The organism is Stieleria mannarensis, assembly GCF_014154935.1.
Classification (GTDB): Bacteria; Planctomycetota; Planctomycetia; order Pirellulales; family Pirellulaceae; genus Stieleria; species Stieleria mannarensis.
Genome location: NZ_JACEHH010000005.1, coordinates 173,015 through 288,357, shown reverse-complemented (window position 1 = coordinate 288,357; position 115,343 = coordinate 173,015). Strand labels below are relative to the sequence as shown.

At 59.3% G+C, this 115,343-nt stretch carries 94 protein-coding genes, 1 tRNA gene, 4 pseudogenes and 1 riboswitch; of the genes and pseudogenes, 47 read left to right on the top strand and 52 right to left on the bottom strand.

Going from position 1 to position 115,343, the window contains the following annotated elements; translation table 11 throughout:
- Nucleotides 1–88: 88 nt before the first annotated feature.
- Nucleotides 89–280 (bottom strand): hypothetical protein, encoded by a 192-nt coding sequence (locus tag H1B37_RS05800; RefSeq protein ID WP_182865670.1) that lies wholly within the window; start codon nucleotides 278–280, stop codon nucleotides 89–91.
- On the opposite strand from H1B37_RS05800, the gene H1B37_RS05795 reads away from it, so the two are divergent.
- Nucleotides 279–866, top strand: coding sequence for a hypothetical protein (locus H1B37_RS05795; protein WP_182865669.1), 588 nt, complete (start codon nucleotides 279–281; stop codon nucleotides 864–866). The two genes, H1B37_RS05800 and H1B37_RS05795, sit on opposite strands and share 2 nt — an antisense overlap.
- A gap of 1,080 nt (nucleotides 867–1,946) precedes the next feature.
- Nucleotides 1,947–2,020 (top strand) — tRNA-Ile (locus tag H1B37_RS05790).
- Nucleotides 2,021–2,235: 215 nt separating this feature from the next.
- Here the strand turns inward: H1B37_RS05790 and H1B37_RS05785 are convergent.
- On the bottom strand, nucleotides 2,236–3,774 hold the full coding sequence (locus H1B37_RS05785; RefSeq protein ID WP_182865668.1) for a HEAT repeat domain-containing protein: 1,539 nt from the start codon (nucleotides 3,772–3,774) through the stop codon (nucleotides 2,236–2,238).
- A 95-nt stretch (nucleotides 3,775–3,869) separates the two neighbouring features.
- On the bottom strand, nucleotides 3,870–5,276 hold the full coding sequence (locus tag H1B37_RS05780) for a hypothetical protein (RefSeq protein ID WP_182865667.1): 1,407 nt from the start codon (nucleotides 5,274–5,276) through the stop codon (nucleotides 3,870–3,872).
- A 292-nt stretch (nucleotides 5,277–5,568) separates the two neighbouring features.
- On the opposite strand from H1B37_RS05780, the gene H1B37_RS05775 reads away from it, so the two are divergent.
- Both H1B37_RS05775 and H1B37_RS05770 read left to right on the top strand, forming a co-directional pair.
- Nucleotides 5,569–6,750, top strand: a complete 1,182-nt coding sequence (locus tag H1B37_RS05775; RefSeq protein WP_182865666.1) for a trans-sulfuration enzyme family protein — start codon at nucleotides 5,569–5,571, stop codon at nucleotides 6,748–6,750.
- Complete coding sequence (locus H1B37_RS05770) at nucleotides 6,747–7,898, top strand: trans-sulfuration enzyme family protein (RefSeq protein ID WP_182865665.1); 1,152 nt, start codon at nucleotides 6,747–6,749, stop codon at nucleotides 7,896–7,898. Before H1B37_RS05775 ends, H1B37_RS05770 begins: the two co-directional genes overlap by 4 nt.
- Nucleotides 7,899–8,178: 280 nt before the next feature.
- Here H1B37_RS05770 and H1B37_RS05765 read toward each other — a convergent pair whose 3' ends face one another.
- The gene (locus H1B37_RS05765) at nucleotides 8,179–9,273 is read right to left on the bottom strand and encodes an alpha/beta hydrolase (protein ID WP_182865664.1); all 1,095 of its coding nucleotides are present in this window, start codon (nucleotides 9,271–9,273) and stop codon (nucleotides 8,179–8,181) included.
- Nucleotides 9,274–9,418: 145 nt separating this feature from the next.
- Here H1B37_RS05765 and ribA point away from each other — a divergent pair, with 145 nt between their 5' ends.
- Both ribA and H1B37_RS05755 read left to right on the top strand, forming a co-directional pair.
- Entirely contained in the window at nucleotides 9,419–10,669 is a 1,251-nt protein-coding gene (ribA, locus tag H1B37_RS05760) for a GTP cyclohydrolase II (protein WP_182865663.1), read from the top strand.
- A 1-nt stretch (nucleotide 10,670) separates the two neighbouring features.
- A complete protein-coding gene (locus tag H1B37_RS05755; RefSeq protein WP_182865662.1) occupies nucleotides 10,671–11,531 on the top strand; it encodes a prephenate dehydrogenase in 861 nt (286 codons plus the stop codon).
- Nucleotides 11,532–11,776: 245 nt separating this feature from the next.
- Here the strand turns inward: H1B37_RS05755 and H1B37_RS05750 are convergent, their stop codons facing one another.
- The 4 genes from H1B37_RS05750 to cobA all read right to left on the bottom strand — a co-directional run bounded on the left by H1B37_RS05750 (nucleotide 11,777) and on the right by cobA (nucleotide 15,781).
- Nucleotides 11,777–12,982, bottom strand: coding sequence for a molybdopterin molybdotransferase MoeA (locus tag H1B37_RS05750; protein ID WP_182865661.1), 1,206 nt, complete (start codon nucleotides 12,980–12,982; stop codon nucleotides 11,777–11,779).
- Nucleotides 12,979–13,569: a molybdenum cofactor guanylyltransferase gene (mobA, locus tag H1B37_RS05745; RefSeq protein WP_182865660.1), complete on the bottom strand. Its 591-nt coding sequence runs from the start codon at nucleotides 13,567–13,569 to the stop codon at nucleotides 12,979–12,981. Before mobA ends, H1B37_RS05750 begins: the two co-directional genes overlap by 4 nt.
- Nucleotides 13,570–13,973: 404 nt before the next feature.
- A complete protein-coding gene (locus H1B37_RS05740; protein WP_182865659.1) occupies nucleotides 13,974–14,291 on the bottom strand; it encodes a carboxymuconolactone decarboxylase family protein in 318 nt (105 codons plus the stop codon).
- Nucleotides 14,288–15,781 (bottom strand): uroporphyrinogen-III C-methyltransferase, encoded by a 1,494-nt coding sequence (gene cobA / locus H1B37_RS05735; protein ID WP_182865658.1) that lies wholly within the window; start codon nucleotides 15,779–15,781, stop codon nucleotides 14,288–14,290. The genes H1B37_RS05740 and cobA overlap by 4 nt, the downstream gene beginning before the upstream one ends.
- Before the next feature lie 162 nt (nucleotides 15,782–15,943).
- On the opposite strand from cobA, the gene rpsT reads away from it, so the two are divergent.
- Nucleotides 15,944–16,207, top strand: a complete 264-nt coding sequence (gene rpsT, locus H1B37_RS05730) for a 30S ribosomal protein S20 (protein WP_182865657.1) — start codon at nucleotides 15,944–15,946, stop codon at nucleotides 16,205–16,207.
- 230 nt (nucleotides 16,208–16,437) lie between these two features.
- Here the strand turns inward: rpsT and H1B37_RS05725 are convergent, their stop codons facing one another.
- Nucleotides 16,438–18,462: an ATP-dependent DNA helicase gene (locus tag H1B37_RS05725; RefSeq protein ID WP_494546290.1), complete on the bottom strand. Its 2,025-nt coding sequence runs from the start codon at nucleotides 18,460–18,462 to the stop codon at nucleotides 16,438–16,440.
- Nucleotides 18,463–18,985: 523 nt separating this feature from the next.
- Here H1B37_RS05725 and recA point away from each other — a divergent pair.
- The 6 genes from recA to H1B37_RS05695 all read left to right on the top strand — a co-directional run bounded on the left by recA (nucleotide 18,986) and on the right by H1B37_RS05695 (nucleotide 25,491).
- A complete protein-coding gene (gene recA, locus H1B37_RS05720; RefSeq protein ID WP_182865656.1) occupies nucleotides 18,986–20,107 on the top strand; it encodes a recombinase RecA in 1,122 nt (373 codons plus the stop codon).
- Nucleotides 20,108–20,307: 200 nt separating this feature from the next.
- Nucleotides 20,308–20,883, top strand: a complete 576-nt coding sequence (locus tag H1B37_RS05715; RefSeq protein WP_182865655.1) for a DJ-1/PfpI family protein — start codon at nucleotides 20,308–20,310, stop codon at nucleotides 20,881–20,883.
- The gene (locus tag H1B37_RS05710; RefSeq protein WP_182865654.1) at nucleotides 20,883–22,349 is read left to right on the top strand and encodes a sulfatase-like hydrolase/transferase; all 1,467 of its coding nucleotides are present in this window, start codon (nucleotides 20,883–20,885) and stop codon (nucleotides 22,347–22,349) included. The genes H1B37_RS05715 and H1B37_RS05710 overlap by 1 nt, the downstream gene beginning before the upstream one ends.
- Nucleotides 22,346–22,681 carry a DUF971 domain-containing protein gene (locus tag H1B37_RS05705; RefSeq protein WP_182865653.1) on the top strand — a complete coding sequence of 112 codons (336 nt, stop codon included), beginning with the start codon at nucleotides 22,346–22,348 and terminating at the stop codon, nucleotides 22,679–22,681. Before H1B37_RS05710 ends, H1B37_RS05705 begins: the two co-directional genes overlap by 4 nt.
- A 390-nt stretch (nucleotides 22,682–23,071) precedes the next feature.
- Nucleotides 23,072–23,794 (top strand): hypothetical protein, encoded by a 723-nt coding sequence (locus H1B37_RS05700; protein WP_182865652.1) that lies wholly within the window; start codon nucleotides 23,072–23,074, stop codon nucleotides 23,792–23,794.
- Nucleotides 23,795–23,865: 71 nt separating this feature from the next.
- The gene (locus tag H1B37_RS05695) at nucleotides 23,866–25,491 is read left to right on the top strand and encodes a hypothetical protein (protein WP_182865651.1); all 1,626 of its coding nucleotides are present in this window, start codon (nucleotides 23,866–23,868) and stop codon (nucleotides 25,489–25,491) included.
- Nucleotides 25,492–25,763: 272 nt separating this feature from the next.
- Here H1B37_RS05695 and H1B37_RS05690 read toward each other — a convergent pair whose 3' ends face one another.
- Entirely contained in the window at nucleotides 25,764–27,167 is a 1,404-nt protein-coding gene (locus tag H1B37_RS05690; RefSeq protein WP_182865650.1) for a hypothetical protein, read from the bottom strand.
- Nucleotides 27,168–27,435: 268 nt separating this feature from the next.
- Between H1B37_RS05690 and H1B37_RS05685 the strand changes: the two genes are divergently transcribed.
- The 6 genes from H1B37_RS05685 (at nucleotide 27,436) to ruvX (ending at nucleotide 33,613) form a co-directional block, all read left to right on the top strand.
- Entirely contained in the window at nucleotides 27,436–29,427 is a 1,992-nt protein-coding gene (locus H1B37_RS05685) for a DEAD/DEAH box helicase (protein ID WP_286177430.1), read from the top strand.
- 363 nt (nucleotides 29,428–29,790) lie between these two features.
- Entirely contained in the window at nucleotides 29,791–30,570 is a 780-nt protein-coding gene (locus tag H1B37_RS05680; protein WP_095736631.1) for an NRDE family protein, read from the top strand.
- A gap of 228 nt (nucleotides 30,571–30,798) precedes the next feature.
- On the top strand, nucleotides 30,799–31,938 hold the full coding sequence (locus H1B37_RS05675; RefSeq protein WP_286177429.1) for a hypothetical protein: 1,140 nt from the start codon (nucleotides 30,799–30,801) through the stop codon (nucleotides 31,936–31,938).
- 280 nt (nucleotides 31,939–32,218) lie between these two features.
- On the top strand, nucleotides 32,219–32,317 hold the full coding sequence (locus H1B37_RS34765; RefSeq protein ID WP_390623451.1) for a 50S ribosomal protein bL37: 99 nt from the start codon (nucleotides 32,219–32,221) through the stop codon (nucleotides 32,315–32,317).
- A 36-nt stretch (nucleotides 32,318–32,353) separates the two neighbouring features.
- Entirely contained in the window at nucleotides 32,354–32,890 is a 537-nt protein-coding gene (locus H1B37_RS05670) for a 3-hydroxyacyl-ACP dehydratase FabZ family protein (RefSeq protein ID WP_182865648.1), read from the top strand.
- 180 nt (nucleotides 32,891–33,070) lie between these two features.
- Nucleotides 33,071–33,613 carry a Holliday junction resolvase RuvX gene (gene ruvX / locus H1B37_RS05665; RefSeq protein ID WP_182865647.1) on the top strand — a complete coding sequence of 181 codons (543 nt, stop codon included), beginning with the start codon at nucleotides 33,071–33,073 and terminating at the stop codon, nucleotides 33,611–33,613.
- A gap of 82 nt (nucleotides 33,614–33,695) precedes the next feature.
- Here the strand turns inward: ruvX and H1B37_RS05660 are convergent, their stop codons facing one another.
- On the bottom strand, nucleotides 33,696–33,914 hold the full coding sequence (locus tag H1B37_RS05660; RefSeq protein ID WP_286177428.1) for a hypothetical protein: 219 nt from the start codon (nucleotides 33,912–33,914) through the stop codon (nucleotides 33,696–33,698).
- A gap of 270 nt (nucleotides 33,915–34,184) precedes the next feature.
- On the bottom strand, nucleotides 34,185–34,574 hold the full coding sequence (locus H1B37_RS05655) for a hypothetical protein (RefSeq protein WP_182865646.1): 390 nt from the start codon (nucleotides 34,572–34,574) through the stop codon (nucleotides 34,185–34,187).
- 19 nt (nucleotides 34,575–34,593) lie between these two features.
- Here H1B37_RS05655 and H1B37_RS05650 point away from each other — a divergent pair, with 19 nt between their 5' ends.
- Together H1B37_RS05650 and H1B37_RS05645 are read left to right on the top strand one after the other, a co-directional pair.
- Nucleotides 34,594–35,055, top strand: a complete 462-nt coding sequence (locus H1B37_RS05650) for a YaiI/YqxD family protein (protein WP_182865645.1) — start codon at nucleotides 34,594–34,596, stop codon at nucleotides 35,053–35,055.
- A 241-nt stretch (nucleotides 35,056–35,296) separates the two neighbouring features.
- Nucleotides 35,297–35,623, top strand: a complete 327-nt coding sequence (locus tag H1B37_RS05645) for a hypothetical protein (protein ID WP_182865644.1) — start codon at nucleotides 35,297–35,299, stop codon at nucleotides 35,621–35,623.
- A gap of 94 nt (nucleotides 35,624–35,717) precedes the next feature.
- Here H1B37_RS05645 and H1B37_RS05640 read toward each other — a convergent pair whose 3' ends face one another.
- Together H1B37_RS05640 and H1B37_RS05635 are read right to left on the bottom strand one after the other, a co-directional pair.
- Nucleotides 35,718–36,524, bottom strand: a complete 807-nt coding sequence (locus H1B37_RS05640; RefSeq protein WP_182865643.1) for an SDR family oxidoreductase — start codon at nucleotides 36,522–36,524, stop codon at nucleotides 35,718–35,720.
- A gap of 17 nt (nucleotides 36,525–36,541) precedes the next feature.
- Nucleotides 36,542–38,371 (bottom strand): UbiD family decarboxylase, encoded by a 1,830-nt coding sequence (locus H1B37_RS05635; protein ID WP_182865693.1) that lies wholly within the window; start codon nucleotides 38,369–38,371, stop codon nucleotides 36,542–36,544.
- A gap of 115 nt (nucleotides 38,372–38,486) precedes the next feature.
- Here H1B37_RS05635 and H1B37_RS05630 point away from each other — a divergent pair, with 115 nt between their 5' ends.
- The gene (locus H1B37_RS05630; protein WP_286177427.1) at nucleotides 38,487–39,965 is read left to right on the top strand and encodes a leucyl aminopeptidase; all 1,479 of its coding nucleotides are present in this window, start codon (nucleotides 38,487–38,489) and stop codon (nucleotides 39,963–39,965) included.
- 133 nt (nucleotides 39,966–40,098) lie between these two features.
- Here the strand turns inward: H1B37_RS05630 and H1B37_RS05625 are convergent, their stop codons facing one another.
- The 6 genes from H1B37_RS05625 to H1B37_RS05600 all read right to left on the bottom strand — a co-directional run bounded on the left by H1B37_RS05625 (nucleotide 40,099) and on the right by H1B37_RS05600 (nucleotide 46,892).
- Nucleotides 40,099–41,310: a pilus assembly protein CpaE gene (locus H1B37_RS05625; protein ID WP_182865641.1), complete on the bottom strand. Its 1,212-nt coding sequence runs from the start codon at nucleotides 41,308–41,310 to the stop codon at nucleotides 40,099–40,101.
- A 147-nt stretch (nucleotides 41,311–41,457) separates the two neighbouring features.
- The gene (locus tag H1B37_RS05620; protein WP_286177426.1) at nucleotides 41,458–43,038 is read right to left on the bottom strand and encodes a type II and III secretion system protein family protein; all 1,581 of its coding nucleotides are present in this window, start codon (nucleotides 43,036–43,038) and stop codon (nucleotides 41,458–41,460) included.
- A 176-nt stretch (nucleotides 43,039–43,214) separates the two neighbouring features.
- Nucleotides 43,215–44,237 carry a Flp pilus assembly protein CpaB gene (gene cpaB / locus H1B37_RS05615; RefSeq protein ID WP_182865640.1) on the bottom strand — a complete coding sequence of 341 codons (1,023 nt, stop codon included), beginning with the start codon at nucleotides 44,235–44,237 and terminating at the stop codon, nucleotides 43,215–43,217.
- Nucleotides 44,238–44,515: 278 nt separating this feature from the next.
- Nucleotides 44,516–45,073: an A24 family peptidase gene (locus tag H1B37_RS05610; protein ID WP_182865639.1), complete on the bottom strand. Its 558-nt coding sequence runs from the start codon at nucleotides 45,071–45,073 to the stop codon at nucleotides 44,516–44,518.
- A 495-nt stretch (nucleotides 45,074–45,568) separates the two neighbouring features.
- Nucleotides 45,569–45,748 carry a Flp family type IVb pilin gene (locus tag H1B37_RS05605; protein WP_095736646.1) on the bottom strand — a complete coding sequence of 60 codons (180 nt, stop codon included), beginning with the start codon at nucleotides 45,746–45,748 and terminating at the stop codon, nucleotides 45,569–45,571.
- Between the two features lie 161 nt (nucleotides 45,749–45,909).
- A riboswitch (cyclic di-GMP riboswitch) is annotated at nucleotides 45,910–46,008 on the bottom strand.
- Between the two features lie 704 nt (nucleotides 46,009–46,712).
- Nucleotides 46,713–46,892: a Flp family type IVb pilin gene (locus H1B37_RS05600; protein WP_095736646.1), complete on the bottom strand. Its 180-nt coding sequence runs from the start codon at nucleotides 46,890–46,892 to the stop codon at nucleotides 46,713–46,715.
- A 456-nt stretch (nucleotides 46,893–47,348) separates the two neighbouring features.
- On the opposite strand from H1B37_RS05600, the gene H1B37_RS05595 reads away from it, so the two are divergent.
- On the top strand, nucleotides 47,349–47,876 hold the full coding sequence (locus H1B37_RS05595; protein WP_182865638.1) for a hypothetical protein: 528 nt from the start codon (nucleotides 47,349–47,351) through the stop codon (nucleotides 47,874–47,876).
- A gap of 114 nt (nucleotides 47,877–47,990) precedes the next feature.
- Here the strand turns inward: H1B37_RS05595 and H1B37_RS05590 are convergent, their stop codons facing one another.
- Nucleotides 47,991–49,322, bottom strand: a complete 1,332-nt coding sequence (locus H1B37_RS05590; RefSeq protein WP_182865637.1) for a xylosidase/arabinosidase — start codon at nucleotides 49,320–49,322, stop codon at nucleotides 47,991–47,993.
- A gap of 207 nt (nucleotides 49,323–49,529) precedes the next feature.
- Between H1B37_RS05590 and H1B37_RS05585 the strand changes: the two genes are divergently transcribed.
- From H1B37_RS05585 to H1B37_RS05570, 4 genes are all read left to right on the top strand, one after another.
- A complete protein-coding gene (locus H1B37_RS05585; protein ID WP_182865636.1) occupies nucleotides 49,530–50,153 on the top strand; it encodes a 3-keto-disaccharide hydrolase in 624 nt (207 codons plus the stop codon).
- Nucleotides 50,154–50,336: 183 nt separating this feature from the next.
- Nucleotides 50,337–51,029, top strand: coding sequence for an orotidine 5'-phosphate decarboxylase / HUMPS family protein (locus H1B37_RS05580; RefSeq protein WP_182865635.1), 693 nt, complete (start codon nucleotides 50,337–50,339; stop codon nucleotides 51,027–51,029).
- Between the two features lie 108 nt (nucleotides 51,030–51,137).
- Complete coding sequence (locus H1B37_RS05575) at nucleotides 51,138–52,166, top strand: zinc-binding dehydrogenase (protein WP_182865634.1); 1,029 nt, start codon at nucleotides 51,138–51,140, stop codon at nucleotides 52,164–52,166.
- 8 nt (nucleotides 52,167–52,174) lie between these two features.
- Nucleotides 52,175–53,065, top strand: coding sequence for a sugar phosphate isomerase/epimerase family protein (locus H1B37_RS05570; RefSeq protein WP_182865633.1), 891 nt, complete (start codon nucleotides 52,175–52,177; stop codon nucleotides 53,063–53,065).
- A 34-nt stretch (nucleotides 53,066–53,099) separates the two neighbouring features.
- Here the strand turns inward: H1B37_RS05570 and H1B37_RS05565 are convergent, their stop codons facing one another.
- Nucleotides 53,100–54,224, bottom strand: a complete 1,125-nt coding sequence (locus H1B37_RS05565; protein ID WP_182865632.1) for an EF-hand domain-containing protein — start codon at nucleotides 54,222–54,224, stop codon at nucleotides 53,100–53,102.
- 356 nt (nucleotides 54,225–54,580) lie between these two features.
- Here H1B37_RS05565 and H1B37_RS05560 point away from each other — a divergent pair, with 356 nt between their 5' ends.
- The 4 genes from H1B37_RS05560 to asnB all read left to right on the top strand — a co-directional run bounded on the left by H1B37_RS05560 (nucleotide 54,581) and on the right by asnB (nucleotide 60,582).
- Nucleotides 54,581–55,309, top strand: a complete 729-nt coding sequence (locus H1B37_RS05560; protein ID WP_182865631.1) for an SIMPL domain-containing protein — start codon at nucleotides 54,581–54,583, stop codon at nucleotides 55,307–55,309.
- 263 nt (nucleotides 55,310–55,572) lie between these two features.
- Nucleotides 55,573–57,603, top strand: a complete 2,031-nt coding sequence (gene mutL / locus H1B37_RS05555; RefSeq protein ID WP_182865630.1) for a DNA mismatch repair endonuclease MutL — start codon at nucleotides 55,573–55,575, stop codon at nucleotides 57,601–57,603.
- Nucleotides 57,604–57,672: 69 nt separating this feature from the next.
- Nucleotides 57,673–58,659 (top strand): serine/threonine protein kinase, encoded by a 987-nt coding sequence (locus H1B37_RS05550; protein WP_182865629.1) that lies wholly within the window; start codon nucleotides 57,673–57,675, stop codon nucleotides 58,657–58,659.
- Nucleotides 58,660–58,668: 9 nt separating this feature from the next.
- Nucleotides 58,669–60,582, top strand: a complete 1,914-nt coding sequence (asnB, locus tag H1B37_RS05545; RefSeq protein WP_182865628.1) for an asparagine synthase (glutamine-hydrolyzing) — start codon at nucleotides 58,669–58,671, stop codon at nucleotides 60,580–60,582.
- Between the two features lie 20 nt (nucleotides 60,583–60,602).
- On the opposite strand, the gene H1B37_RS05540 is transcribed toward asnB, so the two are convergent.
- From H1B37_RS05540 to H1B37_RS05515, 6 genes are all read right to left on the bottom strand, one after another.
- Entirely contained in the window at nucleotides 60,603–62,525 is a 1,923-nt protein-coding gene (locus tag H1B37_RS05540) for a trypsin-like peptidase domain-containing protein (RefSeq protein ID WP_182865627.1), read from the bottom strand.
- Nucleotides 62,526–62,839: 314 nt separating this feature from the next.
- Nucleotides 62,840–64,120 (bottom strand): ATP-dependent Clp protease ATP-binding subunit ClpX, encoded by a 1,281-nt coding sequence (gene clpX, locus H1B37_RS05535; RefSeq protein ID WP_182865626.1) that lies wholly within the window; start codon nucleotides 64,118–64,120, stop codon nucleotides 62,840–62,842.
- 422 nt (nucleotides 64,121–64,542) lie between these two features.
- On the bottom strand, nucleotides 64,543–64,983 hold the full coding sequence (locus H1B37_RS33665; RefSeq protein WP_286177424.1) for a hypothetical protein: 441 nt from the start codon (nucleotides 64,981–64,983) through the stop codon (nucleotides 64,543–64,545).
- Nucleotides 64,984–65,112: 129 nt separating this feature from the next.
- Nucleotides 65,113–65,964 (bottom strand): sugar phosphate isomerase/epimerase family protein, encoded by an 852-nt coding sequence (locus H1B37_RS05525; protein WP_182865625.1) that lies wholly within the window; start codon nucleotides 65,962–65,964, stop codon nucleotides 65,113–65,115.
- Nucleotide 65,965: 1 nt separating this feature from the next.
- Nucleotides 65,966–66,895 carry a UbiA family prenyltransferase gene (locus H1B37_RS05520; protein ID WP_182865624.1) on the bottom strand — a complete coding sequence of 310 codons (930 nt, stop codon included), beginning with the start codon at nucleotides 66,893–66,895 and terminating at the stop codon, nucleotides 65,966–65,968.
- A 166-nt stretch (nucleotides 66,896–67,061) separates the two neighbouring features.
- Nucleotides 67,062–68,225, bottom strand: coding sequence for a TlpA family protein disulfide reductase (locus tag H1B37_RS05515; protein ID WP_182865623.1), 1,164 nt, complete (start codon nucleotides 68,223–68,225; stop codon nucleotides 67,062–67,064).
- Nucleotides 68,226–69,024: 799 nt separating this feature from the next.
- Here H1B37_RS05515 and H1B37_RS05510 point away from each other — a divergent pair.
- The 6 genes from H1B37_RS05510 to H1B37_RS05485 all read left to right on the top strand — a co-directional run bounded on the left by H1B37_RS05510 (nucleotide 69,025) and on the right by H1B37_RS05485 (nucleotide 77,172).
- Nucleotides 69,025–70,539 carry an outer membrane protein assembly factor BamB family protein gene (locus H1B37_RS05510; RefSeq protein ID WP_182865622.1) on the top strand — a complete coding sequence of 505 codons (1,515 nt, stop codon included), beginning with the start codon at nucleotides 69,025–69,027 and terminating at the stop codon, nucleotides 70,537–70,539.
- Between the two features lie 138 nt (nucleotides 70,540–70,677).
- On the top strand, nucleotides 70,678–71,292 hold the full coding sequence (locus H1B37_RS05505; RefSeq protein ID WP_182865621.1) for a phosphatidylglycerophosphatase and protein-tyrosine phosphatase 1 family protein: 615 nt from the start codon (nucleotides 70,678–70,680) through the stop codon (nucleotides 71,290–71,292).
- 37 nt (nucleotides 71,293–71,329) lie between these two features.
- A complete protein-coding gene (gene dprA / locus H1B37_RS05500) occupies nucleotides 71,330–72,472 on the top strand; it encodes a DNA-processing protein DprA (protein ID WP_182865620.1) in 1,143 nt (380 codons plus the stop codon).
- Between the two features lie 275 nt (nucleotides 72,473–72,747).
- Nucleotides 72,748–74,454, top strand: coding sequence for a DNA-methyltransferase (locus H1B37_RS05495; protein WP_182865619.1), 1,707 nt, complete (start codon nucleotides 72,748–72,750; stop codon nucleotides 74,452–74,454).
- Nucleotides 74,455–74,457: 3 nt separating this feature from the next.
- The gene (locus H1B37_RS05490) at nucleotides 74,458–75,141 is read left to right on the top strand and encodes a hypothetical protein (RefSeq protein ID WP_182865618.1); all 684 of its coding nucleotides are present in this window, start codon (nucleotides 74,458–74,460) and stop codon (nucleotides 75,139–75,141) included.
- A gap of 138 nt (nucleotides 75,142–75,279) precedes the next feature.
- Nucleotides 75,280–77,172: a hypothetical protein gene (locus H1B37_RS05485; RefSeq protein ID WP_182865617.1), complete on the top strand. Its 1,893-nt coding sequence runs from the start codon at nucleotides 75,280–75,282 to the stop codon at nucleotides 77,170–77,172.
- 109 nt (nucleotides 77,173–77,281) lie between these two features.
- Here H1B37_RS05485 and H1B37_RS05480 read toward each other — a convergent pair whose 3' ends face one another.
- From H1B37_RS05480 to smpB, 4 genes are all read right to left on the bottom strand, one after another.
- Entirely contained in the window at nucleotides 77,282–78,622 is a 1,341-nt protein-coding gene (locus H1B37_RS05480; protein ID WP_286177423.1) for a TCR/Tet family MFS transporter, read from the bottom strand.
- A gap of 98 nt (nucleotides 78,623–78,720) precedes the next feature.
- Entirely contained in the window at nucleotides 78,721–80,085 is a 1,365-nt protein-coding gene (locus H1B37_RS05475; RefSeq protein WP_182865616.1) for an ABC transporter permease, read from the bottom strand.
- A 60-nt stretch (nucleotides 80,086–80,145) separates the two neighbouring features.
- Complete coding sequence (locus H1B37_RS05470) at nucleotides 80,146–80,850, bottom strand: ABC transporter ATP-binding protein (protein ID WP_353620785.1); 705 nt, start codon at nucleotides 80,848–80,850, stop codon at nucleotides 80,146–80,148.
- Between the two features lie 140 nt (nucleotides 80,851–80,990).
- The gene (gene smpB, locus H1B37_RS05465) at nucleotides 80,991–81,500 is read right to left on the bottom strand and encodes an SsrA-binding protein SmpB (protein WP_182865615.1); all 510 of its coding nucleotides are present in this window, start codon (nucleotides 81,498–81,500) and stop codon (nucleotides 80,991–80,993) included.
- A gap of 118 nt (nucleotides 81,501–81,618) precedes the next feature.
- Here smpB and lipA point away from each other — a divergent pair, with 118 nt between their 5' ends.
- Complete coding sequence (gene lipA / locus H1B37_RS05460; RefSeq protein ID WP_182865614.1) at nucleotides 81,619–82,539, top strand: lipoyl synthase; 921 nt, start codon at nucleotides 81,619–81,621, stop codon at nucleotides 82,537–82,539.
- Nucleotides 82,540–82,724: 185 nt separating this feature from the next.
- On the opposite strand, the gene H1B37_RS05455 is transcribed toward lipA, so the two are convergent.
- Together H1B37_RS05455 and H1B37_RS05450 are read right to left on the bottom strand one after the other, a co-directional pair.
- Complete coding sequence (locus H1B37_RS05455) at nucleotides 82,725–83,483, bottom strand: NIPSNAP family protein (protein ID WP_220498054.1); 759 nt, start codon at nucleotides 83,481–83,483, stop codon at nucleotides 82,725–82,727.
- A gap of 595 nt (nucleotides 83,484–84,078) precedes the next feature.
- Entirely contained in the window at nucleotides 84,079–85,431 is a 1,353-nt protein-coding gene (locus tag H1B37_RS05450) for a putative sugar nucleotidyl transferase (protein WP_182865613.1), read from the bottom strand.
- A 329-nt stretch (nucleotides 85,432–85,760) separates the two neighbouring features.
- Between H1B37_RS05450 and H1B37_RS05445 the strand changes: the two genes are divergently transcribed.
- Nucleotides 85,761–86,792 carry a hypothetical protein gene (locus H1B37_RS05445; RefSeq protein ID WP_182865612.1) on the top strand — a complete coding sequence of 344 codons (1,032 nt, stop codon included), beginning with the start codon at nucleotides 85,761–85,763 and terminating at the stop codon, nucleotides 86,790–86,792.
- 998 nt (nucleotides 86,793–87,790) lie between these two features.
- Here the strand turns inward: H1B37_RS05445 and H1B37_RS05440 are convergent.
- From H1B37_RS05440 to H1B37_RS05415, 6 genes are all read right to left on the bottom strand, one after another.
- Nucleotides 87,791–90,880 carry a DEAD/DEAH box helicase gene (locus tag H1B37_RS05440; RefSeq protein WP_353620784.1) on the bottom strand — a complete coding sequence of 1,030 codons (3,090 nt, stop codon included), beginning with the start codon at nucleotides 90,878–90,880 and terminating at the stop codon, nucleotides 87,791–87,793.
- Between the two features lie 104 nt (nucleotides 90,881–90,984).
- Entirely contained in the window at nucleotides 90,985–91,629 is a 645-nt protein-coding gene (locus H1B37_RS05435; RefSeq protein WP_182865611.1) for a hypothetical protein, read from the bottom strand.
- A 311-nt stretch (nucleotides 91,630–91,940) separates the two neighbouring features.
- Nucleotides 91,941–92,846, bottom strand: coding sequence for an HNH endonuclease (locus tag H1B37_RS34315; protein WP_182865610.1), 906 nt, complete (start codon nucleotides 92,844–92,846; stop codon nucleotides 91,941–91,943).
- 3 nt (nucleotides 92,847–92,849) lie between these two features.
- Nucleotides 92,850–93,755, bottom strand: a complete 906-nt coding sequence (locus tag H1B37_RS05425; RefSeq protein ID WP_220498053.1) for a GIY-YIG nuclease family protein — start codon at nucleotides 93,753–93,755, stop codon at nucleotides 92,850–92,852.
- 179 nt (nucleotides 93,756–93,934) lie between these two features.
- Nucleotides 93,935–94,777 (bottom strand): nuclease-related domain-containing protein, encoded by an 843-nt coding sequence (locus H1B37_RS05420; protein WP_286177437.1) that lies wholly within the window; start codon nucleotides 94,775–94,777, stop codon nucleotides 93,935–93,937.
- Nucleotides 94,777–95,070: an XRE family transcriptional regulator gene (locus H1B37_RS05415; protein WP_286177422.1), complete on the bottom strand. Its 294-nt coding sequence runs from the start codon at nucleotides 95,068–95,070 to the stop codon at nucleotides 94,777–94,779. The genes H1B37_RS05420 and H1B37_RS05415 overlap by 1 nt, the downstream gene beginning before the upstream one ends.
- A gap of 170 nt (nucleotides 95,071–95,240) precedes the next feature.
- Between H1B37_RS05415 and H1B37_RS33335 the strand changes: the two genes are divergently transcribed.
- The 7 genes and pseudogenes from H1B37_RS33335 to H1B37_RS34305 all read left to right on the top strand — a co-directional run bounded on the left by H1B37_RS33335 (nucleotide 95,241) and on the right by H1B37_RS34305 (nucleotide 101,448).
- Nucleotides 95,241–96,332 (top strand): hypothetical protein, encoded by a 1,092-nt coding sequence (locus H1B37_RS33335; protein ID WP_220498052.1) that lies wholly within the window; start codon nucleotides 95,241–95,243, stop codon nucleotides 96,330–96,332.
- On the top strand, nucleotides 96,329–97,789 hold the full coding sequence (locus tag H1B37_RS05405; protein ID WP_182865608.1) for an SIR2 family protein: 1,461 nt from the start codon (nucleotides 96,329–96,331) through the stop codon (nucleotides 97,787–97,789). Before H1B37_RS33335 ends, H1B37_RS05405 begins: the two co-directional genes overlap by 4 nt.
- Nucleotides 97,786–99,942, top strand: coding sequence for an ATP-binding protein (locus H1B37_RS05400; protein WP_182865607.1), 2,157 nt, complete (start codon nucleotides 97,786–97,788; stop codon nucleotides 99,940–99,942). The genes H1B37_RS05405 and H1B37_RS05400 overlap by 4 nt, the downstream gene beginning before the upstream one ends.
- 17 nt (nucleotides 99,943–99,959) lie before the next feature.
- On the top strand, nucleotides 99,960–100,151 hold the full coding sequence (locus H1B37_RS33330) for a hypothetical protein (protein ID WP_220498051.1): 192 nt from the start codon (nucleotides 99,960–99,962) through the stop codon (nucleotides 100,149–100,151).
- Nucleotides 100,118–100,699, top strand: a complete 582-nt coding sequence (locus tag H1B37_RS33325; protein WP_220498050.1) for a hypothetical protein — start codon at nucleotides 100,118–100,120, stop codon at nucleotides 100,697–100,699. Before H1B37_RS33330 ends, H1B37_RS33325 begins: the two co-directional genes overlap by 34 nt.
- 12 nt (nucleotides 100,700–100,711) lie before the next feature.
- Nucleotides 100,712–100,858 (top strand): annotated as a pseudogene (locus tag H1B37_RS34310) (hypothetical protein); the annotation flags it as partial.
- Nucleotides 100,859–101,052: 194 nt separating this feature from the next.
- On the top strand, nucleotides 101,053–101,448 hold the full coding sequence (locus tag H1B37_RS34305; protein ID WP_353620783.1) for a UvrD-helicase domain-containing protein: 396 nt from the start codon (nucleotides 101,053–101,055) through the stop codon (nucleotides 101,446–101,448).
- 184 nt (nucleotides 101,449–101,632) lie between these two features.
- On the opposite strand, the gene H1B37_RS05385 is transcribed toward H1B37_RS34305, so the two are convergent.
- Both H1B37_RS05385 and H1B37_RS05380 read right to left on the bottom strand, forming a co-directional pair.
- Nucleotides 101,633–102,193: a protein kinase family protein gene (locus tag H1B37_RS05385; RefSeq protein ID WP_182865605.1), complete on the bottom strand. Its 561-nt coding sequence runs from the start codon at nucleotides 102,191–102,193 to the stop codon at nucleotides 101,633–101,635.
- A gap of 298 nt (nucleotides 102,194–102,491) precedes the next feature.
- Entirely contained in the window at nucleotides 102,492–104,120 is a 1,629-nt protein-coding gene (locus H1B37_RS05380; RefSeq protein ID WP_182865604.1) for a protein kinase domain-containing protein, read from the bottom strand.
- A gap of 109 nt (nucleotides 104,121–104,229) precedes the next feature.
- Between H1B37_RS05380 and H1B37_RS05375 the strand changes: the two genes are divergently transcribed.
- The gene (locus tag H1B37_RS05375) at nucleotides 104,230–104,481 is read left to right on the top strand and encodes a ferredoxin family protein (protein ID WP_182865603.1); all 252 of its coding nucleotides are present in this window, start codon (nucleotides 104,230–104,232) and stop codon (nucleotides 104,479–104,481) included.
- Nucleotides 104,482–104,820: 339 nt separating this feature from the next.
- Here H1B37_RS05375 and H1B37_RS05370 read toward each other — a convergent pair whose 3' ends face one another.
- The 10 genes and pseudogenes from H1B37_RS05370 to H1B37_RS05330 form a co-directional block, all read right to left on the bottom strand.
- Nucleotides 104,821–107,994, bottom strand: coding sequence for a hypothetical protein (locus H1B37_RS05370; protein WP_286177420.1), 3,174 nt, complete (start codon nucleotides 107,992–107,994; stop codon nucleotides 104,821–104,823).
- Between the two features lie 253 nt (nucleotides 107,995–108,247).
- Nucleotides 108,248–108,355, bottom strand: a pseudogene (locus H1B37_RS33655) (peptidase M28); the annotation flags it as partial.
- Nucleotides 108,356–108,398: 43 nt separating this feature from the next.
- Nucleotides 108,399–108,791 carry a four helix bundle protein gene (locus H1B37_RS05365; protein ID WP_182865601.1) on the bottom strand — a complete coding sequence of 131 codons (393 nt, stop codon included), beginning with the start codon at nucleotides 108,789–108,791 and terminating at the stop codon, nucleotides 108,399–108,401.
- Between the two features lie 84 nt (nucleotides 108,792–108,875).
- A pseudogene (locus tag H1B37_RS05360) lies at nucleotides 108,876–109,277 on the bottom strand (M28 family peptidase); the annotation flags it as partial.
- Nucleotides 109,278–109,817: 540 nt separating this feature from the next.
- Nucleotides 109,818–110,892, bottom strand: a pseudogene (locus tag H1B37_RS05355) (ADP-ribosylglycohydrolase family protein).
- The gene (locus tag H1B37_RS05350; protein ID WP_182865600.1) at nucleotides 110,889–111,395 is read right to left on the bottom strand and encodes a GNAT family N-acetyltransferase; all 507 of its coding nucleotides are present in this window, start codon (nucleotides 111,393–111,395) and stop codon (nucleotides 110,889–110,891) included. The pseudogene H1B37_RS05355 and the gene H1B37_RS05350 overlap by 4 nt, the downstream one beginning before the upstream one ends.
- Nucleotides 111,392–111,667: a type II toxin-antitoxin system TacA family antitoxin gene (locus H1B37_RS05345; protein WP_182865599.1), complete on the bottom strand. Its 276-nt coding sequence runs from the start codon at nucleotides 111,665–111,667 to the stop codon at nucleotides 111,392–111,394. Before H1B37_RS05345 ends, H1B37_RS05350 begins: the two co-directional genes overlap by 4 nt.
- 99 nt (nucleotides 111,668–111,766) lie before the next feature.
- Nucleotides 111,767–112,324: a hypothetical protein gene (locus tag H1B37_RS05340; RefSeq protein ID WP_182865598.1), complete on the bottom strand. Its 558-nt coding sequence runs from the start codon at nucleotides 112,322–112,324 to the stop codon at nucleotides 111,767–111,769.
- Between the two features lie 349 nt (nucleotides 112,325–112,673).
- Nucleotides 112,674–113,225, bottom strand: coding sequence for a hypothetical protein (locus H1B37_RS05335; RefSeq protein WP_182865597.1), 552 nt, complete (start codon nucleotides 113,223–113,225; stop codon nucleotides 112,674–112,676).
- A gap of 1,138 nt (nucleotides 113,226–114,363) precedes the next feature.
- Nucleotides 114,364–115,182: a hypothetical protein gene (locus H1B37_RS05330; protein WP_182865596.1), complete on the bottom strand. Its 819-nt coding sequence runs from the start codon at nucleotides 115,180–115,182 to the stop codon at nucleotides 114,364–114,366.
- Between the last annotated feature and the right edge of the window lie 161 nt (nucleotides 115,183–115,343).

Genomic DNA, 115,343 nt, shown 5'->3' with positions numbered 1-115,343 from the left:
AACGGACTGCGGCACGGTAGGAATCAAACGAGAGGGCAAATTCAGCGACGACATCGACGAGCAAGCCACTCAGAGTAGAGGCATCCTGTCACTTTGCGACACAGGTCGATGATCTGTCCCACCCGCCAACGTCGAAGCGTCTCAACACGGCGGGCTGCTGCGTTTCATCAGGAAAACGTGAAAGTTCTGTCACATCGTGATCAGGTTTTCGCTGAGTGAAGGTGTCGGAGCTGAATCCGGCAAACATACCACTGACAAAACTCTCGGCGGAATTGATCATGCGTTCCCTTCTTGTACTTAGCTTTTTCGTCACTACCAGTTCAGTCTTCGCACAACATCAGCAAGTGGCGAGCCGCAGCGTCGCGATGGAAACCAAACGGAACAGCAGCGTCGCGGTGGAACCGAAATCGAGCCGCGGTCTCGAGATGGGCCCAAAACAGAACCGCTCGCTCGCGGACGAGCAAATGCAGGCCCTGGTGGAAACGGAACTCACCGACTACGAAGTTTGGATCGCTGCCGATGCGTCAAAACACCAATACTACACGCTCTATATCCTCACAAAAGATGGCTGGGTCGAGGTGCCGGGCGACGCTAAGGGTGAGGCCGAGCGATTCTACTCTGAAAGCAGCGTCTATGACTTTCTTGCAGCAATGCAGGGTTACGGGATCGACTTTGTTGAGTATGAGATCGAAGCCCACACGCCGGACACCAGCTGGACTTACATCGGAACGTTCGACGAGCGCGACCATGCGGAAGAAATCTTGAGTCTGGTGCTGGACGGAATCGCCCTAAGCGGTGTCCAGAACGCCGACAGCTACTTCGGAGAAGTTCGCGCCGTGACCGCGGTCCCGAGAAGTTTGCGGTGACAAATAGTCGGTGACCGCGTCAGCCGCGGCGGGTGGCCCCTGCGAACCGCATGGGTAGTGAAGCCACGAGATGCTCTCACCATACGTTCCGACTGCAGCGACGTGCGTCCTCTAGCAGATCTGCGAACCAGCAGCATCCTGTCGCTCCGCGGCACACGTCGACGACCTTTCCGGGTGCCGTGGTTGACCCGTGCTTCTCCACGATGCGTACCGTTGCTCCGCGAGCAACGACGAACGCGGGTCTGCGGTCTCGACATTAAGCCTAGCCGCTTCCACGAGCCATTTCTGAGGCGCACATGTCGTTGCGTTTGAATTCGTCAAGGGCGTGATCCGAGCCCTCGAGTAGCGTGCAGGCTGGCCGTGCAATACGCGCCGGGTGCTTCGACCGTCGCGCCGAAAGAAGTCGCCTTCGCCGCGGCGGTCAGACTCATCTCCGCGCTCAAATTGACAAAATTCGGGGCGATCAATCGCCACCATTTCGACACGCAAACACTTTCCAGAATGTCGGTGATTGTCAACAACTCGTGTCGGTCTCCGGCACCGACTGCATTTCGGTCATCCCGCAACGAACGTGGCTTGGTCCAACCGCGGCGTCAAAGGGGCACGCGGTTGATAGGACCAATAGGACTGAGGGGACCTCTAATTCCTAGGTGTCCAATTAGTCTTGCCACGATGGTTTTGGTCCTCGTTCGATCTTCCCAAGACGATCTCTTCATCATTCGGCGGTGAGTTGACGTGAACTCGCAATGGGCTTCAAAAGGTGGCGATCGATCCAATCGCGAGGAGTGCGGTAATTCCGAGCCCTGCAAGAAAACGATGGCGGATTAGGCTGGCGTCCTCGATTGGACCCGCGTGACGACGGCATTGGCCGACTTTGGCAAACTCGTGCTTGCGTGAGTTTAATCGCGCAATGTCATCGCCGGAGCGGTTGTGACGTGCGTTGGGGAAAGGTGGGGGCAAAAAATTTCGTGGTCAAAAAATGTTGCGGCCGAGACGGGCGGACAGAATCCCCCTGGGCAACACGAAGCTGCACGGCTACGAATCGCGATCGAATTGGGATAGAATCTGCGTCCAACCCCTGGGGGTGTAGCTCAGTCGGTTAGAGCAGGGAACTCATAATTCCTTGGTCGCGGGTTCGAGTCCTGCCACCCCTATCTTTTTCTCGGGGCTGTGAATAGGCGGGCGCGTTGCGAATGACCTTGGGGTGTCGCAGGACGTCGGTGGTATGACTGATGGAATTGATCGTCGCGGAATTCGCCGAGGTTTTGGCAGCGCGGGCCCTCTCTGGCGATTGCTTGCTACGCAAACGCCGTCTCTCCCCGAGGGAGAGAGTCAAATGAACGTTCCCAGACCTGAGCGGGCGAGCCGCTTATGGGTTGAAGGTCCGCAGCATTTTGCGGCCCTTGTAGAGGTTGAATAGGTCTTCGGCGCCCAATGGGCGGGTGCGTCCGGCGGTCGCCTGGTCGATTGTTTCCAGGCCGTCGGTGATGACGACGCACTCGGTGCCTTCGCGGTTGGCCGTGAACACGCCGGCCCGTTCGTCCAAAAACAGCCCCAGCAACACGGGTTTAAGCTCCTCGTAGCCGAGGTGCTGCAGGTGTTGCTGGAACGTTTCCATCGCCCGCCGTTGGGCTTCGTTCATCGCTTCGGTCGGGACCGAGAAGATGTCTTCGTGATCGGCGTGCCAGCCGGCGTAGATGGCAAAGATGTCGTCGATCGGCATGTCGGCCAAATCGCAGGCCATGGTGAAGACGGCCGGCCCGGTCATGCCGATGTTGCTGTAACCCCGATCGCCCATGTTGTATTCGAACCGGACCAGCGTGACGTCGACCGGATCGTTGAAGCTGGGCCAAAGCAGCCGTCGCGACTCCGCGACTTCGACGTGGGTCGGCGGCACGCCCATCTGGTGCGGCTGGCTCAACCACAGCGCCATCTCAGCCTCCGCGGTTGATTCGGGCGTTCGGTAGTCCTCGTCGATCTCTTCTCCGATCCCCAGTTCGTCGGCATAGGCGATCGCGCGCAGCCGTGCGGCGGGATCGCTGGCGAGTTCAATCAGACGTTTGCGGCCTTCTTCGTCGCCCAGTTTGGCGAGTGCCCCGGCGGCTTCGCACTGCACGCGTCGGTGTCGCAGTTGGACGGTTTGGTTCAGTTTTCCGATCGCCGATTCGTCGCCGATCAACGCCAGTGAATCGCACAGTGCGACGGCCAGTGCGACCGCTTCGGCGAGCCGTTTTTGCACCGTCGGCACATCGTCGCCGAACGCACGCGGGTTGTCTTCGAAGAACCCCAGCCGGCTGGAAACTTGTCCCAGCAGTTCGGTCAAGCCGTCGAGGATTCCGGCCGCGGGGTGCTGGTCGACGCGACCGCTGCGGGCCAGATAATTCGCCAAGTCCAGCAGCGAGGCGGCCAGTGCGGGTTCGGAAAGGCAATCCAAGGCCGCGGGGAAGACGGCGTCGACCGGCCAGTCGTCGTGCTGCATCAGGGGGCTGAGCATTTGAGCCGCGTCCATCCAATCGTCCGGCGGACGCTGCTTTAAGATGTCGACGAACACCTCCAGCGATTCGCGCGAGCGTGCCAACGTCAACAGGTGCAACAGCAGATGGCGGTTGGAGGTTTCCGGCGGCAGCGATTGATCGATTTGACGGATCACGTCGGGCGTCAACGTGCCGATGATTTCCATCGACGCTTCGGACCGGTCTTGGACCAGCAGCGTGTGCACGACGCGTAGCAGGGCGCCGACGATCGCGGGATCGGACTGGCTCAACTGGTCCGGATGGCCGGCCAAGTGGGCCAGGACGGAGACGGCCGAGGCGGCATCGCCGGAGGCGAGTTCGCGGAGCCGGTAACCTGCGGCGACCGCGTCGGCATCGGCGCCCAGGAGCGAGGAAAGGGTCTGCTGAATCGACACGACAAAACGTCCGGGAGGGTGCGGTCTGGGTTCAGCCGTCGAGTGATAACCGGAAGCCAGCAGGCAAACAAGGTGTTGCCCCCCTCCGCTGGCCGTCAGCTTTTTTGAGGCATTTCCACCGGTGCGGTCGGCAGAAGCTCCAGCGCTTTGAGCCGGATTTCGATACGGCTTTCCTCTCGCCGTTTGGCTTGGTCGATCAGGCGGGCGATTTCGCGAGGTGTCAATCGGCCCCGTTGCAACGGATTCAGTTCGTCGTCGCTAATCTCCGCTTCGGCTTGCTCGTCGTCCGCCGCATCCGGGTCGGATTTGTCCGCGGTTTTGGCGGCAGCTTTCATCGGCACGACCAGTTCTTCGTAGATGATGCCGAAAATCGGGTGTTCGGCCGGTTCGGCGAAGCCGATTTCGGTGACCGGGACGGAGTGCAGGAAGGCGATCGTGGCGGCCGCAACATCACCCACCTGGACTTCGCTGCCGCGGACGCCGAGGTAGCGTTTTTGGAATACCACGGTGGGGTCGTGGATGTGAGTTGCCAGCAAGGCCGCGTGTTTGGGCGTCCCTTGTCGCGCGATTGCTTGCATGCATCGACACAACAGGATCGAGTCGGGGTTCTGTTTGAGTGTTTCGATCGCCAGCGTCAGCCCGATGTCCATTTTCCATTGCAGGGCCAAACGCAGCACCTGTTCGCGGATACTCAAATCGCTGTGGGCCATCCAGGTGGCGACGATCCGCATGAAGGGTTTGCCGAACACCGCGTCTTTGCGGAAATCGTTGGCCGGATAAAGCTGTAGCAACGACGCGACGATCAAATCGTATTGCGGGCCGGCTTGAAAATCGGGGTCGGTCATCGGCAGCAGCAGCGCCAGCAAGTCGATTCGCTGGGGGACTTCGCGAGGTCCGACCCCGCGTTCGATCAGTCGGCGGTGAACCCGTGACAGGCCCATCGAAAGTTGTTGTGGGGTGCCTCCGAGTGCATCGACCAGATCAGGGTGTTCGCGGTACAGATCGACAAACAGCTCGCGGATGGGGGGGGAATCGCCGAACCACTTTTCGAATTCCGGCCAGTTTTCCAGTTCGGAGGGACCGCCCTGCAGGAACGAGCGGATGCGGGATTCCAAGTTCTGCTTGGCCAGCGACTCGATGATGCGATCGAGTCGGTCGGATTGCTCGGCGTCACTGCTTTGCCGGCGAATCGATCGCAGGGTCGGCAGCGTCGCCGGGCCGATCCGAAACAGTTGTTCGGACGCTCGTTCACGGACGGCGAATTGATCGCTGCGGAGGTCGTCGACCAGCTTGGCGACGGGTTGTTCAAAGTCCTCGGGCGAGGAAGCCTGTGCAACGGCTTGGGCATCGGTGGTCGCCGGTGGGGTTTGACTCAACGCGTTGTCCGCCCCCACGCCACCCCCCAAGTAAGCGGCGGCGATGGCAAGCACCGCCAGCTTCAGGGCGCGTGGCGCCTGGGGTGTGGGGTGGATTGGCCAGGGCAGGAAAAATGAACCGGTCATGCCGCAAAGAGGGTCCCAAGGAAACGATCTGGACTCGCGTCAACACGTTTTCGCTTGTCGATTCTATCTGGTCCGGCTAGTCTGTGGGGAGTGACATTTTGGGCGATCGTTCGTCTAAAGCGTATTTCATGGGATTTACGGCCACTTGCAGCCCTTCTGCTAAAGAGCCATGCAAACAAAGCACACAGCCGGTGACGCCACGTCACCAACATCGACGACGCCTTCTAGCCAAGGCGATTCTTCTGTTCCGGCGGACGCTTCCGCTGCGATTTCCTCGGGGGACTCGGGAGCAATGCCCACGCGTCGCGCAGGTCTGTCCACACAATGCGTTCACGCAGGCGAGCGACGGCAAAAGGATTCCGGCAGCATCACCACGCCGATCTACACCGCCGCCACGTTCACCTTCGAATCGACCGACGATTTGATGCGATTCGTCAACGGCGATGAGCAGCGCGAAGAATACGGACGGTACGGAAACCCCAACGAACGCAGCGTCGAAGCCAAGATCGCGGCGCTGGAAAAGTGCGAGGAAGCGATCGTCTATGGCAGCGGCATGTCGGCGATCGTCGGATTGTTGATGACCAAACTGTCCGCCGGCGACGAAATTGTTTTCTTCGACCAGTGTTATCACCGCAGCCGTGAGTTCTGTGCCAAGCACCTCTCCCGCTTCGGCGTGGTCACCCGTCAAGTGACGACCGGCGACTACGACGCGATGGAAGCGGCGATCAACCGCAACACCAAGATGCTGGTCAGCGAATCGCCGACCAACCCGCACCTGTCGGTCATCGACCTGGAAAAATTTGCCGCCGTCGGCAAGGCCAACGAGGTCGAAACGTTGATCGACGCGACGCTGGCCACGCCCTACAACATGAATCCCACCGAGTACGGGATCGATTATGTGCTGCACTCGGCGACCAAGTATCTGGGCGGACACAACGACTTGCTGGCCGGCGTAATCTGTGGACGCAGTGAGCAATTGGAAGCCGTCCGCAGCATGCGTGGCATCCTGGGCAACATCAGTTCGCCCCACAACTTGTACTTGCTGGAACGGGGATTAAAAACGTTCGAATTGCGGATGCAGCGTCAAAACGAAAACGGGCTGCGAATCGCCGAGTTCCTGGAATCACACCCGCGTGTCGAACGGGTTTATTACCCGGGTCTGGAAAGCCATCCGACCCATGCGATCGCCGCGGCCCAGATGCGCGGCTTCGGCGGGCTGATCACGTTCACGATCCGCGATGCCGATTGGAAGCAGACGGCCAACGTCGTTGATGCCGCTCGAATCCCGCGGATCGCGCCCAGTCTGGGCGGCGTGGAGTCGCTGATCGAGCAACCGTTGGTGATGAGCTACTTCCACTGCACGCCGGAAGACCGCGTGCGATTCGGAATCGCGGACAACATGATCCGCATGTCTTGCGGGATCGAGAACGGTGATGATCTGATCGCCGATCTGGAGCAAGCGCTGTCGGTATGAACACCTTTCGGACCCGCGCGATTCATGTCGGTAACGAGATCGACCCGGCGACCGGTGCGGTCGTTCCGCCGATTCATTTGGCCAGCACCTTTCGCCAACCCGGAGCGGGCGAGTGGGGCGAGTTCGATTATTCGCGCAGCGGCAACCCGACGCGGAGCAATTTGCAGAACACACTGGCGTCGTTGGAGTCGGGCGTCGGGGCGTTGGCGTTTGCCAGCGGGATGGCGGCCATCCATTGCGTCACGATGTTGCTGGAGCAAGGTGACCATGTCGTCGCCGGCTGTGATTTGTACGGTGGTGCGTACCGGTTGTTGCACAAGATCTGTAACCGCAGCGGGATCGACGTCACGCTGGTCGACATGACCGACGCCGACGCCGTGGCCGATGCGGTCAATGATCGGACCAAGCTGATCTGGGCGGAAACCATCGGGAACCCGCGACTGACGATTCCCGATCTGCCGCGTTTGGCATCGATCGCGAAAGCGCGTGGCGTGATCATCGGCGTCGACAACACCTTCGGAACGCCGGCGCTGGTGCGTCCGCTAGAGCATGGGATCGACATCGTGATGCATTCGGCCACCAAGTACTTGGGCGGTCACAGCGATTGCCTGGGCGGCACGCTGGCGGTGGCCGACAAGCATCTTTTTGACCGGTTGTACTTCATCCAAAATGCGACCGGCGCGGTGTTGGATCCGCTGAGTTGTTTCTTGGTCAGCCGCGGATTGAAGACGTTGGATCTAAGGATTCGCGAGCAGTCCAAGACGGCGCTCGAGTTGTCGCGCTGGCTGGAGCAGCACCCCAAGGTTCGCAGCGTATTGTACCCGGGGTTGGAAAGTCATCCGCAACACGCGTTGGCGACCAAGACGCTCGACGGCGGGTTCGGCGCGATGGTGACGTTTGAACTCGATGCCGGGATCGCAGAAACGGCCAAGGTGTGTGAGTCGACCAAGCTGTTTCACTTGGCCGTCAGTCTGGGGGCGGTGGAGTCGTTGATCGAACAACCGGCAACGATGTCCCACGCCAGTTACGACGCCGCCGACCGTGCCCGATTCGGCATCACCGACGGGTTGATCCGATTGTCGGTCGGGCTGGAGTCGCTGGATGACCTGCGCGACGATTTAACGCAGGCGATCGACGCCGCGTCGTAATGCCAGCGTTAATCGCTCCTCATCATTCTGCCCCGTATCATTCTGCCGTTCCTCCGCTGACTCTCATCACCGCGGTTGGGTGAAGAGGTAGGAAAATTGATTCCATTGAATAGTTCAGCGGTAATTTCCTTACCCTCAAAATCTTCTTACCCGAATTGCCTCGATGGTAGTGGGCGAGGCGATGAGCCCATTCGTATGGCGCACTGTGAGGACTCCTCGCGTCGTCCACGACCGCCCAAAAAGAAGATGACGGCGTGACCTTCGGCATGCAACGCGTGCCCTACTTCGCCAGTCGCTGCTCAAAAAACTCCAGCATCCAAACGGTCAGCTTGGGGCTGAGGAAGGCGAACAGGTGGCCTTTGCCGGGCAGTGTTTGCAGGCAGGAATCGACGTCGCTATCGACCAGTGATCGATGAAAGTTTTTGGCGTTGTTGATCGGGACAATCCAATCGGCCTCGCCGTGGATGATTTGGAACGGCGGGTCGTTGGGCGAGGTGAAGCAGATCGGCGAGGCGGCGGCATAGACGCCCGGTAGCTCGCGTCGCGATCCGCCGAGGAAAAACGACAGCGACGTGTTGTCCGGCGGCAGATCACGAAAGTCCGTCGGCGGCCCGCCGATGCAGACGGCGCCGATCGGCGGCAGTTTTTCCCAGCGCTCGTCCTCCTGCGGCCACGCGGTGGTTTGGCGGACGGATTCCCAAGGTTCATCGGCGAGCGTGGCGACCAATGAAACCAGATGGCCGCCGGCGGAATAGCCGTACATGCCGACACGCCGGCTGTCCCAGCCGTACCTCGCCGCATTTTCGGTGATCCAGACCAGTGCGGCTCGGACGTCGTCGACCTGGTCGGGGAACTTGAAACTCGGGGCGTGCCGGTAATTGATCGCCACGGCGGCAAAGCCGTCCCCGGCCAAATCGCGGGCGTGTCGTTCCATCGTCCATTTGTCGCCCGTCGCCCAGCCGCCTCCGTGGACGACCAACACGACCGGCCAGGGGCGATCGGGGGCGGGATTGATCGCCGGTTTCGGCGGTGTGGCTGGCCCCGGCGGTGTGGCTGGCCCCGGCGGTGTGGCTGGCCCCGGCGGTGTGGCTGGCCCCGCTGCTGTCTTGGCCTGGGGCAGGTAGACATCGCATCGGCCGGCGCTACCGCGGTCGTCGCTGTCGTCGCCACAAAATTGCAGATTCGGGATCTTTTTGACGTCAAATGCCGCCGGCTTCGTCTCACCGGAGCTGGCATCTGCCGGGGCCGGCGACGCCGGGTCGCGGGTCGGATCGGCCGCAGCGACCGAAAGGGGCACCCCATTGCCGCTGGTCAGCAGACAGAAAAGACCTGCGAAAACACAGATCGATCGCTTTCCGATCGGTAGTCGTCTCATCAATGCGGTCCGCTCATTGGGCAATTGGCCTGCACACGTATAATGGTGAGGCGATGGCAAGGTTATTGAATTTGCACGATGATGATCAACCGTAACCCTCCCCTCGCTTCCCCATCCGACCTACAGAATACCCCCAAGTCAGACGATGCCAAGCAACGATTCGCTGTCCGGCGAAGACCTCTCATTGGATACCATTCCTGCGGCCGTCGAGGCGATTCGGCGAGGCGAGGTGGTGATCGTCGTCGATGCGGAGGATCGCGAAAACGAAGGCGACTTCGTCTGTGCCGCTGAAAAGGCGACCCCCGAAACGGTCAACTTCATGCTCGGTGGTCGCGGCCAATTGTGCGTTCCGATCCTGCCGGAAGTCGGCAAGAAGTTGGAGCTGACGCCGGTCGTGCCCGACAACAATGCACCGCTGCGGACCGCCTTCGTCACGCCGATCGACATCGCGTCGGCGCGGACGGGGATCACGGCCGCCGAACGCAGTGAAACGATTCTGCGGATGGCGTCCCCGGATTGCCGCGTCGAAGACTTTGTTCGCCCGGGGCACGTTTATCCGTTGATCGCCAAAAAAGGCGGCGTGTTGCGTCGCGCCGGGCACACCGAAGCGGCGGTCGATTTGGCCCGCATGGCCGGACTGCAACCCGCCGGCGTGCTGTGCGAAATCTTGAACGAGTCCGGTGACCGCGCCAGCCGTGACGAATTGATCGCCGTGGCCAAGGCCAACTCGCTGAAGATCATCAGCATCGAGCAACTGATCGCACATCGACGGGTGAGCGAAAAATTGGTCAACCGAGCCGCCCAAGCGACGTTGCCGACCAAGTACGGCGATTTTCAAATTATCGTTTATTCGGTGGACTTTGAATCCCAGGAGCCGATCGCGTTGACGCTCGGGGACCTGTCCGAGCAAGGCAATGGGGTCACGCCGCCGCTGGTTCGGATGCACAGCAGTTGTTTCACCGGCGATCTGATCTCATCGCTTCGATGTGATTGCGGTGATCAGTTGCAAATGGCGCTCGAAATGATCGCCGCCGAAGGTCGCGGCGCGCTCGTCTACCTGCCCCAGGAAGGGCGTGGGATCGGGTTGGCGCAAAAGATCAAGGCCTACGCCTTGCAAGACCAGGGGATGGATACGGTCGAAGCGAACCACGCGTTGGGGTTCAAAGCCGACATGCGCGACTACGGCGTCGGCCTGCAGATCCTGAAGGACCTTGGGATCAGCGACGTCCGTTTATTGACCAACAACCCCAAGAAACAACAAGCGTTCAACTTGCGCGGTTATGATTTGAAGCTTGTCGATCAAGTCCCGATTGTGCCTCCGGTCAACAAGCACAACAAAAGTTACTTGGAAACGAAACGCGAAAAGATGGGTCACCAATTGCCGGATTTAGGCTGAGATGGATACGCTTCCCGAAAAACCCGCGTGGCTCAACCGCGTTTCGATCCTGGGCGTCGGCCTGCTGGGCGGCAGCGTCGGCATGTCGTTGCGTCGGAGCGGTGTTCACGTGGTCGGGTACAGTCGGCGTGAATCGAGTTGCCGGGCCGCGATCCAGGCCGGTGCGGTGGACGAAGGCTTCACGGACATCGCACGTGCGGCACAGGGCAGCGATGTCGTCGTGGTCGCTTCGCCGGTCGACAAGATCGTCGCGTTGGCGATCGAGGCCGATGCGGTGCTGGCCGAAACCGCGTTGATCACCGACGTCGGCAGCACCAAAGCCGAAATCGTCGCCGAGATCACCGAGCGATCACCGTCGGCGGCCGCCAAGTTCGTGGCCGCCCATCCGATCGCGGGCAGCGAAAAAACCGGCGTCGAAAACGCCACCGCGACCCTGTTGGACGGCAAACTGGTCGTGCTGACCCCGGATGAGACGACGTCGACGGAATTGTTGGAGCGGTCCAAAACGTTTTGGTTGCAAACCGGCGGCCGAATTGTGCCGATGTCGCCGACCGAACACGATCAACGCCTGGCCGCGGTCAGCCATGTGCCGCATTTGGTCTCGTCAGTTCTCGCCAGCCTGCTGGACGAGGAATGTATGCCGCTGGTCGGCAGCGGCTGGAAAGACATGACCCGTGTCGCCTCGGGAGACCCGGCGATGTGGACGGCGATCTGCGAACAAAATCGCGAGGCCATCCTGGGACAATTGGAACGCTTCGCTGACACGCTTGGGTCGCTTCGGGAAATGTTGGTGACGGGAGACACCACGGCGCTACGACGCTGGCTCGAAGACGCCAAGACGCGAAAAGATGCCACGCAGTGAGCGGTCGATTGCCCACTGATGGCAGCGCGAACCCACGGATGTGATGCGGCCTGGGATCCGTGGGTTCGCGCTGCTATCGGTGGACTCATTCGGTTCCTCCAGACCTCCTGCCCGAACGCACACCTCAAGCAAGCTACCTGCCAAGGAGAGTGAGGCACGTAAACGCCTTGTTTCTGCGTGGTAAAAACCGCACGACCTCTTCCAGGGACGGTTGCGTCGCATCGCAGGTGGCAATCGGTGGGCCGTCACCAACGGAACATCGGCCAGGGGCCGGTGGTGGTGGTCATCGGTGGGACGGAGACATACCCGTCGCTGCGGCCGAGTGCGACCAGGTCACCGGATCCTTTGGCCGCGACAAGCTCGGCGGTACCGGTGTCGGTTAGGCGGGCCAGCAACATCGTGTGCAGCGGAATCGCTTTTTGCGGCGGTTGGGTGAGCGTGACCAGGGACGGTTGGTCCCTCCACGCTTGTTTGCCGGCGATGCGACGCAGCAGCGGCAGCACGAAACGATGGCAGTTGATCGTCGCGCTGACGGGATTGCCCGGCAGACCGACGATCAGTTTTCCGTCGTTGGTCGCGGCTCCCAAAATCGGTTTGCCCGGGCGAATCGGCAGCCCATGAAACACGATTTCGGCCCCGAACTGCTCGATCGTTTCGGGCACATAGTCATAGTCGCCCATCGAAACGCCGCCGGTCAGCACGACCAGGTCACAAGCGGTGATCGCCGAGGAAAGCGAACGCTGCATCGAATCGCGGTCGTCGCGGACATGGTCGACGATGTCCACACTGGCCGACGCGAGCTGCCCCAGCATGGATTGGACGGCGGAGCGATTGCTGTTTCGCAGCTGCCACGGTTCCAGCTGTTCGGTCGCCGGATCGACGACTTCGTCACCGGTCGTCAACACGGCGACTTTCACGCGGCGGAAACAGATCGGATCGGTGCAACCAAAGTTCGCCAGCGCCGCGACGACGGCGGGCGTGACTTCGGTGCCGATCTCCAAGACGCCGGAACCGACCGGGGCGTTTTCACCGCGGCGGCGAATGTGACTTCCCTCGACCGTTGACTCGATCGCCGCCGGTAGGAAGCGGATCGAAGCGTCCAATTCTTCGGTGTCTTCGCGTTTGACGACGGCCTGGCAACCTTCGGGAATGATCGCGCCGGTGAAGATCCGGACGACTTGGCCATCGACCATCGCCGGCGGTGGCGAACCGGCTTGGCTGATGCCACTGACCGGAACGGCGGCATCGGATCGCAGATCGGACATCCGGATCGCATAGCCGTCCATGGCCGAGACATCCGCGGCGGGGCTGTCGCGGTCGGCCACGATCGGTTCGGCCAGGATACGGCCGATGGGATCAGCGACCCGCTCGGTTTCGCCGGCGACCGAAAGCCGCTCGGCAAACGCCGTGATCGCCGCGTCGGGGTCGGAATACTGGAAGGGTTGTTTCATGACTTGGGTGACGGGGGCTTCAGGTCCGATGGCGTGTTGATGTTGTGACAGGATGCAGAGGAAAGTGGCACCGTGACGACTGACAACGACCGCAGCAATCGTCGCGGGCTGTACTGTCCATTTTGGATCGATTGCTCCACCACGTCGCAAACGGTGACCGGATAAATTGCGATCAGCGGTTCGATCGAATCGGGGGATTGCTCGGAGACGGCGCAGACGATTTTATCGCGATGGTTTGCGAAGACATCCCGCAGGGTTTGCAGGTCGTCGGAGGTCAACTCGGGCGTGTCGACCGGTGTGAAGACGCAGGCGTCGAAACCGGCATCGCGGGCGAAGGCGAGCGACGCGTGGATGCCGGAAATCGGGCCGTGGGATCCGGGCGGATCGGAGATGCGGCGAGCGTCGGTGTCGCGATCGACCGAGGAGGAAACGCAAACGGTGCCGCAGACCGATTGTAGCCGCTGGCAGGCATGGTCAAGAAACGACGTTCCTTGCTGCGTCGTCAACGCCGCCTTGTCTCGGCCCATGCGTTTGGAGGCACCACCGCAAAGGACGACGCCGAGCAGTTTGGGATCGGGGAGCGGCATGGGGGTGAGATGATCGTTGTCGTTTTGGATGGTGGTGGCCGGACTTAGATAAAGCTGAACTCTGATCAAAACGTCTGGTGAAAAGTCATCGTCCCTGCGGAACGTCGACTGTATTGCAACGGCTTTTAGCATCCAGTTTAGATTCTCTCTCCCTCGGGGAGAGACGGCGTTTGCGCAGCAAGCAAACGCCAGAGAGGGCTCGCGTTGAAATCATCTTGGCGATTTCGGCAACGAGCAAATCCGTCACTTTCTCAATCGACCCTCCCCTCGCTACGCTCGACCCTCCCTTCCAGGGAGGGTGAATTCCCAAAAACCGCACGACCTCTCCCAGGGAGGGTTGTTGATGCGCACGCCTCGGCCACGCGTTGCGGTGAACCCTGGCGTGCTGCCGTTGAGGGGTGTCTTCATGACGCGTCGTGCTTTTCGATCACATCTTCGACCCAACTCTTGGCCCGCATCATGGTGGGAAAACCGATCGTGGGGGCGGAGACGACGGCGACGTGACGCAGGTCATCGGGCGTGCAGCCGGCTTCGAGTGCTTTGCGGCAGTGCGAATGTGCGGCGCCTTCCAATCCGGCACCCAACGAGATCGCCAGCTTGACCAGTGCGACCTCGCGCGGCGAAAGCGGACCGGCCTCTTTGGCCGCCTTGCCGAACGCCTCGTAGGATTGCATCAACTCGGGATAGTCGGTGTGCATTCGCTTGTACGGTTTGGGAATCATGACTGTTTCACAATCTCCTGGAGGAGGGATTCGGTCGTGTAGGGATCGGCGACGGCGTGGACCGTCAATCCGAGCTCTTCCAAGCCGCTGGCGGTGACGGGGGAGATCGCGGCCAGTCGGGCTTGTTTGAGACCGTCGCCGTACAAACGATACAGGTTCTTTGCCGTCGCGGTGCTGGTGACGGTGACCCAGTCGATGGTTCGATCGGCCAGGGCCGCGGCGATGGAGGGATCGGCAGTGTCGACATCGACGTTCTGATACGCGACGACTTCATCGACCCGGGCACCGGCCGATTTCAGCTTGCTGGGCAACTCGTCGCTTCCGCGGCTGGCGCGGATGATGGTGATCGATTGACCGGCCGCGGAGGATTGCAATTGATTCGCCAGCGACGTGGCGCGGTAGTCGTCCGGCAGGATGTCGGCGCGAATGCCATGTTCGAGCAGTTTTAGATCCGTCTTTTTGCCGATCGCGGCGATCGAGGTCCCGGCAAGCCGGCGGGCGTCGTGCTTGAGGTCCCGCAGCCGACGACAATAGTGTTCGACCCCGTTTGCACTGCAGAAGATCAGCAGGTCGGTGTCATCGAGGTTCTCGATCGATCGGTCCAGGGCGGTAAAGTCGTCGACCGGTTTGACGGCGATCGCCGGGGCGATCAACGGATAGCCGCCCAGGTCGCGGATCGCGTCGGCCAGCGCCTCGGCTTGATCGGCCGGCCGCGTGACCAGGATGGTCTGACCGTGCAACGGCCGGTGCTGGACCCAGCGCATCGATTCGGCCAGCGTGGTGACGGCCCCGATGATTGCGATCACCGGCGGTCGAAACTGGCTCGCCGGGGTCAGCCGTTCGGCGACCTCGTCCAGCCGGCAGTGGATGGTGGCTTGGTCCGGCAGACTGCAGCGGCGGATCAGGGCGGTGGGGGTGGAGGGATCTTTGCCGGCAGAGATCAGCGCGTCGGTCCAGACCTTGGCCGTGGTCACGCCCATGTAGATGACCAGCGTGCCGGGAAATCTGGCAAGCGCGTCCCAATCCAGCGCCGATTCGCTCTTTCCGGGTTGCTCGTGTCCGGTAACCAGGGCGACGGCGGAGGCTAGACGGCGGTCGGTGATCGGGATTCCCGCATAGGATCCGGCGGCCAGTGCGGCAGTGATTCCGGGGACGATTTCAAAGGGGATGCCGGCCTGGTTCAGGGCGTCGACTTCTTCGGATGTGCGGGCAAAAACGGCCGGATCGCCGCCTTTGAGCCGGGCCACGGTCTTGCCCAGGGTGGCGTGGCGGAGGATTTCCGCGATGATTTCGTCCTGCCGCCAAATCCGGCTTTGCCCGTGTTTTCCCACGCAAATGTGTTCGGCGGCCGGCGCCAGGGCCAGGATTTCGGCGTTGCTTAAGCCGTCATACAGGACGACGTCGGCCCCACGCAGGCATCGAGCCCCCCGGAGGGTGAGTAATTCCGGGTCGCCCGGACCGGCGCCGATCAGATAAACGGTTGGTTTCATAGGGATAATTGAACGTAACGGGTCGGTTTTTCGTAGACCCGGACAGGCAACTTTGGTGCGACAAAACCGACTTCCAAGTTGACTCTGGACATCCAGGGCAAGCATCGCCATACTACGCGGCCCTTAAAAAACACAATTTCCGGCAACCATCCACGTAACGAAATGCCAAACACAGCGAGTGCCAAGAAACGGCTCCGTCAAAACGACAAACGACGTCTTCACAACCGTACCCTCCGCAGCCGCATGCGAACGCAATTGCGTCGCGTCCGTGAAGCCGTCGCGGCGGGCGACAGCGAGAAAGCTCAATCGGAATTCCGCGTCGCCAGCAAGCGACTCGATCAAGCCGCCGCCAAGAAACTGATCCACAAGAACGCCGCCGCGCGATCCAAGAGCCGTCTGAGCAAGCTGGTCAAGTCGGTCGCGTAGTTCTACAATCGTGGGATAGGCTTCCAGCCTGTCGATAGTGCGATGACAGGCAAGATGCCTATCTCACGAGTATTCTAACGCAACTCAATTTGCGTCTCTGACGATGCGTTCCGAGCGTCGCCGTGTTCTCCGAACTCGGCGCACGCGAAAAAGCGGAGCTTCGGCCCGCGCCGAGCTCGGAGAGGACGGCGACTGTCCAGCCCACTCGAAAACGAAGCTGCGGTAGACCGCTAGCGTTTCCGGGGTACTTTGGAGACGAAGTGCACCGGCTGGTCGGGCAACGATTCTAAAAACAGTTTGCCGTAACGCTTGGTGCACACGCGCGGATCGAGCACGACGACCATGCCGCGATCGGATCGGGTGCGGATCAATCGCCCCACCCCCTGCCGGAATTTGATCGCGGCTTCTGGCAATTGGTAATCGGTGAACGGGTTGCCGCCGCCCTTGCGAATCGCATCCAAGCGGGCTTCCAGCAGCGGATGATCGGGGACGGCAAAGGGCAGTTTGGTGATGATCACGTTGGTCAGTGCATCACCGGGAACGTCGACGCCCTGCCAAAAACTGTCGGTGCCGAACAGCACGCCGGGGTTCTTCTTGAACGCGTCGACCATGTGCGTGCGGCTTTGATCGCCGCCTTGGGTGTACAGCGACAAATTCTCAGAAGCCAGCCAACTGCTTAATCGGCTGGCGCATTGTTTCAGCAACCCATAGCTGGTGAACAACACGAACGCTCGGCCGCCGGAGTGTTCGACAAAGCGTTTGATCTGGTCCGGTAGCGCCTGTTCAAACGCGTCACGCTCTTTGGACGGATCGGGCAGATCGCGGACGACGACGATTTGAGATTGTTTCTGGTAATCAAAGGGGCTGCCGACGCGGACGGACATGCCGCCGGTCAGGCCCACGCGGGAGCGAAAGAATTTGAACTTGTCATCGTTGCCCGATGCGATCGTCGCACTGGTCATCACGACACTGCGAATCATCTTGCTTTGGAACAGACACTCGCGCAATGCCGCTCCCACGTCGATCGGTGACGAGGACAGTTGGACTCGATCCATGCCGCTGCGGGTCGGCGTGGCTTCGACCCAATACACCGTGTCCTCGTCTTCCTGTTTCAACCAGCGGTCCAGCGAGGAACTCAGCAGCATCAACCGGTCGTGCGAGGATTCGAATTCCATCCGATCCGATTCCTCCTTTTGACCCTCGGCCTGGGTCAACAATTTTAGCGCCAGCTCCTTCATCGGCTTGGACAGCGAGTTGCTGACGACGTCGGCGGCGACCACACGCCCGTTGCTCGGTGCGTGATCGCGTTTCCAGTCCAACATGTCGGCAAAGAACGTGCTGTGGGCGAACCGCAGTCGGTCGACTTCGGTTTGCAGCCCACGCAGGTCTTTCTCGACCAGCAACCCTTTCTGTTTGCGATCGTTGTACAAGCGATCGAACAGGAACGTGAATTGGCCACTGGTCAACCGCAGCCCCAGGTGATCTCCCGCGACGGCTTCGGCGGTGTGACATTCGTCCAAGATCACCGCGTCGTAATCGGGCAGCAGCGCCACGCCTTCGTTGCGAAGGGCCAGATCACTGAAGAACAACGCGTGGTTGACGATCAGCAGCTGTGCGTTGGTCGCTCGCCGTCGGGCGCGAAAGTAGAAACAGTCTTTAAAGTGGTTGCACTTCTTTCGCAGACAATTGCCGGTGTCGCTGACGATCTCTTCCCAGACCTCGCGGTCCGGTTTCAGCGGCATCGACGACAGGCTGCCGTCGGTCGAGTCGGCAGCCCACGATTTGATTTGACGCAGCTGTTGATATTGGATGTCCGACCCCAGCAGCGAGGTCATCTTGCCCAGCGTGCGTTCCAGTCGTCGCTTGGACAGATAGTTGCTGCGGCCTTTGACCAGCACGCTGGAAAACTCGCGTGGGATCACGCTGTTGAGCAGCGGGACGTCTTTGGCGATCAGCTGTTCTTGCAGACTGATCGTGTGGGTGGAGATCAAGACGCGGGGGCGACGCGTTTTTTCCTCCGACGTCTTGATGATCGGCTCGCCGGTGGCATGCAACACGGCCGGGACCAGGTAGGCAAAGCTCTTCCCCGTGCCCGTCCCCGCCTCGGCGACCAAGTGCTGGCCCGTCCGCAGTGCCTTGGCGACGGCGTTGGCCATTTGCAGTTGTTGCTCCCGAGGCTCGTAGTTCGGCATCCGGGCGGCGATGCGGCCATCGGCGGCGAGGATCGAATCGACGGTGAGTTCGTCTTCGGACAATCGAGGGGTGCAAATGGGGGACAAGCGGTCGGGTGGTTGCTACCCAAATAACATACGGGCCAAAGTGTCCCAGTAGAATGCCTGCTTCGCTCGCCAGGCCTATCATCATTCTGCCCCGTATCATTCTGCCCTCCCTCGCCTCGCTCTTGCCCGATATCCGCAGACGGCTCAGCAACGGGGCCACCTGACGCCCCTCGCGAACGCGTCGGGCTGGTACTGATCTTTGCTAGCAAGCTGGAGGGATTCGGGGTTCTGTGCGGGGGTGTCCAGGGTGTCAAACAGCGGGTCGATTCGACGGCCAGGCGTCGGCAGGTGTCCGCGTGACCAGAGGTGTCTCGGGGAACGCGATAAATCGGATGTCACCAACGGGTTTTCCACCTTCGTTTGGTTGTGACTGGCGCCGACCGCGGTTAAGTTTCTGTTGGCGTCGCAGACCGCTCCGGGGGGTCCGGTAGAGCGGAGTGGCGTGTGGACCTTTTCCACTCGTCGGACTTTTCCACTCTGGAATCAGAAGGAATCAAACATGGCAAAGAAGAAAGCAGCTGCAAAAGGTCCCAAGGTCGATCCGAACTTGAAAGCGGTTTTGGAGCGCGAACCGGGGTTGGCGACGACGCTTCAGCAGATCGAAAAATCGTTCGGCGAGGGATCGATCATGCCGTTGGGCGCGTCGACGCATTTGGAAATCGAAGGCATCCCGACGGGCAGTTTGTCGCTGGACATGGCTTTGGGGGGCCAAGGGATTCCTCGCGGCCGGATCATCGAAATCTTCGGCCCGGAATCGAGCGGTAAGACAACGTTGGCGTTGCACGTGTGCGCCGAAGCACAGAAGACCGGTGGGATCGCGGCGATCATCGACGCCGAGCACGCGTTTGACCCCAGTTGGGCCAAGAAGCTGGGTGTCGAGCTGGACACGTTGCTGGTCAGCCAACCGGGCAGCGGTGAAGAGGCGATGCAGATCTGTGAGATGTTGGTCAAGAGTAACGCGGTCGACACGATCGTCGTCGACTCGGTCGCGGCCTTGGTCCCCAAGAAAGAATTGGAAGGCGAGATCGGCGACAGCCACGTCGGTTTGCAAGCTCGATTGATGAGTCAAGCGATGCGGAAGTTGACCGGTGCGATTGCCAAGAGCAAGTGCGCGGTGATCTTCATCAACCAGATTCGCGAAAAGGTCGGCGTGATGTTCGGCAGTCCCGAGACGACTCCGGGCGGCCGGGCGTTGAAGTTCTACAGTTCCTGCCGGATCGACGTCCGCCGCATCGGCGCGCTCAAGGACGGCGAAGAGCAGGTCGGTCAGCGGGTCAAAGCCAAGATCGTCAAGAACAAGGTCGCACCGCCGTTCCGCGTCGCGGAATTCGACATGATGCACAGCAACGGCATCAGTTACGAAGGCGACCTGTTGGATCTGGGGACGACCCACAAGGTCGTCAACCGCAGCGGTGCCTGGTTCAAGTACGGCGACACGTACTTGGGACAAGGTAAGGAGAAGGCGCGGAACTTCCTGATCGAAAACACCGATGTGGCCGACGAGATCAAGCAAAAGGTGATGGAAGCCGGCGGATTCGCTCCCCCGGCAGACGAAGCCCCGATGATCGACGACGCTTCGGAGTTGGATGCCGAATCCAGCGAAAAAGTCGCCAACTCCTAGTAGGATCGGCTTCCAGCGAGTCGAATTGGGGTAGGATTTCTCGCGACGTAGCTACCTTCGCCAGAAGGTGGATTCCCGGCACCTTCCACGCTCTGGCGAGCGTAGCTACGTCAACCGGGCGTCGTTCAGCTGGGAACGAGGACGTCAACTGAATTTACACGGCATCATCACCGCCAAATCCCTCCCCACCGGATCCCGCCATGAGCCAGCCCAAAGTCTTGATCGTCATCGGTGATGCCACCGAGACGCTCGACACGATGTACCCGTATTACCGCTTGATCGAAGCCGGGTTCCAACCGGTGGTCGCGGCCCCGGAGAAGCGGCTGTATCAATTGGTGATGCACGAGGTGAAACCGGGGTGGACGATCACCAAGGAATGGGAAGGCTATACGTTGCAGGCCGACGTGGCGTTTGCGGAGATCGATCCGGAGGACTATGCGGGGATCCTGTTCAGCGGCGGTCGCGCACCCGAGTACATTCGTTACGACGAAGACCTGGTGCGGGTGACCAAGCATTTTTTTGCAGAAAACAAACCGATCGCCAGTGTTTGCCACGGCGTGGAGATTCCGGCCTATGCCGATTGTGTCCGCGGACGCCGGATGGCCACGGTGCCGAAGTGCAAGTTTGATCTGGAAGTCTGTGGCGGGACCTTTGTCGATGAGCCGTGTGTCGTCGATGGCAATCTCGTCAGCGGTCGAACCTTCCACGACAACGGTCACTACATCGGCCCTTGGATCGAATTGCTGCAGAAGGCACATCAACCTGTTCAAGCGTGATGGGACGGTTCAGCCACGTTCTCGCCGTGATCGGATTGTTCGTGCAGCTGGCGTCAGTCGCCCGCGGGCAGGATCGTCCCAGCCAGGATCGTCCCAGCCAGGATCGTCCCAACGTGGTGATGATCATTTCGGACGACCAGACGTCTTCTGACTTCGGCTTCATGGGCAACCGAGTCGTCCAAACGCCGCATTTGGATGCACTTGCGGCGCGGTCGGCCCGATTCACCCACGGCTATGTCCCTTCGAGTGTCTGTCGGCCGTCATTGGTGACGCTGTTGACCGGGCTGTATCCGCACCAGCACGGCGTTCATTTCAATCATCCGCCGCCGGGGTTTTCAAAGCTGACGAAAACCTATGACCGCGATCGGTATGAAGCGGCCAGGGAAGCCGCGACGGTGTTGATTCGCGGCGTCGACACGCTGCCGCGATTGTTGGCGTCGGGCGGATACCGCTGTTTGCAGACCGGAAAGTACTGGGAGGGGCATTGGAAGAACGCCGGGTTCACTGAGGGGATGACGACAGGCAAACCGGTCGCCGGTGCGCGGCACGGCAACAAACAACTGGCCGACGGACAATGGGTCGCACACGGCAACGGCGACGCCGGTTTGGCGATCGGTCGAGAAACCATGCAGCCGATCGAAGACTTTTTGGGCGACGTCGGTGGCGGCCCGTTTTTCATCTGGTACGCGCCGTTTTTGCCACATTTGCCGCACGACAGTCCGAAGCGTTTCTTTGATCTGTACGATGCCTCCGTTCCTGATCACCAGCGGGCCTACTATGCCGCCTGCAGCCAGTTGGATGAAACGGTCGGCGAACTGATCGAGCTGACGGAGCAACACTCTGCCGGTCGAGACACGCTGTTCGTGTTCGTCGTCGACAACGGCTTTCGACCGGATCCGAACCAGCCGATGCGCGACGGGTTCGGTTACAACTACACTCGGCGGAGCAAGCGGTCGCCGTTTGAGGACGGACTGCGCACCCCGATACTGTTTCACTTGACCGGACAAACTCGATCGGCGACTCATCCGCTGTTGTGCAGCAGCGTCGACATCGTGCCGACGGTGTTGCAGGCCTGTGGAATGAGTCCAGCGAAACCGATCAGCGGTCGCAGCCTGTGGCCGTTGGCGACCGGTCAAGTCGACGCGATGTCCCCTGAGCCGGTGTATGGAGAGATCTACCCGGGCGACGCGAGCGTGCTGGGCAATCCATCGGCCGACATCGCGTACCGCTGGATTCGTGACGGGGACTACAAGTTGATTGTTCCGCACCGACGAAAAGGCCGGGTGTGGGGTGACTACGGGGATTCACGCCAGCTCTACAATCTGGTGGACGATCCGAACGAGCAGCATGATCTGGCGGATGATCCGGCATATCAGCCAATGACGGAAAATTTGCAAACGAAACTTGATGTGTGGTGGCGTCCGGGAAAACGCGCAGCGGCAGGCATTCACACGGGGAACCGATGACCTTGGATAGACTTCCCGAATCGATCGCCCGCGATGGCGAGTCCGTGATTGTGATCACTTGGAGCGACGGCCAGGTCTCGCGATTGACCGCCAGAGCGTTGCGGCAGGCCTGTCCCTGTGCGACCTGTCGCGAGAAAAAACGTGCCGATCAGAAAGCCGACGAAAAGCCATCGAAGCCACTGACGTTGCCGGTGCTGAAGGCCGAAGAAGCTCGGCCGCTGACAATCGTGTCGATGAAGCCGGTCGGATCGTACGCGTACAACATCGCGTTCAGCGACGGCCATTCCTCGGGGCTGTATCCGTTGAAGATGCTGGACGAGCTGGGCAGTTGACGGGATTCAGTTCCCTACCTTCCGCGTAGGACCAGCTGCTTGCCGCCGGCGCAGCGGCACCTCATCATTCTGCCCCGTATCATTTTACCATCCCTCGGCTGACTCTTGATCGCGGTGACAGGACGAGGTGGCTGGGTGGAGAGGTAGGAAGATTTTGGAGGTAAGAAAATTAAGCAATCCAATGGAGACGCGGTTCCTCATTTTCTTACCCCCGAAATTTTCTTGCCTGACTAACCAGAAGCGGGGCCGTGTACACAAAACGCTGCTGTCAGTTGTGCTTTTCTGCCCGGTCGCCCACGTTCGGTTCTGGTCGATCGCTGTTGCGGGTACGATGGTGGTACCGGCAATCCACTGACCGTATCTCGCCTGAAAACCCGCGGAGACACCACGTTGCAATCCAGTTCGCGATCGCGTCGTCCGGTGACTTGGTTGATCGTGCTTGGCGCGGCAATCGGGATCGCAAGTTCGATCCATTTCAACCGACAGTTGTTCGATCTGCGCCGCCAGCGGGCGCGATTGATTGAGGAAGTCGGCTTGCTGGACGTGACCGATCCCAAGCGTGTTCACATCAGTCGCGTCCCGGTCGGACCCGATGACATTCCACCCGGAGTCGCGGCCGCGCACGTGTGGCGTTACCGAATCTACTTGCCGGCCGGATATGGGCCCTGTTTCATCACGGGGCGCCGCGCCATAGCAGCCGATTCACCGCGAAGCACTGGCGGGCGCGATTTCAGCTCGCGTGGCAAAGAGCAGGATCCCGTCGAAACCGTGTTGACGATCGCGTTGATCAAGAAGGAAACGGGATGGATCTCCAGTCGAATCCAAGGCGGGTCATCGAGTTCGTCGTCCTTGTCGGACGATCTGCCGCTGGATTCATTGGACGATCTGGTGGTGGAGTCGGTCGTGACGGCCGAAACGCCGTCGAAGTCGTTTTCGGTCGACGAGCCGATCTGTTTGTTGCGTTTGCGGGGGCAACAGCCGGTCGAGTCGAAAAAAGATCAGCCGACACTCTACCCCGGAATCGTGACGTATCTGGTGGAGTTAGATCGACGAGACGCGTTTGAGCAATGGGCACAGGGCAAGATCGACCGGATGCCGGAGGTTCAAAAATGACGAATGACCCGGTATCCGCATCGGATCTCCCCACGTCCTCATCGCGGAGACGCGGGTTGCGATTCAGTTTGATGGATTTAATGCTGCTGACGTTGATGGTTGCGGCTTGGTTGCCGACCGTGTTTGCCATCAGAGACCTTCCAGAACTGCGGAACAGCGTCGATCAGATGCGGGCGTTGACGACGCATTTGCAGGTCATCGATGACCAGAAGTTATGCCTGCGCTCGCTGCCCGGGATTTGGCACAACATTCACGGTTGGAAATACTCTCTGCCGGCGGACGCGGAAATGGAGCTGCGTCTGGCGACCGAAGGGATTCATTCGATGGGCGACCCCGCGGAATCCATGTCGTTTGATTTGCCGACGGGCGTCCACACCATTCATCTGCAATACACCCGATCGGTCGATCAGGAATTCGTCACGCAGGTGTTCGTCGATGACACCGAAGCAATCACAAAGAAGCATCCGTCGGATTGGATTGAAACATCCAGTAGCAGCAGTAACGGAAAAGGCGGCCCGACGGCGGAGGCGTTCGACCTGGACAAACCGCTTGTCTTGCGTCAGCTTCGTTACATGGAGAAGCATCCTGGCAAACAGTTCGGTTCGCAGTCTCTGCCGCCGGAGTACGATGCCAAAGGGAACATGCTTTCCATCGTGCCCAAGGGGTATCAATCCGAACCGCCCAAGCGGTTTGTCGCACCAGGTGACAGTCCCTTCATGCCGTCCTGGGGGAATCGCCAAGGCATGCGGTTGTTAAGCAAGGGCCGTGATTGGAACGGCTTGTTGGCCATCTATCCGTCCTATCGTGCGGTCTTGGACGACGAAAACTTTCGTCCCGGCAAGGTTCTCAATGCGATCTCCGTCCGTCCGGTGCTGCCAGATTCCTCTTCGGTCGATCTGCCTGAAGTCGCATTCGGCCCCAATGCGTCAACGCCAGACGGGCCGACGTTGATCGTGACCGATGCATTGGAGAGAACCGATCAAGCGAACGCCCCGCGATCGGGCCGGTCAGAACAATGGATTTCCGAAGACGGAAAAAAGATGCGTCTGTTCGCCCACTATCCGGCCTTTCCATCAGGTGCACGGGTGGTCGTCGAAGTTGTCTTCGATGCAAACTTTCCAAACCGGATCGGATTGATTCCGCATCAGGCCGAAGACAGTGTGCCCTTGGACGCGGTTCAATTTGTCACGCAGCACGATGCGCGATTTCAGTGGCGAACGCTGCGGTTGTTGCCAGATGTCAATGATCGTGATCCAGAGTCACAGCAACCCGTCGTGCCGCAATCGTTCGCGTTGCAGACGATCCGCCCGCGGGGTCAACCGACGACGGGGTGGCAACCGATTCCCGAAGCACGGCTTCCGATGGACCAGCGGGCATCCGGCGGCGAGGGGTACCGTCGCTTGGAATTGACGACCGACGTCGCCAACTTTTGGAACTTCAACTATCCGTTGGACGTGTCCGACAAGTGGCAGTACAAGGGGCTGCCGATCCGTCAGGTTTGGTCGATACCCTCGTCCGACCAGTCAACGCACGATGGGTCGGTGTCACCGAGCGCGGTCACGATGGAAATTCAAAGTGGGACGCAGTATCCGGGATCATCCTCCAACATCCCCGGCGGTCCGGCGGTCACGAACGTCCGCATCACGGTTCCCCTGCCGGCTGACAAACCGATCTGGATGGAGATCCCGTTGCCGTAGGGAACCGGGCACGCGTTGGTATCGAGGCTTTAGCCGACTCCCTGCGTCGCTTCGCGACGCCCAATTGTATTCGCGACGGATTTGATCGTAACGGAAGCCGCCAGACGTTCGCAGGTGCAGACCCTCTCTGGCGTTTGCTTGCTGCGAAAACGCCGTCTCTCCCAGAAGGAGAGAATTATCATTCTGCCCCGTATCATTCTGCCATCCCTCTCCCGACTCCCGTCGACCGGAAAACGCATGGCGGAGAGGTAGGAAGATTTTGGAGGTGAAGATCATTCTTTTCCTACCTCCGACACCGGCAGATCGTTCTCGAACGCTTCCGCTTTGGGAATCGCTTCTTTGACGATCTTCAGCAGCCTGACGCGGCGGTCGCGTTCCTCCTCGCCGGCGGGCATCTCGGCGAGCGTTTCGAAATGTTGGTGCATTTCAGTCAGTGCGGCCGAGTCGGTGATGTAGAGGGTTGATTCGAGGTAAGCTTCATCGCCGACGCCTTGCGTCCACCCGAATTCCCACATCAACAGTTCATCGGCCTGGACCAATAACCGATCGACCACCCAGGAATCGGGTTGGTGTTGTTGGATCGCCGTCAGCAATTCGGACATCGGCGGGACGGGCGTGCGACGTGTGGGGAATTCAGGAGGCGGATCCCAAACGCTGGGAAACTGATCCCGGCCGTGTTGTTGCATCATCGAGATCGCTTCGTCGAGTCGGCCATCGATCAGCAGTCGGTCGACTTCGGCGGCGCGATAGCGATCCGGTTGAAAGCAACACGCCGCGGCGGCCAACACGGCCAGTGCAACAATCGGAATCGCCCATGTCGATCGAGAGGTGACGCTTGGCAGGAACCGACGCATCGCCGTGCGATTGCCATTTTTTTGAGCCGCGATCGCAAGACCGATACCCAATAACAGCGCGGGAATGAATCCATAGAACGACAGACCGAACACGTTGGAGCGGAATTCCAGCAGGATCTGCTGGGTTTCGGTCAACCGCAATCCGCCCATGATCGAGACCATCGACATGATTCGTTGAAACAACGCCACCACGGCGATCGCCATGCAAGGCGCCAGCACCCAGGACAGCGCGGCCAGCAGCGAGACGCGGTAACGCACCGAGACGAATCGCGCCAGCAACAGCACGCGCCAGATCGAAACGATCGACAGCAGCGTCAGGTTGAATCGCAACGCGGCCACTTCGTCGGCCATCGTTTCGATCGGGATCGCGTACAACCATGCCAGCGGCGCGGTCATCCAGTAGCCGGACAAGAAGATCCGGTAGTCTTCGACGATGCCGGCGGGGTTGTCGATTCGGGTGATCGCGTGGAAGCACCGTAGGACCACAAACAGAATCGCGGAAACCAACACCGACGCGGCAAAGGGGGCCAGCAGGTCCAACGGCTGGTGCAGGAAGCTGATCGCGTCGTACTCCCGTGCCAGCGCCGCGGTGGCGACCAAGACCGCGCCCAGCGCCAAGGACGCTTTGGAGGCGATCGTGCGTTCGATCGACGCGCGGTGGCCGATCAGGAATCCCGGCACGTCGATCAGACGAAAGCTGCCGACGTCAATCGGTTCGCTTGCGTCATCGGCGTCGGTTCTGTGATCGGTGTCCGACGGATTTGGGGGCGGCGTCGTCATCGGCGGTGGCGGGTTGGTTGACGGGGAGATGCGGCGACGCATCGGAAGCCTTGGGAAAGCTCATGGGGAAGCGACCGAATCCCCCGTTGGCTGAAGATTGCGAGAGAATTTAACCGAATGGAACGCCGCCAGTGCCGATGGACATCCGTCAATAGCGGTGCGATCTGCCACTTAAACGGCACTCAGCGGTCATTGTCGTCAATTCAGAATTTACGACCTGCCGCTTTTGAAGGCCTTGGGATAGTCTCCTGTCTATCGAAAGAGCACGAATGTTTGACGCCTAGAAGTGATCATGGGATCCGAGAACGAATTGAATTTGTCGATAGAAGACCATCAGGTAACGGTCGAGAATGAACCTGAATTGAGCGAATTGGCCCCCAGTAGCGAATTGGCCCCGATTGCAGCCCCTCAAGATGCGGAGGTGGAGGCCGGTCCCAGTGACGACGTGACCGCATCAGAGCCAGAAGCAGCGACCGGGTTTGCGGGGTTGGAATTGCGCCGCCAGGTGTTTGATGCGGTCGTCGAGTCCGGCTATTCCGAGCCGACCTCGGTGCAACAGCAAGTGATTCCGCACATGTTGGCCGGCCGCGATGTGCTGGCCCAGTCGCAAACCGGATCGGGCAAGACCGCGGCCTTTGCGTTGCCGATTCTGTCGACGATCGATTCCAAGCAGCGCTCGGTCCAGACCCTGGTGTTGGCACCGACGCGAGAATTGGCGATTCAAGTCGCCGAGTCGTTCGAGAAGTATGCCGAGAATCTGAAGGGATTCAGTGTTCTAGCGATTTACGGCGGCCAGGACTACGAGCATCAGTTTCGGGCGCTGCGTCGCGGCGTGGACGTCGTCGTCGGCACGCCCGGTCGCGTGATCGATCACATCAAGCGCGGCACGCTTGATCTGAGCGAGTTGAGGTGCCTGGTCTTGGACGAGGCCGACGAGATGTTGAACATGGGGTTCCTGGAAGACGTCGAGTTCGTGCTCGAACAGACACCGGAAAAACGCCAGGTCACGCTATTTTCGGCTACGATGCCCGGTCCGATTCGCTCGATCGCCGACCGGTATTTGGTCGATCCCGCCTTGGTAACGATCGAAAAGAAACACGTTACGGCCGAATCGATCCGGCAACGCGCGGTGATCGTTCCCCCCAAAGAAAAGGCCAACGCGCTGACGCGATTCTTGGAAGCCGAAGCGACCGACGGGGTGATCGTCTTTACCAAGACCAAGGACACCACCGTCCGCTTGGCCGAACAACTGATCCGCAACGGGTTTGCCGCCACCGCACTCAACGGCGACATGCCCCAAAGCGTCCGCGAACGAACCATCGACCAACTCAAATCGGGACGGTTGGACGTGTTGGTCGCGACCGATGTGGCCGCCCGGGGGCTGGATGTCACACGCATCAGCCATGTGTTCAATTTCGATCTGCCCCACGATGCCGAATCCTACATTCACCGGATCGGGCGAACCGGCCGCGCCGGCCGCAGCGGCGAAGCGATCATCTTTTTGACCCCCGCCCAGCGGCGAAAGTTAAAACTGATCGAGCGGGCCACCAAGAAATCGATCGAGTTGGTAGAGGTCCCCTCGGCCGATGCGATCAATGCGATGCGGATCGAACGTTTCAAAGCGTCGATCACCCAGACCATCGCCGACAAGGATTTGACGCTGTTCAAGGACTTGATCGGACAATACGCCCAGGAAACCGGTAAACCGATGGAGATGATCGCCGCGGCGCTGGCGGAGATCGGGCAACACGGACGCACGTTCCTGGTCAAGGACCGCCCCAAACGCGCCCGCGACGATTACCGAGACCGCGACGAGGGACGTCGGGGACGCGAGGATCGCGGCGGCGGGGCGGAATTCGGCAAACGGCCCCGTGTGCTCGGACCGCCCGAACCCGGCATGGTCCGCTATCGGATCGAAGTCGGACGCAACGACGGCGTCGCACCCCGCAACATCGTCGGTGCGGTCGCCAACGAAGCCGGTATCGAAAGCCAGATGATCGGACCGATCAAGATTTATCCGCACTTCAGCACCGTGGATTTACCCGAGGGAATGCCCAAGGACGTCTACCAGACGCTGCAACGCGCCTGGGTCTCGGGGAAACAGTTGCGGATTCGTCCCGATCGCGGACCGGGACAGCGAGATTCGGGTGGCCGTCCGGGTGGATTTCGAAAAGGCGGCAAGCCCGGTGGAAAGTTCCGCGGCAAGTCCGATGGGGCGTTTGGCGGCCCGTCCGGGGCGCTAGGCGGCAAAGCGGCGGCGGGAAAGAAGAAGAAAAAGAAGAAGAAGCATCGCAAGCAGTAGTGCTTCGGTACTCCTAAGAATCGCGATCACCCTAAGCGGGACGGTCCCAAAAGCCGGCACTCCAGCACCTGCGACCCGTTCCACCCCGAGCCTGATCGAGGGTCTTCCGCGGATGCTAGCTAGCCGAAAATAGGCATTTTGAACAGGCCACGACCCGAAAACTTGGCCCAGCGGGGTGACTCGCGGGCCCACATGCGGAATTTGCGGTTGTTTTTCGCCTCTTCTACCCCATCAGGGGGTGCAGATTCGTCGGCGACGTGGATAGATTGGCGGGCGTGGATTTCGACGGCAACCGTCCTGGTTTTCGTCGGCGTCGCACCCGTGATTCAAATCCCAACTGATCTTTGAAAAGAAAGCTTCGAGATGTGCTTATTGGCCGTTCAGTATCAATTGGTCCCAGAGAGTCCGATCCTGGTTGCAGCGAATCGCGAAGAGTACTTTGACCGGCCGAGTTTGACGCCGTCAATTCAGTCGGGAAAGCCTCGCGTGTTGTGCGGTGTGGATCAAAAAGCCGGTGGGACCTGGCTCGGTGTCAATCAAAACGGGTTGTTTGTGGGGGTTTGCAACCGGGCGACGGCGATGCCGCTGTTCGGCCAGCGCTCACGCGGATCACTTGCGATGGACCTGCTTCGATGCACGAGTTCGGCTCGGGCGTTGGACAAAGCGCTCGCCGAGCTGGGCGAGACGCAATATGAAGGTTGTAACCTGATCATTGCCGACGCAAAAGCTGGCTATGCGATCCATTCCGACCAGCATCAGCAAGTCGTCGAGATGGAACCGGGGTTGAACATCATCGGGGCCCACAATCTGAACGATCCCGATGACGAACGGGTGCGGATGGCGCGGCGACTGTTGACGCTGCAGACACTCGATTCGCCGGTCAAGTTCCTGGCGGTCGCCAGCCGCGTGTTTGCCCGAGCACCGGTCGGCCCCGGGCGACCGAGCATGGTGATTCGCAACCAGGATTACGGCACCGTCAGCAGTTCGCTGATCGCCCTGGGGGTCAAGCCTCGCGATGCGATCTATCAGTTCAGCAACGGGGCGCCGGATCAAACCAAGTACGAAGATTGCTCGCCGATGCTCCGCGATATCCTCAGCCGTGGCCTTCGCGAGGCACGCACCAAGGCCAAGGTTGGCGCGTAGTCGCGTCTGTACGACGTCCTTTCCAAATGACTTGGACGACGTCCTTTCGAGGTCGTCGCGCTGAGCCCCACGGGCGACAGCCCGGAAGGGCCATCGTACCTACGAAAAACTTCTCTATCAGCGGTCGGCGGTGATCCCTAGACTGCCTGGAACGCCCGTGCTTGGGCCGCAGCGGACGCGGTTTTGAAAGCATGAGGGTCCGGAGTCTCGCAATCGGAGTGCCACGGCATGGAAGCCGTTCGACGTTGGAGTGTTTTGTCGGCCGTCTTGGTCGCGATGGTGTGGGGTGGTATCGATCCACATGTCGTCGCCCAAAACGCCCGCACACAGAACTTTCTGGTCCACGCACCGACCCAAGAGTTGGCTGAATCGGTGGCCCGTCATGCGGAAAAGTTCCGCGATGAATTGGCGGTCTATTGGCTCGGCAAACCGTTGCCACCCTGGTCAACGCCCTGTCCCATCGAAGTGGTCTGTGGGCCGCACATGGCCGCCCAAGGCGCGACGACCTACAACCGTTCGCCGGTCGGCAACTTTCAAATGCGGGTGATCGGTTCGCGGGAACGGATTCTGGACAGCGTTCTGCCGCACGAAGTCACCCACACGGTGATGGCGACCCACTTCGGGCGTCCCCTGCCGCGCTGGGCAGACGAAGGGATCTGCACGACGGTGGAACATTCCGCCGAACGCAACAAGCACGAAGTCAAGCTGCGGGAATACTTGAGCAATCGCCGCGGCATCCCGATGAACCGACTGTTCCTGTTGACCGAGTACCCCAGTGACATGCTGCCGATGTACGCGCAAGGCTATTCGGTGTGTCGATTTTTGATCGAGCAGTCCGGGCCGCGACAGTTCATCGAATTCCTGGAAGGGTACATGGAGAGTTCCTCGTGGACGGCGAATGTCCAAGCCCACTACGGATACGAATCGCTGAAACAGCTTCAAGACCAGTGGTTGGCGTGGGTGGCTCAGGGCAGCGGCCCGGTCGAGTCGTTTGTGTCGACCCGCAGCAAGGCATCGCAGTCGCTCGCCGCGGCAACGCCCGCTGCGTCATCCGGCCGTTTGGCGGATCCCCGCAGTCTGGCGCTCTCCGGACCGGCGGCCCCGTCCGAAGCATCCTCCAGCTGGTACCAGCGGCGTCGCCAGCAGACCGCCCTGGGCCAAATCGCCTCCGCCGATTCACCCGCATCCGCACCCGTATCCGATCCCGGGACCGCATCGACTCCCGCCCCGCAGGCGTCGACGCCCCGCCCGATAGGACCGCCATCGGTGATCGACAGCGGGCGCTACTCGGTTTCACAACCCCAGGATGAGCTGCGATATGGCTCTCCGATGGCCACTTCGGCTCGCCCCAGCACGCTGTCTCGCTGAAACTGTCGCGGTGAAGTCGGGCGATTTCCGACTATGATCTAGCGATCGGACGATGAAATCTGACCGGTTTGCACACCCGGGCACCAAGCGGACGGTGCCGGAGGCCGGTTGAGCTGTTAAATTGTTGCTCCGGTCCTGGTTGCATTGGCCCAGGACAAATGTGCCCGTATCCGGGGACTCAGGACAACGGTAAGACTACCGCGACAGCGGGTGTTCTGCTATTTTCCGGGACTCAAACCATCCACCAACCCGTTTCCTTTCATTCAAATTCACCGACAAGATGGCAAAGCCACACCACAAATTGAAGAAGGCCAACCACGGCCGTCGTCCAGCAAACGCCAAGGCCCGCAAGGCGAAACGCAAGAAGATCAAGACCTGAGATTGCTCGGGACTCTGAAACTCCGAGGCGATTGCTGTGCCAAAAAACGATTTTATTGTTGATCTTTCTCTGCTCCGCGACAGCGAGCTGGTCGCCGATCTCGATGCGATCCGCGCGCTCAACCCACAGCGGCATGAAATGGAGCATCTGTCCGGGATCCTGTACGAGGATGTCGAGACGTTGACCTGCGCCGGGTACAAAGACGTCGGGCACGACGAATTTTGGGTCCGCGGCCACATGCCCGGAATGCCCGTGATGCCGGGCGTCATCCAGCTCGAAGCGGTCGCTCAGCTGTCAAGTTTTTTTGCCCAAAAGCACGATCTGCTCGGTGCGGAAATGGTCGGCTTTGGCGGCGTCGATAGCGCCCGGTTCCGAGACGTCGTCGTCCCCGGCGATCGGCTGATCTTGATGATCCGATTGAGTAAAGCACGGCGTGGGCGAATGATCGTGGCAGATTTCCAAGGCATCGTCGGCGAAAAATTGGTCGTCGATGGAGTGATCCGAGGGATCCCGTTGCCCGTCCAAGCCGTCAAAGATCACTTGGCCAGTCGGGCCGCGCAAAACGTGGGTTGAAATCGGGACGCTGCACTGGTGGTCTAGCGCGGCGTTGGATTCGATCGGGCTGGACAGTCGCCGTCCTCTCCGAGGTCGGCGCTAGGCAAAGCTTCGCTTTCTCGCGCTCGCCGAGTTCGGAGAACACGGCGACACTCATCGGGCTCCCTTACAGCAAGACCGGCGACGGTCATTCGATCGATGACAGAACATCGCCCCGATTCAAGCCCGGCGGCTTCGGAACATTCACCGCCATCCTTCCCCGAATCGGGCCGATTGGCTGGCGTTGATTATGGGACGGTACGGATCGGAATCGCAGTTTGCGACCCGGACCGGATCTTGGCCAGTCCCGTGGAGGTGTACCAGGTTCGCGGTGAGGCCAAAGACGCCGACTATTTCCGCGATCTGGCGCGGCAGGAACGCCTCGCCGGTTTCGTCGTGGGATTGCCGATCCATTGTGACGGCGGCGAAAGTCAGAAAAGCAAGGAGTGCCGTGAATTCGCGCGTTGGTTAAACGACCAAACCGGATTGCCGGTGCGACTGTTCGACGAACGGTTCAGCACGGCCGCGGCCAAAGAACGGCTTTCCGGGGGGCGAATGAGTCGCCAAAAGAAAAAGAAACAGCTCGATGCCGTCGCCGCGTTGGTGTTACTGGAGTCGTTTCTAGAAGCCTGTCGTTACCACGGCGTTCTGGTCGGACAATCGATCGACCAACAACCGCTCGGCGGCGACACGCTGGAATAGCGAGGTCGGGGTCGCAAGGGCGGAACCACACACCGAACCCGACCCGTCGGGAGGGGTTCGGAGGTTCTTTCCAAGCATCCAATCAAGCCGCCTCGGCGAAGATCGTTTCGATCAGATTCTCAAATCGGCGGTCGGCTTCCTCACGCCGCGCGGCACGCTCAGAAAGCGACCACGTCGCACGAATGTCGCGCACTCGACGCATGATTTCGGCGTCTGACAAGTTGATTTCTTGGCTCGTCGTCTCATTTTGAGCGGTCAATTCTGATTCCAAGACTTCGTTGTGGCAAACAGCAGTCATCATGTTCAATCCCTCGTGAAAAACAGGGCCAACGCTTACACTCGCATCAGCGGTTTTGGTTCCTTGGTTTAGAGAATCAAAACGATTTGATTGCTTTAAACCGATTGTGCCGGATCAACGCGATCTGACGAAAAAGCGTTTATGCATTAATCGTGCCAATCAGTGGATCAGAGCCGGGATTTTGACGGGAAGTTCGCGGAAAAGTTCCCGTTCGCCGTGATTTTCGACTCGAAACCGATTTTGTGTCACTCAAGCAGCGGAAGCGGTGCCGTGCTAAAGGGCGGAAGCGACGAGCGAATTTGCAAAGGATTGAAAATTCTTCCACTGCCGCTCTGGCAGCACCATCACCGCGAACGGGTCGATCTCGGCGGTTCCGGCCAGGATTTCGACCAGTTTTCGCAGGTTCAACGCATCGCAACGGCCCCGCAGTTCCACATATTGGATCTCCATCGCGGCGTCGTAGATCATGCCGACGACCTGGTGATGCTTGCCGGCCCAAGCGAACGATCCGTCGGGCTCGAGCAAGGCCATCGGCAGCGACTGTTGCAGCCGCTCGCCGGCGGCTTCGAAACTGGTGGGGATCGGCGGCATCGGCCCGCCGGAGGAAACGTCGGTGTCTGGTCGGGGACCGTACAGATGGATGTGAAATGAATCAGTGGGCATCACAGTGGGAGCGTGTGGGATGAAGATTTGGGTGGACGCGGATGCGGCGCCGCGAGAGGTGAAGGAGGTCGTTTTTCGCGCGGCCGATCGATTGGGGATCGAAACCGTGTTGGTTGCCAACACGGCCCAGGCGATTCCCAAGTCGGCGGTCACGGTGCGATCGGTGGTCGTCAGCCAGGGGGCCAACGTCGCCGACCAGTACATCGTTGTCCACAGCCAAGCCGGCGATTTGGCGATCACCGCAGATATTCCCTTGGCGGCCCAATTGGTCGACAAGCAGGTCGCGGCGATCGACCCGCGCGGGGATGAGTACAACCCCTCCAATATTGCCTCGCGGCTGTCGATGCGAGATTTTTTGGACCAGCTGCGGGGGACCGGTGCGGCGACCGGCGGAGCGGCACCTTACGGTGCGAAAGACAAGAAAGCCTTCGCCGCCGCGTTTGATCGCCTGCTGACCAAACTGGCGCGGCACCAGGCGTAACAATCAGTGCAGCCGTAGTGGACGACGCGAGGAGTCCCGGCAGTTCGCAGCCCATCACGTTTCGCCGGCCTCTCAGACGCCTTGACCAGCAAAGTCGCCCGGATTCCACATAACGGGACGTGCCGGACCGCGATCTCGGTTGAATGGCCGGCATCCGCGACGCTTTCTGATTGCGTCCGGCTAACTGGCGGGAATGTTTCGGTGTCTCGGAAACCTTCTCATCAAAAGGAGTTTAGACTCCATGAAACAGATAGCCCTTCTCGCCCTTCTCGTGCTCGGCGTTGCCGGTGCCGCGTCGGCTGCACCGTGGGACTTCGGACACTCGATCCTTGTCGGCAATTCCGTGCCGGCACCCGTTTTGGATGCCAGCCAGCCAGCGGTCACGATTGTCCCACCGATCCGCCGGGCGATTTATCACGACGCGGTGGAACCAGCGGAAATGGAGCCGATTAAGAAGCCACCCCGGAGCGACGCCCAGGAGGACGCCAAGCCCGGTGTGATCGATAAATTGAAAGCATTTGACCGAAAAAAGAATGCTTGGTTCAAACGCACCTTTTTAGGGAGGTAAAGAAAGGAGTCCTCTTGGAGTAGCACGGCGGCGAAACCGAATTGTCTTGCCAGCGATACACCTGTCCGGAACCACCTCCGGGCAGGTGTTTTTTTTATCCCGTGTTCTCCCCGACCTGTAGCCCGTCGGGTGAATAGATCGATCGGCCGCCATCGACCGGTAAACAGACGCCGTTGACGAACGTGTTTTCGCACAGGAAGCGGACGGCGTGGGCGACATGCCCGGCGGTCCCGATGCCGCCGGTCAAGGTGCTGGTGCAGAGTTTCAATCGTTGCCTGTCGGGGATTTCATCGGCCAACAGCACCGGGCCGGGTTTGACACAATTGACGCGAATCGCGGCATTGCGTGTGGCGAACTCGACGGCCAACGAGCGGGTCATCACGTCGATCGCACCCTTGCTGGGGAAATAGGCGGCGTGATCCAGGTAGGGACGAACGGTCGCCCAATCGCCCAGGTTGACGATCGATCCGCCGGTGGTTTGATCGGCCATCACCGCCGCGGCGGCTCGGGCACACAGAAAAACCGCGACGCTGTTGATGTCAAAGTAGCGACGCATCTCCGCCGGCGTGACTTGGTCGATCGGCGTCGGCGACCAGATCGCGGCGCTGTTGACCAGGATGTCCAAGCGGCCGAACGCGGCGACCGTTTCGTCGACCAGACGCTGCGGCACGTCATCCTTTTCCAGCGAACCTTGGGTGATGATCGATTCGCACTGGTAATCCTTCGACAACTGCTTCGCCGCCTGTTCCGCCTCTTCAACGCTGGTGTTGGCATGCAAGGCGATGCGACAGCCACCCCGGGCGAGTTCCATCGCGATCTCGCGGCCGACACGCGGGGCACCGCTGCCGGTGACCAACGCGACCGGGGCGTCACAATCGAAGACGGTTTTTAAAAAGCTCATCGCGTTTCTGGTGGTTTCTACAGGTACTTTGCCAAGGGGCCGCCGCGGGCGGCACGGGCGTCGACTTTGGCGACCGTTTCGGGATCTTCGATCACCGGCGGTGCCTGCCAGGGTTTGAAACGGGCGTCGATGACGACGCTGCCGCGGCATCCGAAATGTTTGGCGATCGTATCGGCACCGATGCCGGTCAGATCCGTCGCCGGATTGCTGCGGGTGAACGTGGTCCACAGCCAATTGCTGAGCGACTGAGATACGAATTCGCTGTCGTCGACGAGGGTGATCAGCGGAAAGGCGTTGATGGAGTCTTCGGGACGATAGTGTTCGCAGAAACGCACGATGTCGGACCGACCGGTCGTGCTTTCAAACGCCTGGCACCCGATCGCCAACACGCCCGGCAGCACGACGCGTGGACTGTGGAACCCGTCGGGCAATTGCAGATCACCGGGCAATTCGGTGGGCAGCATCCGTTTGGCCGGACCGACCGCGGCGATGACGACTTTTGACCCCTTATTGAATCCCGTGCCTGTGTAATCCAGGGTGTCGATCGTCGTTTGCGTCTGGAAATGCAGGTCCCGTTTCCAGTCCACTCGCTGCAACACGAATTGGATGAAGTTGTCGATGTCGTGGATGTCCAAGTCGTCGTCGCGGTCGTCGGCGATCATCAAGTACTTGGCCAGCGACAATTGGCCGTTGCCCAGAATCGCGTTGGCCTGGGTCAGCAATTCTTGCGGGGCGGGCTCGTTCAAGTACGGCATGTAGCGTTCACTGCCGATCGCAAGCAACAAGGGGTGAACGCCCGCGGCGTCGACCGCGTGGACCGCTTTGACCCCCGGGATCACGGTGGGGATGATGGGGTCGGTCAATTCATGAATCAACTGGCCGAAGGTCGTGTCTTCCTGCGGTGGTCGCCCGACCACCGTCAACGGCCAGATTGCCCCGGGGCGATGCCAGACATGTTCGACGTTCATGACCGGAAAGGGGTGTTCCAAGCTGTAGTATCCCAAATGGTCACCGAACGGGCCTTCGCGTTTGGTCGCTTCGGGATCGATCGTTCCGACGATGGCAAAGTCGGCGTCGCGGTACACCGGCGCGTGGTTTCCGCGGAGCAACCCGATGCGGCCGCCGGCCAAGGCACCGGCAAACGTCAATTCGGTCAGCCCCTCGGGCAGCGGCATCACGGCGGCCAGGGTCATCGCGGGGCTGCCGCCGACGGTGACGGCCACACGCAGCGGTTTGCCTTGCTTGATCGCTTGACGGTGGTGGACTCCGATCCCTCGGTGAATCTGATAATGCAAGCCGACTTCTTGGTCGGTGTAGTCGTTGCCGGACAGTTGAACGCGGTACATCCCCAGATTGAGCTTCATCAGGTTCGCGGGGTCGGTCGGGTCTTCACTCAACACCTGGGGCAACGTCACGAAGCCGCCGCCGTCGCGGGGCCAGCATTTCAGCTGCGGCAATTCCGCCACCGTGCAGCGATTCGCCGCGACCGGGCCGCTGCGGACGAATTTTGGCAACATACGAGCGGCCGTCAGCGGGACGCCGGCGTAGCGGAACGGTCGTTTGGGGACGGCCGAGGGATCCAGTTTGACTTCGATCAGGCGGCGCACCGATTCCAAAGTGTCGCGGAACAGGTAACGGGCCTGATCCAGCGAGGCGAACAGGTTGGAAACCATCGGAAACCGACAGCCGGTGGGGTGCGTGAACAGGACCGCCGGGCCGCCGTTGGCATACAGGCGGCGCTGAATTTCTGCGATTTCCAGGTTCGGGTCGACCGCGTCGGTTACCTCCAGCAGCCTCCCGCCGGCGCGAAGGTCCTGGACGACGTCTCGGGTGCTGCGGTGTTTCATCATCGTCGATAAACTACAACTATCAAAAAGTGTTTCAGACGTCTTTCAACAATGTCTCAATCAGTGTCATCATCTTATGTCGGAAAGCCCGTCCCAGTCTCAACCGAATTCCATCTTGCCACAACTGCCTTGCCCCCGTTTTGTCGTCACCGAGAACGCGATCGGTGAAACATGCGACGTTTTAATCGTCGGCCTGTGCGACGATGCACCGCTGTCAGCGACGGTTGCCGCAGTCGATCAAGCCACCGGGGGTGTGATCAGCCGCTTGAAGGACCAGGGAAAACTGTCATCGGAGTCGGGGGAATCGATGTTGATCCCCGGACCCGGCGGCGACGGTCCGATGTTGGTGCTGTTGATGGGGTTGGGCGAGAAATCCAAACTGGATCGTGAAGCCGCGTTCACGTCGACCAGCACCGCGGTTCGGTCGCTGGTTTCCAAACCACACGAAACCTGGGTGATCGCGTTGCCGGAGTGGTTCGACGCTGCCGATCATGATGCGATTGTTGCCGGAGCGTTGTACGGACTGGAGGGGCAATCGATTTATCGCACCAAACCGTCGACCTATGTGCCACAGACGATCGCGATCACGGGGGCGTCCAAGACGGCGATCGACCGCGGCGTCGTGATCGGCGACAGCGTCAATTTGGCGCGGCGGTTGGTCAACGAGCCCGCTTCAGTCATCTATCCGGCTTCGTTCGCCGAGCGTGCCGAAGCCTTGGCCACCGAAGTCGGTCTGGGGTGCGAGGTCTGGGACGAAACGCGATTGGCAGAAGAGAATTGTCGCGCGATCCTGGCGGTGGGCGGCGGCAGTGACAAACCGCCCCGCCTGGTGATCCTGCGTCACAACGGCGGAGCGGAGGGCGAACCGCCGATCGCGATCGTCGGCAAGGGCGTCACCTTTGACAGCGGTGGGTTGTCGATCAAGCCCAGTGACGGGATGGTCGACATGAAATGCGACATGGGTGGTGCCGCGACCGTGATCGGGACCATGCACGCCCTGGCAAAGCTGGGCGTCAAGAAAAACGTCATCGGACTGTGTGGGTTGGCCGAGAACATGGTCAGCGGTTCCAGTTACAAACTCGGCGATGTGATCGTCACCCGCAGCGGCAAGACGATCGAGATTCTGAACACCGACGCCGAAGGTCGCGTGGTGTTGTCTGACACCTTGGACGTGGCCATCCAACAGCAACCGACGGCGATGGTCGATCTGGCGACGCTGACCGGAGCCTGCATGGTGGCCCTCGGCAACGAGGTCGCCGGGTTGATGACCAATAATCAATCGGCGTGCGATGCGGTCGAAGGCGCGGCCCATGCCGAGGGCGAACCGGTTTGGCAATTGCCGATGTTCGAACTGTATGACGAAAAGGTCAAAAGCAAGGTCGCGGACATCAAGAACATCGGTGAAGGCCGTTGGGGCGGCGCGATCACCGCGGCCAAGTTCTTGGAAAACTTCGTCGGCGATGTGCCTTGGGTTCACATCGACATCGCCGGACCGGCGTTCGCCGACAGCCCCAAACCGCATCGCGACGCCGGCGCGACCGGCGTGATGGTGCGAACCCTTGTCCGCTGGGTCGAGAACCAGGCCGAGGCGTAGGGGGCGTTGGTAGGCCGATTTCTGGAGTTGCCCAAGTAGCGGAAGCCGCCAAGGCTTTCGGCGATGCGCCCGGATTCGTGCGAGCGGTGGGGGACGAAACTCTTGGCGAGGTCCGCTACCGCCAACCAACGCCCTAGGATTTGGCCCCCGGCCAGAACATCTTCCACTTGCTTTCGTTCGACTTGCTGCCCTCGGCGAGTTCGGCCGCGAGTTCCTGGCCGCTGAGTTTGGATGCCAGGTCACGGAGCGCTTGGGTGATGGCGGCTTTGGGGGCCTGGTTGATCAGCGGCACACCGTTATTTCGGACTTCGACCATCGTGCGATAGTCGTTGGGCAACAGCGCATAGATATCGCGTCCGAGGGTTTCCTTGGCCTTCTTCAGGCTGATCTGTCCGGATTCCAAGCCGGCGCGATTGACCACGATTTCGACCTTGCTTTGCAGCCCCTCGACCTCTTCGAAGCTCATCATCAAACGCACGACGTTACGCAGGCAGGGAAGATCCAGCTGGGTGATCAGTAGCACCTTCGAGGCGGCTTCGATCGCGGCCATGTCCACCGCGCTGTAGGTCTTGGATAGATCGATCACCAGGTGCGTGAACGAGGCTTTCAACAGCCCGATGACCTTGCGCATGCTCTCGTCGGTGATCCCCACGGTGTCATGCAGTTCGACCGGGCGGGGCAACAGGTACAGCCCGCTGGTGTGCTTGGTCAGCGACTGTTTCAGCAATTGGATGTCCAATCGCGAAACATTTTGGACGACATCGGCGAGCGTGTAGTCGGGGATCGCATCGAGAAAGACGTCGGCATCGCCCAGGGCCAGGTCGAGGTCCAGCAGGGCGACGCTGTTGCGGTTGTCGGCCGCGAAGATACAGCCCAGATTGACTGCGGCGCTCGTTGTTCCGACGCCGCCGGTAGCCCCGGCGATGGCGACGACTTCACATCCCCGTGCGCCGCCTTCGCTGCTTCCGAACTTGTGTTGGCTGACGCGATTGAGTGCCGCGCCGAGATCTTCGTGGGACATCGGCAGCGTGAGAAACTCGCGCGCCCCGGCACGAATCGTTTGCAGGATCAAATGACCGTCGGTGCTTTCACTGGCCGCCAGAATCACCGTGTCCGGCGCGTCGCTGGCGAGTCGTTCGACCAACCGAATCGCTTTGTCGTTGTCGTTGTCCAGCGCGATGACGCCGACGTCCGGAGCGGTTTGCTCGATTACGTCGGGGAAGAACTCGTAGCGTGAACAATCCGCTTCCAGCCACACGGTGTCCATGCCCAGAAGCATGGACTTGAGTGAATCACGCGTGTCATCATTGGGGTCGACCAATGCGATTCGTAGCACGTTTGTCATTGCAGATCTATCCGGTCGCTCATTTCAACTTCATTCTTCTCCCCCAATCCGGCGGCCACGTGGCCGCCGATCCGCGCTGTCGTCGGCGGGGTGACCGACAACCGATTGCCCCCAGGCCATAGGCCGCCAGGACCTACGCCGTCAGACTTAGTTGTCCTCGGGCGAGCTGATGACGACGCCTTCGCCGACGACGGTCGGCTCGCTGCCGGGGAGGATCGCTCCCGGCGGCAGGGCGGAACCCTTGTCCAGGGTCGCACCGGGTGGCAATCCCATGCCCGGGGACAGCAGGCTGCCGTGGGCCATCATCGCTCCGTTTTGCATCACGTTGCTGTGGATCATCGACGCGTTTCCGGAAGCCGCCGGCCCGCTGTTCATCGAACAGCCGTCGCCGCCCAACAGGTTCGGCACTTCGATGTGACCGTTCATGTACAGGTCGTGGTCGATCGGCGAGGTGCTGTTCAGACCTGGACCGCCGCGAGGCACTTGGTGCGGTTCCATCGCGTCGACCAATTCGGGCGTGACGGTGATCAGCAGTTCGATGTCGTTGCGTTGTTCGCGGACACGGCGGAAGAACGTGCCGATGACCGGCAGTTCGCTCAGCACCGGCGTGCCGCGAGTCGTCGCCTCGGTACGGCTTTGCAGCAAACCGGCGATCGCAAAGGTCTGGCCGGCTTGGAGTTCCACCGCGGTTTCCACGTAGCGTTGGCTGAACGCGGTCACATTGGCACCGGCGACGACCAGCGAACGCGACTCGTCGGGTTCGGAAACTTCCGGACGCACTTCCAATCGGATCCGTCCGGGGCCGACGACGAAGGGCAGGAAGTCGACCGAGGTTCCGTAATCTTCATAAGAAACCGTCACCTGTCCCCCGTTGCCCGAAGGCAGGATGTAGGGGATGCGACCACCGACGGTGAATCGTGCCGGTCGCCCGTGCGTGGCGATCACGGTCGGCTCGGCCAGGTACTTCACCAGGTCTTGTTGACGGAGTGCGGAGATGAACGCGGTGAACTCTTCACCCTGAAAGATGTTCGTCGGACTGTTGCCGACGACGCCGGATGGATAACTGGTGAAGGCCCGAGTGTCACCCACCCAGTCCCAGTCGACGCCCAGTTCGCGGAGCTTGGTTCGCGAAACTTCCATGATGCGGGTATGCAGCAAGACTTGTTGGACACCGACGACGCGAATGTTGTTGACCACCGTCGGGTAGTATTGCTCGACGATCGCGATCGCACGATCGACATCGTCCACGCTGGTGACGTAACCCGAGACGATCGCCGAGGCGTTGACCGGCATCACCTTGAGTGTCGCCAGCGGCAGCTGCGAGGACAGAATGCCTTCGATCTCGCGGGCGTCGGCGATCACCGTGATGTCGACGGTGTACTGCTTGTCCTCGGTGTCCCACAGGTTGATCTGTGTGGTGCCGGGAGTCTTGGCAAACACCTGCAATTGGTTTTGCGAGATCGGCGTGGCCCCCAGCACTTCTTCGTTGTGCACTTGGAACCGCGGGATCTTCGCCTCCAGCGTCAAGATGCTGCTGGATTTGACCAGCATTTGCATCCGTTCAACCGAACGGGTGATCGTGTGGTTGGCGGCGCCGGCCGTCGCGGCAGACGTCAGCTGAGTGTCGTCGACCCCTTGTGCGCCGGCGTGAGTCGCAAGACACGCCACCGAGAGAAGGGCGATCAATTTGAGCGCGGATGGGCGAACCGCATTTCGGAACATTTGCATCGCAGGTGCATCCTTGCCGAACCATCGTCTCGGATCCTCCGAAACACGGTGTCGATGACTATGCGTCATCGGCATCCATCAGTTCGTTGCGAGTAACGTCGGGTAAAAAAAGGGACGGGTCACGCTCGCCGCTAGGCGGCGAGTTCTTGATTTGCTCGGGTCTCTCTATCGAGGGATCACTCTTCAGATCCTTCTCCGCCGTCGGGCTGAAAGAAGGGGCTGTCGGCTCCTCGGAGATAGTCATCGGAAGTCGGATTGTTTGGCTCGACGGTGGTTTCAACCGAATCGTCGCTGCTGGCCGGGTCAAGCGATCCGGTGTCGCCGACGACACGCGGAAGCGGTTCCCCTTCGACCCATTCGTAAACAATCATTCGTCCGTTGATGATTTTTGTGGTGCGGAACGTGGCTTTCTTCGGTCCGGCTTCGGTCTGCTCCTCCTCGGCGGGCTTTTCCGCTTCGGCAAGCTTTCGCAGCCGCTCTTGTTCGTCGCGACGCTCCTGCAGGTCTCGCAGGAAGTTGCGGGCCGCTTCGCTGGGCTCTCCTTCGGGAATGGTTTCGTCATCGGCCGTCGGACTTCCCAGCGACAACGAAATCTCACCGAGTTTCTTGGCGAAATCAAACGCCTCGACGTCCGCCTTGCGGATCAGCAATTGGATGTCGCGGGCCGATCGTGTGCGCGGTTGGTCGGGATCAAACTTGGTGATCCCGTCGATGCCATAGACCTTGATTCCGGTCAAGACGTCCAATGCCATGTCACGAGCGAACATCTCGCCCTTGGTGAAGAAGCCACGAATGTCTACTCGGTCGCCGGGGCTGACCAAGTTGACCGTTCCGTCGCGGCCGGCCGGTAACGAGACGACGGTGTACCCTCGCGGTACCACCTTGTCTTCGACTTCATTCATCAATTTCAGGTCCAGCATCGGTTCCCCGGCGTACAGCGGAACCTTGGCAAAGCGACCCTCGAACTGGCCCAGATCCGCCGACGCTCCCTGTGGGATCCGGTCGGTCGGCCACTGTTCCAGCCGCAGTTTCTCGGCCGTGATCTGTTCTTCGGGATTGATCGAGACGGTGGTGACCAAGATCTCGGTCATGTCCACCGTGGCAGTGCCATTTTGTGCCTGCATCCACTGTCCGACACCCACGGCCGCGACGGTGCCGCAGATACCGGCCAGTAGCAAGAAAAGTGATTTGTTTCGCATAGCGTTTGCTGGTCCGAGACCAGTGTGTGACGTGTCGGGTGTGGAGGACTGAGCTGGGAGGAGGCTGTCGACCCACACTCTTCACTCGGTTGCAACCAGCACCTGCCTGCAACCGTGCGATTGGCGGGTGAATGGCTGGTGTAATAGGCTTGCTTTTCCTAAGTGCCAAGGGCGGGCTAATCGGGATAAATTCCCAGGAATAGCCCGCCGCGATGGACCGGAACTGCCTAATGCGGGTGGTGGTTCCGGTGTCCAAAAACAGACATCTGAGCTTGCGTTCAGATAAGCATTCCGGCGTAGGCAAAATAGATAATTGAGCCAATCGCCATCGGTATTCCGTATGGCAACAGATACATGGTCGGTTTTCGCTCGCGAGCGATCTTGGAAAGCTCCGACGGCTTCTTGACCGTCTTCCATTCTCCAAGAATTTGCAGCGCCATCGCGTAGTGTTTGGTCCAGTTGCCGCTCTTCCAGATCATGAACAGGGCCATGATCCCGCCGACGATCGCGGTGGCGGCGAAGGCGTACAGGGTCACCACGGTGCCCAACCAGGCGCCGACACCGGCGAGCAGTTTCACATCACCGCCGCCCATGCCGCCGACATTTCGCAGCACCAGCAATAGCATCATTCCGACGAACGTGCCCAGCAGACTCAAGCCCAGACCGGTGATGCCGCCTTGGACGGTGCAGTGAATCCAACCGCAGGCGATGAAGGGAAAGGTCAGCCAGTTGGGAACCTTCAGGATGGCTCCATCGATGACTGCGGCGACGATCAAGACGACCGTGACAAACCAGACGGCCCAGTTTTCTGTCAGACCCTGGATGATGGCTTCCATGGTGTAGTTCCCCGTGACGATACTTTAGAAAGGTGTTTTGGTGGTCGAAGTTTGGGGAGCGGCGGATTCGTGACCGAAGCCGGCGCGCCCTCAAAGCGAGGCAGGAGGTTTGAGCGTGCCGACCGGCGGCAGGCGGCGGGTGGATCGCGTGAGGAATTCTCAGCGCGGCCCCAACATCCAACTGAACATGGCAAACAGCAGCGTGATGAAACAGCAGGAAAGCTGCCACACGTGTTCGGCTGCATCAGCGGGAAGGAGTGGATAGTTCATGATGGGTTCCCTGGTCGCCCAGGACAGGTACACAAACCGGGACAGGTACACAAACCGGGACAGGTACACAAACCGGGACAGGTACACAAACCGGACAGGTACACAAAAAAGAGACTCGACGTGACCGGCGCCAATGCGACGAAGCCCGGCACCGGCCATGCGTCGAGAGTCTCTCGGGTGGTCATCGGCGACGCTTCAAAGGAAGCCGTTCGCCGATGAACCGAATCAGTTAGCAGCGATGGCGGCACCAACTTCTTCGAACTTCTTGTTCGACTCGGTACCGATCGTGCCGACGGCAGCCAGGCAGACGACGACGATCAAGGCCAACATCACAGCGTATTCAACTGCGGTCGGGCCATCTTCTTCCTTCAAGAACTCAACGATGCTATTAGCGAACTTTTTCATTATCCAAACTCCTCGGTTGGAAGCCCTGTTGTGTTGACTTCCGACGATGACTTACTGGTCCGATTCAACGTGAATAGGATCCCGGAAAAGAAGCAGCCACGTCTCCAAAAGACTTGCCTCGGCAATCGGGACCGTGACTCAGTCACGGTCTCGACCGTTCCCTTGGCAGCTCGGCTATCCTTGAAACAAAGCAAGTCGCTTTGCCCACGGACCCGTAGCTTTGCGCCCCGCCCTTACGGTGCGGTTTGCCTTTCTCTGGGGAGCCAGGCCGTCCGGGGATTCTGGCGACCGTCGCGTGGTCGAATCCTCGGCAGCAGATCATCGTGACCTGCTCTCAACGGAAACCTATGCCAGGAATCGGGTGAGTCAAAAAACTCCAGTTAGACAAAGCGTTCTGGGGCGGTTGCGGGTGATGTTGGTCGGGATGTAACAGCTGCACCGAGCATGGCCCCCTGCGGCGGGATGGACTGGGGCCGAACTGCAAGCCGGTAACCCTGTTCTCGCTGCGCTCGACCCCGTGAACGCTTCGTTAAGACGAGAAGCCACCACACACGTGAAGACACCCTCCCTTCCAAGGTTGTGCGGCTTTTACTTCGGAGATGCAAAGCGTTTGCGCGTTCCGCTCCCCTTGGCAGGACGTTTCCATTGAGGTGGTGCGTTCGGGCAGGAGGTCTGGAGGAACCGAATGAGCCCACCGAGAGCAGCGCGAACCCACGGATGTGATGCGGCCTGGGATCCGTGGGCAATCGACCTCCCTGTGGTTCAGGGCGGCCCTAGATCTTTGCAAAAACCCCTTAGAATCAAAGGCTTAGAATCCCCGCGGCCTCTTCCAAGGAGTGGTAATCCTTCACCGGATGCCTGTCGGGGCGAGCGCAAAAAAACGTCCCGGCGCCGAGGAATCGACGCCGGGACGTGTTCGGGCTGTGCCACAAAAGCGAGATCGCTTCGGGCAAATATCGTCCGCTTAGTTAGCGGCGATCGCGGCTCCCACTTCTTCGAACTTCTTGTTCGATTCGGTACCGATCGTGCCGACGGCGGCCAAGCAAACGACGACGATCAAGGCCAACATCACAGCGTACTCGACTGCGGTCGGGCCATCTTCTTCCTTCAAGAACTCAACGATGCTGTTAGCGAACTTTTTCATTTTTCAATCTCATATGTGAGGAGCCTTCGAAATCGAAGACATCCGCTGTTGACTTAAGTGGGCCATTCCAACGTGAAAAGGAACCCGGAAAAGAAGCAACGTCGGCACCAAAAAAGTGGAGCCAACCGCCGTCCGAAAAGGTCCGATCAACCACCGCTTTGACAACGATCGATCGAGTTTTCGGAAACGCGTCGTCACGGACACGTTCTCTACCTGGACCGTATGTCAGAAAGCTCCAGAAGCAAAAAAGTGATGTCTTGAAAACTTGTCTCGTTCCCGGTCGGGTGCGTTTGTCCCAGTTCTGACGGTCGGCGCGAGGCAACGCCTCTGTGATGTTCGGTTTCCCGGCTCCGGGGCAGCGGATTCGGGTTCTGAGTTGAAATGCGCCGTAGTCTCAGACGATGCAAATGCAATTCATGACGTCAACAGAGATGATCTCACCCGGTAGGTTTAACGATGCAATTCAACCCTCGATTCACGATCACATTTCTCGCCCTCGTCCTGCTCTCCTGCTCCGGTTGCACCTACCTGGACTCATTGACCGCCAAGAAAGACGACAAGATCACCAAGGCCGAAATCAAACGGATGATCAAGGACAGCGAGAAAGATCTTCCGCATCGCTTGGATGAGAACTTCACGCTGACCAAGATCACCATGGATTACGGCGGAACGCTCAACGGTTGGTACACCGTCAGCGATGAACTGACCGCAAAACTTCGACGCGTGGGCAACGTCAAAATCGAACAGGCGATGCGCGAGAATATCGAAAAGCTTGACCTGGATGACTGCGACGTTCCCGAACAGATCATTCAAATTCTGGAGCAAGACGAATTTGCGATCCAATACATCCTTGAGGACAAGTACGGATTGCCGATCGCATCGGTCGTCGTCAGCAAAGAAACGATGGACGGTGAAGAACGAGTCGGCCGCACGCAACAGAACCCCTTTGCCGTCCGCAACGTCTCCAAGAAAGGCGGCAAGTAGGCGATTCCATTCGGATTGCGAACGCAGACGACTCCTCGCGTCGTCCAGGACTGCCGGCGCGAAGGGTGCATCGCATGCTTGGCGCCATTCGTGCCTGAACCCTTTTCCGCGGCACTAGCGGAATTTTTCGCTCAGCGGGATCTCGTCGCGCAGCAGCTTTCCGCCTTGCCCGACCAGCTTCAGATAGTAGTCGCTCGGCAGGCCTTCATAGGTTAAGAAGCGGACGTCCTCTCCGACCGGTGGGTCGTTGGTGCACTTGAAGATTGCCGTGCCTTCGTCGACCTCGTCAAACATGGCGACGTAGACCATTTGGCATCCGGCACGTTTGGCCGCGACGAATTGTGACCACAAGAACTGACCTTTCAATCGTGGAATGGAATCCAGTGGATCGCCGGTCAGGTTGTGCCAGCTGAATCCCGGAAAGACAACCGGCAGGAAATCGATTCGCCTCTCATCGCACCACTGCCGGTCGCGGTCCCAAACGTCTGCGGCGTGGCGCGTCGCCTGGGCCGGTGTGCGGTAGCGGCCGACGCTCCAGGGGCTGAGGATGTCCGCCGTCTCCAGGATCCGGTGCAGCAGCGGATCGTCGACGGCATCGCGTGTGCCGTCACGCCAGTACGATGGGACGCCGAGCATCACGGTGCAGCCTTCGGATTTCAGCCATTGCACAAGCTCCAGGCATTCGGTCAACGAATACTTGCGATCGTCGCTGAAACCGATCCCCCAAATCGCGACGACCGGGCGGTCTTCATGATGCAGATACGCCGGGTCTCTGGTGATTTCCATTTCCGTTTGCATCCGGACCCAGTCATCGCGGACGCGTGAAACCTGTCCCGCGCGGAGACCGGACAAGTCATACATCACCGCGAAGGCTCGGCCGGCGAGGTTCGCTCCCTCGCGGGCGTGGGACAACACATTGTTTTTGTGCCGCAGCGAGACGGGGTTGGACAAGCCGTTGGCGAATCGCTGCACGAAAACGCCGTCGATTCCGTACTGCTGCATCCATCGGAAGTGCCGCACCACCGTGTCGCGGTTGGTGCTGCTGAACACCTCGGCCGTCCGACCGTCGGCATGTTTGAACCCGGTGGCGAAACGTTCATGTTCCGCGGACTCGGTCAGATCGGGCCACAGGTCGACGGTCACGTTTCCCGGTTCGAACGGGCGGTCGCGTCGTTTCGCCCAGTGGGTCCAGCCCAGATTCGCGCCGTCGGCCTCACAGTTGAACCAGCCCTGGTAGCCACACATGACTTTGCCGGTCAACGTCGTTCGATCGACGACCTGCTGTGCGGATTCCTGCTGTGCAGACGCTTCCTGTGCAGGCGCTTCCTGTGCAGGCGCTTCCTGTGCAGGCGCTTCCTGTGCAGGCGCTTCCTGTGCAGGCGCTTCCTGTGCAGGCGCCATGCGGACAAGGGTGACGCTCAACGCAATGAAAAAAAGAGTTCGCATCCGATTTCTAGTTTCGGTGTTTCAATGTGGGATCGGCTTCTGGCTTGTCCGATGCCGACGATAAACTGGGGTCCATGATAGCCATCGCGACTGGGCGCGGCTAAAGTGATGCTCCCGCCTGGTCGTCGAATTCCACCGGTTTGACGAATTCAGCCTGTTGATGGCGCCTGTTCCTCCTTGATTCATTCACGCGTTTGGGATCTCACCATGATGATTTTGGGTCGTTTGATGTGTAGCGTTGTTGCCGTGTCACTTTGTTTGACCGGATCGGTCGTTTCGGCCGACGACGGCAAGTGGGTGTCCTTGTTCGACGGTAAAACACTCGACGGCTGGGAAAAGGTCGGCAACGAGAAAAGTGTTTGGAAAGTCGAGGACGGTGCGATCGCCGGTTCGGGACCGCCTTCGATGCTGGTCAACACGACCGGTCCCTACAAGAATTTTCGCTACCGCGCGGAAATCAAAATCAACGACGGCGGCAACTCCGGCCTCTATTTTCGCACCACACGCAAACCGGGATTCACCGACGGCTACGAAGCCCAAATCGACAGCACGCACACCGACCCGATTCGCACCGGGTCGATCTATGGGATGTGTCACGTCTACCAACAACACGTCAAACCGGGAACCTGGTTCACCTATGACCTGGAGGTTCGCGACGATGTCTGGCGGGGACGCGAGATGACGCGGATCAAGGTCACCGTCGATGGCAATGAGTTGTACGAGTACCTGGATTTCGACCTGACGTTTAAATCCGGGCACTTCGCGTTCCAACAACATGATCCGGGCAGCAAGGTTCACATCCGCAAAGTCGAAGTGATGGAATTGCCGTAGGCAGATCGCCAGAGGCCCCTGATGCTTAGGGGATTGCCATGCGAAATGGGGTCACGTACCAAAAACGCGAAGCTCGCAACGGGCCATTTCGTGTTGAGTACCTGCCCCGTTTCGCAAACGCTCCCAGCTCCCAGCTCCCAGCTCCCAGCTCCCAGCTCCCAGCTCCCAGCTCCCAGCTTTCCCATGCGACCGCTTGTTCAGATTTCACTCGACTTGACCAACATCGACGAAGCCCTCGAAACAGCCGAGATCGCGATGCGTGCCGGCGTCGACTGGTTGGAGGCCGGGACGCCGTTGATCTTGGCCGAAGGGCTGCACGGTGTGCGGGCGCTGCGGTCGGCTTTTCCCGAGACGCCGATCGTGGCGGACCTGAAGACGATGGACGGCGGCTACCTGGAAGCCGAAATGATGGCCAAGGCGGGGGCCACTCACGTTGTTGTGATGGCTCGCGCCCACGAAGAAACCATCCGCTGCGTCGTCAAAGCGGGCGCGGACTTCGGTTGCAAGGTGATGGGGGACAACATGGTCTCGGCGGACATGGTCGCCGGTGCGAAGTGGCTGGAGGACCTGGGCTGTGATTTCGTGATCCACCACATCGGTTACGACGAGCGGCGTGGGATCGCCGCGCGTGGGTTGCGGATGCCGAGTCCGCTGGATCAGCTGCGCGAGGTCGTCAATGCGGTTAAAGTCCCGGTGCAGGCGGTCGGCGGACTTTCCTTGGAACAAGCGATCGAGTGTCCCAAGTATGGCGCGCCGCTGGTCGTGTTGGGGGCCCCGTTGACGATCGACGCCGACGCCTTCAAAACCGCCGATGGCGATCTGGAAGGATCGCTCAAATTGATCTGCGACGCGGTCCACGCACAATCGGTGAACTAGCTCAGATGCCTGACCCGGCCAACCGTAGCTACCTTCGCCAGAAGGTGGATCCCTGTGGTCCGGACACTCCGGCGTCATCGCTTTCCCGCTCCCTCAAAAGACCCCAAGATGAAATCAGCCGCCGTCGTCAATTTTGCCCCCGAACCGGAATCGGTCGAACTCAGGGAGATCGACCGGCCGTCGATCGGACCGGAGGATGTGTTGTTGGAAGTCGCCAACGTCGGCGTCTGCGGCAGCGATCTGCACCAATGGACTGCGAATCATTCCTGGCCGGTCAATTATCCCGTCGTCTTGGGCCATGAATTCGGCGGCCACATCGCCGAACTCGGGTCTGCGGTCCAAGGTTGGAAAGAAGGCGATCGGGTCGTCAGCGAAACGGCCGCGATCATCGACCAACAAAACCCGATGACACGCCGCGGGCTTTACAATTTGGATCCGTCACGCAAAGGGTTCGGATACGGTGTCGACGGGGCGATGACGAAGTATGTTCGCGTTCCGGCTCGCATCCTGCACTCCGTTCCCGATGCGTTGCCGTTTGAACACGCCTGTCTGACCGAACCGTGTTGCGTGGCCTACAACGCGGTGGTTCGCAACGCGCGGATCGAGCCGGGCGACCGCGTGGTCGTGCTGGGGCCGGGCACGATCGGCATCCTGTGTGCCGCGATGGCTCGTCTGTGTGGTGCCGAAGTCGCCTTGGTCGGTTTGGAATCGGATCGACGACGGCTGGAGATCGCTCAGAAGCATTATGGGTGTGAAGGCATCGTCGGCGACGCGAGCGAGTGGGCCCGCCGCCGCGACGGATTGGGATGTGACGGCGTCATCGATGCGGCCGGGGCCAGCGCGACGTTAAAGATCGCGATCGATGTCGTTCGACCGGCCGGCTGGATCAGCAAGGTCGGCTGGGGGCCGCAACCGCTCGGATTTAATCTGGACCCCCTGGTGCAAAAGAACGTCACGCTGCAAGGCAGTTTCAGCCACAACTGGCCGATCTGGGAACGTGTACTCGCTCTGTTAACGAGCGGTCAATTGAACGTCCAGCCGATCATCGGTGGCGTCTGGCCGATCGATCAATGGCACGAGGCGTTCGAAAAAATGCACCAGGGCGAAGTCGTCAAATCTGTTTTGCAACCCAGTTGAGGTCGTTGATGCCAAAACTAGCCGCATTTCCCAAAGCCTACATGCAGGCGCTCTGCAAAGACGGTTCGATGAAGCTGGCCGAGTGGTTCCAGCTGGCAACCACATTGGACATCGACGGCTTGGAGTTTTACGCCGGGTTTTTGGAGTTGGACGATCCCGCCAATTGGTCCCTGCTGCGAACCCAGGTCGAAGATTTAGGGCTGACCATCCCGATGCTGTGTTGCTCCCCCGACTTCACGCACCCCGATGCCGATTTTCGTGACGCCGAGATCGCGAAACAGAAGCGCTGGATCGAGATGACCCACACACTGGGCGGAAGTTACTGTCGCGTGCTCAGCGGACAGCGGCGACCCGAGTTGACTCGCGACCAGGGTGTTCGGCTTGCCGCGGACAGCATCCGTGCCTGTCTGCCCTTCGCACAACAGCACGGGGTCACCTTGATCCTGGAGAATCACTACAAGGACGACTTTTGGGAATACCCCGAGTTCGCCCAGGCGATGGACGTGTTCTGTGATCTGGTCGCGGCGATCGATCATCCCAATTTCGGAGTCAATTACGATCCCAGCAACGCGTTCCTTGCCGGCGACGATCCGATCGAACTGCTCAAACGCGTTTCGGATCGTGTCGTCACCATGCACGCCAGTGACCGCTACTTGATCGAGGGGACGTTGGAAGATTTGCGCCGCGAAGAAGGCGGGGCGGTCGGCTACGCGAAACGTCTCCGCCACGGAGAAATCGGCAAGGGATTGAATGATTACGACGCGATCTTCGGCGAGTTGGCCGGCAAGGGTTTCGACAGTTGGATCAGTATCGAAGACGGTGTGGAGGGGATCGACCAACTGCGCCGCAGTGCCGATTTCCTGCGAAACAAGATCGCCCAGTATTGGCCGCCGGTTTGAGCGGCCCGTTCTTAGTCGCGGCCCCCTGCCGTCTTTACGGTCGTCTGGTTTTCTGGATGAAACGCGCCAGTTCCTGCATGTCGATCGCGGCGTCGTTGTCTTGGTCGATCAGGGACAGCTTTTGCGGTGACAGCGGGCTGTCCCGATCAGCGCCGCTGGCAACCAGTTCTGCCTTGGAAAGTTTGCGGTCGCCGTCGGAATCGTTTCTTGCGATCAGGATCGAGGCCCGCTTGGCCGCTTCGTCATCGAACCCCAGGCGTTTGCGCTGTTTGGCCAAGTAGGTTTCCATTTCCAATAGCGATAGACTTCCGTCGCCGTTTTCGTCCGGGCTGCCGAGGTCGAGATCGCTGTCTCCTTGTCGAAACAGGTTCGCCGGCACCAATCCGTCCCCGTCCGGGTCGCTCCGCCGAATCACGTTGCGGGCGAGCAATTGGTCTGACGGTGTCAGCCCCATTCGCATGCGACGATCGGCCAAGTATTCGGCAAGCTCCGACACCGACAGCGTCTCGTCATTGTTGCGATCAAACTTCATCGTGGCCGAATCCAAACCCACCGCCTTGAGTTCGTCCCCGGACAACTGGCGATTGCCGTCGGCATCGCCCTGGTTGATCAGCCCCATCGCTCCACCCTGGTCACAGCCTTTGACGCCGAGTTCGTCGCGGAACTTGCGTTCAAACGCCAGGCCGCGAATCAATTCATCGGGCGACAGTTCGTCGTCAGAATTGCGATCGTAGCTGTCGATCTGGTCGGAAAACATGTTGTCCTCCAACTCGCGAAGTTGCAGCTTGCCGTCTCGGTTGCTGTCGTAACGTTTGGTGTATCGGTCTGCCAAAATCGAGTCCATCTGCACGATCCCCGCCCGCTCACGTTCGGCGGCGAGTTTGAGGGTGACTTCGACTTGCTGCAGGTCACCGCTACGGTTGAGATCAAATGGCCGGATCGTTTCACCGGTCCAGTCGAGTCGCTCGAATTCGGACTTGCTGAGTGTCCCGTCATCATCCAAGTCATGTCGAGCGAACAGTTTGGCCGTCGCGGTCAAATCCATTTCCAGCAGCGTGATGGTCAGCGGATCAACGGACTCGGATTGGGAGCTGTCATCTTGGCCAAGAAGTGATGGCGTGACGATGAACCCGGCGAGACACAAGACGAGCATTTTCATGGGGGCAATCACCCCGTAGTTGCAACAACAAAGGAAACGCTGAGTGGTGTGCATCCCGTAAGCCTCGCGATTGAACAAAATGATGGGAGGGCGAAACCAAGTGTCATTGTCGCTGCCATCGCAAAACTGCGGACCGCGATTCGCTCTGACGAACGCTGGCCCCCGCCGCCACGCCCTATTGACGCAGGCGATTATATCCGCTTCCCAAAGACGGGGCTCGATGCGCCCCGCGGAGCCTCCTCGCATCGTTTGACCTTGATTTTTAGCCCCGGTAGTGTGATTTTGAAACATCCGATACGGACCGAACACACCACCGGTGAATCGTCAGACACCGGAGACGATTTGGAGATTGATTTATGAACACACGTTTAACCTTTCTCGCGACCGTTGCCGCCGGCTTATTACTCCTGCCCACAGTCACGTTTGCTCAGCAGCCCGACGCGGTGTCCGGCGGCCAGCGACGCGTGATCGTCGTCAACGGCAGCGGAGAAGCCAGCGGTGTGCCCGATACGGCCGAGATCAACATTGGCATCGTGGTGGAAGAAGACAGCGCCAAAGCGGCGGTGCAGGCCAACAATTCTCAAATGAGGCGTCTGTTAGATCGCATTAAACAGCAGGGCATCAGCGAGAAAGACATCCAAACCAGCAGCTTCAGCGTCTCGCCCCGATACCAACGTTCGCGGAACCCCGATGGCCAGCCGCCCAAGATCGACGGTTACCGAGTGTCCAACCAGGTTCACGTCCGCGTGCGAGAAATCGAAAGACTCGGCGAGGTGCTGGACCAAGTCGTTTCGGCCGGCGCGAATCAAATCAACGGGATCCGTTTCTCGATTTCCAAGACCGAAACGCTGATGGACGAAGCCCGCAACAAGGCGATTCGCGATGCCAAGCGAAAAGCCGGCTTGATGGCCAAGGAAGCGGGCGTCACGCTCGGCCGGATCGTCGAGATCCGAGACCATTCCGGCGGCGGTCAGCCCGCTCCGGTGCGGATGATGGCGATGGCCGAAGCCCGTTCGGCGGTGCCGATTCAAACCGGCGAACAATCGCTTTCGGCCAGCGTTCAATTGACGTTCAGCTTTGAATGATGGGTGGCAAAGTGGAGGAACGTAACAAAACGATGGGGGCAGGGGCACTGCGGGGGCAGGGGCACTGCAAGACGCCGTCCCCAGCCACCATTCGGCCCCGTATCATTCTGCCTCCACTTCCCGCTGTTTGAACCCGCTGCCGATTGACAGGCCATCGATGACAGTTTGATCCGCGGGTTGCTAGCAGTCGACCGGACCATTCTTTTGCTCGACGCCCGTTTCGCCGGTTGGTTGATCGCGCCGACGGCGGTAAATTGCGTGGTATGGATGCCACCGTGAAACCATTGCCGACGATTCGCCAGCTGCCCCCCAATTTGATCAACCAAATCGCCGCCGGCGAGGTGATCGAACGGCCGGCTTCGGTGGTCAAAGAACTGCTGGAAAACAGTGTCGACGCCGGGGCGACTCGGATCGAGGTGTCGATCACCGGCGGCGGGACCGAAATGATCCGCATCAGCGACAACGGTTGCGGGATGTCGGCCGACCAGCTGCCGCTGGCGCTGGCCAGCCACGCGACCAGCAAGCTGCCGACCGACGAAGCTTTGTTTCACGTCCGCACGCTGGGGTTCCGCGGCGAAGCACTCGCGTCGATCGGCAGCGTGTCGCAGTTGACGATCCGCAGCCGCACCGAAGGTGAGACGGCGGGCAATGAAATCCAGGTCCGTGGCGGAGTGATCGATCCGCCCCAGCCCTGTGGCTGCCCGGTCGGAACGGTGATGGAAGTCCGCAACCTGTTCTTCAACACCCCGGTCCGCCATCGGTTCTTAAAAACGGCGCAGACTGAAAAAGGGCACATCGTCGAAGCCTTCACGCGGATCGCACTGGCCAATTCGCACGTCCACTTTGTGCTCAACAACAACGACAAACCGCTGTACGACCTGCCGGTCACCGAGCGGTGGAGCGATCGGATCGCGGCGTTCTTTGGTGGCGAAATTGCCGATTCGTTGATCCCGATCAACAGTGACGATGCACAAATCCGCGTCCAGGGCTACGTCTGTGATCCGTCGGTCAGCCGGGGCAATTCGCGGATGCAGTATCTGTTTCTTAACGGCCGGCACATTCGCGACCGATCACTCCAGCACGCGCTCGGTGAAGCCTATCGGGGATTGCTGATGGTCGGCCGACACCCCGTCAGTTTTTTGCGGATGTCGATGCCGCCGGAGTTGATCGACGTCAATGTCCACCCGACCAAGCTGGAAGTCCGGTTCACCGACGGTGGGCGTGTTTACAGCCGATTGCTGCAGACGCTGCGGCATCATTTTTTGACCACCGACATGACGCAGCGGGTCGGCCCGGCACCGGCGGCCGAAGAGGCGGATCTGACGCCCAGGCCCAGCAGCGAATTGGGGATGCCGGTTCGAGCCGAACAGGCACATCGACAATCGGTGATCGAGTGGGCGCGGACCGGAAACAGCCCTTCGGATGTGTTCGTTTCGCCGGCCGCCGGTGGCCCCACGGCCGGTGCGGGGGCGCCGGCATCCGCTCCCAGCACGGCGACCCGTGCGCTCCCTTCGTTCGGTTCGGTACCCAGTTTTCAACCCTTCCCCGGCGGCCCCACGCCATCGACTCTGCCCGACGCCGCCGATCAAACGGAGCCCGGTCGATCGTCGGACTCTGACCACATCGCCCCCTGGGACGGTCCGCAACAACCCGCCGCCGATGCCGCAGCGGACGGTATCGACCACCCCAGCGTCTGCCACCTGGGGTTTCAAGTCCACAACCGTTACCTGGTCACGCAAGACGAAAAAGGCATGGTGGTCATCGACCAGCACGCCCTGCACGAACGCGTTTTGTACGAGCGGGTGAAGACCAAGGTGCTCGAAAGCGGGCAAACACTCGAATCGCAGGGCCTGCTGGTCCCCGAGCCCGTTTCGATGACACCGGCCGAACGAACCGCCGTGCTGGACCACCGAGACACCTTGGCACAAATCGGCATGGAGGTGGAAGAATTCGGCGGCGACACGCTGGTCATCCGCTCCTACCCGGCGATGCTGAAAAATACTCCGCCGGCGGACATGTTGCGAACGTTGATGGAATCGGTGCTCGGTGGGGGTGAGAAACCCGAACCGATCGAATTGCTGAACCATTTGCTGTCGACCATCGCCTGCAAAGCGGCCGTCAAAGCCGGTGATCCGTTGCGACCGGAGGAGATCCAGGCCTTGCTGGAACAGCGTGACCTGTACAACGACACCCATCACTGTCCCCACGGCCGCCCGACCGCGCTGTTTTTCAGCCGTGACGAACTGGATCGCATGTTCGGACGGCTCGGACCGCGAGCCAGAGCGTCGAAGTGATGCTGGGCTAACCGAGACCCTGCGGGTGCGCTAGAATGGTGACGTCCATTTTCTTCTTTGGCGAGCGTGATGCAGAACGAACCGACCATCATCCTGTCCGGAACCGACCCCGATCTTCCACGCAAACTGCCCTCGGGAATCCGCCGCTATTCGGGGATGCGAGAAATCGCCCGCGGCGGAAACGGCGTGCTGCACGCCGCTTTTGACCCCGTCACCGGCCGCACCGTCGCGATCAAGATGCTGCACGCCGATCACCGCAACGTCCCCAACGAAAAACGGCGGCTGCTGCGAGAGGCCCGGGTCACCGCCCAGCTACAACACCCCAACACAATCCCGGTCTACGAAATCGGCAATGACTTGGTGCACGGCATCTATTTCACCATGAAATTGATTTCCGGGATCAACCTGTTCGAGATCCTGAAACAGATCGCCCGCGGCGACGAAGAAATTTCCAAACGTTACCCCCAGCAGCGGCGGATCTCGGCACTGGCCGATGCCTGCCTGGCGCTGTCCTACGCCCACGCACGCGGGGTGATTCACCGCGACGTCAAACCGGAAAACATCTGGCTGGGAAATTTCGGCGAAGTCTACTTGCTGGATTGGGGAACCGCCAAAGTCTGGGGGTCGATGGATGACCAGACCGTGACACGTTACGACGCGTCCAAGCTGAAAAAGGAAGAAGACGAACAGCAATTGCTGACGTTGACCGGCGGTGGACAACGCCCCGGGACGCCCTTGTACATGTCGCCGGAACAAATCCAGGGCACACGCAGCATCGACGAACGCAGCGACATCTTCAACGTCGGTGTTTGCATGTACGAATTGCTGGCGATCCGCGAACCGTTCCGCGGTGCCAACATCGATCAAACCTTTCGCAACATCATCTCCGGCGAAGTGCCACCGCCGAGTGAAAAGGCGCCGGAGCGAAACATTCCCAAGGCGGCCGACGAAGTCGTCATGCGGGCGCTGCGAAAAAAACCGCACGAGCGATTCCAAACGATGCGCGAAATGCTTGAGGCCCTTGAATCGGTGCTGCCCGAACTGGACGAGGGCTGACCCGAGCCAATGTGCGGAATCACCGGAGCAGTCTGGCAGAGCGACTCACTGTCGATCGATGAGTCGCAGTTACGCAAGATGACCGATGCGATCGCGCATCGCGGTCCGGACGACGACCGCTGTTGGATCGACAACGATCAACGCGATGGCCAGGGACGACGCTACGGCGTTGCACTCGGCTTTCGCCGCCTTTCGATCATCGATGTGGAAGGCGCGCCCCAGCCGATGTCCAATGAAGACGGCGGCGTGCGAATGGTTTTCAACGGCGAGATCTACAATTTCCAATCGCTTCGCCATCGGCTCGAAGGCAGCGGCCACCGGTTTGCCACCCACGGTGACGGCGAATCGATCCTGCACCTGTACGAGGACCTGGGCATTGATTGCTTTGCCGAACTCAACGGCATGTTCGCGATCGCGATCTGGGATTCCCGACGCAGCCGACTCGTGCTCGCCCGTGACCGGATCGGACAAAAGCCACTCTACTACGCCGTCGTCGGTGGTCGATTGGTGTTTGGCAGCGAGCTGAAGTGCCTGGCAGCCGTTCCCGGGGTGTGCAACGAAATCGATCCCGCCGCGATCGATGAGTTTTTGACGTACCAATACATTCCCCATCCCGGAACGATCTGGAAGGGCGTGCGGAAACTGCCCCCAGGCCACGTCGCCGTTTTCGAAAAAGGCAACCTGACCGTCCAGCGCTACTGGGATTTTGACCCCACCGTCGAAGTGCCCCGCAGCAAGGCCGAGGCGACCGAGCGGCTGCAGGAACTGTTAACCGATTCGGTGCGGTTGCGGTTGCAAAGCGACGTCCCGCTGGGATCATTCCTCTCCGGCGGGATCGATTCGTCCCTGATCACCGCGATCGCCCAGCGTCAGAAAGGCGACACGCCGATCCGCACCTTCAGTATCGGGTTCCCGATCGCGGACTTTGATGAGACCGGTTACGCGGCTCAAGTCGCCGAGCACTTGGGGACCAACCACCAACGCTTCGAAGTCCAACCCGATGGCGTCGAGATCATCGACAAATTGGTCTGGCACTATGACGAACCCTTCGGCGACTCGTCTGCCGTGCCGACCTGGTACTTGTCCGAGTTAACCCGCCGCGAAGTCACCGTCGCTCTCTCCGGTGACGGCGGCGATGAATTGTTTGCCGGTTACGATCGCTACCGTGCGCTGTGGTTGAGCACGCGACTGCGAAAGATGTTTCCCATTCACAAGACGCCGGGCATCGGATTGATCCAACGCCTGCCCGACAACAACAAACAGTATTCGATCACGCGACGCGCCAAACGCTTTTTCGAAGCCCTCGGCCAACCCGAAGCGCGACGTTATCTGAATTGGCTGCAGATTTTTCCCGAACGGATGCGGGCGGACCTGTACACCGACGCGTTTGTCGAACGATTGCCGGGGGAAGACCCGTTCGAGTTCCTGGGCGCGATTTGGGATCGCAGTGAAGGACGCGACCTGGTCACGCAAGCGTCGATCACCGACATTCTGTCCTACCTGCCCTGTGACCTGTGCACGAAAGTCGACATCGCATCGATGGCCCATTCACTGGAAGTCCGGCAACCGATGTTGGACCATCGCGTCGTCGAGTTCGCCGCATCGTTGTCGGTGCATCTAAAGTTCCGCGGCCGCCGCGGCAAACTGCTGCTGCAAGACGCGTTCGGATCGACGATCCCGAAGTCGATTTTCACCCGCAAGAAGATGGGATTCGGAATCCCGATCGGCGCCTGGTTCCGCAACGAACTCAAGCCCATGGTGCACGACACGCTGCTCGCCGACGACGCCCGGATCGCCCCCTATTTCCGCCGCGAAGCCGTCGAACGCCTGGTCGGCCAACACGAACGGATGGAAAACAACCACGGCTACCGCTTGTGGAATCTATTAATCCTAGAGAAATGGCTGCGGCAGTGGGCCGGGTGAGCGACGACGACGGTTCATCGTTATTCCGCTTCGAGTATCAGATCTTCGATATGCTCGTTTAAAACAGCTTCCTCGGGGGCGCCGCCGCTTTGCCAGCGGACGATTCCCCGTGCGTCGACCAGAACGAGCGTGGGAAAGCTGGTGACGGACCAATTGTTCGCGATCGGGCCTTGATCTCCGTCGGCCCAGCTTCGCCAAGTCACCGTCTTGTTGTCGATCAATTTTTGCAGCACTTTTTGACTCTCACAGTGGACTCCCAAAAGTGCGAACGGCCGGTCGGCGAGCCGTTGAACCATTTCACGTTCGTTCGGATACATCTGCTTGCAATACGGACACCAGTCGGCAAAGAAATCCAACAAGACAACTTTTCCCCTGTAGTCGCTCAGCTGGAAATTCACACCCGCCGCATCAACCCCCCTAATCTCAGGCGCCTGCTTCCCGACCTTAATGGACTCAAATTGTTGGCGGAGCAGTTTGGACAGTATTTCCGCTTCTTGCTTTTGTGAGTCATCGTCCGAATTGGCCATTGATTGTACCAGCTGATCGGTCAGTGATTCGACTTCATCTCGCCGTCGATTGATCTGGTCCAAGTCGATCGAATCGGGCTGATTCAGCCATCCGAGCAAATTGCCGATCAGCCCCAGGCTGGCTGCTTGGCGGACTTGCTCGTGCGGGCTTTTGTTCAAAACTTGGCGGCAGAAATCACGAGCGATCTCGTTCGGTTGCCTCGCAACCGCTTTGGTGACCGCGTGCAGATGTTTTCCGCTGTGATGATATTCCAATGCCAGGTCACAGACCTCTTGCAACATCACGTCGTCGTCTTGCTGTTGGCACAGTTGTGCCGCGTACGCGAGGGCCTGGACGGCGGGCCAACTGCCCGGATTCTCTTTGGCCAAGACGAGCAGCTGTTTGCAATGCTTGGTTGATAATTCCCCCACACGAGCAATCGCTTTCGCTTGCCCCAATGTGGGAACAGCCTTTTCGATTTCGGCATACCGCTCGGAATATTCCTTCAAGACGCCTCCGACTTCCCGGCTGAGCCATGCCATGGGGTCTTCGTTCTCGCCGGGAGCCATCGGGAGTGCCAGCGGTGTGCCTTCCCGTGCTTTGAGGTAGGCGTCTCGGGCGTGGGCGATGTGCACCGCAAATCCCAGTTGAGGGCTCAGCAGGAACGTATTGATCCCGATCGCTTTACCGTCTTCACTTAGCAGCGGTCCTCCGCTGCTTCCCTGGGCGAGCACGGCGGTCGTCTGAAGCCACCGACTCTGCTCTGGTGACCTCAAGGCCTGCCGCAGGCGAGCGGGCATCTCGTTCGTCTTTCGGACCGCGCTGATCTGCCCCCAACCGGCCGTGTTGGTCAATCCGTTGGGATGACCGAGCGTCCAGACAGAGGTGCCCAGTGCCGGCAACTGGTTGCTCAATATTTCGATGACATGCACGTTTGACGGAATGCCCTCAACGCGAAGGATCGCAATGTCATGCTCGCGATCGACGCTCATCAATTCTGCACTGCGCGGCTCGCTTTCGTCTCGGAACGTCACCTCGATCTCGCCCGCACCTCCAATGACGTGGTAGTTTGTCACCACCAAGCCTGAAGCGTGAATCAGAAAACCGCTCCCAAAAGCAGACGGTTCTCCGTAAATATTCTTGGCGCTGATCACGACAACGCCACTACCGACGCGATCGATCAACGCCGTCCTGCGGTCCTCCGCGACCAGTCGGCCAAGCGGAACTTTGCGCGTCGACCCGTCCGTGTTCTCAAAGGTAAGCACTCCGCCCTTCATCGCGAGCAACTTGGCGTCCAGCTTGGTGGCACCCGAGTCGGTAGAGATCCGCCAAGGCCGTGTGTCTTGGACCAGAGGTTTGATTTCATCCTGGCCCCGCAAAGAGACAGTGCCGAACAAGCATAGCAACAAAGCTGTTAACCAGGGCCTGACGTTCATTCGAATCCTCGTGCGATAAACATTTCTGAATTCAATCGGGATTGATGATCAAGCACGCCGCCCACCGCGGTTCGTCCGTTCCGACGGGCGCGGAGGCTTCCGAAACCGCAGACACCCGAAACCGCAGACACCCGAAAATGCATCTCCCCCTAAAGGCGTGAATCACGCACCCCTGATGGTATCGGTCGCTTGAACACGTTTCAACTGTTTCCCGCTCAGGCAGCGCACAAAAAAACGCCGATGGCGGGGGGAGGCCATCGGCGTTTTGACGCGGAAGTGATTCGCGATCAGGACGTCGCTTGGGAGGGGCGCCGCTAGGCGCTCTTGGTGGTGGGCATCTGGAACAGCTTGTGCTTTCCGGCGACCACGTCCTCGTCGATCGTGTACACCTTGCCCTCTTCTTGCTCGGGCAATTCGTACATGATGTCCAACATCACTTCCTCCAGAATCCCCCTCAGTCCCCGGGCTCCGACGCCTTTGTTGAGGGCCTTGCGGGCGATCTGGTGCAGTGCTCCATCGGTGAAGTGCAGCTCGCAATTCTCCATTTTGAATAGCGCTTCGAACTGTTTGGTCAGCGCGTTTTTCGGTTCACGCAGGACTTGGACCAAGCCCTCTTCATCCAGCTCTTGCAGGTAGCTGACGACCGGCAGACGTCCGACCAGCTCGGGGATCAGCCCGAACTGCATCACGTCCTCGACTTGGATCTCGGCGACCAATTCGCTGTGCGTCTGTTCGTTCAGACGTCCGGCGCCTTCGCCGAAGCCGAGCGTTTTGTGCCCCAGCCGGTCTCGAATGATGTCTTCGATTCCGACAAAGGTTCCGCCGACGATGAACAGGATGTTGCTGGTGTCCAGCTGGATGTACTGTTGCTCGGGATGCTTCCGTCCGCCCTGGGGTGGCACGTTGGCAACGGTGCCTTCGAGCATCTTGAGCAGACTTTGCTGGACGCCTTCGCCGGAAACGTCGCGGGTGATCGAGACGTTGCCGCCGGTCTTGCCGATCTTGTCGACCTCGTCGATGTACAAGATGCCTCGCTGGGCGGCCTCGACGTCAAAGTCGGCCGCGTGCAGCAATTTCAGCAACAGGTTCTCGACGTCTTCACCGACGTAACCGGCTTCGGTCAACGTCGTCGCGTCGCCGATCGCAAAGGGCACGTCCAACATGCGGGCCAGCGAGCGGGCCAACAGCGTTTTACCGCTGCCGGTCGGGCCGACCAACAGGATGTTGCTCTTTTCGATCTCGACATCGCTGCCGCCTTCCCAATCACTGGTCAATCGCTTGTAGTGATTGTGAACGGCGACAGCCAAGACGCGTTTGGCGGACGCCTGGCCGATCACGTATTCGTCCAGGTGCTCGACGATCTTGCGCGGGGAAGGGATGTCGCTGAACAGCTGCTTGCTCGGACCGCGACGGCGCTCCTCCTGTTCCAAGATCGATTGGCACAGATCAATACATTCGGCGCAGATATAAACGTCGCCTGGCCCTTCGACCAATGGACCGACGTCACGATAGCTCTTTCGGCAGAACGAACAAAACGCGTTCTTCTTGTTCGACGAGCTACTGCGCGTGGTACTGTTGTTATCCTTGACGGGCATAAACGACTCCTTATGTGCTTCAAACGACTCGCCGGCCGGTCGACCACGCAGGGAAGGTGTTGGGGGACCGGCACAAGCCGATCCTCCACCACGCTACGTATCCAGTCGACAAGCAGGGACGCGCCGATTGAAAGCTTCAAACGGTTCGGCCCACAGCCCAAGCATCTCTTTCGCGTCATTGCTGGGAAGACGATGAATCATCAAACGATGCGTCATCCGCTTCCGAGCGGGAGGTGAGTTAAAAGAGTCGTCCGTAACGGATGCCTGAGCCCTGGTTGGTAAACTTAGTGGGTAAATGGTTTCCGAAGCCGATTGCCCAGGAAAATTGGGAGGGCCAACTGCGGAAAAGGTGGCATCGTGCACGTCGGAACAAATTGATTCGTCACTGAATCAATGGAAGGTTCAATCCGACGAAGATCGTCTCAGTCGTTACAACCGCTCGCCGTGTCGACTGGCGGCCGTGTCTCCGGAGCGTCCCCTTCGTCGGAACCGTGGGATGCTGCCTGTATTGTTCGGAATTCCTCCTCGCTGATGTCACCTTTCAAACGCATTTCTTCCAAGTTTAAAAGGCCATCGGAGCTCGAATCCCAGTCTCCATTGGTGTAGTCGCGCAACCTTGACACAAGGAAAAATGCGCTGGCAGACACGATGATCAAAATCAGTAGTGCAAGACCAGCCTTCACGGCCGGATCACTCAGTAATTCCATCACCTTCGCCACCGTCTCACCCTGCCAAGCCCGACGACCACCCGGTCGCTCTCCGCCCGAAAGCGGGGACTTCCCAAGACCAATTTCATGATACGACTGTCCAACCAGCAGGGTCCAGCAGATTCGCCCCTGTGAAACTCTTTTTTCGTGTTTCACGGGGTTTGAGTCAACATCGATCTCGGAATTTGCAACGGCTCACCGGTACCACGTCCTTTCCAGGTCGTCGCCCGGAGGCCCACGGACGACGGGCCCGGAAGGGTCACCGTACCCGGACAACAGCGACCGTCATGACGGATCCAACAGCGCCAACGCCTCCCGCGCCGACACCAACCCCAACCGCCCGTGCCCACAGCAACGAAACACCGCCGGCCCGCCGTACCCACTCTCGGTCATCACCTCCCAGACCCGCCCCAGGTCGATGTCGCCATGACCGAACCGCTGGTCACAACCGCGTTCCAAATCCGGTTCGCACAGATACACGCAACTCAATCGGTGCTGCAGCCGTGCCAACCGGGCACCGATCGGGAATTCACCTCCCAGTAACATCTCCCCGACATCGGCCGCCAAGCCCAACGGCGCGTCGGTCCCGATCCATTGCCCGAAACGCTCAAAGTGGGCCACCGTGGCGATCGCATGTTCGGACACCGGCCGCAACGCCAGGTTCACTCCCGAAGACGACGCCAGCTGTACCAGCGGGGTGATCGCCCCGGCCAACCGCTCCAAAATTTGTTCGCCGTGATCGCCCGTCCCCGCCGCGTCGCGGTTACCCGGGCACACCCGGCCTGTGGAAAACGTGGTGGCGACCGCACCCATTTCCGCCGTCCGCTCGATCCAGCGGCGGATCTGGGCGGCCGCCGCATCGCGAATCGTCGCGTCTTGACTGGCCAGGGAATAGGGATCGATCCAGTCCGGGTCATCGTAGAACGGCGCATCCAGGTCGATCACGATCGCGACCCCGTGCTCCTTGGCCGTCGCGGCGATCTCCGCCGACACCGAGTCGAACCAGGACGTGTCCAGATCCCAGCGGCCGCGACTCGGCCGAACCGCAACGGCGCCGAAGCCCAATTCAGCTAGCTTGGGGATCAACGTCGCCGGTTGGTGAAACTCCAAACTGCTGCAATGGAACCCCGGCGTCATCTCACGTCACCCGCAATCGCGTCGCAAGCAACATCGCCGGGGCGACCAACGCAAAGACGATCACCGCCCAGACCGGTCCGGCACCCAAAAACGCGAACGCCGCCGACAACGGGATGATCGTCAAGATGCTGATCCGGATCAGATTTCCGATCACCGCCGGTTCGGGATTGATTTGGGCACGTAACCCGCGCAGAAAAATCGGAAACAGAATCAACGCGATCAACATTCCGAACTGTCCCACCGACGGCACCGTCCATGAGACGCGGGTTTCCGGCGGAGCAAACCCAGGCCCCATGGCCAACATCACACCGCCCAAGAGCATCACGACGAAACCGGTCCGCAAGTTGACCAGGTGGCCTCCGATCGCTTCGTCGCGGGCCACCGTGGTGATCCCCATCACGTAGACACCAAATCCCAGCGCGATGGCCAAGACGTGACGCGGGAGCAGCGGCATCCCTTCGGCCAGCGCCAACACGGGAGACGCGCCCAAAAGAAAGCTCAACACGCGGCAGCCACCCATCGCCGCCGGCGCGATCGGCGTCGGTTTGAGCGGCCCGTCGTAGGCCACGATCAATCCGGCCAGCGCCACCGCGATCGCCGCAGGCAACCACGTCGTCGCCTGACCATCCGCCGGCACATACCCCGATGCCGATGCCAACAACACGCCCAGAATCAAAAACGCCCAGCCGGCGGACCTGGCACGTTTGACCGAGATCGCACCGCTGGCGATCGGCCGCATCTTCCGCTCCGCCTTGTCTTTCTCCAAATCGAAAACATCGTTCAGGATCATGCCGGCCCAATAGAGCGCGACGCCGGCGGCCAACACGAGCGCGAACCGCACCGGCGGCGTGGGCCCGCCGGCGACCAACAAGAACGCGGCCCCCACGTCCGCCAACACCGTGAACACGTTGGGCAGACGAACCAGTTGCATCCAGGCAAGCAGCGGGCCCTGGGAAGCCGGGCCCTGGGAAGCCGGGCCCTGGGAAGCCGGGCCCTGGGAAGCCGGGCCCTGGGAAGCCGGGCCCTGGGAAGCCGGGCCCTGGGAAGCCGGGCCCTGGGAAGTGGGGTGCGGGGGAGTTTGCTCAGCGGTCAACGATTCACTCTTCGATCGCGGGTGCTTCCGAATCGCTCTTTGAATCGCCGTCAGATTCCTGTTCCAGGTTGGACTTCAAATCCTCCAACAACAGCGACATGCGTTGCTTTTGGCTTCGCGAAACCCCCTCGGCGAGCTCGACTCCCTGCTGGGCGGCTTTGATCGCGTCTTCAAAACGCTCTTCGGCTGCATGCAACCGGGCGATCAGTTCCAGCATCGCGACCTTGCCGTCGTCCTCGACATTCTCCATTTCTTTTCGCAACGCTTCGATCGCTTCGCCACCGAGCGGTCCGATCTTTCCGCCGTTTTGAAGGATGTTGTAAAGCGTCATCGCGTGGCGGAACAACGCTTGGGGATTCCCCTCGGTCGCTTTGCGTTCCTCTCGATAGAACGCAAAGTCGGCTTCGGTCGGATTGCCGGACAGGAAATTGAATTGCGGCTGGACGGCGCGTTGCACGGTGATCAGTCGTTCTTTCAAGTCCGCGTCGTCGGTTTCGGCGATTTGGTCGGCGAGCATTTTACTGGCCTCGTCGAACCGTCCGCGGCCGGCGAGCTGGTCTAGCCCTTGAAGGATTTCCTGGAACTTTTGCTCGCGTTCGATTTCCGCTTTAAAGGCTTCGCGGTCCCAGCTGTCGTTCAGGACCGCCTCCAGTGGCTCTTCCAGCTCGCCCGGGTGACCGATCCATTCGATGATGCCCGTCTTGCCGACCAGGAAAGACGTCGGAATGCCGTTCTGGCCTGCAGCTTCCATGTAATCGCGTTGGGTCGATCCGTCGGGGTCGGTCGTCAGCGTGTACGGCAGGGTGACTTCGGCGAACGAGACGTCTTTGCCGGGATAGGGTTTTGCCAGCAAGGCTTCGACTTCATCGACCGTCTCATCCGAAATGCTGATGATTTGGACACCCTCGTTGCGATGTTTGGTTTGCAATTCGGCCAAGTGCGGCATGCTGGCGATGCAGGGTCCGCACCAGGTGGCCCAGAATTCGACAACGTAGACGTTGCCCTTTTTGAATTCGGACACACGCGTGTCGTCCTCGTGGAAGTAATGCTCGATGTCCAATGCGGGAGCTTTCGATCCGATCCCCAGCGAGGGTTCGGCTTCGGCCGGTCGCAATGTCAACGCGGCGACGACGGCACAACAGACGGCAAACAGGGCGATACGTTTCATCAGTGAGATCTTGAGAGATGCGGGGGGAGTAAGGGTGGGGGCAGAGGCTTCGATTCCGCCGGTCGGGGATTGGGATTCGGGCAGGGATGGGGATTCAGGAATGTTCATTGCCCAAACATTCTACGAACCAGCGGATCAACAGCAGAGTGCAATTCACGACCATTAAAATGGTTTTTGACCGCCGATCCCCGACACATGTCCCGCAACGACGATCCTCAGCCCCGCCGCCCCGGGGTCTGTCCCCGTCACCCCGGGGTCTGTCCCCGATGGATATCACCCCGGGGTCTGTCCCCAGGGGATTCGGCCGACGGAGAGAGAACCCACGGATGGCAGCGCGTACCCACGGATCTCTTGCTGCTTCCCATCCGTGGGTTCGCCCTGCCATCCGTGGGGCTATTCAAGCAGATCGTCCGGGGACTGTCCCCATCAGCAGATCGGTCCCCATCAACAAGCAGATCGTCCGGGGACTGTCCCCATCAACCCGGGGACTGTCCCCATCAACCTCGACGCTTTGCTAGCTTTCCTCCGTCAACATCTGGGGTCTGTCCCCGCCGGTGAACATCTGGGGTCTGTCCCCGCCGGTGAATTGCTAGCATTCTACCAGGGCTGGAAGCATTCGTTCGGGGTCTGTCCCCGGTTGTGGTGTCCTTGCAAGCATTCGTTTGGGGTCTGTCCCCGCTTAGGCGATGGGACGCCGGCAATGCTTCGAAACTTCGCTGGCTGATCGGGGTTTAGTTGCGCTGACCGCACTCTGCGGGTTCCGCTTTTCGATTCCTCTCTGCTCGGGAGCTCTTCTGTCATGACCGACCAAAATCGCCACCAGCGTGGGTGGGCCTTCCGCTACCCCTTGGTCCCCGCCGTCGTTCTGACCGGAAGCCTGGTCGTCGCGACGGCAGCCGGTGCGGCGGATTGGCGACGATTCTTGGGGCCCCAAGGCAATTCGATCAGTCCCGATTCGACCCACGTCCCCGAAACCTGGAGCGACACCGAAAACGTTCAATGGAAAGCCGATCTGCCGGGCCAAGGGGTTTCCAGCCCGATCGTCGTCGCCGGAAAGGTCTTCGTGACCAGCTACTCGGGCTACGGCACCGGCGGTGAAGACGAAAAGATCGAGGATCTGAAACGTCACCTGTCCTGCTTCGACGCCGCCACCGGCGACTTGCTGTGGGACAAGACGATCGATGCGGTTCAACCCGAAGATCCCTACAGCGGGATGGGTGTTCCCGCCCACGGCTACGCCAGCCATACGCCGACTAGCGACGGCAAACACGTGTTCGCCTTCTTCGGCAAAAGCGGCGTGATCGCGTTTGATTTGGACGGCAATGAAATCTGGCGCAACAGCGTCGGCACGGGCAGCGGCCAGCAACGCTGGGGTTCGGCGTCCAGCCCGATCGTCTATCAGTCGGACGCGCAGACCCTGGTGATCGTTAACGCGTCGGACGAAAGCGAATCCCTGTTCGCCTTTGACGCCGCCACCGGAAAAGAAGTCTGGAACACGCCGGCAGGCGATTTAGCTAGCACGTGGAGCACGCCGAATCTGGTCAAATCCGGCGACCGCACCGATTTGGTGATCACCGTCCCCGGCGAAGTCTGGGGGCTGAACCCCGAGACCGGCAAACTGCGATGGTATTCGCGAGGCACCACCGACAACACCGCCTCGGCCAGTCCGATCGTCGTCGATGACGTGGTGATCGCGGTGGGAGGTCGCAGCGGTGACGCGGTGGCGGTCAAAGCGGGAGGCAAGGGCGACGTCAATGAATCGCACGTGGTCTGGGATGCTAACATCCCCGGCCGATTCGCGACCCCGATCCACCACGACGGCCACCTGTACGTCTTCAACGGCGGCGTCTTGAGCTGCTATGACGCCAAAACCGGCGACCGCGTCAACCAAAAACGACTCGCCGCCAGTCGCGGCGGCGGAGGAGGCAACCGCGGCGGAGGAGGACGGCCCGGCGGTGGTTTCGGCGGCGCCCGAGATGATTCCGGCGGTGACCGTGGCCCGCGCGACGGTGATGGCGAGCAAGCCGGTGGCCGCGGGCGGGGCGGTTTCGGCGGTCGGCCCGGCGGCGGCGGAGGTCGCGGCGGGTTCGGTGATCGACGCAACCAGGAGTACGCCACGCCCGTCCTGGCCGACGGCAAAATCTACGTCGTCGCACCCGGCGGCGAGGTCCACGTCGTAGGCGCAACCCCCGAGATGGAATTGCGGCAAACCAACAAGCTGACCGACGATTCCGGCTTCTCCGGCTCACCGGCGATCAGCGACGGCCGACTTTATCTCCGCAGCGGATCGGCACTGTATTGCATCGCCGAATAGGGCGCGCGTGGGTTTCGTCGAGGCGGCGACGGGAATCAACGTGTCAAAACACGCGCCCGGCGAGTATCGTTTTCCGCCGGATGCGGTACGATAGAGGTCCGATCTGGCCGTTCGCACCCACTAGCCTTCGTCGTCACCTTGTTCGCTCGACTCTACGCCCGCATCGTTTTCTGGCCGACGCTCGCCTGGAACTTTCTTCTGGGCCGCGTGTTGCATCGCCGCCGTTGGTGGGACCGCATCGATAGCCATGTGATCGTCGGTGCGTATCCCTTTGCCAGTGACGTCGCATCGCTGCGTGGTGAAGGAGTGCGTGCGGTGGTGAACACGTGCGAAGAGTACAAGGGGCCGATGTTGCAGTACGAACAACACGGGATCGAACAACTGCACATCCCCACGACCGACTTCACGCACCCGCGATTACAGGATGTGGAAGCCGCCGTTGAGTTCATCCAAAAGTACAAACTGCAAAACGACAGCGTTTACATTCACTGCAAAGCCGGCCGTGCCCGCAGCGCGACGATCGCGATGTGTTGGTTGATCAAGTACGGCGGCATGACGGCCGAGCAAGCGCAATCCCATCTGCTGGCCGCCCGCCCCCACATCAACCCGAAACTGGCAACCCGCCCGGTCGTCCAACAATTCCAGGCGGCACTGAAAGCGGCCGAGAGCGAAGCAGGCCTTTTCCCGGCGATTGAAGAACCCTTGGCGGCGACCAGCCCCCCGGACACCGAGCGACCCGATATCTTATTGTAAACGTGCTCCCAAACCCTGCAGCTGAGTCCACATTGCCATGGACGGACCCGAACTCACATCGACGGAGAATCCGGGGATCGATGCGGACACGATCAGCACCCTGCGATTGGCCATGCTGCCGGGCATCGGACCGCGAACCCTGACCGCATTGATCGACGCTCTCGGTTCGCCCCAACAGGTGTTGGACGCGGCTCCAGACCAACTGGCCGTCGTCCCAGGTGTGGGGCCGAAACTGATTCACACGATCCGCACGGCGTCGCACCACGTGGACACCGAATCGATCGTCGCGTGGTGCCGCGACCACGACTGTGACTTGCTTCGCAAAGGCCACCGCGACTACCCGCGACCGCTGGAAGACCTGCACGATGCCCCGCCGATTTTATTCGCCCGCGGCCGGCTGACCGATGCCGATGAGTTGGCCGTGGCGATTGTGGGCACCCGACACGCGACGGCCTACGGGACTCGCCAGGCCGATCGGATCGCATACGGATTGGCCAAAGCCGGGGTGACGGTGGTCAGCGGGATGGCGCGTGGGATCGACGCGGCGGCACACGAGGGAGCCTTGTCGGCCGGCGGGCGAACCATCGCCGTGTTGGGCGGCGGACTGGGAAAAATCTATCCGCCCGAACATGTCGGGTTGGCCGACGCGATCGCCGCCGACGGCGCGGTGATCAGCGAATACGCCCCCGACGCCAAACCGCGCGGCGGCATGTTCCCCCAACGCAACCGAATCATCGCCGCGCTCTCCCTGGCAACCCTGGTGATCGAAGCCCCCGACCGCAGCGGCTCGTTAATCACCGCCCGGCTGGCCGGCGAACTCGGCCGTGACGTCCTTGCGCTTCCCGGTGCGGTGACCAGTCGGGCCTCGCGCGGGGCAAACCGACTGATCCGCGACGGCGCGACGCTGGTCCAGACCGTCGACGACATTCTGGAATCACTGGGGCCGATGGCTCGCAGCGTGCAAACCGACGACGGTCACGAAGTGCGGAATCCGGCCGAACTGAAACTCAACGAACTCGAACGCACCGTGCTGGAATCGGTCGACGCCTCCCCCACGTTGATCGACCAGGTGATCGCCCGCAGCGGATTGCCGGCCCACCAGGTCATGGCGACCATCAGCGTGCTGGAAATTCGTCACCTGATCCGCCGCCAAAGCGGCCAATACGTCAGCCGGATTTAGCACCGCGCAGCAGCATTGGCTGGCTGTCGGGCACTGGCGCGATCGGGAAACGAATCGTAGACTAGTGCTCCGCCGCGGCTCGGTGTTTCGGTAGCGGAACTCGCCAAGAGTTTCGCACTGTTGCGGCGACGCCGCACCCGGGAGACCGAAAGCCTTGGCGGCTTCCGCGACGACACAAATCCGCGAATTGAGCTGTAGTAAACGACTAGCATGATCGCATTGATTTCGGAGCACAAACTCGTGACACGCATTACCGGCTTTTCCTGCAGGGCCACATGACCGAGACCTCCACCGTCGCGCTTGCGGCCAATCAAATCCACCAAGGCGATTGCATCGAAAAGCTGGCTCAGATCCAACCCGGATCGGTCGACCTGGTCTTCGCCGACCCACCGTTCAACATCGGGTACAGCTACGACGTCTACGACGACCAGCAATCACACACCGACTACCTGGACTTTTGCCGCGGTTGGATCAGCGGTGTGCACCAGGCACTCAAGCCGGACGGATCGTTTTGGTTGGCGATCGGTGATGAATACGCCGCCGAGTTGAAGCTGTTGTCCCAGGAGATCGGTTTCTCCTGCCGGTCTTGGATCATCTGGTACTACACCTTCGGCGTGAACTGCGTCCGCGGATTCAGCCGTTCGCACACGCACCTGTTCCACTTCGTGAAGGACCCCGAACAGTTCACCTTCAACGGCGACAATCCGATGGTGCGTGTTCCATCGGCCAGGCAGTTGGTCTATGCCGATGCCCGCGCCAACACGAAAGGACGGCTGCCGGACAACACCTGGATTTTGCGTCCCCAGGATGCGCCCCAGTTGGGATTCAGCCCCTCGCACGATACCTGGTACTTCGCCCGCGTGGCGGGGACGTTCAAGGAGCGCGAAGGGTTCCATGGGTGCCAGATGCCCGAACAGTTGCTGGGACGAATCATCCGCGTGTCCAGCAACCCCGGCGACCTGGTGCTGGACCCGTTCGGCGGCAGCGGCACGACGTTGGTGGTCGCCAAGAAACTGGGGCGCCGATTCATGGGCATCGAATTGTCCGAGGACTACGCCGCGCGGATCAGCGAGCGATTGTCGGCGTGCCGCTCCGGTGACCCGCTGGACGGCCCGGCCGATCCGATCAAGAGCGCGCCGACGACGTCCAACGGAAAGAAACGCACCGAGTTCCGCGACGGCCGCCCCGTGATCCCCTTGGATGACCGCAACCGGAGCGTCATCCAAAACGCCTTTGCAGACGTCTCGAAAAAACACAGCGCCGAAGAACTGTTGTTCGACCCGATCCGCAACGCGCTGTTCGTGCGGTATTGCAAAGACGCCAAACTGCTCGGCGACGCACGGACGTGGAACGAGTTCTTATTGAAGCTTTCCGATCAGGGGCAACTCGACGGCGAAGGCAAACACAAGAAGGTCTCGCTGAAGACCATCTTGCGGTGCTGCGACGCCGCGGAAATCGCCTTCCAAATGCTCTCGGTCGATTACGCCTTGGACCTGGAACAGATCCTTTGCACTCCCGATGCCGCGGCAGAGTTTGACACGATCGCCCGGCTGTTCGGCGGCGACCATTCGGAAATCGATTATCGCACCGCGCTCTGGCACTTTCGGCGGATCGCGACGGCGGACAAAATCACGCGGGCGGCCAAAAAACGCGCCGCCGAATTCGCCGCCGAAGCCCCGCCGGCAGCGGAAACCATCGATTCGTATCTCAGCAACGATGACGAACAACCGGTCGCGGGCGTGTATGCGATCTCCGATCCCGATTCCGTCTTGTTTATCGGCCAGACGACTGACATCGCCGCACGACTGCGACAGATCCGAACCAGTGAAGGCTGGAACAAGTTTGAACCGACCGAGGTTCAAGTCTGGCCGATCGAAGACGCCAAAAAAGCCTTGGTGCAACGCAGTTTGCTGGTCACACGGCACAAACCTTGGCTGAACGCCCATTTCCTGCATCAGCCGATCGCGACGACACTCTTTTAAACCATGTCGCAAGGACCCGACAAACCGATTCCTCTGGAAATCACCCGCGGCATGGCGGTGTTGATGGGCGTTGTCATGGTCATCGCCTGGTTCGGGGCCGTCGGGGATCGGGCCGATCATCAATTCGGCCGGCGTGGGGGCCACGCGTTCGGGTCCTGGACCACGCCGGACATCGTGCCGATTCTGGACCAGACGGTGCAGTCGTCGGAATTGGGGCTGCGGATCAATCCGGTCGACGGTTATGTGTTTTTTCGGATCAACCAGCCCGGCGACGATGGGCGGGCGAAATCGACGATTTCGTTCATCAACCGAAACGCATCGATCTTGGGGCAAATCCGATCCTTCACGCCCGGCGTCGCACACTGGCCGCCCACCGCGGACGATTTTCCGCCTTCGGTCCAGCTGGAAAGGGGCGACGAAGACGCGACCGAGCCGGCCGTGCTGCGGGTCGGGGCGAGCGACGATTTTCAGCTGCAGGTCCAAACGATGCGCTACGACCAGGCGACCATCCACTGGGCGTCGCCGCGGAAAAGCTCGGCCTGGCCGCTGCGGGTCCACCTGGGAAAATGCGCTGTAGGTCACCGGACGCTGCTCGTTTCGGTGTACGAAATGGACGCCCGAACACCGACCCCCGACTACCAACAGGGGCCGATTGCCGCGCTGGCCCAGGCCCTGGGGCCGCTGTAATACGTCGTGCCGGGGCTTTCGAGGGCGTTTTTTTCTCAGGTCGACCGAACTCCACCTGCAAATCTTTCGCCGTTTCACTATCTTCGCTTCTGTATCGCATTCCCCGCCCCCCCGGTCCACCGTCAACTTGGATGTAACATGACACGACCTCGCCCCCGTCGCGCCCTTGCTTTGCTCGGCCCGTGGGTCGTCGCGCTGCTGAACGGCTTCGCCGCCCCGAACGTCCTGCCCGCCCAAGACGGCTCGCCCGGCGAAGGGCTGCCCGCACAGATCGCCGCGGCGGCGCGACAGTCGGCCGACCAGCTGGATCCGAACCGGATCGCGGGTGTGGATCCCAGCGGCCAGGCGTTCCAAGCGGCGATCGACGGGCTGCGCGAGCACTTGTCGAAAACGGCGACCCAAGCCAACGCCCAGGCCTGGATCGATTACCTGGAAATCGAACCCGCTCTGGAGGCGATCGCGTCACAGGCGAGCGATGTCGATGTGGCGACCAAAGCCACACGGATTTCGCAAAAGGCCACCGGCATCCATCCGGGACTCGAGGTTCCGGCGGTCCGCGACGTCCGCCGCGCCGCACAACAATACAGCAACGCGCTGCGGTTTCGCCGCAAAGAACGAACGACGGCGTTGCTGGGGCAACTGCTCGGACGCACGGCCGACCAATGGACCGAAATGACGACCAGCCCCTCGCCGGATCAGATCGCGACGTTGCGGTTGTTGTTGGAGTTGCTTGAACGCACCGATCAACCGGTCGCTTTGGTCGACCGCACTCAAGCGTTGTATTCGTCGACCAACCTGCATCTGACCATCGATGGATCTTTGGTCCAGCGGGTCGCCAATCGCAGGGTCGACCAATCGTCCCCCGTACGTGAATGCATCCTGGGTACACGCATCGTCGGCAACGCGTTTCTGAACGGTGATGTGACGACCACACTGCTGCCTTCGACCGGCAGTATTCGCATGCAAGTGGCGCTCAACGGAACGGTCACGACGGCCAACCGCGGCTACAACGGTCCGGTCCGGCTGAGGACGTCGGGATTCGGCCATGTCCACGCCTCGCGAACGCTGCAAATCCGCGAGTCGGGAATCCAATTCGATCCGGTCGTCGTCTCGGGCGCCATCAACAACCGCATCAATTCGATCGAACACCCGTTGCGTTTGGTGCGACGCATCGCACAGAAAAAAGCCGCCCAACAAAAGCCATTGGCCGATCGCATCGCCCATCGAAAATTCATCGCCCGGCTCACCGACGAATTCACCAAGGAAACCGAAGGCGCCCTGGCCCAACCGATGCCCGACTTGGCCGGCCAAGCCGAAGCGTACCTGCAACGCCTGGACTTCGCCGAACCGCTGCGGACGATCGGATCGACCGCCCACGCCATCTATCTCAAAGCAACGATTCGCAAGAACAACCAGTTGGCCGCGCCGATGTCGCCGCCGGCGATCACCGCCACCAACGACGCCACCGTGCAAATCCACGAATCGCTGGTCGACAACACCATCGGCGCGCTATTGGCCGGACGCACGATGACGCGGACCGAATTGCAACAGCTGGCCAGCAAGACCAAACGCGGTGCGGAGATCCAAGCCGCCGCTGCGGACGAGGAAGAAGAACCGGAATTCGAAATCGATTTCCACGACAGCCGGCCGATCATCTTCGAAGCCCGTGACGGAAAGCTACGCATCGGGATCCAAGGCACCCGATTCGCGCAAGGGTCGCGCGAGCTGAAACGGTTGCTGGAAATCGTCGCGGTCTATCAGCCGCGGACCACCGAGAGCGGCGAGATCTTGCTGGAGCGTGTCAGTGAAACGGAAATCAATTTCCCCGGCACGAAACGCTTGAGCGTAGGGGAAACCGGTTTACGCGCAGCGATCAAAAAGGGATTCGCCAAAGCGTTCCCGGAAACCCTGATGGACCGGCCGTGGATCATCCCCGCCGACGCGAAGGTGCCCGCGCTTCAAGGCCAGAACTTCCGCCCGCGATACTTTGACGCCCAAGACGGTTGGTTGACATTGGGGGTCAGCTCCTGACGGCAGATCGTGCATCGCCGGTTGAACGTAGCTACCTTCGCCAGAAGGTGGACTCCCGTAGTTTCCCACGCTCTGGCGAGCGTAGCTACGTCGGGAACGCACTGTCCAGCTACGCATCTTCGGGATGTTTTCGAAACACGACGATCGCGAGAAAGAAGGCGGCGAAAATCAGGATCCCGCCCAACAGGAACGGCGCGCCGGCGAATTGGAACTCCGCCTCGTCGCGGGTGAAGTAGCCGAACAGACCGCTGGTGAAAACGATCGGCGCGGCGATGCTGGTCAATCCCTGTAGCGACGTCAGCGCCCCTTGCACCTCACCGTGTTCGGTTTCATCAACCCGCTTGGTGATCAAGCTTTGGATGGCCGGCCCGGCCAGGCCGCCCAGTGCACCGACCGCAGCGATCACGGGCAGCATCCAGGCGGCGGTCGCAAACGCGTACCCGAAAAACGACACCGCGGAAATCACCGTGGCCATCAACAACACGTGCCGTTCGCCGAACCGTTTGACGATCGGTCGCACCAGGCCGCCCTGCACGATGATCGCCAAGATCCCCACCCAACCGAGGAACAATCCCACGGTCATCGCGTTCCAGTCGAAGCGGAATTCCGAAAACAGCACGAAGACGTTTTCCAGACCGCGCTGGGCAAATGCCTTGAGCAGAAACACCGCGGCCAGGGCGGCTACCAGGGGATATCGCCGAAGCGTGCCGACGGCCCCCAGCGGTCTGGCATTCCGCAGCGAAAACGCTCGACGTTTTTCCGGCGGCAACGATTCCGGCAGGATGAAGTAGCCGTACAACCAGTTCACCAACGCCAAGCCCGCAGTGACAAAGAACGGGACGCGGATATCGATTGCCTCGCCCAACACGCCGCCCAGCGGTGGTCCGAAGGTGAACCCGAGACCGAAGGCGGCGCCGACCAGCCCGAAGTTTCGCGCCCGGGTGTCGTCATTGGAGATGTCCGCGATGTACGCATTGCCGACGGTGAAGCTGGCGCCGAAGACGCCCGAGATCAATCGGGCCAGGAACAACAACCACAAACTGTTGGCAAACCCCTGGATCATGAAATCGACGCCCAGTCCGAACAGCGCGACCAGCAAGATCGGCCGCCGTCCGAATCGGTCCGAAAGGCCACCCAAGATCGGCGCGAAAAAGAACTGCATCGTCGCGTAAGAGGCGACGATCAATCCGTAGTACCACGAGGCACCCGACTCATCCAGTCCCGACAATTCCTGGACCAGTGCCGGTAACACCGGAATCACGATCCCGATGCCCAGGATGTCGATAAACAGCGTCACCCAAATGAACAGCATCCCCGGCTGACGACGCTTGGGCGGTTCGCCCGAGGCGACGTCTTGGGGCGGGGGGGCAACAGGCGAGTCGGAATCGGGCTGGGCGGAAGCGATCGCCGTGTCGTCGCCGGACGTTCCGTTCGGCTCAGGCTGGTTCATGGGGGACGTTCGGGGGGCGGGGTGGTCGGTCGGTCGTCACAGCGCGCGAGTGCGGCGTGATCGTATCAATGTGGGTTGGACGAATCGCCTCTCGGGGCCTACGCCGCCAGATTCGTACCGACGTCGGTTCGATAGGCACTCGCGGCGGGCAAGATTCCCGCCAACGCGGCCAGAATCAAAACGAGCGGGAAAATGTACCACTCATAGGCGCTGGTCGTTAGTATCCCGACTTGCACCCCCGTCCGATCTTCGATTTCGCCGCTGAACGCCCAAATCGATGCGTGCGCCAAAAACCACCCCGACAGGGCGCCGATCAACGCGACCAGGAAACTTTCCAGCAAAATCACCCCCGTGACCGTCCCCCGACGGGCCCCCAAGGCTCGCATCACCGCGATGTCCCGCCGCCGGTCGTTCATCGAGTTGTAGATGGCGACCAGCACCCCGACGGCCGCCACGACACAGGTGATCAGCGTGATCACCAACAAGGCGGCCAACAACGGGCCGATGATCGCGTTCATCAGCTTCGCGATCTCGCCGACCGGCGCCGCCGCCTGGCTCCGCAAACTCTCGTTGACTTGGTTTTCCAGCACCACGCCCATCATCGGCATCCCGGTCCGCACCAAGATCGACGTCACCTCGCGCTCGGGGATCGTCAACGGCATCGCTCCGTCGGGATCATTCGGAGCCTCACTCGGCGGCTCGATCGTCTCCTCACCGGTCAGCGGCTTGGCGTGGTTTTCTTGCAGATAAAACCCTTCCAAGTTCACAAACGCCGCTCGGTCGTTGGGCGTTCCGGTCGGTGCCAACACCCCCACGACCGTGAACTTCTGGCCGTGTCCCTTGCCTTCGGGATCACCGTGGGTGGAGCTGAACGTGTCGCCGACGGCCAGATTCATGTGCGCCGCAACACGCGATCCCAGCACGGCTTCATAGTAACCGTAGTCGTCGGAGTAAGATTCGAGCGCGCGGCCCTCGCGCATCGTAAACGGTTCTTCCAGCGTCGGCCCGTGCCGCAGTTTTTCAAAGAAGTCCGGCGTGGTGCCGACCACACGAAACTCGCCCAGGTAATCGCCCAGCGCCAGCGGAATCGCATAGCCACCGGCGATCATCGGGTAGTAAACGCCGTCACGCTCGCCGAGTGCCGGGTCGCCGCCGTACTTGCGAACCATTTCGGCACGGGCCGGCGCGTCAAAGAACTCCATGTACTCGGTAAACGGCAGGTTCTCGATCGGTTGGCTCAGGTAGTAAACACTATTGAGCGTCAGTTGCAGCGCGCTGCCTTTGGGACCGACGACCAGGTTGTAACCGACTTGGGCGTTACGTGAAAACGCTTCGGTGACGATCCCAAAGACCGCCAACACCATCACCACCAACGCCACACCCAGGGCCAGCGAAATCGTCGTCAAGACACTCGAAAGCGATCGATAACAGAAGTTTCGCCAAGCGATTCGGAGCAGCCACATGGTCAGGTTCTATTCGAGGTTGGGCAGAGTTCGGATCGGCAGAGTGTTGTCGGTCGTCGTTTACAGGGTCTGGAAAATACGATTCAGTTCGTCCAGATGTTCGACGCGCTCGAACCGCTTGGTCACTTCCATCGAGTGGGTGACCATCATCAGCGCGATGTTCTCGTCGCGACAGGAACCGATGATCAGGTCCAGCACGGTGTCGCTGCTGGCCGGATCGACGTTGGCGGTCGGTTCGTCGGCCAACAACAACTTGGGTTTGCCGGCCAGGGCACGTGCGATGGCGACGCGTTGCTGTTGTCCGACCGAAAGCTGGTTGGGACGATAGCTGGCGCGATCCGACAAACCGACTTTGTCCAACAGGTCATAGGCCCGTTCGGTATCGATCGCGCGGTTGCCGAATGCCATTCCCAGTTGGATGTTTTCGATCGCCGAGAACGCGGGCAACAGATTGAAGGTTTGGAACACATAGCCGACCGTGGCGGCGCGACAGCGGTCGCGGCCCTGTTCAGACAGCTTGGTCAATTCGATCCCGGCGACACGGACGCTGCCCGAATCGGGCGTCAGCAATCCGGCGATCAAGTGCAGCAGCGTGGTCTTGCCGCCACCGCTTTGTCCGATCAACGCCATCTGCTCGCCGGCATCGATCGTCAGCTCGGGGATATCCAGCACGGTCAACTTGCCGCCACCGGGCTGGTCAAACGTCTTGATCACGTCGGTGAGCTTGAGCACCTCGGATGATTTCGCAGTCGGTTGTTCGGTCACGGTTAGATTGGTGTGGGTTATTAAAAGTGGGATAGGCTTCTAGCCTGTCGAGTGTGGGATAGGCTTCTAGCCTGTCGAGTGTGGGATAGGCTTCTAGCCTGTCGAGTTCAGCATTGACAGGCTAGAAGCCTATCCCACATTTATCCCCGTCCCCGCATGGCCCGTCGCAGGCCGCGGTCGGAGTCTCGTTTCTTCAGTGTTTCTCGTTTGTCGTGCAGTTTCTTGCCCTTGACCAGCCCCATCACGCATTTGGCCAGTCCCCGGTCGTTGAAATAGACCCTCAAAGGGATCAGCGTCAGCCCCCGCTCGTGGGCCCGGCCGGCGAACTTGTCGAACTCGCGGGCGTGCACCAGCAGTTTTCGGGGGCGCCGCGGGTCGTGATTCCACATCCCGGCGTTGTTGTAATGGGCAATGTCCGCGCCGATCAGCCACAGTTCGTGGTCTTTGACGCGGATGTGTGCCTCGTCCAGCGACAATTTGCCCTCCCGCATCGATTTGACTTCGCTGCCCATCAGCATCAACCCGCACTCGATCGAGTCCAAAATCTCGTAACGGTGGCGAGCTTTGCGGTTTTCCGAGACCATCGTGAATCCCGAGTCGGCTTTCTTGCTGGCCGCCGCACCTTTCTTTTTTGATTTTTTCTTGGCCATGGTGGGGGGATTGTATCCGGACTCGAGTCGTTAGCCATTGCCCTTGAGACAGACTCATTACAATACGGGACCCGAAAGGGTTCACTGATTGTCCGCCTGTCTCGCTCCGTGTTTGTCCATGGCCTTCCGATTACCCGTCGTCGCAGATCCTGAAATCCCCGTCGGAACCGCACTCAGCGGCAGTGGTCGCTTGCCCCGCTGGCTGAAACGCCCCATCCCCAAGAGCAACGCGAACCATATGACCGAGGGGCTGTTGGAGGAGTTGAAACTGGAGACGGTGTGCGACAACGCCAAGTGCCCCAATCGGATGGAATGCTACAGCCAGCAAACGGCGACGTTCATGATTTTGGGCAACGTTTGCACTCGACCCTGCGGGTTCTGTGCGGTCCACCGCGGGCGGCCGCCGGAGGTGCCCGAATCGGACGAACCCGAGCGCGTCGCCGAAGCCGCCGCGCGATTGGGACTCAAGCACGTCGTGATCACCAGCGTCACCCGCGACGACCTGCCCGACGGGGGGGCCGACCACTTTTATCGCTGCGTGGTCGCCGTCCGTGAGCGATGTGGCGCGACGACCGAAGTGCTGACGCCGGACTTCGTCGCCTGCAAAGACGCCTTGGCGCGGGTCATCCAGGCCAAACCCACCGTGTTCAATCACAACATGGAAACCGTCCCGCGACTGTATCGCCGCGTGCGTGGCCCCAAAAGTGATTACCAATGGACGCTGGGCATGATGCGAAAGGTCAAAGAGTACGACGCAGAGGTGAAGACCAAGAGCGGCTTGATGTTGGGACTGGGTGAAGAACGCGGCGAGTTGCTCGACGCGCTGGCGGACCTCCGCGAGTACGACGTCGACTTTCTGACGCTGGGCCAATACCTGCAACCGGGCGAAAAGTACCTGCCCGTGGTTCGCTACGTTCCGCCGGAAGAGTTCGAAGAACTCGGCGAGATCGCCAAGGGCATGGGATTCAAAAAAGTCGCCAGCGGCCCCTTCGTCCGCAGCAGCTACCACGCCCGCGACATGGCCGAAACGGACATGTAGCTCGGGGGCGGACAGGCAATCGGTCAAAAAATGAGTGGGTCAAAATAGGGCAGGCACGAGGGTGCGATCGCTGCAGCAACCGCGCTCTCATTTTTTGACCACCCCATTTTTTGACCAGCTTTTCTCCATGACCGTCAAAGCAGGTATCGAGTCCCGATGCCCCTCCCTGCCCGAACCCCACACCGTCATTTGATCGGCGAGTAATCGGTCGCCTTCATGTAGATCGATTCCGGTTTCTTTGCCAAGCCGCCGACGCCGGATTCTCGGGCGGCCTTCTTCCACGCCGGGTCGGACCCGAACGCCTTCCAGGATTGCTTGGCCGCGTCGGCACTTTCGTGCTCGATGATGTAGATCAACGTGTCGGCCGAATCAGGCTGATCGGTCGGATGCCAATACGCGACCGACTTGATGCCGTGCTTGGCAAACAGGTCGATCGTGTGGTCACGGAAGCGGGCGTCGAGTTTTCCGAGTTTGCCCTCGCGCGCCTTGTAGATCCGCAACTCGAACACGTCGTCTTCATCACCGTCGGCGTTTTCATAGCTGGGCGAATAGTCGGTCGCCTCCATGTAGATCGATGCGGGCGGCCCGGCCAATCGCCCGACGCCGGATTCGGCCGCCGCCTTCTTCCACTCGGGGTCGGCAATGAACGCTTTCCACGATTCGGCCGCGGCGTCACGACTGGCATGTTTGATCACATAGATCAGCGTGTTCTTAGATGTTTCTTCGTCGGTGGGAACCCAGTAGCCGATCGATTCGATGCCGTGCTTTTGAAACAACCGCATCGTGTGGTCGCGAAAGCGGGCGTTGAGCGCATCCAGTTTGCCTTCGGCCGTCTTGTAAATCCGCAGCTCATAAACGTCCGCCCGTGCATCGGGCGCAGTCAGCCACAGGGCGGCAAGCCATCCGAAGGTGGCGACAAAAACGGTCAATCGAGACGACATCATGGCGGGATCCGGTTGTGGGGAAAAAGACGTCAGTGGGGCAACAAGAATACCAGATCCATACCCTGGCCAGCGTCAACCGACAATTTTCCTACCTCCAAAATTTTCCTACCTCCAAAATCTTCCTGCCCCCCGTTCATGCCGCCTACGCGCTCCAGAGGCATCGAGCAAGGAACCGAGAAGGAGAGAGAATGGGGTCAAAAAATGGGCTGGTCAAAAAATGCTCTGGCTCGTGGGCGTGATCGCTACCGCTGCGGCCTTCTCATTTTTTGACCACTCAATTTTTTGACCAAACCATTTCTCCAGCCGGCGACCACCTGCCGTGCATCACCTGAAAAGACGATCAGCCCGGGGGCTGTCCCCCGTGGGACCGGGGGAGGTCATCTTGACTGCGCCTGGTGTCGAATTGTTGACTCGCAAATGCCGTAAGAACCGTAAATTGCGTTCTTTTTCGGTTTGGCATTCGGGGTGCATCCCAACGGTCACCTATGTAACGCCATCGGATCCCCGTTCCCGGAGTCTTTTTGATGCTGATTCGCCTGTTCGCCCTGCCGGCCGCCCTACTCGCCCTGGCCTTCTGCTTGGCCAGTTCCAACGCCTAGAACCCGTCGTGGTCGGCGCGGTCGCGTTCGGCGATCGTCAACTTGTACATGTCGTGGATCAATTGAACATCACATTCACGTTGTTCCACGTTTCGACGCGAGAACATCCGTTGCTGGGTGCTGACCATGACTTCGGCCGGCAGCAAGGATTGTTGGCCGAACAGCCGGGCGTAATTGACGAAACTGGGGACGTTGGACGTGGCAAATCCGTACAGCATGCTGCAGACGCCGATCACCTTGCCCGTGAAAATGCTGGTGTTGATGGCGGTCTTGCTGTAATCGCCCATGATGCAGCCGAGGAATTGCATGCCGGTGGCGATCTTTTCGTTCCCGTACTCGATGTTAATTTTGCCGTACGTGTTTTTGAGGTCGCTGTTGCAGGTCCCGGCGCCCAGGTTGATCCAGCTGCCCAGGTAACTGTGGCCGAGAAAACCGTGATGCTGTTTGTTTGAGTAGGGCTCGATCACCGACGCTTCGACTTCGCCGCCGATCTTGACGGTGTGCCCGAGAGAGACGCCGTCTTTGAGCGCGGCGTGTTCGATGATGCGTGTCCCGCGCCCGGCATAGACCGGCCCGGCCAACAAACAAAAGGGACCGACTTTAACGTTCTGGTCCAACAGGATCGGGCCGTCGCTGGTGTCGATGGCGGCGTATTGCCCGATCGAAACACCCTCGGCGACAAACACACCGTCGGAGGTTTCGGTGTAACCGCCGCGGCCGAGCCGCCATTGCATCGCGGCCGGCATTTCCGTCATGTGCCAGGCCACAACGTCATGGGGCCAGTCGAATGCCGGCAGGTCGTCCGGGCTGACCGGCAGCGAGTCGGTCGGCAAGTCGGCGGCCACACCCAGCAGTTGCTCGACCACGCCGTCGTCGCTGAGCTTTTCCAGATCGCCGGTGGACTTGCGTGCCGGTTTTTGAAACGGCGAAACCGGCTCGGCGACGCTCTGGCCGGCATCGGGCACCGCCGACTGCAGCGACTGGGTTTCCCGCGCCGTCAGTCGGGCGGCCAGGATCGCGCCGGTGCGCTCGCATCGCAGCACCCCGGCGGTCGTGCTGTTGCACAATGACTTCAGCGCCGCCAGCACGTCGACGCGGGGCACCAACCGCGCGTTGATCAACAAAACCTCTTGGCCTTGGACGGATTCCCGTGACGGTGCCGAAAGCTCCGACTCCAACAACTGGATCGGTGCCAAATACTTGCGGATCGCAACTGTCAATTCGCCCGGCAATTGTCTTAGCCAATCGACCAGCTGGTAACTGGCACAGGTGATCGCGTAAGCAGGACGGGCGAGAGTGATCGGGTGCAGCCTGCTGACGGATTCGTCTTCGAAACAGATCAGTTTCATCGTGCGGATTCTTTGCATGGCGTTGGGGTTGTATCGGTCGCGCAGTGTACCCGAACCGTCGCGATCTTCCGATGCGGTTTCGAGCCACGCGTCAGACTCCGACGCCAGATTTCTTTTGGCGGCGGGCTAGGGTTCTTTACCTTGTAAACAATCCGATGTTCTGGTGATTGCCGATGTATCGACCCGATTCCCGCTCGCTCTGGCTGATTGCCCTCACGGCAGGCGGTTGGTGGATCGGATCGGCGACGAGCCAGGAGCCGACTTCGGCTGAAATTCCAACCGCAGCGTCGAATCACCGCCCCGCTGCCGCAGCGCCGGATGACGGCGTCGTGTCCCGCGTTGAATTGCAGACATGGGTCGCGGAACTGGGCTCCGACTCGTTCACCACACGCCGCCGTGCGGAGTCCAAGCTGATTGGTCATGCGATCGGCGACCAGAAGGTGGCCGAGCAGGTCAAAGCGTTGCTCGGTGACAATCCCTTTCCGCCCGCAGACATGGAACGCTATCTGTCCAAGCGGCGGTTGCTCAGCCGGTTGGAATTGCACGCGCGTGAGATGTTGATGGATCGGTTCTTGTATGACCCCGCCTTCGATCGAAATTCACTGATCGGATGGGAATCGTTTCGTCGATGCGCCGGCGACACCCATGATGCCCGTCTGATGTTCCGCGGTGCCGTCCAAGGGCGTCCCGACATCGGCCGCTTGCTGGCCGCTGGGCCGACCGAAGCGGTTCAATGGGCGGATCCTGAGACATTAGATCGGCACGACAGTGCGGGCTGGTCGGTGGCACTCGCGCTGGGGTGTCAACAGCAGTCAGCCGTCGCCGATCCCCAATTGGTGCGATTGGTCGCGATGCTGCGCCATCCGGGGACCGGGCCGGATCCCTTGCGTGATCATGAACAACGCGTCTTGTCACGGATCATCGCCAGCCTGCTGACCTCCGCACCGATCGATCTGCGCGACCGTTTGGTGATCGGATTGCGTTACGGTTGCGACGAAGTGGTCCAGGCGGATTGCCGTACCGCATTGAATGATCCCAGTGAATCACCGTCACGGATCGTGGCGGCGCTGTTGGCTGCATCCAAGCTGAATTTCGCGCCGACGGAAATCGACCAATGGATCGCCAGTTTCTCCGGCGACGATCGTGTCAGTCATGTTTGGCGTTCGATGATGCCACCCAAAACGACGCATCGAACCCAAGTCCGCGACGTCGCCTTGGCGCTCAAACTGCATCGCGCCGGGATCGATCCACGCACCCGAGGGTTTAACGCACTGACGGCCGACCCGATTCTGGTGTTCCGTCCCTACAGCTTGGGATTCGAAACCGAATCCTCACGCCGACGAACGCACGCCCAGCACTAACGAGCTCGTGCGGTTTTCGGGAATTCACCCTCCCAGGCTGGGAGGGTCGAGCGCAGCGAGGGGAGGGTCGATTCAGGATGTCTGAGCGCTCCTTCGCGGCCCTCGCTTAGCAGGCGGGGAAATCAAAAGGCCCACCGATAGCAGCGCGAACCCACGGATGCAGCGCCGCCGACAGATCCGCGGATCCGCGTCGCCATCAGCAGACAAGACGTCCCGTGTGATTCGAGGCCACGCGCTTCTCCAAACCAGCCCACCACCCAGGCACTAACGTCCAAACAACCAACTCCCACCTCCCCACTCCCCACTCCCCACTCCCCACTCCCCACTCCCAACTCCCAACTCCCGTCTCCCGCTCTTCGGCCAAAGGCCGTTCACACCCCTAGCCTTGGGCAACGCCCAAGGTATTTCAAGAAGACCAAGCCCCATTGGCCAACGGCCATGAACAACCCTTGCAGCCATCGCCCGTCCTGCCGATACCCGCACGCCAAACCGCATCACCTTGCCCGCGGTTTCCCCGGGACGCCGCCGCCTTGCTGACGCTCCGCCGAGGCTCCGCAAACTCCCCGGGCGTGCCATCCGCAAAATCTCAACCGGATCATTTCTCAGCCGCCCGCCGAAATCGGGCAAGAAGATTTTGGGGGTAAGAAAATAACGCAATGCACCACCCATTCAACTGAGCCAATTTTCCTACCTCCAAAATCTTCCTACCCCTCCACTCGCCACGTCGAAAGCAAAAAAGCCCACGGATGGCAGTGCGAACCCACGGGTGCGATGCGGCCGGGGATCTGCGGATCCGCGCTGCTATCGGTGGGCATCGTCTCCCTCAGATTCTTCAATCAAGCGAAAAACCTTTCCAGCAGAACACCCGCCACGCTGCCGCCACACGGTTCACGCTGCCGGAGCAAACACTGCATTGACAGTCGAACCAGCGAACTGCAACCCATGTGGGTGAATCCAGCGAGTTAATACTTCGTCTCTGCGGCCGACCTGGTAGCACCTCAAACAGCGATCTGCCGAGCCATGGTACGTAGTAGTCGAGTTGGAACGGGAGACTCGAGCTGCCAAACGATGCTAATGGGTCGGCTGCCGATGTGGCTTAAGTAGCGGCACGGCCCGAGGAAGTGATAGGGAGCCGAAAGCCCAGAAGGCAGGTTCTTTGTCTCGCGAACGAATAATAGCGGTGTGTAGCCTTGATCGCGGTGACGGAGGTAGCGTTGGCCAGTGGGCGATTGCACGGACGTGTTGCTTTGCGACTGCCAATGAAACTGGTCGTGCGAAATCAAATAGTCTTCGTACATCGTCGTCGGCGAGTACTCATCCTCGGTTTTTTGTAGAGTCACGAAGAAGACATCCAGCTTGCGATCCTTCATGTGTAGGACGCCTTCGCGTTGGCTCGGCCGGTCGTTGAAATTCCAGTGCCCGAGCGCGACCAGGATTTCGTCCCTTGTGTACGCGGCGTGAATGGCTAGCGGCTCAAACGCCGTTGTGTTTCGACTTGCGATCAACGGCGAGTGCTTCAATCGGTATTCCAAGATGCATCGCAGATCATCAACAACCACCGGATTACGGCGCAATCGCTTGTCCGCCTCGGCGAGTGACATTTCCGCGTGCTTTGTACCCCACAATGACACGTGCAACATCTCAGCAACACCATTCTCGAGGCGTGACTGCTGATCGAGATATTGCATTGCAGCCTGGATCTGCAACGGGCAATTGATGTGACTTAGACGACGGATCCCTTTCGCAAGTTGTTTTTCGTCCGGAGACTCCTTTACTTCAACCAGGCCTGCATCTGCCAACAGGCGTGACCAAAGGCCGCGTTTGAGTAATTCGTCAAGCGTCGTGTCGAAAAAGTCGAGCGAGTCTTCGAGTGTTGGTACGCGTCCCAGATACTGCTTCAGATCACGCAGCGACCCCAGCATCCGTGGGCGGACCAAACGAATGGACTCACGAACATTTTCAAGCACTCGTTGCTGCGCGACTCTCTCCAGTTTGATCACACAGCCGCTTGGCAAATGGGGAAAACCGTTTGCGATTTCTTGGTCGAGTTTCGTGGTCGGCTTTTCGCTCAGGGCTCGGAAACGACTGGCGAACCGAAATTCCCTGCGCTGAGCGCCAATGAAATCGAGCACCGTCAGGCACTCCTTGCCTGGGTGCAATCGCAGCCCGCGCCCCAATTGCTGGAGGAAGACGGTCAAGCTTTCCGTCGGTCGCAGAAACAGCACCGTATCGATTTCAGGAATATCGACGCCTTCGTTGTAAAGGTCGACCACAAAGAGAAAGTTGACAGATTGCTCTCGCAGCCGCTGCTGAGCGGAATTGCGTTGCTCGCTGGTCGAATTTGCTGACAATGCGACCGACGCGATACCATGATCATCAAAGAACCGGGCCATGAATTCTGCATGAGCAACACTGCAGCAAAATCCAAGACCTCGAACCTCTTGTGGATCCAATACCGTTTCGAGGAACTTCTCCAGCACCAACTTTGCTCGGACGTCATTTCCTGTGTACAGCCGATCCAAGTCGTCAATGCGATAACCGCCGCGTTGCCAATTCAGATCATCGAGGTCAACTGAGTCAGAAACGCCGAAATATTGAAACGGGCAAAGCAATCGACGTGAAATCGCATCTGGCAACCGGATTTCGGCGCTCGCTCGACCGCCGAACCAGTGCATCACATCCAGTTGGTCCGTCCGCTCCGGCGTGGCAGTTAACCCCAGCAGGACCTTCGGCTGAACGTGATCCAGCAAGGATTGGTAGCTGGGTGCCGCGGCATGATGAAACTCGTCAACAACCACATATTCGAATTGTTCGGCTGATTCCTCGCGAAGATTTCGTGAGTTGAAACTCTGAATCGAACAGAACAGATGTTCGTGTTGCTCCGGCCGACGGCCGTCCACCAAAAGATCCCCGAAGTTTTGATCGCGTAGCACGCATCGAAACGCTGCCAAAGCTTGGTTCAGGATTTCCTTTCGATGAGCGATGAACAACAATGTCGGTTTTCGACCCAGCTCTCTCGCCACCCGTGCGTAATCGAACGCGGCAATCATCGTTTTGCCGGTGCCCGTGGCGGCGACGATCAGATGCTTGTGTTTGTGCTGAACCTCGCGTTCGGCTGCGATGACGTCGAGAATCTCTTCCTGAAAAGGAAACGGTCGCAAGTCAAAGTTGACCGCTGGGGTGAGTGTGGATCCGGCGTTCCGTTCAGTGCGAATCGCTTGCCGAAGTCGAGGCAGTGACTGCCCGTCAAACGTTTGGAACTCGTCGTCTTGCCAGTATGTTTCAAACGTACCCGCGACCTTGTCCCACAGGTAAGGCAATTCGTACTGGCTAAGTTTTGTCGTCCACTCAAGCCCCTCAGACAACGCCGCGTTGGACAGATTGGCGGAACCCACGTAGGCGCTGCTGAAGCCTGTCGTGCGATGAAACAGATAGGCTTTGGCGTGCAAGCGAGTTCGTTTCGTGTCGTAGCTGACTCTCACTTCTGTTCGCGGAAGCTCGCTCAACGCTTCAACCGCTTTGGGGTCCGTGGCTCCCATATAGCTGGTGGTGATCACGCGGACTGCCAATTCGGCATTCCGCTCCACAAGCTCCCGAAGATGATCCAAGATTACACGCAAGCCGCTCCACTTGATGAACGAACACAGGATATCCACACGATCGCAAGTTGCGATCTCCTTGCGAAGCTGACTGCCGAGGCTGGCGTCGAGACGAGTGCCCGTTAGTAGCGAGCAGCGAGAAAGCGGGCTGTCGGGCCGCTCGTTTGAAACACCATCGACTGATTGATGAACAGCCAGCAGCCGTTGCAGCGGGCTGGCGATACTCAGGGCATCAGTGTCTCCGTCGTGCAACGCATCTGCGAGCGTGGATAGAACCCTGTTGGTCAGTTGTCTTTGCTTGTCAGCGGCATCAGCACCACGAAAGGCTGCCAGGCTGCTGGCAATCAGCCGTTCAAGAAACTGAGCCAGGACCGAGTGCGACTCCTCGGCGTCAACCGGCGCAAGCGTCGCCAGGCGAGGATCGCCCAGTCGAGCGATCGCGTCCTCAACCGATTGCGTTAAAAGTTGATCGTAGAGTCCGGGTTCCACAGGATGACTACAGGATAAAAAAATGACAAAGCTTACGGCGATTGCAAAAACGAGATTCTACCGACTCGATGCCTTCACCGGTCAGAGGCAGCGTGCGGATCCAATCAGTACCAATCCGGTGGCCGAACGAACTTTGGGCCGTTGGGATGGACCAGGATACTGGATTCGTTTCGTTCACACCAAGTCGCAAAGGCACTATCGATGGCGGGGGATTCCGATGGCTCCATCAAAGTCATCCCAAGACTCTTGGTAAGGTGCAATCGAGCACGCTGCCCATCGAATCGCCGATCGGATTGGTCAAATTTGCAGTAGGTCGCGACATCCATCAAGCCAGCGGCTGGCGTCTCAATGATCGAGTGCGATTGGTTCGGTATCACGTAGGCACAGAACTTTGATGGAGCAAAGAGCTTTGATACAGGATCAAAGACAAAATAGGTGACCGTCCGCCGCTTCCAGAGTTGTTTCGCATCTGGATCGGAAATCTGAACGTTCCACTGATGAAGATTGCGAATCACTTCAAATAGCTCGGAGGCGAAATGAACCCGCTGTCCGTCACTTTCCAGGACAGGATCCACGACCTGAAAGACCCGCTCTTGCTCTGACGCGACGTCCAGCGCCGTGTCCTGAAGTTCCTTAACCGACGTGTGATTCAGTTGCTTGATTCGCTCAGGTCCGATCGTTGGAAGCAGGACCGTTTGAAACGACTGAATCCCGACATGCCTAAGCAAATGGACGGTGTTTGAAGCCAAGTTTCTGCGACCACGAGTCACATGCGAACTGACCATGGAAACGAAGACATCGGCCTCACCGAAAGGATTGAACAGATGAGAAGTCGCGAACTTCGCGTGGTTAGCAACCGGGTCTGCACGACTGACCTCAAATTCAATCCACAATCTGCGAGCCCCGTCGTGACGCTCAAGGCAAATGTCCGCCCTCGGGTTATACCCCAGTAGTCGTTCCATCTCCGCGGTAAGGACGCGTTTCTCCGGCGAGCACGTCCATCCCTTCGGACACTGCCCCGCAAAGGCCTGCTGCAAGAATCGCGCTAACTGGCCCATGACTATATGGATCCTCGGAAGCGATGTTTGCGATGCCACCGGCAGTGCTGGCGATCGGGCCAAAGTTGCTCGTTGATGGGAAGCCGAAGTTGTTTTCCGTGGTAGTCAACCAGCGAGGTTTGATCGGGGCAGGATTCGGCAAACTCATCGACAGCGACGAGTACCCGGAAGTCGTCATCAATGGACCAGAGGCCTCGATCGAAAAGCCAATGAGCATTCTTGCTCAGGGCCAAGCCGTTGCGCGGGTCATTGTTCCGTGAATCGGCGAATTGATGAATGTGTGCCGCGTCGACGATTGAACCACCGTCAAGTGTGGTGATACGAAATCCAGTCAATGCACAACTGAATGCGTAAGCGGCAGCGACATCGATGCGAAACCGCCCGTTCCTGCCGGCTCGCTCAGCATCCTCTGGGATCTCAAAGTTCGCATCCCGCGCAATCTGATCCTCATCTGGGATTGCCAGACCGACCATGTGGTAGAGAGCGTTCCGCTCCGCCGGCTCAAAGTGTTTCGCAATGATCAAACGCCGCGCCGCGTCACGAAAACCCCGATCCGAACAAGCTGCGACAAAGCCCGGGTCCGGTACCACGTATTTGGTGACCGACCGATGCTTCGACGATGAGCCGTCCTGAGTAAACGCCTGCCAAAACCCATCGGATTTCAAATGATGGAAAGGCATCCGAATATCAATCCGCCGTGTCCGGCGATACGCCACAATTTGAGCAAACGTCTCGAAACGAAAGGCAATCTCCGGCGTCAACGATATCGCCTCGTCCCGCAACTCATCCGCTTCGGCCAAATCAAGAACCGTCAACAGCAGCAGCGGCTTGTGCGGCGCGTTGTTCCGGGCCTTATTCAACTTCGAGATCCGATTTAACCAGCCATCCACTGAAAACTGCCGCTCCACTGTCTAGTCTTCCGTTTCGGCGGGGATTTGCGATTGGTGCCAATCGCCGTAGGTTTCGCGAGTGTTCGCGACCTTCCACGCCACTCGGCCGTTGGTGTTTCCGGCGGCCACGATTGCAGCACCGGCACTGGGGCTGCTGAGGTAGACGTCCTCCGCAAAGAGCAATAATCCTTTGCCAGGAACCTCGACCAGCTTCTTGTCGTCGACGAGCTGCTGTCGAAGCTCGCGGTAACTGGTCCAGCTCGCACGAGGTTCCAACGTTGCCGTCGATCCCTTCAAAACGATGAATTCCCCATTAATCTCCTGCGCCTTTGCAGTGGCCTCGCCGGAGGAGAACTCAAATACAGGAGAAGCGTCGTTCGTGCCCTCGGCCCCTGGGGTAAATTCGCCTATTGACGGTTTGGGTTTGAGGAACGAAAACCCCAGAACCGGTAGTACAAGTTCAATGTGTTGCAGAAAACCTTCCATGTCTGCGATGTCCGCTTCTGGCATCGGTGGCAAAGGCGGTGCGGTACCATTGTGGATCTTGACGCGTCCCGCCGCGTATCCCATGGCGATAAGCCGGCTCTCCAAGTACCTCACGTGTGCCTTTGTGAGGTTTAAGTCCTTGCTGATGACCGCAACACATCGCGTCCAAAACTCCTTCTTTTCGTCCTTGTCGTGAGAAGCCAATCGTTTGAAAACGTTGTCGCCCTCACCGATGTAAACAATCTCACCCGACGGGTTCTCCGGGTCTGGACCTGCCAAGACATAGATCCCCGTGCGAGTGATTTCATCCCGCTTCGCCAATTCGGCGAGCTTCGTGCGGGGCGAAACAAGCATCTTGCCAGACCAATTCATGACCTCCGCGGTCAGCAACCCCGATGCGTCACCGTCGACGAGAAAGATGCGGATAGATCGTCCGTTCAATAGTGCTCCTCGAAATTCTGCTAGGTAGAGTTGCTTGGTTTTCCAGGATTAGTGATGTTCGTTTTCGCAAGGACCGGCTTCCAGTCGAAATGCGAGTTCCTCCGCAGCCTCCAGGGGAAATGGGACTCGCTTTGCAAGTTTGTCCGTGCTTTGGAGATCGACTCGGTAATCTTCTCCCATCACCACGTTGAACCAACGTTCGCGGTCCATGACGACGCGATACATCTTCTCATCTTGCGTTTCGCCGATGTAGGGGATGAAGACCTGGATTGGTTGTCCGACCCTCTCAGCTTTCGCACCAATTCAATCGCCTTTCCCGTTGCCGCACTCAAGTGCTGGGAGAGCCAACGGGATTCCGTCTCAAGTTGCTTGCTCGGAATTCGCCACGTGAAATCAGGAAATCGAATCTCATCTTTTATGTGGTCCACAACGATTTCGGCGTTCGCATCGCCTTCTTTGGGTTTGCCTCGCATCTTGGTGTTGACTGTGAAAACGCCGCTGCGGCTGACCACGACATGGTCGATGTTCCCGTACGGAAATGGAATGTCGTGGAACACACGACACCCTTCTAGCATCAACTGATCCAGCTCCTGCCCCGTTGCCAGTTCGCCCTCTAGGCCAAGCTTGTATTGACGCAGTTCGTCGAGTCTCTTGATGAGCATCCGGCCGACAACCACCGAGATGCCGACGGCTGCGATGATACCCGCCACGATACGAACTGCACTCTCGGGGGCACCGCGAAAATATGAGTCCGACAGATGGGCGGAGAAGGTAAAGGCGGGAAGCAGCATCCAGGCGGTGATGATCGAATCAATCTCGAGATCGAGCTCGTCGATCTTTTTCCGAAGAGAATGCCCTGGGCTTCGCAGCAGTGTTCGAGTTAGGGGATTCTGGCGAGTCTTTCGGGACTGCTGGCGACGCCAGTAGGCAGCGCAGCCGATAAGCGGCACCATCCCCAAGCCAAAAACGAGCATAGTTCCCAAATAGACAACCAGCCAACTCCAGATCGCCCCAAGCAACATCAATCGCCAGGCCCCATTGTTTGCATCGATAACTCCAGGGCACCCAGCAACTTCTTGTTCATTTTTGCAATGCGATGAAACAGACCAGGACGCTGACGAATTTTACGGAGAATTAACGCGGGCACCTTATCGGCCAACAGCAACAACTCATCCTCGTCGGCTTTCAGTTCAATCGCAAGCTTATGGATGAACTTTTCCGATGGATAGTCGCCAAAGTGCAGCTCCTCGTTTTCGACTTTGATGTTATACGACATGTTCACGTCCATGTGATCGGCGAGCTCAAATTGAGTCATCGATTTTGCTGATCGCCATTGTCGCAATCGCCGACCAAAGTTCATCACAGCCTCTCGGCATTTTGACCCAGCGTGGAACCTCCGTTTTGGTGGTGTGTTTGCGGCCCCCATGGCGAGAACGTATGCTTTGGGCACTTTAAGGTCAAGTTGCAACGTGGGCGGGGGTCAGGGTGTCCGACTTTTCCAAGCAGCCAATTCTCAATTCTCCATACGAGCACGCCGGGAAGTACCAGGAGCTCGACGACACGGGCCTGCCGACGCAGAGCGTCAAAGAGTCACGCCGCATAGTGTGCTTCACTATGCCCATCGCCAAGCCGAAGAAACTTCGCGGAAAGAAGAACGCGTCGGCCGAGAAGCAACGGGAAATGGTCTTCGCTGATACCGAAGGTCTTCAGACCGAGAAGCACCAATACGACCCCAACCCGGTAGTCAACGACTTCTGTAGATTTGAAAAATGGCGGCAAGCAGAAGTCGCTAATTGGAATGTCGCTCCTGCGGCAGCTCCACTGCTGCAACACCGGCGCGGGGACCACTTCAGTAGCATCCGGCCGTTCTTCTGCCGCATCAAATTCCCGATTTGGTTGACGGAAGGCGCACCGAGTCTGATGAATACCGTAGTGGACCGCTTTACCGTCGCGCCCCTCCCGCCAAAACGCCCCCTTTCAGTTGGCGAAGACGACGAGCTGATCGACCCGCTCGAACAAGGTCTGGTGCGTGACCGAAGCGACACCAGCCAAGTCGCCGACTACGCCACCGAGTTCAACAAGCGTGGACGCATTCAGGTGTTGAAGCCCCGCATGAACGCCGAAATGCACATGTCGGCCGACCTCAAGAACACCGGCAAAGGCAATCTGTTCGTGATCTTCGGCGAGCCCGACATCACGGTCCGCGAGTCCAAAGCCAAGGGCGCCAAGCTCGGCGACATCGAAGTCCAGATCAACGGCGTCGACGTCTTCCAGCCCAGCACCGGCGAAGTCCGCAGCGACGGAGCCGACGGCATCGCCTGTTGGTTCATCGACACCGACTACAACGAAGAAAGCTTCTTCGTCCGCCACGCCTACTTCCTCGGCGCCAACGCCCCCTACAAAAGCCTCAAGACCACCCTCAAAGCCGAGATCGACAAAGAAGCCTGGGACAGTCTCAACAGCGATGTGTCCCGCCCCTTCCCCCAACCAAAATCCGGCCGCATCGCCGTCAAAGTCATCAACCACCTCGGCGACGAGGTCATGAAGGTGTCCCGCGTAAGGGAGTTGGTGGAATGAGTAGCGAATCGGACCAGAAGCTTACAGCATCGACGAATGTCATCAAAACTCGAGACGACTTCGGTCCGGTGCTATTTGAGAAAGTCAGCTGTGAAGAAGGGGAGGTCGAGCCATGCTTCGCGATGGTAGCTGATTCGACTTGCAGTTGGCTACGACCGAACGAGAAGTTTGGCGTTAGCAAACTACGTGAGCGGATTGAACCTTGGCTGACATCGCTTTGCCAATCAGAGCATCTGTCGTTACTAGTAGGATCGGGGCTTTCTAATGCGGTTCACCGACGCGCGACCGGTAAGGGCCTACCTGGAATGGCGAAGGCCAACTTCGGTGCATTTGATCCAATGATTCAAGCCGAAGCAAGGCGTTCGGCCAAAGCTTGCGGGCGTAGCGAAGGTAACATCGAAGACCAGTTGCGTTCAGCCAATGAATTGCTTAGAGGTTTCGATGTCTACGGCGTTAGCGGAGACAAAACGTCTATATCAAACGCTGCTTCTTTGAGGGCAAGCATTCAAACCGTGCTAGAAAGTTTTGCGAAGAGCATCTATGATGGCGAGCGTGGGATCGCGTCGGCCAACGAACCGGAGCGTGAGGCCGCGTTCAACTATTTAGTTAGCTTTCTGATGTCGTTTGCTAGTCGGTCAGGGACTCGCGACCGACTTCACCTTTTCACGACTAACTACGACCGTGTGATCGAAGCGGGAGCTGATGCGGCGGGGATGCGTTTGTTGGATCGGTTCGTCGGATCTGTCTCCCCTGTGTTTCGTTCGTCCAGACTTGACTTGGACATTCACTATAACCCACCGGGCATCCGTGGCGAACCGCGATACCTTGAGGGCGTGGCACGCTTCACCAAACTCCACGGTTCACTCGATTGGGTCGACTTCGACCGGACAATTCGACGCATTGGATTGCCCTTCGGTGGCAGCAGCCCGAATTTGGTCTCGTCCGCCTTTGCCGAAGTCGGGACTGATCCTTCGCAGCTGATGATCTACCCAAATGCCGCAAAGGACAGGGAAACAACCTTTTATCCCTACACTGAGTTGTTTCGTGACTTCGCGGCTTCACTTTGCCGTCCGAACCATACGCTGGTCACATTCGGGTACGGCTTTGGTGACGATCACTTGAACCGCGTCATCGAGGATATGCTTACCGTTCCATCGACCCATCTTGTCGTCGTTTCCTTTGACGACCCGTTGAGGCGAATCTTGAACACCTACGAGAAACTTGGTCGTCACGCTCAAGTCTCTCTCCTAATAGGTGACCACGTCGGCGAATTCGGGACGTTAGTTGAATCGTACCTACCGAAGCCAGCAATCGACCGAGCGACGTTCCGAATGGCGGAACTGTTGAAAGCTCGATTCGGCACTCGAGCGCCTGAGGCAAATCGCCCTGAAACACCACTAGTTAAAAACGTTGAACGCGATCCACGAAAAATCGAACTTGATTTGGAGGGGCTATGAGCGAAACGCCTTTCTCGCTCGCAGAGAGCCTGCGGATTGGTTCAGTCGACTTCGTCTCACCAGATGAACTTCGTGTCCTACTCGACATTGAAGCTCCCGACTCTGTCGCTTTAAACACCGGCGGCGCGAGACCTTTCCCAAGAATCAATGGATATGCATTGGTCCCGATCGATGACGGTTTTGTGGTGGGGCAGATTGAATGGCTTACCATCGAACGTTCTTCGTTTCCAAAACGCCGTGGCGTCAAAGACTTCGGCGTGATCGACTTGCCGTACCCACTGCGGAAGCTTTGCCTTAATCCGCTAGGGACACTGCGCAAGACAGATGCGATCTACTCATTCCGCCGTGGTGCGGGACTTCTACCTACGGTCGGATCAGCCGTTGTACTACCTACCAATGAACAACTCCGCTCGATTGTCGAATCAGGTGAAAACCGCCATGTACGCATTGGTGTAAGTCCGCTGGCGGAGAACGCTGAGGTAAGTATCGACCCGGACCGCCTGTTCGGGCGACACCTCGCTGTGCTTGGCAACACGGGAAGCGGAAAATCATGCACCGTCGCGGGATTGATTCGATGGTCGCTGGAAGCCGCCAGGCGGAAGCGAGAAATCAACGGTGGGAGTAGCAAACCGAATGCTCGCTTTGTGATTCTTGATCCGAACGGCGAGTACGCGAGAGCCTTTCACAACGTACAAGAAAAGAACACCGCTCGCGTATTCAAACTTGACCCTGGCGACAGTGAGTATCCGTTGCATGTTCCGCTTTGGTTTTGGAACAGCGCAGAATGGTCTTCGTTTACTCAGGCCACGGCGAAAACCCAGCGTCCGATGCTTCGTCGTGCATTGCGAGACGTGAAGGCGGGACGTGGGCTCACAGATGGGGACACATACGAGGAAAAGAAGCTCGGGCTGCGTCGCTATCTAACAAGCGTGACGATTGGCGTACGGAGAAGACTTACCTCTGGTGAAATCCGAGACGATGCCACCAAAACTGGTTTTTGGCTGAAGTCCGTTTCCGAGGACCTTTCAGCCAAAATTTTAGATTTCAACGATATTCCTATTTCGAAGATCACCGAATGTATTCAGTCAGCACTCAAGGATAGTTTTAGCTCCTTCCAGAAACAGGGAGAAACAATTGAATTCTACAAGCCATTTGCTGAGGAGGCCATAAGCTTAGTCGTTGGTGCAATGAACAATGCCTTGGACTGTCTCGGTGGATTGTTGTACGAAGACGGTCCCGACGAAGACATGCCGATTCATTTCAAGGGCACCGAACTAGCAGATCATCTGCAGCTTTTGGCAGCGCAGGAGAACGCAAGCCAGTTCATCGATTTTCTTGTGTCTCGGATTCGAGCGTTCTTGAGCGATTCACGCTGCAATTCGATCGTCGAGGGAGATCACTCTCCGACCCTTCAGCAGTGGCTAGAAACCTACGTCGGCAGTGATAGCGAGGATAAAAGCCCTATTTCGATTTTGGATCTTTCTTTGGTTCCGACGGAGATTGTCCATGTAGTCATCGCGGTTTGTAGCCGGATGATTTTTGAATCGCTCCAACGTTATCGCAAGATCCACAAGAAAGCTTTGCCGACAGTCTTGGTGATGGAAGAAGCCCACACCTTCATCAAACGTTACAAAGATGATGTCGACAACCACGACGCCGCAAAGGTCTGCTGCCAAGTCTTCGAGCGAATTGCGAGGGAGGGGCGAAAGTTTGGTCTGGGACTGGTGCTTTCGTCTCAGCGGCCGTCTGAACTCTCTCAGACAGTGCTTTCGCAGTGCAACACTTTTTTAATGCATCGCATTAGCAATGACCGCGACCAAGAACTCGTCAAGAAGCTTGTTCCCGACAACCTCCGAGGCCTGCTCCGCGAATTGCCGTCGCTGCCGTCGCAGCACGCGATCATGCTTGGCTGGGCAACGGAGCTTCCGCTATTGGTTCGGATCGATGACCTGAAGAAAGAACAGCAACCGCATTCGGATGACCCAGACTTTTGGGATGTCTGGACCGGGCGTAATACGGAAGGCAAATCAGTCGAGCGACCAGCAAACTGGACGGATGTTGTTCGTGACTGGCAGGGTATTACGGATAGTGGATCTGAGTCAACCGAACAGGACGAAAATTGTGAACAACTCGACCTGGATGAAAACAACTGATTCTCGCCGAGATATCCATGCAATTCCGCATCTCCGACACTTTTACCGACAGCCTGACTCGGCTTACAGCCGAAGAGCAGAAAACTGTCAAGACGACCGCTTTGGATTTGCAGGTCAACCCAGCAAACCCCGGGCTGCAGTTCTATCGCATCGAGCGCTGCAAGGATAAAAACTTTTGGTCGATACGCGTGGGCGTGATATCCGTGTGATCGTTCACAAGACCGACGTGACGCTGCTGCTGTGCTACGTCGACCAACACGACAAGGCTTATCAATGGACGGAAAAACGAAAACTGGAACGACACCCCAAAACGGGCGCCACGCAGCTGGTCGAAATCCGCGAAACGGTGCGAGAAATCGCGGTTCCGACCTACGTGGAAGCTGCCCCGAAACCTTTGCCTCCCTGTTTGAGTGGCATGGCGAGGGAAGACTTGTTGACTTACGGAGTGCCCGACCAGTGGGTCGACATTTGTGTGGCCGCCGATGAGGATTCGCTGCTGACCCTCGCGGATCGATTGCCGAGCGAAGCCGCCGAAGCCCTGCTGGTGTTGGCAACCGGCGGCCGACCGCAGCCTCTGAGCATCGCTGCCGATGATGCCGATCCCTTCAGCCACCCGGATGCTCTGGCTAGATTTCGTGCGCTCGACAACGTCGACGAACTCGCTGCGGCGCTCGACGCACCGTGGGAAAAGTGGATCGTTTTCCTGCATCCCTCGCAACGCAGCTTTGTGCATCGCCGCTTCAGCAGACCTGCCTGAGTTTCAGGCAGCGCCGGAACCGGCAAAACGATCGTTGCCATTCACCGAGCCGCAGCCACGCTAAAATCGAACCAAGGCCGTGTGTTGCTCACGACGTTGTCCGAGGAACTCGCAAAATCCCTGCGGCAGAAGGTGAAGCTGCTGGTCCCCGCCGAATAACTGTCAAAAAATTTGTCTGAATCGCACACACCGCCAACGCTTGTTGTCGCATCAATGGACGAGACTGCAAGGCAACTCATTCGCTCCCGGATAACAGCGTTGGCAACTGTTGAAGATGACGAGCATCTTGGAATTGATTAAGTCGATCACAAAAGACAACAAGGAGGTATCGCTCGCTCCACAGTTTTTGCTTGATGAATGGAACGATGTTGTTGACGGCTGGAACCTCAGTGGTTGGTCTGAATACCACGGGACTCAAACGCCTCGGCCGCAAGACTCGTCACGGTGAATCTGGTCGCAAGCAAGTCTGTAAAGTGCTCCAGAATCCTCGTGAGGCTTTAGCCAATCAGGGCAAGAAAACAATGGCGATGGTTTACTGCGAGCAGACAGGCTCCACTGCGAACCCATTTCACACCTTCGTCGTCGACGAGTGTCAGGATGTTAGCCCCTCGCAGCTTCGTTTTCTCAGTCGCTTGGCAGAACGACATTCTGGACAACTGTCCTTCGCTGGAGACCTTCGGCAATGCATTTTCCAGGCTCCGTTTTCATGGTCATCGACACGCCGACGCAGCAAAACGCTGAAAAATTAACTAACGGACATCTCACCAGATTCGCCGACCGAATGCTCCATGGGACATTATTTCATATTAGGGAAAGGAAGGGAGCAGCGACGGAGCGGCCGGTGTCTTCAGCGGGGCCCCACTGTCGACTTGCTGTGCAGATGACGAAGACAGCGTGCCGGAACAGTGGCGTCGAGTCATTGGGCCGAACGCCTCATCCAGGACCGGTGGGGGATTTCGCTGGCGGGGCGGTGGTGGCGAGGTCGGTTGTGAGTCGCTGGAGGATCTCCTCGACGGTTGCGGTTCGGGCTGCCGGTGAGGGCGCCAGCGAGCTTCGTAGGATTGCTTGAAGGGGCGCTTCGGGCTGCGGATCCGTGGGATCTTGAGAACGCTGGTCTTCGATCGTTTTCAGTAGAGTTTCCGCGGCACCATCGCCTGCATTGGGGGGCGTTCCGGACAGGTACCAGTGGATCAGGCCGCCGATGGCGTAGGTGTCGGTCTTGGGGCTGATGTGGCCGAAGGCGGGGTCGATTTGCTCGGGGGCTGCGAAGCCGAGGGTTCCGCCGATCTGACGCGCGACATCGAGTCTCGTGCGATCGTTCAAGTCGGCTGTGCGGCACTGCGCAGGCATGTCGATGAAAGGATCCAGCCGCGAATCCATGCGTTCGGGCACCTTCATGACGAAAAAGGGATCAGCAACTACGGCATGTTCACCCGCGGTGCGGCGCAGTTCATCAATTGCTCGTGTTGTGATCTCGCCGGCAAACTTCAGCACAACGGGTTTGTCGTTGAAGTTTAGAGGGGCCCGGGTTCGTAGCGGACGGCAAGAGAGTGGATTGCAAATTGCAAATTGAACATTGCAAATCGGGAATTCATGGAGAGAAATCGGAGGGCGGGTTGCGGTCGTGGGCTTGTGTGGAAATCACGCATGGCGCTGGAGTTCGAACGGGGAAGTGTCGAAATTCGCAATTTGAAATGTTCAATTTGCAATTTGCAATCGAGTCCCCTGTCCTGGACAGAAGGGCGCGTCCGTGATCGGCCGAACGACCGCGGAGAGGATTTGATTCGTCGCCTCATCCAGGGTCGGTGCGGGATTTCGCTGGCGGGGCGGTGGTGGCGTGGTCGGTTGTGAGTCGCTCGAGGATGTCCTCGACGGTCGCGGTTCGGTCTGCCGGTGAGGGCGCCAACGAGCTTCGTAGGATCGCTTGAAGGGGCGCTTCAGTTTGCGGATCCGTGGGATCTTGAGAACGCTGGTCTTCGATTGTTTTCAGTAAAGTTTCCGCGGCACCATCGCCCGCGTTGGGGGGCGTTCCAAACAGGTACCAGTGGATCAGGCCGCCGATGGCGTAGGTGTCGGTCTTGGGGCTGATGTCGCCGAAGGCGGGGTCGATTTGCTCGGGGGCTGCGAAGCCGAGGGTGCCGCCGAGCGGCGGCGAGGAGGCGTCGAGGGTGGCTTGCGAGAAGCCGAAGTCGGTGATCGTGATTCGGTCGTGATCGTCGATGAGAATGTTGGCCGGTGTCAGGTCGCCGTGCACCAAGCCGGCGGCGTGGACCGCGGCGATGGCGTCGCAGATTTGTCGTAGCCACTGAGTGAAGCAACGCTCGCTGGGACGGTCGAGCGCGTGCAGCGGCCGGCCGTCGATCCACTCGCTAAGTACGTAAGGGCCGCCGTGTGGTGACTCGCCGTAGCCGAGGTAGCGAAGGACTCCGGGGTGGTGGATCCGCGATGCGGCGTTGATCTCGCGGAGGAATGACTGCCGAGCGGCTTCGTTCTGCCAGTACGCTCTACGGAGGAATTTGACTGCGACGGTCGTGCCGTCGGATTGCAGGCTCGCGCGATAGACTTTGCCAAATCCGCCGCTGCCGATCAGTTTGCCGAGCACGAATCGGTTGTAGGTGATGCGGGGTAACTCCGTCGTGGACGACGCGAGGCGTCTGGTGTGACCTCGGTTTGGAGCGGGCTGGACCGTCGCCGTCCTCTCCGAGGTCGGCGCGGGGCAAGGCTTCGCTTTTGCGATTCGCCGAGTTCGGAGAACACGGCGACTGTCGGGCTGCGTCGTCAGCTTGCTCATCGAGTTGCGGTGGACGGCGAGCGATTGACGGATCTTGGCGACTCGCCGCCGTACGGTGCGTTCGTCAATGCTTAGTGATTCGGCGATCTCGCGCTGCGTTTGGCCGGCGAGCAAGCCTTCGACGACGGCGAATTGTTCGGGCGGAAGTTGCGACTTGAGGTGGTTGATGAATTCGTCTGCGTCGTCGTTGGAAACCTCGGGAGGCAGGAACCGGGAGCTAGCGCTCCGCGGCGGATCGGAAACCTGGGAGAGCGAGATGCGGGCCATCTCCCCGCCTCGCTTGGCTGCCCCCTGACGCTCGATCGATCGCGCCAGCTTGCGACGGGCAAACGTCGCCAGCAATCGCCACAGCGAAACACTCTGGCTGACTCGGATGCGACTGTGCCGGGCGGCGTCGAAAAAACTTCCCATCGCCGACTGCACGACTTCGTCGGGGTCGATCTGAGAGCGATAGCGTCGGTTCAGGCGACTGGCGACCAAGGCGACCAACCGGATCGCGTAGCGGTCGAACAGGACTTCGGCCGCATTCTCGTCTCCGTTTTTCCACCGGCGCAGCAGCCAGCCATCCGGCCGATCGGTCATCGATTCGACGTTTTGCAACTTTTCTTGGTGCTCGGTGTCCGGTTTCAAGGTCCGTTTCTCATTTCCTGGTTGGAGCGTGACTTGGCTCCGTTTACCGACGAGGGACTCGTTGCCTCGTCCACTACAGACTAACGCCTAAAGACTAAGGACTGTTCTCATGACAATGGTGGTGACTCAACCCTGCATCGGGTGCAAGGACAAGGCCTGCCTGGCGGTTTGCCCGGTCGAGTGCTTTCACGAAGACACAACGATGGTCTACATCGACCCCGACGAATGCATCGATTGCGGTGCCTGTGTTCCCGAGTGCCCGACCGAAGCGATTTTTCATGAAGAGGATGTGCCGGAGCAATGGCAGCGGTTCATTGAGTTGAACGCGTCGAAGGTGATTGAGTGCCCGCCGGCGGTGTAGGGATTGCAAATTGCAAATTGTTCATTGCAAATTTCAAATTTGCCGGGAATCGTCGCTCAAATCATTTTGCAATTTGCAGTGTTCATTTTGCAATTTGCAATCATTGTCGGTTCACCAGTATCAGACGCCACTCAATTTTCATCAGGCCACCCTGGGAGGGTCGCGGAGGAGTGAGCGCTCGGAGCGGGGAGGGGTGATCCGCGATTCGATGCGACCGGAGGACGAAAGTTTGTTCGGCAATTCACCGTTCGCTCTTCCCCTCGCCGCGCTCGACCCTCCTGCCAGGAGGGTGAATTCCCAAAAACCGCACGACCTCTTCCGGGGGAGGGTTTCGTCTTGCTATTTCCGTGACAGCCTTTCGACCAGATGTTGGCGCCCGAGCTGGCGGTGCGCTTCGATCAACGCTCTTCGACGCGTTGGATTGGGATCTTGAAGGTCGTTCTGGATGGAGGATGAACGAGACGCTCGGATCGCGCGTAATCCGAGTGACGGGTGAAACTGTGTCAACACGCGAAAAACCCTTCCGTATTCGGCAATGCCGTGAAACACGTCGCATTCGTTGCATTGGTGTCGGTGAACCAACCGAATGATCTCCGACCAACGCATGTGGGATAACAATCGAGTGCTCAGATTGGCCGGTTCGACATTCACCGCAACAGTAAACCGCTGCCGGAAACTCAGCTCGCTTCCGAATCGATCCAGCAGCGCTGACAAGAACTCGGAACGATCGCGTAGGTAAGCGCTGGTCGCGACTTCCACGACGCGCTGTCGGAGCACGTTCTCGCCAACCGCGCCGATCAGCTCCGGCAATAACTGATCCGATTCGACACGCTTGACCAGATCGCCGACGATCCCGCCTTCCCCCAACCACTGGAGGCTGCCACCGACGGGGCCGTCATCATACCAATCGTTGGCAACCAATTTCGCGACCTGCCCGCCACTGCCAAGGCAGGTTTGCATCTCGCCGGCCAGCCGGATCGCGAATCGATCAACGGCATCGGCGAAACCGTCCTGCGCATCATGCGAATAGCGATGATAGGTCAAGATTTCACCGGACTCGTTCAGTGCAAACAAGCAACGCCCAACCACTTTCCCCGCCTCGGTTTTGCCGTAGACGACACGTTTGTTCAAATCGACCGCGTTGGCAACCGTGCTGAAGAAGTTGAAGGAGTCGGGGGACAGGCAGGTATCAAAATGGAAGCCCATCAGCAGAATATCGATTGCCTCACGGGTGAAGCCGAGTTCGTAAGGTGTGCCGTCGGCCATCTGCGCGGGCAGTCGAAGCTGATCGCTCAGCCAGGGACGCAAGTTAATTCCGATCGATTCCATCCGCCGCGCAAATGCGAGATTCTTGGGCTCCTCATCAAAACTCCGCGTCGTGCGATGGGCCGACTGGAACAGCAGTCGAATCCCGAGGTGCCGCATGGGTTTGCCAAGGCGAGTGATCTCGCGTAACACACGGTCTAATGGCGAAGCCAGTAAGTCCTCGGGAAACTCTTGAACGCCAAATCGATCGCCGATCGCGGTCGCGACCTGCTGACGACACTGCCCTGTATACCGCTGCAATGTCTCCGCCTCGGCGCGCCGCTCAAGCTTTTCAATCAGGGCGCATTGTCGGGCAGGCGACACGCAACCACCCTCGTCAAGACGCCGTTGCAAATTGTCCAGCCGCCGGTACATCCGAGCCTCGTCGCCCCCCGGCGGAAGACCCCGATCAAGCTTCTCCAGCAACGCATCGATTTGTTGCTGCAATGCTTCGCGTGTGGGAAAGAACCTCCCCAGAATCTTCTCCGCAATGCGTTCAGCATCGGGCGTCGACTCACTGAGTGATTGAAGTGCCGATCGTAAATCTCCCGGAAAGCGTGAGCACCAATCGAGCGGCTGTGACACAACCTCCCTCGCCGGCAGTGGACGATCCAAGTGGTTCAGGATGCCGATCACTGACGTCAGTGGCTTCAGTGACGCGATTTGACCTGCGATGATACGCTTGGCAATCATTCGCTGAAGGGCCGGGTCACCGGCAAGCGGGCTGAGTTCTTTCTCCAGCTCATCCAGGTCGCCAATCTCTTTGAGTGACACCAAGATCTGAGCCATCTCGCCAGGGGAATCGCCATAGAGGATCGCGATGCGAATTCCCGCGTCGACATAGGTGTCGTCTGGATTCTGTGACAGCGGATCGATGATCGAACAGGACAAACTGTCGTCGTTGGTCGCCTGTGCAAATTCAACCAAGGACGCCATCAACGCCGGGCCAAGATCTAGCTGCAGGTCATAGACGGTCCTCTCCAGCAATCGCACCGCCCTTCTCGCCAGCTTGGATTTGCCCTCGACTTCATAGCAGGTGTCGGTGACGAACTCGTCATACGTGTTGCTGCCATCGACATAATCACGCCAGTTGTCCAGCAAGGGTGCAGCGACTCCACGCCGATGAAGGAGCGATGAAAGTGCATCCACGACCCGCTGCAGATCATTGCGATGCTCTTTCGACCCATACCAGTCATATTTCCACTTTGCCATCAAGCGGACAGCTAACCCTGTGTGATCTGCGGGGAAGACTGACAAAAAACGAGTCCATGGTTTCCCGTTCGCATCGCGATCGTTCAGGATTCCACGCAATGCCTTTCCCAATGCCTTCGCCGCGGCGATCCGCTCGGGCCTGATGTGATGGATTCCGCGTGCTTTTTCTAGCCAAGCCTTTCGTTCGATTTTCGTTTTCGGGATCAGCTCGTGCCCCGATTCAATTCGCCGCAGCAATCGCCGAAGCCTTCGCTCTTCACTGGAAACCTCTCGCTGCGAGTCGGCGATGTCGTCCAACAATTCAGGTTTCAATAGCTGATCAAGCAGATCAAAAACTTCGCGTCGTCGCTTGGGACGATGCGATGCAGTCTGGTAGAGGATTGAACGCACCAGAGAACTTACAGTCTCACCGCTGGGAGGGTCTGGCACAGAGAATTCATTCTGGTCGCCCGCCTTCTTCAGCGAATCATTGAGTCGGTTCAAACCGCTGTCCATGGTTTCCCAGCGACATTGACGCATTGCCGGATCGGTCAAGCAGCGAACGATCGTTTGTGATAGCGTTGGCGGGAAGGAATCTCGAACGGACAGCAGTAGCATCGGAAGCTCACAGGCGTTTTCTGCCTCCAACTCACAGAGTTCACTCAGCGATTCAGCCTGTTGTTCGATCCATTCGATTGGGTGGTTTTGGCAAGGCTGAAGATCCGACAAGGCAGAGAACGTGACTGCATCCATGAGTGATGCGAGCGAGGGATGAGTCCTCTTGATCCGAGCGACCTCGTCCGTCCATCGTTTGGGCAAAACCCCGCTCCGGACAACGTCCTCCGACAGCAACGGGCTACCACTGTGAACCGCGTTCTTCAACAAATCGAACAAAAGATCAGTGCGAGCCAACCAATCTTCCACGTTGGAAACCAGCTTGGGCAACGCACGCGGGAAGTGATGACGGAGTTTGGTGATCGTCATCTGAGCCCGTCGTACGGCTTCGCGATCAATCATCGAAATCGACGGTTGCTCGAGACTGAACTCCGTCGCCGAACCCCAACACAGGCAGTACGCCCCTGAGTCCTCGCATCGGGTCATCTGCACGGGATACCCTGGCAACCAATGGGCGTCGCGTTTCAGAAGGACCCGCGCCCGAGCAACACCGTATTGGATCTTCGTCTGTTTTCTTTCCAGCGGCTGCATGATCAAGCCAGTCGGATGGGTAGCATCGGGGTGATTGGTGGGAACGGGTGGACCATCCGAGAGCTCATCGCAGCAGTTTCTTCATCGCCGATGCGACGCCCAGGGTGACTTCGGTCATGCGGGGATAGTCAAGCGTCTCGGGGGTGTCGGTGGCTTGGTGGTAGGAGAGATTGCAAATTGCAAATTGAACATTGCAAATTGGTTATTGTTAACGCTCATTTTGGAGTTGGCTTAGTGCGTTCGACTTTGGCGCGTTCTTCGTTTTTGCGAGCTGTGACGAGCGACTGGCCGAGGATTTTGCATAACTCGTCCGTTTCGTTTGCGATTTCGCTCATCCTTGCCTCTGGTAGTAGTTCCGATCGCATGATCAGCCGGATCCAGCAGCGTGTTTCGCGAAGCTCTTTCAGCGATATTCGCAACTTGTGGATGAAATCACGGCGACTTTCGGCGGCGCACGCTTCTTCGTAATTCGGTGCCGGTGACGTTCCACTGCGGACCAATTGCCCGGCAATATGCTGGCCCAACCGAGTGTCTGGCAACGCATCGACGACTTTGCCAACCCGCACTGCCAAGCCAAGCAACCGCTCTGAAAGATCGTCTGGCTTCATGTTTCGTCTCCAGCTTCGAATTCAGTCGCAATGTCTTAATCAATTTAACTTTTACAATGTCCATTTTGCAATTTGCAATCAATCGTACGGCGGCTCTTCACAAGCGAACGCGACGTAACGCGCGGTCCGTTTGCCGGTGTGCTCGCGCAGCAACCGGCTGACCTCGATCAGCACCGCCACGGCGGAGGCGTTGTCGTCGGCGCCGGGCGTGCAGTAGACGGTGTCGTAGTGGGCGCCGAGCAGCACGATCTCGTCGGACCGCTTGGTGCCGGGACGTTCGACGATCAGGTTGGTCGCCTGGTCACCATCGGCGTCATAGCATTCCCGTGTGTGGCCGAGCCCCATCTCGGACCACTGGCCTTCGATGTACCCGATCGTGGCCTGAACCGTCTTCGGCTGACTCAACGTGCGCGGCCCGATCAATCCCGCAAGTCGATCGACATGCAGTCGCAGGTTGTTTTCGATGGTGTTTCGGCCGATGGACATCGGGGGATTGAAAATTGCAAAATGAACTTTGCAACTTGGTGATTGCGGCAGTTCATGTTTGGGGTGGCTTGGAATCGAATGCAAGTTGTTCCGAGCGTCATCAAAGACCCCTCCGCTCGGTTCGCCAACGGCGATGGACAGCTTAGCCTGGGGTGAGACCGGATGAGCCCCAGCGAATCCGGGCGTAACCCCAGGTCCACTTTCCTGGGGTTGCGGTCACTTTGCTGCGCTCGTTCCCTGACCCCAGGCTATGGATGTGCATGCCCTTTGGGCAAGTGCTCCGGAATGAATTTCGAAGCATCGTGAAACAGCCTTCTGTGCTAATAAATGCGCTCAGTAATACAATTGACGTCCCGAGCAGCGAGAGGGAATCGCCTGAAGGCTAGACACCAACATGCGCTGGTGTGCTGCAAATTGCACCGCCGAGTCAAACAGTCGTTCTGACAGATTCTCGCGTTTCATGTTTCATCCTCCGCTGGAGATTTGTTGGTCGGTTGCTCAACAATTTGAAATTCGCAATGTTCATTTTGCAATTTGCAATCACCCATAAGGTGGAGCGAGTCGGCGGAAGCCGTGAACGAGGACGAGGAACAGGAATAGCTGGTTGCGGAGTAGCACCGCGGCCGGGTTGACGGTCGGTGATTTCACCGGGCCAGTGCCGTCGAGTGAATCGGCCAGCGTCGCGCCAAGACGCTGCATCCAACCGACGCTGCGTGGCCATTCCCAAATCCCTTGAAGCCATTCGGTGGGAATGCCGCCCGGCCCGACGCCTGCGCCCACGATGCCACCGACGATCGCGGCCGTCGTGTCGGCGTCGCCGCCGCACTCGATGATGCTCATCACAGCCCGGCGAAAGTCGGTCGGGTGAGACAGCCAGGCGTGGATTGCAACCGGGACGGTGTGGTAGGTGTATCCGCTCACGCCGCGATCCAGCCCGAGCGATTCGGCGAACGCCTGGGTGGTCTCCGCGGCGCCGTGGCTGCGGACGGCCCGGCGGAGCAACTCGATCAGCTCTGCGCCGCCGTCCAGCCCTGTGCCGCCTTCTCCCACTGCACCGACAACATCGTCAAGCCAAAGGTTCGCGTCGACGGTTCCCCGATCCCGCGAGTGCTTGGCGGCAAGCGCGACCGCGATCGCTCCGAGTTCGGCTTTGGGATCACTGTGGGTCAGCCGCGAGGAAGCTCGAACCAAATCCAGCATCAACGCAACGTCGTCCAGCGCCGCGCCGAAGATCGCTGCTCGCATCGCGGGGCCATTTCCCGCGGAAAAGACGCCGGCGTTTTGAGGATTGGCCCCGAGCCATAGCTTGATTCCCGATCGCGCGGTGGCTTTACCAACCCCCGCCGGCAAGGCCAAGATCCACCATCGCAGACGTCTGGCAAAGCGGCGCGTGAACGTTGGCAACATCACCCCCGGCGTCAATCAAAGACTGTGCGACCATGCAGGTGTGTTCGGTGTCGTCGGAAATCATGCCGCGGCCGAAGCAGAACCGGTACCGTTCGGGCGGGCCAAGCAGCTTGGGGGCTCGCTGGGGCGAGACGCCTTCATAGGGCAGCCCCAACGCATCACCGACCGCGGTTCCCAAAATGCATCCGACGATTGCCTCGCGATTCATGTCAGATTGAGTTTCTGGGCAGTTTTCATGGGCAAGAACATCCGCGACTTCATTTTGGGCAGGGAGATGAAATTAAACTTCGCATAGAAATCCCTAGCCGCATTGTTTTTCGCGTCGACTACAACGAGAGCCGCGGCGATTTCTTTCGCCGATCGCGCGCATCGAGACAATGCATCAGCGAGCAGCAGCTGTCCAAGTCCTGGGAAACGGGAATCGCGTGCCAGGCGTCCGATCAATATGCCGGGAACGTGTGGATAGAGAGGCAGGCGTTTGATCACTTCCTCGGGTAACCCACTCAATTCCACCGATGTAGCGCAAAGCGTGTAGTAGCCGACGACGCGTTTGGGTTCGTCCGCCGGGACAAGAACGAACACGGCGGCAACCTTTCGCTTGACATCCTGGTTTGCGAATCGAATCAAGTAATTGTTGAGGGCCTCAACTCCGCAATCGAAATCCTTTCGTTGATGGCTTCTCGCCAACGCCTCGCAGACGTATTCGCTCACCGACTTGTCACCCGCTTGCGGTGTTCCTTTGCCGCGGCGCGAAGATTCTTGTTGGGCGATGCTGCCGACAAGAGCGAATCCACAAGAATTCGACTCTGTTCGCGGTCAAGCTTGATCCGCTCATGTTCCTCGATCACCGCTTTCGCGGCTTGTTCGGCATTGCCCAGCACGAATTCCGACACGCTTCGGCCGAGGTAGGCTGCTGCGCGCTCGATCAGCGCTTTCTGTTCTGCCGAAAGGCGTGTCTCAATGCGAGCGGATTTCGCTTCCATCACAATCTCCCGAGAGCCGAATCAATCAACCCGACCATTGTACGGCAAATTTCCGTACGCGGCAACTTTTCTGGCGATCCGCAAGCAACAGGAAGAATGTCAGGATTTCAACTCCACTGACTGGACCGCCTTTCGTGGCGCCGAAACGTACATGATGGCTTCCTGGCCTGCCAAGCCAGACTGCTTCAGCAATTCAAAGTGATCGTACCGCTCAACTTGAAACCGATGGTCGTCGATACAAAAATATCGATGCATCAATTTTTCTTTCCGCATCGTGAATAACTGGATCTTGCCTTTCACAGGGTAAGTTCTTCCATCCCGAAGAGTCCGCTTCATCTGATGCCGGTAATGAAGAGTGAAACCGCATAGGATCAGGCCGAAGAATACCGTGACACCAACGTACGCCGTCAAGGATTTCGTCCCGAAGCTGCCGGTGCGAAGCATGTCTGCACAAAAGCCGAGGAAAGCGACTCCAAACACGATCGAGAAGGCAACCCATGCAAAGCGTGAGTTGGCATCGTGTGTCCTTGAGATTCGCTCCTTCTGTGCTACCGAAAGTTCACCGGCCCGATTGGATGCAAGGTCGGCCTGAGAAAATTCAAAGACGGTTGCCAGGGCAGCTTGCCCTTTGGATAGGTCATCCTCCTCCGTGTGCATTCTTTAGGTTCACCTCCCACTCGAAAACCCTGCAGGGCAAAGCCAGCCCTTTCATGAGGTCGATTGTAGCAAACGGGAGGCCATCGCGGCCTGGGCTCGGCTGGCTGTGCAATTGATGGATTGCTGAAGTTTAACGCGGTGCTCTTCGGAGCGGACGACGGGGGGGATTGCAAATTGCAAAATGAACATTGCAAATTGGATATTGGGGCAGCTGATGAATGGGTGGTTTGACACGTTGGGCTTGGGCGCGTTCTTTGTTTCTTCGGGCTGTGGCGAGGAATTGACTGAGAGGTGTGCAGTGCTCGCTCGCTTCGCCGGAAGCCTTTCCAGAAATCGCGTTCTTCACCTGTCACAATAGGTGTCCGCTGCCGCGGATATCGCCTGCGCTGTGTGCACGAGCCATGCTACCAATTTCGACGTGAAGGTTTCCAAATGACTGAAGTCGAGAATCTTGTCCGTTGAGTGACTGGGTGATTCCGTTGGATTCGTCATGCATCGTGCCATTGTCAATCGTCGTGCCGTCTTCCTTCAAGACCGTAGCCGCGATCCGACGGGTTTCGGTTTGGACCGGATCGGTGAAGTCGGGGGCGACGTCAAAGGGCTCCGGGTTCTCGCCGATGACCCGCTGGCCGAGCCGGATCTGCTCGATCGGCACCGTCATGGTCGCGGGCGGCCAATCGATCAGGGCCGGCAGGCTTTGTTCGAGCCAATCGGTGTCCGATGACAGATCGATCCGGGGGGGCAGGAGCGCCGGCGCGCCACCAGTCGTCGCTGGTGTTTTCCAGTGACAGCCCCTCACCCTCAGCCCTTCCCCCCGACGCGGGGCGAGGGGAGCCAGGACCGATGAGATCGTCGTCTGACCAGACCGCGTCGTGAACAGCAGCTTCGTCGACCGGGACATGCACCAGCGTTCCGGCATCAAAGCAGCCGCCGAAACCTTTGGAGGCGGCTCGGGCATTGATGCCCAGGCCGACCGCACCGAGTCCGATTTGCAGGTAGCCGGCCGCGGAACTGGGGTCGGAGGAGACCATGTAGCCGCCTTCGATCATGCCGACAGCCGATCCGCCGACGTTGGCGGCGATGTCGGCAAAGCGGGTGGCGCGTGCCAGACCACAACCGCCCCACTTGAGCGCCAGTGCTCCATAGCCAAGCCCTGGGACGGCGGCCGCTGCCGAGAGCCTTGCATTGCCTCAGTCTCGCCCCCAGCTATACCAGGCTGCGTTGGCTAAATCGGCGAAGACACCAACCCCGGAATCAGGCCAGCAGCCTCCAAGGCCGCACGGCACCAATAGATGCGTGGCAGTATCTGGCTCCATATTCATATCGCTGCTGGTCGAATTTGACTCCACTCTCCTTCTCCCTGTAGGTTCTTCCAGGAATTTAGTGGCATCCATCCAGGGTAGGGATTTTTTGAGGCATTTGCTCCTGCGTCCAATGAGCAAAAAGGCAAGCCCGCGGCGGAGGTATTCCGCCACGGGCTTGCTGCACCACCTGCGCGCTATCGACCGAGATATCCCTTCCCAGGCCCGCGTCCCCGCAGAGCCTGAGTCCGTTTTTCCCGGCACCTTGAAGCCTACCGAGTACCAACGAACGTTGCAAACAATCATTGGACGCAGGAGCAAATGCCTCCGAAAATCCACCACCATGAGTTCGGCCCAGGCGAGCTACACGGTCACGAGTTTGCCACTCAATGCCGCGAAGAACCCTTTGCGGTATCGTCCTGATTGTGGCGATCTTCGTGATGCTGCTTTCTTTGTCTCGCTCTCTCGCCCGTGGCGGAGTGAACGGTCAACGCATGACCGGAGTTCGTGTGTCGCAATATTTGGACACTTGCATTTCATTTTGAAGCCTCACGGGTTCAACGCACCGACGACCATTCTGATAAGTGTTTTTGCAGAACAGAGTTTACGAACAATCTGGCGACAAAGGCTCCGTTTTTCAAATTCAACTTGCCTCAGAAACGGTGACCTCGCTTCACAAGTAGAAAACTAGGAATCTCGAATGGCAATTGAAACGCAAGTCACGACACCAAGATTGTCTCATCCTGCTCGAAACCAAACGTAACGGAGCCACAAATACGTCGTCACGCTGAGGCTTGTGATCAACACGGTCAGGCAGATTCTCGCGAGCAGACGCACGTCCGAGCGGGCCGCCGACTGGTAGGCGCACAATGCGATCACTGCCAACCCGAACACAAGGCCGCAGAGACTTATTGGAAAGAGCGACAAGTTCTCGGCGTCTTGAAAAACCATCCACAAGACGGCGGAATCGACCACTCCGTATAACACCGTCAATGCGACCAGCAGCAACCTCCGGCGAAACTGTTTCGTTTTCTGCGTCTCCGGATCCGGCTTCGGCATTGCCCGAACCCGGCTGATTCGGTTGAGTCCTCTGTGTGCGATCATCACACCAGCGGCTACCGCGATTAGCAGGATCACGGAAACAGTGAGCGCCGAATACCACTCCGAAGGTCGATTGGCAGTTTTGGCAATGTTCCAGAAAAAAGCGGCGATCAATCCCAAGCCGACGGCAATGGCGATACCAGAAGAGAACCTGCGAGGGTACAAGATGCCGAAAATGGTTGCGGTAATCAAGCTAAAGCCGCTTGCCCACATCGGCATCCCAATCAGGATCAAGCCGTCGAATTCGCCATTCATGCTGAACCAACGATTCATCGGTGGCAGAAGCACGAAAAACGTCAATGTTTCGCCAACGATGACCGCAATGCCGATGCCGATCACATTCGCGAGGAACAAAGTTGCCAGGCAACCGAGCGGTTTTGCAGGTTCAAGCTCTTCCGTCGACGATGGCGACTTGGGACTCCGATACGGATTCTTCTCGCTGTTTGTCATTTGCATTCCACTGATCCGCCCAGTTCCGTATTCGGAAGGCAACTCCCGAATAAAGGCACTTCGATCGGCTCTCGTCTACATGAGCGGGTTTTCACAGGATAGATGACGCAATTTCTCGTGAATCTCGATTAGACTCACGACTTTCGGGCTCTCGATGTTCATTGGGG

Coding starts and splice junctions, on each gene's coding strand:
- H1B37_RS05635 (WP_182865693.1), bottom strand. CDS start 38,371: ATGAAACACCGCAGCACCCGAGACGTCGTCCAGGACCTTCGCGCCGGC.
- H1B37_RS05605 (WP_095736646.1), bottom strand. CDS start 45,748: ATGAAAAAGTTCGCTAATAGCATCGTTGAGTTCTTGAAGGAAGAAGAT.
- H1B37_RS05750 (WP_182865661.1), bottom strand. CDS start 12,982: ATGAAACAACCCTTCCAGTATTCCGACCCCGACGCGGCGATCACGGCG.
- mutL (WP_182865630.1), top strand. CDS start 55,573: ATGGATGCCACCGTGAAACCATTGCCGACGATTCGCCAGCTGCCCCCC.
- H1B37_RS05780 (WP_182865667.1), bottom strand. CDS start 5,276: ATGACCGGTTCATTTTTCCTGCCCTGGCCAATCCACCCCACACCCCAG.
- H1B37_RS05675 (WP_286177429.1), top strand. CDS start 30,799: ATGGAAGCCGTTCGACGTTGGAGTGTTTTGTCGGCCGTCTTGGTCGCG.
- H1B37_RS05710 (WP_182865654.1), top strand. CDS start 20,883: ATGGGACGGTTCAGCCACGTTCTCGCCGTGATCGGATTGTTCGTGCAG.
- H1B37_RS05365 (WP_182865601.1), bottom strand. CDS start 108,791: ATGAAGCCAGACGATCTTTCAGAGCGGTTGCTTGGCTTGGCAGTGCGG.
- lipA (WP_182865614.1), top strand. CDS start 81,619: ATGGCCTTCCGATTACCCGTCGTCGCAGATCCTGAAATCCCCGTCGGA.
- H1B37_RS05585 (WP_182865636.1), top strand. CDS start 49,530: ATGATGATTTTGGGTCGTTTGATGTGTAGCGTTGTTGCCGTGTCACTT.
- H1B37_RS05640 (WP_182865643.1), bottom strand. CDS start 36,524: ATGAGCTTTTTAAAAACCGTCTTCGATTGTGACGCCCCGGTCGCGTTG.
- H1B37_RS05475 (WP_182865616.1), bottom strand. CDS start 80,085: ATGTGGCTGCTCCGAATCGCTTGGCGAAACTTCTGTTATCGATCGCTT.
- ribA (WP_182865663.1), top strand. CDS start 9,419: ATGCCAAGCAACGATTCGCTGTCCGGCGAAGACCTCTCATTGGATACC.
- H1B37_RS05775 (WP_182865666.1), top strand. CDS start 5,569: ATGCCCACGCGTCGCGCAGGTCTGTCCACACAATGCGTTCACGCAGGC.
- recA (WP_182865656.1), top strand. CDS start 18,986: ATGGCAAAGAAGAAAGCAGCTGCAAAAGGTCCCAAGGTCGATCCGAAC.
- H1B37_RS05515 (WP_182865623.1), bottom strand. CDS start 68,225: ATGAAACGTATCGCCCTGTTTGCCGTCTGTTGTGCCGTCGTCGCCGCG.
- H1B37_RS05335 (WP_182865597.1), bottom strand. CDS start 113,225: ATGTCCCGGTCGACGAAGCTGCTGTTCACGACGCGGTCTGGTCAGACG.
- H1B37_RS05560 (WP_182865631.1), top strand. CDS start 54,581: ATGAACACACGTTTAACCTTTCTCGCGACCGTTGCCGCCGGCTTATTA.
- H1B37_RS05795 (WP_182865669.1), top strand. CDS start 279: ATGCGTTCCCTTCTTGTACTTAGCTTTTTCGTCACTACCAGTTCAGTC.
- H1B37_RS05680 (WP_095736631.1), top strand. CDS start 29,791: ATGTGCTTATTGGCCGTTCAGTATCAATTGGTCCCAGAGAGTCCGATC.
- H1B37_RS05340 (WP_182865598.1), bottom strand. CDS start 112,324: ATGCACACGGAGGAGGATGACCTATCCAAAGGGCAAGCTGCCCTGGCA.
- H1B37_RS05485 (WP_182865617.1), top strand. CDS start 75,280: ATGACACGACCTCGCCCCCGTCGCGCCCTTGCTTTGCTCGGCCCGTGG.
- H1B37_RS05695 (WP_182865651.1), top strand. CDS start 23,866: ATGGATTTAATGCTGCTGACGTTGATGGTTGCGGCTTGGTTGCCGACC.
- H1B37_RS05550 (WP_182865629.1), top strand. CDS start 57,673: ATGCAGAACGAACCGACCATCATCCTGTCCGGAACCGACCCCGATCTT.
- H1B37_RS05415 (WP_286177422.1), bottom strand. CDS start 95,070: ATGACTCAATTTGAGCTCGCCGATCACATGGACGTGAACATGTCGTAT.
- cobA (WP_182865658.1), bottom strand. CDS start 15,781: ATGAAACCAACCGTTTATCTGATCGGCGCCGGTCCGGGCGACCCGGAA.
- H1B37_RS05370 (WP_286177420.1), bottom strand. CDS start 107,994: ATGATTGATCGCGAAGCCGTACGACGGGCTCAGATGACGATCACCAAA.
- H1B37_RS05450 (WP_182865613.1), bottom strand. CDS start 85,431: ATGAAACTGATCTGTTTCGAAGACGAATCCGTCAGCAGGCTGCACCCG.
- H1B37_RS05645 (WP_182865644.1), top strand. CDS start 35,297: ATGAAACAGATAGCCCTTCTCGCCCTTCTCGTGCTCGGCGTTGCCGGT.
- H1B37_RS05655 (WP_182865646.1), bottom strand. CDS start 34,574: ATGCCCACTGATTCATTTCACATCCATCTGTACGGTCCCCGACCAGAC.
- H1B37_RS05715 (WP_182865655.1), top strand. CDS start 20,308: ATGAGCCAGCCCAAAGTCTTGATCGTCATCGGTGATGCCACCGAGACG.
- H1B37_RS05520 (WP_182865624.1), bottom strand. CDS start 66,895: ATGCAACTGGTTCGTCTGCCCAACGTGTTCACGGTGTTGGCGGACGTG.
- H1B37_RS05570 (WP_182865633.1), top strand. CDS start 52,175: ATGCCAAAACTAGCCGCATTTCCCAAAGCCTACATGCAGGCGCTCTGC.
- H1B37_RS05650 (WP_182865645.1), top strand. CDS start 34,594: ATGAAGATTTGGGTGGACGCGGATGCGGCGCCGCGAGAGGTGAAGGAG.
- H1B37_RS05420 (WP_286177437.1), bottom strand. CDS start 94,777: ATGTTGCTTGGGGCGATCTGGAGTTGGCTGGTTGTCTATTTGGGAACT.
- H1B37_RS05565 (WP_182865632.1), bottom strand. CDS start 54,224: ATGAAAATGCTCGTCTTGTGTCTCGCCGGGTTCATCGTCACGCCATCA.
- H1B37_RS05495 (WP_182865619.1), top strand. CDS start 72,748: ATGACCGAGACCTCCACCGTCGCGCTTGCGGCCAATCAAATCCACCAA.
- H1B37_RS05510 (WP_182865622.1), top strand. CDS start 69,025: ATGACCGACCAAAATCGCCACCAGCGTGGGTGGGCCTTCCGCTACCCC.
- H1B37_RS05705 (WP_182865653.1), top strand. CDS start 22,346: ATGACCTTGGATAGACTTCCCGAATCGATCGCCCGCGATGGCGAGTCC.
- H1B37_RS05625 (WP_182865641.1), bottom strand. CDS start 41,310: ATGACAAACGTGCTACGAATCGCATTGGTCGACCCCAATGATGACACG.
- H1B37_RS05600 (WP_095736646.1), bottom strand. CDS start 46,892: ATGAAAAAGTTCGCTAACAGCATCGTTGAGTTCTTGAAGGAAGAAGAT.
- H1B37_RS05765 (WP_182865664.1), bottom strand. CDS start 9,273: ATGAGACGACTACCGATCGGAAAGCGATCGATCTGTGTTTTCGCAGGT.
- clpX (WP_182865626.1), bottom strand. CDS start 64,120: ATGCCCGTCAAGGATAACAACAGTACCACGCGCAGTAGCTCGTCGAAC.
- H1B37_RS05400 (WP_182865607.1), top strand. CDS start 97,786: ATGAGCGAAACGCCTTTCTCGCTCGCAGAGAGCCTGCGGATTGGTTCA.
- H1B37_RS05405 (WP_182865608.1), top strand. CDS start 96,329: ATGAGTAGCGAATCGGACCAGAAGCTTACAGCATCGACGAATGTCATC.
- dprA (WP_182865620.1), top strand. CDS start 71,330: ATGGACGGACCCGAACTCACATCGACGGAGAATCCGGGGATCGATGCG.
- H1B37_RS05525 (WP_182865625.1), bottom strand. CDS start 65,964: ATGACGCCGGGGTTCCATTGCAGCAGTTTGGAGTTTCACCAACCGGCG.
- H1B37_RS05575 (WP_182865634.1), top strand. CDS start 51,138: ATGAAATCAGCCGCCGTCGTCAATTTTGCCCCCGAACCGGAATCGGTC.
- H1B37_RS05610 (WP_182865639.1), bottom strand. CDS start 45,073: ATGGAAGCCATCATCCAGGGTCTGACAGAAAACTGGGCCGTCTGGTTT.
- rpsT (WP_182865657.1), top strand. CDS start 15,944: ATGCCAAACACAGCGAGTGCCAAGAAACGGCTCCGTCAAAACGACAAA.
- H1B37_RS05540 (WP_182865627.1), bottom strand. CDS start 62,525: ATGAACGTCAGGCCCTGGTTAACAGCTTTGTTGCTATGCTTGTTCGGC.
- H1B37_RS34305 (WP_353620783.1), top strand. CDS start 101,053: ATGAATGGAACGATGTTGTTGACGGCTGGAACCTCAGTGGTTGGTCTG.
- H1B37_RS05330 (WP_182865596.1), bottom strand. CDS start 115,182: ATGCAAATGACAAACAGCGAGAAGAATCCGTATCGGAGTCCCAAGTCG.
- H1B37_RS05660 (WP_286177428.1), bottom strand. CDS start 33,914: ATGATGACTGCTGTTTGCCACAACGAAGTCTTGGAATCAGAATTGACC.
- ruvX (WP_182865647.1), top strand. CDS start 33,071: ATGACAGAACATCGCCCCGATTCAAGCCCGGCGGCTTCGGAACATTCA.
- smpB (WP_182865615.1), bottom strand. CDS start 81,500: ATGGCCAAGAAAAAATCAAAAAAGAAAGGTGCGGCGGCCAGCAAGAAA.
- H1B37_RS05770 (WP_182865665.1), top strand. CDS start 6,747: ATGAACACCTTTCGGACCCGCGCGATTCATGTCGGTAACGAGATCGAC.
- H1B37_RS05740 (WP_182865659.1), bottom strand. CDS start 14,291: ATGATTCCCAAACCGTACAAGCGAATGCACACCGACTATCCCGAGTTG.
- H1B37_RS05455 (WP_220498054.1), bottom strand. CDS start 83,483: ATGATGTCGTCTCGATTGACCGTTTTTGTCGCCACCTTCGGATGGCTT.
- mobA (WP_182865660.1), bottom strand. CDS start 13,569: ATGCCGCTCCCCGATCCCAAACTGCTCGGCGTCGTCCTTTGCGGTGGT.
- H1B37_RS05375 (WP_182865603.1), top strand. CDS start 104,230: ATGACAATGGTGGTGACTCAACCCTGCATCGGGTGCAAGGACAAGGCC.
- H1B37_RS05620 (WP_286177426.1), bottom strand. CDS start 43,038: ATGCAAATGTTCCGAAATGCGGTTCGCCCATCCGCGCTCAAATTGATC.
- H1B37_RS33330 (WP_220498051.1), top strand. CDS start 99,960: ATGCAATTCCGCATCTCCGACACTTTTACCGACAGCCTGACTCGGCTT.
- H1B37_RS05590 (WP_182865637.1), bottom strand. CDS start 49,322: ATGCGAACTCTTTTTTTCATTGCGTTGAGCGTCACCCTTGTCCGCATG.
- H1B37_RS05480 (WP_286177423.1), bottom strand. CDS start 78,622: ATGAACCAGCCTGAGCCGAACGGAACGTCCGGCGACGACACGGCGATC.
- H1B37_RS05580 (WP_182865635.1), top strand. CDS start 50,337: ATGCGACCGCTTGTTCAGATTTCACTCGACTTGACCAACATCGACGAA.
- H1B37_RS05800 (WP_182865670.1), bottom strand. CDS start 280: ATGATCAATTCCGCCGAGAGTTTTGTCAGTGGTATGTTTGCCGGATTC.
- H1B37_RS05490 (WP_182865618.1), top strand. CDS start 74,458: ATGTCGCAAGGACCCGACAAACCGATTCCTCTGGAAATCACCCGCGGC.
- H1B37_RS05755 (WP_182865662.1), top strand. CDS start 10,671: ATGGATACGCTTCCCGAAAAACCCGCGTGGCTCAACCGCGTTTCGATC.
- H1B37_RS05595 (WP_182865638.1), top strand. CDS start 47,349: ATGCAATTCAACCCTCGATTCACGATCACATTTCTCGCCCTCGTCCTG.
- H1B37_RS05345 (WP_182865599.1), bottom strand. CDS start 111,667: ATGGAAGCGAAATCCGCTCGCATTGAGACACGCCTTTCGGCAGAACAG.
- H1B37_RS05690 (WP_182865650.1), bottom strand. CDS start 27,167: ATGCGTCGCCGCATCTCCCCGTCAACCAACCCGCCACCGCCGATGACG.
- asnB (WP_182865628.1), top strand. CDS start 58,669: ATGTGCGGAATCACCGGAGCAGTCTGGCAGAGCGACTCACTGTCGATC.
- H1B37_RS34765 (WP_390623451.1), top strand. CDS start 32,219: ATGGCAAAGCCACACCACAAATTGAAGAAGGCCAACCACGGCCGTCGT.
- cpaB (WP_182865640.1), bottom strand. CDS start 44,237: ATGCGAAACAAATCACTTTTCTTGCTACTGGCCGGTATCTGCGGCACC.